Consider the following 112530-nt stretch of genomic DNA (forward strand, 5'->3'; position numbering starts at 1 on the left):
CGCTGCCGCCGCTGTCCGTGCCGAGGCAGACCAGCAGCGGCGTTTCGGTGAGGCGCGTGGTCGGCTCCGGCAGGCTGTCCCGGTCGATCCACCACAACCGTGGGTCCTGGTCGTCGTGCTGCCACGGTGCAGGCAGCGGTACGTCGGCCTCCGGGCCGGCCACCAGCACGCCGACCCGCTTGCGTGTCAAGGCCACCGCGTACGGCGCGGTTCCGGGCACAAGGTTGTCGGCAGCAACAATCACCTGCTCGGCGGCGGCCCAGGCGGCCTGGTCCCGCAACACCTGCGTCAGCAGGCGAAGCCGGCGCCGGTACCGACGGCGGGCCGCGATCGGCTCGACGAACGCATGCACGGTCCGCTTGGTCTCGCGCTTGATCCAGCGTCCGAGCCGCTTCCAGCCACCGAGCTTCCGGACCAGCAGGTTGACCAGAATGATGACGAGCAGCGCCACACCGACGTACCCGAGGAATGCGCGAACACCACTGCTACCGAACCCCGTCATGCAGCGGCTCCGGCCCAATCTCCGCGGGTGAGTTCGGCGCGGATCTGCCGAACGGCGTTGTGGGCCCGTGATTTCACCGTCCCCAGCGGGACACCGAGCACGGCCGCGACCTCTTCGCCGGGGTGGCCGAGCAGATGGATCCGGGCGACGACCTCACGGTGCGCGGGCGACAACCGGCGCAGCACCTCGACCAGCACCCGGCGGTCGATCACCTGCTGCACCTCGTCGGGCTGCCGGTCGCTCTCGAAGTCCGGCGCGTCCAGGCCGACCGGTACGGCGCGGCCGTCGCGGCGGTGCTGGTCGATGACCAGGTTCCGGGCGACCCGGAACAGCCACATCCGGACCGGGCGGTCGGTCCACTCGATCCGCTCGGCCAGCTGCCAGGCCCGTAACAAGGTTTCCTGGACGACGTCCTCGACCGCATGACTGTCGCGGCCCAGGATGCTCGTCACATACCTGCGCAGGCTGTCTCGTTCGGCCAGACACAGGTCGATGACGATGGTCCGGCGCGCGCACTCGTCGATGATGGATCTCCCTCGTGGGCGACTCGGTGGAGGACCCCCAGATCACACGCCAAAGTAATCTGAGAACGCTCTCATCGCAACAACGCACGGTGAACGGACGACAACGAAGCGGTCACATGCGACGACCGGTCGGTTTGACACGGTGACCGGTACCACAGGCACACCACAGTTTGACGGGAGGGTGCTGACCGGGTGATCCTGCCGAGTGACAATGCCCTCAGAACCCTTGTGGGCATGAGCTCTTCCGCTCATATGAGCGCCCTTGCCCTACCGTCCCAGAGCACAGGAGCTGACGTGAGGTCACCCCGAATCCCCGGCAAGACGGCGAAACCCTCGTCGTCACGCTTCGCGGACACCTTCGCCCAGCGGCCGGACCTGCCCCGGGTCAGCCGGATGCCGGACCGACGGGCCTGGTCGGCCACGCTGCTGGTGACCGGGTTCGTGGCCGGCATCGCCTTCGCCGTACCGGCGCTGATGCACTCCGACGGTGGAAATTCACCAGCCTATGCAGCCGATGCGCCACTCGTTGGCCGGACCCCGGCCGGCGCGATCCCGACTCCGGGCAAGTCGATCACCACGGTGCTCAAGCCCGGCGTGACCGTAACGTTGCCCCCGGCAACCGTGACGGTGCCCGGCAAGAACACCACGATGGTGGTCACCGTCCCGGGCAAGAACCTGACCGCGACCGTGACCTTGCCGCCGGCAACCACCACGGTGAACGCCACCACCACGGCGACCGCGACCACGACCGCCACGAAGACCACCAGCACCACCACGACGGTGAAGGTCCCGTCCGGCGACAAGACCGCGCAGAACATCACCGGCCAGCAGGCGCCCGGAGCGCAGCGGCCGATGACGCTCAAGAGCGACAGCTCCAACCGCTGCATCGACGTGAAGGATGCCGGTGACGGCGTCGGCCGCGACGGCACGCCGCTGATCGCCTGGGACTGCACCGGAAACGCCAACCAGAGCTGGGGTTTCCAGCCGGACGGCTCGGTCCGCTCGATGGGCCTGTGCATGGACGTGGCGAACGCGCAGAGCAACGACGGCACCCAGATCCAGCTCGCCAACTGCAACGGCGGCTGGGCCCAGAAGTTCCAGCTCACCAACCAGAACGAGCTGATCAACCCCAACACCCGCAAGTGCGTCACCGCCGACTCCGGCGACAACGGCGCGCGGCTGACCCTCCGCTCCTGCTCCGGCGCCCCGGTGCAGAAGTGGAAGAACCGCTGAGCTAGAAGGCGTACGGGTACGGCGACCAGTCGGCAGGGCGCTTCTCCAGGAAGGAGTCGCGTCCTTCGGCGGCCTCGTCGGTGCCGTAGGCCAGCCGGGTCGCCTCACCCGCGAACAACTGCTGGCCGACCAGACCGTCGTCGATCATGTTGAAGGCGTACTTGAGCATTCGCTGCGCCGTCGGTGACTTCGCGCAGATCTTCTTGCCCCACTCGAGCGCGACCGCCTCGAGCTCGGCGTGCGGCACGACCTTGTTGACCATGCCCATCCGGTAGGCGTCCTCGGCGGAGTACTCGTCGCCGAGGAAGAAGATCTCCCGGGCGAACTTCTGCCCGACCTGCCGCGCCAGGTAGGCCGACCCGAACCCGCCGTCGAACGACGCCACATCCGCATCGGTCTGCTTGAACCGCGCGTGCTCCGCCGAAGCCAGCGTCAGGTCCGCGACGACGTGCAGGCTGTGCCCACCGCCGGCCGCCCAGCCCGGTACGACGCAGATGACGACCTTCGACATGAAGCGGATCAGCCGCTGGACCTCGAGGATGTGCAGCCGGCCGGCCTTGGCCGGGTCGATGCTCTCGGCGGTCGTACCCTCGGCGTACTTGTAACCGTCCTTGCCGCGGATCCGCTGGTCACCACCGGAGCAGAACGCCCAGCCGCCGTCGCGCGGTGACGGCCCGTTGCCCGTCAGCAGCACACACCCCACGTCGGACGACATCCGCGCGTGGTCGAGCACGCGGTACAGCTCGTCGACGGTGTGCGGCCGGAACGCGTTGCGCACCTCGGGCCGGTTGAACGCGATCCGGACGACGCCTGCGTCGACCGCGCGGTGATAGGTGATGTCGGTCAGCTCGAAGCCGTCCACCTGCTTCCAGGCCGACGGGTCGAAGATCTCGGAAACGGTCACCCGCCCGAGACTAGTTCAGGCTCTCGCGGTGCTTTCGCGCAGGACGACCTCGGCCTTGAAGGTCTCGGTCGTCGCCTCGCCGCCTTCGATCGCCAACTCCAGCGCGCGCCGGCCCATCTGCTCCAGCGGCAGCCGCACGGTCGTCAGCCCCGGCCACACGTCCCGCAGCGTCGCGATGTCGTCGAACCCGGCCACACCAAGTTGCCCCGGTACGGCGACGCCACGCGCCCGCAGCGCGGACATCGCACCGACGGCCATCACGTCGTTCACCGCGAACAGGCAATCCACGTCGACACCGCGATCCAGCAACTCCTCGGCCGCGGCGTGTCCGCCGTCCCGGGTGAAGTCGCCGGTCTCGACCGCGACCGGCTCGAGTCCGGAATCGGCCAGCCCGGCGACGAATCCGTCCCGCCGATCGCGGGCGGTGGCCAGCGTGTCGGGCCCGCCGAGGATGCCGAACTTGCGCCAGCCCAACCCCACCAGCGAACGCGCCAGCTCGGCGGCACCCGCGCGGTTGTCAGGCTCGATCGTGTGCGCCGGCATCCCGGACTGACTCACCAACGCCAGGCCCGCACCAGAGTTCAGGAAGGAGGTCACCTCGGACGAAGTCCGGGTCAGGCTCTCGCTGTCCGTGCGCCGGCTGCCGATCATCACCGCGGCCCGAGCACGCTGGGCGCGCAAGGAGGCCAGGTAAGCAATCTCACGCTCGGCATCACGGAACGTGCTGGCCAGCATCACCAGCAGGTTGCGTTCGTCGGCGGCCCGCATCACGCCGTTCGCGATCGCGGCGAAGTACGGGTCCTCGATGTCGTGGACCAGAATGCCGACCACGTTCGTCGACGACTTCGCCAAGGCCTGGGCCTGGGCGTTCGGCGTGTAGCCGAGTTCGTCGGCGGCCGCCTTGACGCGTTCCTGCAGCTCCGGCCGGGGAACGCGGTCCCCGCCGTTCAGGACGCGGGAGGCCGTCGCGACGGACACGCCGGCGCGCTGTGCAACGTCCAGCAGTGTGACCGGTGCTCGCAGATTCACTGGCTACCCTTTCGTACCTACCCCCCGGGGCGGTGGCGGTCACCTTATCGGAAAGCCTTACCCGTGACGCTGTGTACCGGGCAAGTCGCGGGCAATCCGTCCAGCACCTGGCTTTGCGACACGCGAGTGACTAGCCTTCCCATCCATGACGACCGTCCGCACCAGGATGACGATCCTGGTCTCGTCCACCGCGCTCTGTTTCGGCGCCGCCATGAGTTCCGCCACGGCCGCGCCGGTTCCGGACGGCCCCGACGGCTCGCGCGCCGGGAGCCCGATCCCGGCCGGCCCGCCGGCGAACATCGACCAGCGCACGCACAGCACCGAGCCGGTCTACGACTACGCGAACGCGATCCGCGAGTCGGTCTACGTCGACACCACGATGGACACCGACTCCGACGGCAAGAACGACGTGATCGCGGTCGACATCGTCCGGCCGAGCGAGACCGCGCTGACCGGCCGCAAGATCCCGGTGATCATGGACGCCTCGCCGTACTACGAGTGCTGCGGCCGCGGCAACGAGAGCGAGACCAAGACCTACGACGAGAACGGCGTCATCCAGAAGATGCCGCTGTTCTACGACAACTACTTCGTCCCGCGCGGCTACGCGATGGTCGGCGTCGACATCGTCGGCACCAGCCGCTCCACCGGCTGCGGTGACGTCGGCGGCAAGGACGAGATCGACTCCGTGGTCGCGGTGATCGACTGGCTGAACGGCCGCAACAGCGCACACACCTCGGACGGAACGGCGGTGACGGCGTCCTGGACGACCGGCGCGGTCGGCATGATCGGCAAGTCGTACGACGGCACCCTGGCCAACGGGGTCGCCGCCACCGGGGTCAAGGGCCTGAAGACGATCGTGCCGATCTCGGCGATCTCGGCGTGGTACGACTACACCCGCTCCGGCGGCGTCCCGTACTCCGACGACTACATGCCCTGGCTCGGTGGGTACGTCGGTCACGACACTCCCGCGTGTGACGCGGTCCGTGCCGACCTCGGGGACAACGACGACGACGAGACCGGCGACTACACGAAGTTCTGGGCCGAGCGTGACTACGTGAAGGACGCGCGGAAGGTGAAGGCGTCGGTCTTCCTCACCCACGGCCTGAGCGACTACAACGTGCAGACCAACCACTTCTCGCAGTGGTGGGACGCGCTCGCGAAGAACAACGTGCCGCGCAAGATCTGGCTCGGCCTCGAGGACCACGTCGACCCGTTCGAGTTCCGCCGCGACGACTGGGTGAACGAGCTGCACAAGTGGTTCGACTACTGGCTGCAAGGCCTGCCGAACAACGTGATGCGCGAGCCGATGGCGTCGATCGAGACCTCGCCCGACGTGTGGAACGACTACAAGACCTGGCCCGCCACCAAGCACGCCGTACCGGTGCCGTTGGCCGCGGGCAAACTAGGTGCCGTCGGCAAGGGAACTGTCACCATCACCGACGACCCGGACCTGACCGAGGACGACATCGTGGCCACGCCGTCCGACGTGATCGCGGGCCGGCAGATGTTCCTGTCCGCACCGCTCCCGGCCACGATCCGGGTCAGTGGCACACCGACCGTGACGCTGCGGATCAAGGCCGACTCGACCACCACGCCGGTCACTGCCCGCCTCGTCGAGTACGGCGACGCGAAGCGGTACTCGGGCGTTCGCCGTACCGGCACCGAGACCTGCGCCGGCGAGAGCACGTCGTACGACGACAGCTGCTACTTCACCGTGCAGAAGCTCACCACGCAGTCCGACCACGGCATCGTCAGCCGGGGCTGGATCGACGCCGCGCACAGCGCTTCGAACGCCAAGCCGAAGCCGCTGACCCCGGGCAAGTGGACCACGGTCACCGTCCCGCTCCGGGCGCAGGACGAGATCATCCCGAAGGGCCGGATCCTCGGCCTGGCCGTCACCCTGTCCGACGTCGAGTGGACCAGCCCGAACGACACCGGCGCCACGATCGACATCGACCTCGCCGGCAGCAAACTCAACCTGCCCCTCACCACCGGCAAGCTGACCGCCCCGACGAAGCTCGCCCCGCTCGACGTGGACATCACCACCCCGAGCCAGCGCCCCGACCTGCACGACCCGAAGAACTGACCCCAGCCTCTTCCTGACAGGCGTCCCGGGCTTCCCGGGGCGCCTGTTCGCTGTCCCGGGTTTACTCATTGCGGAGTACTCCACAGTGTGTAGTAGTGTGTGGTGCAGAGAAGGAGGTTGGGGATGGATACGAGCCAGTTGCTCAAAGGGGTGCTCGACCTGGCGGTGCTCGCGGTTCTGCGCGACGCCGACGGCTACGGGTACGACGTTCTCCGGCGGCTGCGCGCTGCCGGGCTCCATGACGTGGCGGACGCGTCGGTCTACGGGACGCTCCGGCGGCTGTTCGCGGCCGGCGCGCTGACGTCGTACGTGCAGCCCAGCGAGGAAGGCCCGCACCGCAAGTACTACGGGCTGAACAAGACCGGCCACGACCTCCTCGACCAGTCCACCCGGACGTGGACCCACTTCGCCGACATCATGTCGGTACTGCTGTTGACCAAGGAGGCCGCGTGAACAGCACCCTGACCGGAGCGGTCGCGATGTACCTGAACCAGGTGCGCGCGGAGCTGAGCGACCTCCCGCCCGGCGAGCTGGCCGATGTCCTCGAGGACGTCAGCGGTCACCTGACCGAGGTCGCGGCCGAGTTCGACAGCGAGCCGACCATCACCGCTCTGCACGAGCGCCTCGGCACCCCGCGGCAGTACGCCGACGAGCTACGCACCGCGGCCGGCTACCCACCCCGCACGACCAAGCCACCGGCCGACCAGAACCCGGCCAAGAAGTCGCTCCGCTGGGGCCTGATCGCGGCCCTGGTCGGTCCGTTCTTCGTGATGATCGCGGTGTTCGCCGGCGGCAGTGGCGTGAGCGCCTTCTTCGGGTTCGTCGGCTTCGTCATTCTCTTCGGCGCGGCGTACTTCGGGGTCAAGGCCCTGCGCGGGAACGACCCGCGGATCGTCCTCGACACCCCGCAGGGTCAGCGCGGCGAGCGCGCGATCCGCGACCTGATCGAGCAGATCCCGCCGAACCTGCGCAAGGAGCTCGTCACCATCGGCCAGCCGGTCTGGTGGGTGCTGCGCGGCGCGGTCGGCGGTGGCGGCTTCTTCCTGCTCTTCGGCGCCGGCGCGGTCGCGGTCGTCGGTGCGATCGCCGGGGCCATCGTCTCGGTCTGGGTCGCGCGGCGTACGCAGCAGGATCACCGCTGGCTCTGGTACGTCGTCCCGCTGAACGTGGTCGCCGCGATCGCCGTACCGGCCTTCCTGTCCGCCGCCTTCCTCGGCGCGTACAGCGGTGTCTTCGACCGCGACTACAACAACAGCGGCAGCTCCAACTACAACCCGCCCGAGCAGGGACTGACCTGGAACGGCAAGGAGGTCAGCAACCTCTACCCGTTCGATGCCCAGGGCAAGCAAACCTCGGTCGCCCTGTACACCCAGGACGGGGAGGCGATCACCCTGCCACTGCAGGACTGCCTGACCGAGAACAACAGCAACAACAACAACGCGAGCCCGGGGAACAGCAACATCTTCCCGCACCCGGTCGCGACCTACCCGACGCCGCCGGAGGAGACCGGCACCGAGACCGAGCCCCCGGCCGAGCCGGTCTGCACGGACAACTCGAAGCCGCCGTTCGCTCCGCCGCAGTTCCCGAACCTGACGCCGACGCCCACCCCGACGCCGACGCCTCCGGCCGCATCGAAGCCGGTCCCGACGCCGACCCCGAGCGGGAAGCCGACAGCAGGCAAGCCGGGTGCGACGTTGACGGTCCAGCCGACGCGTTAGAAGTGCGCCGCGGCGACGCGGCGGTACGTGTAACCCAGGCGGTGGTAGACCGCGATCGCGGCGGGGTTGTCGCGGTCGACCATCAGCCCGGCCCGGCCGTGGCGCTTCACCAGCTCGGCGGTGACGAATCCGCAGACCTGCTGGGACAATCCCTTGCCCCGGGCAACCGCTCGCGTCGTCACGCCGGCCAGGAATCCGATCTCGGGTGCGCTCCACGCATCGGCCGCGACACTCAACAGTTCGCCGTCATCCGCCGAGATCGCGGCCCAACGCCGTACACCGGAACGACCCGGCCACGCGTACGACTCAGGTGACGCCTCGGTGAGCAACGCCTCGACCCCGTCGTCCCCGTCCAGCCATGCGGCGGTCGTCGTGACCGCCGGGACCTCGGCCGTGTCCATCCAGCCGAACGCAGCCGAAAACTCCAACCCAGGCACGCGATCCGAGAGCTCGCGGATCAGATCCTCCTCCCCGAACGGCCGGTACGACGTTCCTGCGTCGATCGAGGTGATCAGCCGAGCGACCGCGTCCGGCGGTCCGGCGACCGCCAGGCGATCGCGTTTCGAGAGCTCCGGCGATGCGACGGCCACCGCGCTCCCGTCGTACCAGGCCCGGACGCCAGGCGCGAAGCCCTGCCCGGCCCAGACGATCAGCGGATCCCCGGCGGCGGCGGTGATCAGGTCAGCTGTGGTGTGAATCTCCTGCACAGCTTCATTCTGTCTCAGCCCGCTGGAGGGCGTACGGGACGAGGTGGTGGTAGCCGCGGACGGAGACGCGGCGGAGCTTCCGGAGCCGGTACGACGGGTGCCCGTCGAGCGCGGCGGCAAGCTCCCGATCGACGAGGACGCGACCGGGTTTGCACTCGGAGGTGAGGCGGGCGGCGATGTTGACGACCTCGCCGTACACGTCGCCGAGGCGGATCAGGATGCTGCCGTAGCAGAGGCCGATGCGCAGCTCAGGCAGGTCGTCGACGGCGGCGACCGCGTCCTGGAGGGCTAGCGCGACGGCCGCGGCTTGAGCAGCCGTGTCGGTGACGAACAGGACCTCGTCGCCGATCGACTTGATCACCCGGCCGCCGTTCAGCGCGACGACGTCCGCGGCCATCCCCTCGAACCGCTCGATCAGCTGGCCGAGCTCGATCTCGGTCAGCCGCCGGGTCAGCCGCGTGTAGCTGACGATGTCGGCGAACCCGACCGCACGGATCCCGCGCGCCAGTTCGTCGGAACCTGCCACCGCTCGACCGGCCGCGGCGGCGAGGTGCCGGCGCCAGACGTAGGTCTGCAGCTTCTCCATCGCGGGCAGCAGCAACCCGGCCACCTCGATCGCCTCTTCGGCGTCCAGCGGCGCCGTCGCGAGGAACTGCAGGAACATCGCGGACTGCCACGAGGCCAGCCGCGACTGCGTCTGACCGAGCTTCCGGGCCAGCGAGGACTCCATCTCCGGGTCGATGAAGTTGTCGTCCTCGAGCGCCGCGACCAGCCGCAGCGCCTCGACATCCCCGTCGGTGAACGCCACCTCGTCGTCCGGCACCGTCGCGAACCCGAGCGCATGCCACATCCGCTCGGCGCGCGCGATCGAGATCCCGGCCCGCTCGGACACCTCGATCCGGGTGAACTTCCGGTCCCCGCCCAACAGCGTCCGCTCGAACTCGGCCGCCAGCGCGGTCAGGTCCGGCTGACCCTCAGGATCCACCGCGGCGCTCGGCGATGGTGGCGTCGATGGCTTCCCGGAAGTCCGGCAGCCGCCGGGTCAGGTCCTCGAACTTCTCCCGGGTGAAGTGCAGCAGCTGCAGCCGCGACTTCGCCGTGACCGTTGCCGTCCGCAACATGTTCTTCCGGACCCCGACCTCGCCGGCGATATCGCCCGGACCGAGCTCGGCGATCTCCTGGCCCTTCTCCCGGACCGCCGCCGTACCGCTCAGGATCAGGTACGCCGCATCCGGCGCGGTCTGCTCCAGAATGAGCGACCAGCCGGCCGGCACCGACACCTCTTCGCCGGCCCGGAAAATGTCCCGGATGTCCTTACCGGACAGATCCGCGAACAGCGGCAGGTCCCGCGGGGACGTTCTACCCAGTGCCACGTCGATCCTCCGAGTCGCTGATGTTTCCCGTCAGTAACTCTAACGGCTGCACCCCTCGCAGGTCATCAGCATCCCGGAACTGGTCCACCCGGACCGATTGGCACGCCGAACGAGCCGCTCCGACACTGAGCCATGACCAGCATCCCGATCCTCAGCGACGGCCCCGATCTGCGCCTGCGCGGCCACGAACCGGCCGATATCGACGACTTCGTGGCCATGTGTTCCGACCCCGGCTACCAGCAGTGGACCGACAAGCCGGTGCCCTACCCGCGCTCGCACGCCGAACACTTCGTCACCGAACTCATCCCGAACGGCTGGCGCAGCGGCGAGGTCCACGGCTGGGCGATCGAGTACGACGGCCGCTTCGCCGGCAACATCGACCTCGGCAGCATCCGGGCCGGTGGCGGCGACATCGGCTTCGGCCTGGCCGCGTGGGCCCGCGGCCTCGGTCTGATGACCCGAGCCGCCCGGCTGGTCGTCAGCTACGCCTTCGAGGATCTCGGCTGGGACGTCGTAATCTGGCGCGCGGTCGCCGGCAACGAGGCCTCCCGCCGGGTCGCGGTCAAGACCGGCTTCCAGCGCTTCACCACAGTCCCCGACACCGCCTGCCTGCGCGGCCACCGCCGCGACGAGTGGATCGCCTCCATCCGGCCGGGTGAACTTGCCAGTTAATGGTCTAGTGGAGTTTCTTGCCGGATCGGGTGGGCCGCCGGACGCTGAGGCCTACCAACCCCGTCCGTCCCGAGGACAGCCGATGCGACTTTTCCGTTGTTTTGCTGCACTTCTCCTCCTGCCCGCCCTGACCCCACTCGTTCCCGCCACCGCCGCGACCACGGTCGCCGGCCCCTGGGCGTGGACCGAATCGGTCTATACCAGTGTGTTCGACGACTCGACGCCCTCCGCCGACGCGGGCACGGCTGTCCGTCTCGACACTGCCCGGAACGAGTACGAGGCCGGGCAGATCGTCGTCCGCCGGCCCGACGCCTTCAAGATCAACCAGGTCGCGTTCACGGATCTGACCAGTGGCGCGAACCGGATCACCGCCGCGAATCTCGAGTACAAGTTCGTCGAGACGACGTACCTGAACCACAACTCGAACTCCGGCGGGGTCTATCCGGTGACCCGTCAAGGCGCCGGCGACTTCCCCGACGGTCTGTCCAACGACCCGACCCGTGACGTCCCGGCCCGGACCACGCAACCGATCTGGATCCGCGTGTTCGTGCCCGCGACCACACCGGGCGGTCTCTACTCCGGTACGGCGACAGTCCGGACGAGCGCCGGTGACCAGGCGGTGCCGGTCCAGGTCGACGTCCGGGCGGTCACCTTGCCTGAGGCAAGCAATGGTGGCTTCACGAACACCCTGTGGTCGTTGATGTTCGGGACCCTGGACACCGACGACCCGGAGGTCGGCGTCGGCGTCGAGCCGGTGCAGCAGGTGTTCGGGCAGGTGAAGTACAGCGACGGCTGGTGGGCCCTGATGGGCAATCTGGCCAAGGAGTGGAAGGCGCACCGGACCAACAACCTGACCATCCCGATGATGCGGGTACTGACCGACAGCCACAGCTACTTCGACGAGAGCACCGGGAAGTACGTCTTCAACTGGGAGCGCTTCGACCAGATCGCCGAGTTCTTCCTGGCCCGTGGCGGCGTCAAGACCATCGAGGGCTTCCTGATGGCCTACGACCGCGAATCGCCCACCTGGACGGTCGAGATGCTCGACCCGGCCACCGATCGACCCGTGAGGCGACTCCGGACCGACGCTGCGGCGACCCGGTGGCTCGACCAGTACACGGCGGCGCTGCGCTCGCACATCGAGGCGAAGGGGTGGGCGTCGAAGTTCTGGACCCACGTCGGCGACGAAACGACCGGCGAGACCGGGGTGGACAACTGGAAGGCGATCGCGGGCAGGATGCGCGCCGTCTGGCCGGGGATCAAACTCGTCGACACCATCTACGAGGAGCCCACCGGCAGCCGGCTGGCCCCGGAGTTGGACGTCATGATCCCCAACCTCCAGAACTACACGAGCAACCCGGAGGAGTACGACCGGCTGCATCGAGAAGGCAAGGAGCTGTGGTTCTACAACTGCACGATCCCGGTCGGCAACTTCCTCAACCGCTTCGTCGACCAGCCGGAATGGCACCAGCGGCAGACGATGTGGTTCACCTACTCCCGCGGCGGCACCGGCTACCTGCACTGGGCGATGGACAAGTGGTGGTTCACGATCGAGAACCAGACCGAGAAGGGTGACGGCTACATCGTCCTGCCCGACCGCGAGCACCAGACGATCAAGTCGACGGTCCGGTACGAGTCACTCCGCGACGGTATCGAGGACTGGGAGATCCTGAACCTGCTCGGCAAGACGGATCCGGTCGCCGCGCACGATCTGGCCGCGGGCCTCGTCCCGGACGCCGACACGTACACCCCCGACACGTCGTACATGATCCGCATCCGGCGGACAATGCTCGACCTCGCCGCGGGTCGCTCGGTGCCCACACTGCCGGCCACCACGACCACCGGCGCTGGGTGGCGTCAGCTCGACTTCGGCAAGCAGGTGCAGCTCGACACCATCCGGCTGCGCTGGACCGGCGCCGTACCGGCTTCGGTGAAGCTGAGTGTCTCGTACGACGGATCTCGGTGGACGCCGATCGCGGCGAGCACCGGTGTCAGCACGCCGAACGCCAAGGCGCGCTACCTGCGGATCGAGACCGGATCCACACTGGCCGCGGTCGAGACAACGGGTAGCGCGCTGAATTCCGCCAACCTGGCGGGTGGTCGCGCATACACCTGGTCGGAGGCGCCGAAGCAGGACGCTCCGGACAGCGGCCGGGAGGCGACTGACGGCGTACTGGCCGATGCTTGGGACGACGGCCTCACGACCGGGTTCGCGTTCGGCAACGGCCAGCGGCGGACGGTGTCGCTCACGCTCGACCTCGGCTCGACCCAACGCATCGATCGCGCGCGGAATCACGCGTACGAGGAGTACCCGGCGTACCGGCCGGACGAGGTCCGCGTGCTCACGAGTGTCGACGGGCGCCGGTTCACCTCGCGGTCAGCGCAGTCGACACCGCGCGGCACGGCAGGGATCTGGTACGACGTGAGCTTCGAGCCGGTGCAGGCGCGGTACGTGCGGTTCGAGTTCACCAAGACCGGGTCGGCCACTGCGAACGCCATGTACCTCGATGACGTCGAGGTCTACGCCGCGGCGACGACCCCGGCCGATCTCGCCTGGGGCCGGCCGGTCTACCGCAATGCCGAGCCGGCCGCTGCCTATCCCGACAGCGGGCAGGAATCCACCGACGGCATCGGTGGCGGCGCGTTCGGGGACGGCCTCAGCTACGGCTACCCGTTGGCCGACGGCGAGACGAAGTCCGTCGATGTCGAGGTCGACCTCGGTGCGCCCAAGGCCGTGAACCACGTGCGGGTGCAGGCCTACGACGACGGCGTGCACAACTACGCACCGGACAAGGTTCAGGTCGTGGTAGCGGGCATTGTGGTCGCCGAGGCCGTGGTGCCCGCGCGCGGCTGGTACGACCTGTCGTTCCCCGCGGTCACCAACGATGGCGTGATCGTGCGGATGACGAAGACCGAGGGCTACTACGCCGACTACCTGTTCGTCGGCGAGATCGCGGTCCAGGGGAGCATCGGTCCTGACCTGATTCGGTCCTATCAGGCCCCGGCGGCTCAGTACGCCGACAGTGGGTCGGAGTCGGCGGACGGCGTACTGGCCGGGCATTACAGCGACGGGTTGTCCTACGGGTATCCGGTCGACGGCTCGCGCGCGGTGGACGTCGTACTGGATCTGGGGTCGGTGACTCCGGTGTCGTTGGTGAAGGTCCGTGAGTATGCGGATGACGAGCATGACTACGCGCCGTCGGAGGTGATCGTGGCGACGAGCACGGACGGTACGACGTACGCCGAGCGGGCGCGGACGTCGACGGCGGCGGTGCGGTGGTTCGAACTGCCGTTCAGCGCTGTGGACGCCCGCTATGTGAAGGTGACGCTGCGCAAGACCGGTGGCGAGAACGCCGACTGGCTCTTCGTGGACGAGATCACCGCCCATCATTGACCGCGGTCCGCGGCGGGTCTACGGTGACGGGAAATCGATTTCTTCTGCCGCCTTCAGGAGATCCGCATGCGGAACCGATGGTTGTTCGTCCTTCCGGCCCTGGTCGGCGCGGCGCTGGTACCGGCCGGGCCGGCCATGCCGGGAGCCGTGGCCGCGCCCGTGCCTTCACCGGCCGAGCGGGTCGCCAAGCTGACCGGGCCACAGTCGATCAACGACACCGAGGCCCGGTTCGGCCTGAAGGCGACGGACCTCGGAATCCTGTGGGACAACGGATCCGGCGAGATTCTGACCGCGTTCGGTGACAGTTACGGCAGCGGATGGACCGGTCCGGGCGGTGGTGCCGGCGACCCGGCCACCCTCGACTGGCGATGCAATCTGCTGCTGCGCAGCAAGGACCGGAACCTGGCCGACGGGATGGCGCTGGACTCGGCGGCCGAGGACCGGCCGGGCCACGCGAAGGAGTTCCTCGGCTGCAAGAAGGTCGATCGCGACGAGCACACCGTCATCCCGACCGGAGGCATCTCGGTCGGGAAACGCCAGTACGTGCAGTACATGTCGGTCAACTACTGGGGCCCGGCCGGCTCGTGGTTCACGAACTACTCCGGCTTCGCGTACTCCGACGACAACGGCCAGACGTGGACGAAGTCACCGACCGCACGCTGGCAGAACACGCCGGCCTGGGACTCGAACTTCCAGATGGTCGCGCTGACCCGGTCCGCCGGCTACGTGTACATGGTCGGTACGCCGAACGGCCGGTTCGGGAACGCTTATCTGGCAAGAGTTCCGGAGCAGCGGGTGCTGGACAAGAAGGCGTGGCGGTATTGGGACGGCCGATCGTGGTCCGGTGCCGAGCGCTCGGCGGTCCCGATCGCGGTGGGTCCCGTCTCCGAGGTTTCGGTGCAGTGGAATGCCGCCCTGGGCAAGTGGTTGATGATGTACCTCGACGAGCAGCGGGCGTCCGTCGTACTGCGGACTTCGCTCTCGTTGACCGGGCCTTGGAGTGGGGAACAGGTTGTTGTCCGGGGCACCGACTTCCCGGGGTTGTACGGCACGTTCATGCATCCGTGGTCGTCGGGGACCGACCTGTACTTCACGATGTCGCAATGGGATCCGTACAACGTGTTCCTGATGCACACCAAGCTGACCGACGACGGGCAGATCACCAACCTGGTCACGGATCCCGGCTTCGAGGCACAGAGTGGCGCCACACCGTCGGCGCCCTGGCAGCTGAGCGGTCGGGGTGGGATCGATCGCGCCGGACTGGGGCACTCAGGGACGAACAACGCCTACCTGCGGGACTCGATCGGGGCACACGCCGTACAGCAGAACGTTGCCGTGCGCCCCTATCACCGATATCGCCTGTCCGCCTGGGTCCGGACGGCGGAGAACAACTCCGAGACAGTGCTGGGCGTGCGGGGCTTGCGCGGGCGGACCATTGCCGAGCGCGTTGGCGGTGCGCATCCGGAGTACACGAAGGTCAGTGTGGACTTCACTTCCGGGCGGGAGTCGCTCGTGCAGTTGTACGCCGGATTCTTCGGACACGGACAGGATGTCTGGCTGCAGGTGGACGACGTCGTACTGGAAGAACTGCGTTAGGGCAGGCGGAGGCCGCGCATCTGTGGGGAGGCGTAGACGTTGGTGATACGGACGCCGTCCAGCCAGGTGGTGAGGCGGTCGGCCTCGGCCTCGAGGGCCTGGTGCGCCTGCCTGCCGACGTTGTCGTGGATGACCAGGCGGACGGGCGCGGCGGGGTCCTCGGCGTCCTGGAGCCAGCAGCCGACGATCCGGCCGTTCCACCAGGCGGTGTTGCCGGCGTTGCCGTTGCTGTCGAACAGGTACGGCTTGTCGGCCGGGTCGAGGTAGAAGTCCCGCTCCTTCCAGCCCATCACGGTCGGATCGAGGCTGGGCAGCAGCGCCGCCCAAGGCTCTGGGCGTTCCTCCTGCGTGTCGTCCGGCAGGACCCAGCCGGTGCCACCACCGTCGAGGGTCACCTCAACCGCTTCGACGGTCGCGAGCGCTCGGCGTACGGCGGTCTTGGTTGCGCCCAGCCACCAAACGATGTCGGCCTCGGTTCCCGGGCCGAACGTTCCCAGCCAGCAGCGGACCAGCTCGGCGTACCCCTCGGACTCCTCCAGTGCTGTTGGCCGTTGGCCGAGCCAGTGCTCGGCTGACGTCCAGGCGGGCTTGTTGAGGCGCCAGTGGCCGGCGTTCACCGCGCGCAGCACGCGACCCTCGGCGCTGAGCATCGCCATCACCACCGGCCCGACCGGCAGCTCCCCCGGACCACTCGGACGCATGTACCCGAGCTCGGGGACATGCTCGCGGATCTCGCTCGTCGTCCGGGCCGTCCCATCCGCCAGCACGCCAAGGACCGCGCCGGCGATCTCATCGATCCACTTCTCCGGAGTCGTGATCCCCGTCGCCGCCAGGTCCTTCATCAGCTGGCCTCGCTGCTGTTTCGCGACCCGGCTCGCGGCACTCCCCAACGCGGCCGGGAGGAGATCGCGCGGGAACACGAACAGCGTGCGCCGCATCGCCAGCTGCTTCACCACGCTGCGCTCGTCGTACAGGATGCGCTCGATCTCCGCCACGGTCACCCCGGCCACGCGCGCCCACAGCGACAGGTGGACCGTCGCGGCCTCGGTCGCATGGAGCACGGTCATCCCCCGGACCGCGGCCTCGATCGTGTCGAACCGCCGTACCAGCCCATGCCTCGACACCAGCCGGTCGCGACGCTCAGCGTCAGAAATGTGCAGCACACCGCCATTCTGTCTGCTGCCACCGACAGATCAGGATGTCTTGGACCACCCGCGGCGCCGCCGGGACGTCTTGCGGCGGATCGGGCGGCGGGGACCGATCAGGCGCGGGCCGGCGAGCCGGTCCTCCAGGCGCCGGGCTTCGCGACGGATCGGCTGCGCGACGTACTCACCGAGGATCACGCCGGATGCGATGGCGATCGAGATTGCGACCGCCGTCGCCAGGCTGACGATCCCGATCAGGTTGCCGAGCCCGGTCAGCTCATAGAGGCCCTTGTAGATGGTGAGTCCGGGCAGGAGCGGTACGGTGCCGGACACGACCACCACCAGCGGCGGTACGCCGGACCTCCGGCCGAGCGAGTAGCTACCGAACCCAACCGCGAAGGCAGCCGCCGCGGTCGACCAGGCCGGTCCGAACTCGGCGCGCGTCATCAGCGTGTACACGAGCGACCCGCCGCCACCGATCACCGCGACCGGCAGCAACGCCCGCAGCGGCGCGTACGACGCATACGCGAACGCGACCGCCATCAACGCGCCGGCGCCGACCATGATCGGCAGGTTCGAGAGCTGGATCGTCTGCGCCTGGATGCCGACGTGGAAGCCCATCTTGATCCCGATCGCGAGCCCGAGGCTCACCCCCGCGATGATGCCGCCGGTCAGCAGCATCGCCTCCAGACTGCGCGCGGCCGCGGTCACGTAGTACCCGGTGATCGCGTCCTGCACCGCACCGGTCAACGCGATCCCGGCCAGCAACATAATGATGCCGGCGGCAACGACCAACGACGGTTCCACCGGTGCGTGGACGGCGTACAGGGCCAGCGCGACCGCCATCGCCACGAACGCCCCGGCGACCTGCTGGTAGAACGCCGGCAACCGCTGCCGGTTGAACCAGCGGTTGCTCAGATCAATCGCAATCGCGGTGACCACGGCAACCAAGGTGATCAGCCAGCCACCACCGAGCAACAGCGTCGCACCGCCCGCCATCACACCCCAGGCGACAACCGCGGTCCAGCGCGGGTACGGCGGGCCGGCGGACGTCAACCGGGCCAGCTCGCGACTCGCCTCGTCGCGGGTGACCTCAGCACGCGCATACCGCCGTACCAGACGATCGACCTCGGTGAGGCGGGAGAAGTCCTGCGAGCGGTACCGGACCACGCGCATGTGCGTCTCGGGCGCGGTATCCGGCGACGCCTGGTAGGAGATCGCGATCGACGTGAACGTGATGTCGACCTCACACCCGCGCAACGCACCCGCCGCCGCCACACCCAGGATGGTCGCCGTCGCATCCGCCGTACCGGCCCCACTGGACAACAGCACCTCGCCCACGCGGAGCGCCAGGTCCAGCGTCCGGTAGACCTCCCGCTGATCGTCCAGATCCGTCACCCCACCAGCACATCACACCGCCACCCCGAGCCGTCTGAGCGCATCCCTCAAGAACCCATCGCGCCGCTGCGTCGCTTGGGGCGTCCAGAGCACCGTGGGCGTGTTGAGCGCGGCCACCACATCCCAGTAGGCACTCCCGCCCTGCGGTATCAGCCCATAGTTGATCGCCATCTGCTTGCGCAGCTCACCGAAGTCCACCCCAGGATCCCCGACGCCCGCGGTCTTCCAGTCGATCAGTACACACTCGGTCGGACTCGCCCACGCCACGTTTCCCGGCCACACATCCCCATGCAGAAACACCGTCGGCCCGTGCGGCGCCTCGATCCCTTGTACGACGTCGTCCGCCAGCTCGAGCAAGGGCGTCGTCGCCATCAGCCCGTCACGCCGGTCCCGCGCGAAGTCGTCCACCGCAATCGGCCTGACCCGCAACGGCAACCCCGGCCGTGCCTCCAACGGCACATGGACCCGCCTCAGCGCCGCGTAGACCCGCCCAAGATCGGGAGGCTCCGGCCACGTCGTACTCCCCACCACCGTCTCCACCGACGCCGGCAACTCGAGATCCACCCCCAGCAACCGCGGAGCCGGTACGCCGTACTCCTCAGCGACCGTCAACGCCGCAACCCCGGTCGCGATCATCGCAGCGTCAACCCGCGGCGTCACCGCCCGCAGCACAACGCTCGTCTCCCCCACCCGCAAGAGCCAAGGCCCCTGCTCCCCATGCAAAGGCCGCACCGACACGACCCTCGCCCCGCTGCCCAAACACCCAGCGGCCCACTCCACAACACGCTCGGCCGGCATCCCGCCGCCTGCACTACCCTTCCCGCACTAACCAACCGTGCCATCCCCAACCCCCCAATCCAAACCCTCACCCCCAACAGTCGGTATCAAGCGGCACGCCGTTGTACCTCCCCAAACCGGTTCGGGGAGCCTGCCCGCCCTCACCAAGCCACAATGGGGAGGATCCACCGCCTGAATCGCTCCCAGATCCACCCCAAACCCCTTTGGGAGGAGCGCCACAGCCCACATGGCGCCGAAGTGCCGCTCGCCGACCCTGGACGCCCGGCAACGCCGTACCAACACCGCAGTGGACGGCTGCCGCGTACCGACGAACGGGTACTGGTCACCACATCCGGCCGCCGGCAGGCGTGATCGCGCTCGGCAACCGCACGCCGACCCGACCACCCACAGCCCGCCGGCACAGCGCCCCAGCGCCCGCGTGTCCACGGCACCTGTCCCGTGTCGGGCCTCCCATCCCCACAACAACACCCGCCCCCCGCCGCCCACGCCTCCGCCCCTCGACTGTCACCGCACCCTGAGCACGCCTCAACCATCCCCCCGCCCCCAATGTGGTCGATGGGCGCTCAAGGTAGATGGACCGCCGCACCCTGAGCACGGCTCACCCACCTCACCAGGCGCCACCCGGTCAAGCGGTGCCCAAGACGGATGCACCGGCGAACCTTAAACACGGCTCAACCACTTTGCCGGGCGCCATGTGGTTGAGGGGTGCTCAAGGTGGGTCACCGCCTTTGGGCGCGGCGCGGTTGATCCGGCGATCAGGTGATGGGGGGTGGCGGCGGGTGGTGCGTACCGACGGACTGGTAGTGGGCACCACATCCGGCTGTCGGTGGGCGTGGTTGCGGCTGGCGGCCGGGCGCAGGGCCACGTAGTCACAGTCCGTCGGTACGGCGTTCGCCGGCGGCGTGGTGGGGTGAGCGGGTGGTGTGTATCGACGGGCTGGTGGTGGGCACCACATTTGGGTGTCGGTGGGCGTGGTTGCGGTTGATGGTCGGGCGTGGGGCCGCGTAGTCACAGTCCGTCGGTACGGCGGTCGCCGGCGGCGTGGGTGGGATATCGCTTTCCGTTTCGGGTTGACTCGTCGTTTCGGCTCTCTTATGGTTGCGGAACACGCCTTGGAAAGCCCTTTCCAAGGGTTGGTGAGGGAGGCGCGGGGAACTGTGAGCGAGCGACGTATCGGGATCGTGATGAACGGGGTCACCGGCCGGATGGGGCTGCGGCAGCACCTGGAGCGCTCGATCGTGGCGATCCGCGAGCAGGGCGGGATCCAGGCCGCGGACGGGACGATGATCGTTCCGGACCCGATCCTGGTCGGCCGGAACGAGTTGAAGCTGCGGCGGATCGCCGAGACCTACGGGCTGACGCGGTGGACCACCGATGTCGCCGAGGCGCTCGCGGAGCCGGATGTGGAGATCTACTTCGACTCGCAGCTCACGCAGTTGCGCGAGAAGGGCGTGCGCGCGGCGGTCGAGGCCGGGAAGGCGATCTACTGCGAGAAGCCGATCGCGGACAGCCTGGAGGCTGCGGTCGATCTGGCACGGCTGATCCGGGACTCCGGGCTGAAGAACGGCGTCGTCCAGGACAAGCTGTCGTTGCCGGGGCTGCGAAAGCTGAAGCGGCTGGTGGACGGCGGGTTCTTCGGGAAGATCCTCTCGGTGCGCGGCGAGTTCGGGTACTGGGTGTTCGAGGGTGACTGGCAGGAAGCGCAGCGGCCGTCGTGGAACTACAAGTCCGAAGAGGGCGGCGGGATCATCGTCGACATGTTCTGCCACTGGCGGTACGTGCTCGACCAGATCTTCGGTGAGGTCAAGTCGGTCTACTGCCAGGGCGCGACGCACGTGCCGGCCCGTTGGGATGAGCAGGGCAACGAGTACGCCGCCACGGCCGACGACGCGGCGTACGGCGTCTTCGAGCTCGAGGGCGGGATCGTCGCGCAGCTGAACTCGTCGTGGACCACGCGGGTGTTCCGTGACGAGCTGGTCGAGTTCCAGGTGGACGGTACCGAGGGTTCGGCGGTTGCCGGGCTGCGGAACTGCCGTGTGCAGCACCGCTCCGCGACACCGAAGCCGGTCTGGAACCCGGACATCCCCGCGACCGAGAACTTCCGTGAGCAGTGGGCGACCGTGCCGGACAACGACAACTTCGACAACGGCTTCAAGGTGCAGTGGGAGATGTTCCTGCGCCACATCGTCGACGACACGCCCTTCACCTGGGACTTCGTCGAGGGCGCCAAGGGCGTTCAGCTCGCTGAGCTCGGACTGCAGTCGTGGCGCGAGGGACGCAAGCTCGAGGTGCCGGCGCTCGACCTCGGGTCCCCGGCATGAAGCTCCCGCTGAACGGTGAGCTGGTCGACTACCAGCTCTCCGGTACGCCGGTTGCCCAGGGCACCTATTCTCCCGCCAGATCGCGGTTGGCCTTCGCCGCGGCGCACGTCGTCGCCGACCCGCTCGGCGACAACTCGCCGGGCGCCCCCGCAGTCATCGACTGGGAACACACCCTGGGCTTCCGCCGCCACCTGTGGTCACTCGGCCTCTCGGTCGCCGAAGCAATGGACACAGCACAACGCGGCATGGGCCTCGACTGGGCGTCCACCCAAGAACTGATCCGCCGCTCAGCCGCAGAAGCACCCGACGGCCGTATCGCGGTCGGCGTCGGCACAGACCAACTACCCGCCACAGGCCAACCCGCCGCCGGTTCCACCAGGAAGAGCGGAGCGGAGAGCCGAGGAGCGAGCGCCACCAGCAGCACCGGAGGCAGCCGGAGCGGCGAAACCGCCGGAGGCAGCCGGAGCGGCGAAACCGCCGGAGGCAGCCGGAGCGGCGAAACCGCCGGAGGCAGCCGGAGCACCCGACCGGGCGAGGGCGGCGTTCACTCTCTTGACGCGGTGATCGCGGCGTACGAGGAGCAGCTCGCCGTTGCCGAGGACGTCCAGGCGCAGCCGATTCTTATGGCTAGCCGGGCTTTATGTGCTGCTGCGAGTGGACCTGATGATTATCGGAAGGTTTACGACCGACTGTTGAACCAGTCGTCGCGGCCGGTGATTCTGCACTGGCTGGGGTCGATGTTCGATCCGGCGCTGGACGGTTACTGGGGTAGCGACGACGTGGATGCCGCCGCGGACACCGTCGTACAGCTGATCGAGGACAACGTCGCGAAGGTCGACGGGATCAAGGTCTCGCTCCTGGACGCCGACAAGGAAGTTGCCCTGCGCAAGCGTCTTCCCGAGGGCGTGCGCCTCTACACCGGCGACGACTTCAACTACCCCGAACTGATCCAGGGCGACGGCGACCGCTACAGCGACGCCCTGCTGGGGATTTTCGCCGCCATCGCACCCGCCGCGGCCGCGGCGCTGAAGGCACTCGACGACAACGACCTCGACACCTACACCAAAGTCTTCGCACCGACGGTCCCGCTGGCCCGGCAGATCTTCTCTGCGCCGACCTATTACTACAAGACCGGAATCGCCTTCCTGGCTTGGCTAAATGGCTACCAACCCGGCTTCACAATGGTCGGCGGTCTGCAGACCGGTCGCGCACTCACGCATCTCGCCGATACCTTCCGCCTCGCCGACCAGGCCGGCGTACTGACGAACCCGGACCTGGCCGTCGACCGGTTCCGGCAGTTGCTCAGGGTCGGCGGGATCGACGCATGAACCGCTACAGCCTGAACCAGGCCACGACGAAGTACTGGCCGCTCGAAGACGTGGTGAAAGCCAGCGCCAACGCCAACCTCGAGTGGATCGGCCTGTGGCGCGAGCCCATCCAGGAGTACGGCGAGGAGCGGGCCGCCAAGCTGGTCGCCGACGCCGGGCTGAAGGTCTCGTCGCTGTGCCGCGGCGGCTTCTTCACCACCACCAACCCGCAAGAACGCCAGGCCAAGATCGAGGACAACCGCCGCGCGATCGACGAGGCGGCAACCCTCGGTACGTCGGTCCTCGTACTGGTCAGTGGCGGCCTCCCACCCGGTTCCCGTGACATCGACGGCGCCCGCGCGATGATCCGCGACGGCCTGGCCGAGCTCGCGCCGTACGCGGAGGAACGCGGAGTGAAGCTCGCCGTCGAGGCGCTGCACCCGATGTTCGCGTCGGACCGCTGTGTCGTCTCGTCCCTCGGCGGCGCACTCGACCTCGCCGAGCAGTTCCTCGCGAGCCAGGTCGGCGTGATCGTCGACGCGTACCACCTGTGGTGGGATGCCGACATCTACCGCCAGATCGAGCGCGCGGGTGAGCGGATCCTGTCGTACCAGGTCAGTGACTGGACCGTCCCGCTCCCCGTCGACAACCTGCTCGGCCGCGGCATGATGGGCGACGGCGTGATTGAACTCCGCCGGCTGCGGGAAGCGTGTGACGACGCCGGGTACGACGGTCCGATCGAGGTCGAGATCTTCAACCAGGAACTGTGGGATGCGCCGGGCCAGGAGGTCTTCGACCTGGCGTACGCCCGCTATCAGGAGCACGTCATCTAACGCTTGAGGAGCTAGGTATGACTATTCCCGCCGACGGTATCGGGATGCACCTGTACACCATGCGGGATGTGCTGGCGGAGGACTATCCGGGGACGCTGAAGCGGCTGGCCGACATCGGCTACCGCACGGTCGGCGTGAGCGGCCGGTTCGACCACAGCCCCGAGGAGATCCGCGGCTTCGCGGACGACGCGGGGCTGAAGATCGTGCTGGAGCACGTCGGCTATGCACGACTGGCCGACAACTGGGCCGGCGCGTTGGCCGACGTACAGACACTCGGCGCGCAGTGGGTCGTCGTACCGTCGATCCCGGTCGAGCAGCGGTCGATCGAAGGATTCCGTACGGCGGCCGCCGCGTTCACCGAGGCCGGGAAGGCCGCGCGTGATGCGGGGCTGAAGTTGTTGTTCCACAACCACGGTCACGACTTCGACGAGATCGACGGGACGGTGCTGTACGACATCCTGCTCGACGTCGACCCGGAGCTGCTCGGGTTCGAGCTGGATCTGTACTGGGCGGTCGACGGCGGTCACGACCCGGCGAAGCTTTTCCAGGAGCACCCGGGCCGGTTCCCGGCGCTGCATGTGAAGGACATGGCGCAGGACGGGTCGTGGGAGGACGTCGGTGCCGGGAAGCTCGACTTCGGCGCGATGTTCGAACACGCGGAGTCCGGTGGTGTCGAGCAGTACCTGGTGGAGCACGACAAACCGGCCGACGCCTGGGCCTCTGCGGAGCGCAGCTACCGTGGGTTGACCGAGATTTAGCGCTCTCCCTGTGGATACAGCCGCTCACGTTTGGTGAATCCGGCCTATTCTCGACACGTGATCGAGCCGACAGTACGACTGACCGCAGTCCGGCGGTTGTACGAGGTGAGTGCGCGGATGGGGGCCGGGCGGAGCCTGGCCGAAACGCTCCAGGCCGTGGTCGACGGAGTGGTGGACGGTCTGGGCTTCGGCATCGCCGTGCTCAACCTCCGCCAGCCGGACGGCAAGTTCGAGGTCATCGCGGTCTCCGGGTCACCGGAGGCCCGCGAGGCCCTGCTCGGCACGATCAGTGCCGCCGACATCTTCGACGCCGAGTTCGCGATCGCGGACGCGTGGGGCGGCCTGCGCTTCGTGCCCCACGAGCGGCTGCCCGAAGGTGACGTGGTCGGCTGGGTGCCCGACGTACCGATCGCGAAGGGGCCGGATGCGTGGCACCCGCTCGACGCCCTGTTCGCTCCGCTGTATTCCTCCGAGAACGAGCTGGTCGGGATGCTGTCGGTCGACCTCCCCGAGGACGAGCGACGGCCCGGCCCGGTCCACCGCGAACTGCTGGAGATCTTCGCCACCCAGGCCGGCCTGGCGATCGACAAGGCCCGCCTGACCGACGAGCTCCGCGCCGAGAAGTCCCGCCTGGAGGCGAGCGAGGCGACGTTCCGGATGGTCTTCGAGGGCGCCGGAAACGGGATGGCCACGGTCGCCCTCGACGGCCCCGAGGCCGGCCGGATCCTGCGCGTCAACGACGCCTTCTGCCAGATCACCGGGTACGACGCCGGCCACCTGGTGGGTGCGGCCGCGGGCACGTTCCTGCGTGACGAGGAGCCGGAACAGACCCGGCGCGAACTCGCCCGGCTCGCCCGCAGCAGAACGCCGTACCGGTTCGAACGCATCTTCTCGCAACCGAGCGGCAACGAGATCTGGCTCGGCGGTACGGCGGCCATCGTCGTCGAGAGCACCGGCCGTCCCCGCATCCTGCTCGTCCAGATCGACGACGTGACCGCCCGCAAGGACGCCGAACGCGAACTCCGCCACCACGCGGCCCACGACCCGCTCACCGGCCTCCCGAACCGCCGCCTCCTCCAGCACCGCTTCGACCTCGTCCTCGAACGCACCCGCGCCTCCACCCGCCCCGGCGCCCTGCTCTTCTGCGACCTCAACCACTTCAAACTCGTCAACGACAGCTACGGCCACGAAGCCGGCGACCGCGCCCTCCGCGAGATCGCCGACCGCCTCACCACCGCCGTCCGCCACGGTGACACCGTCGCCCGCCTCGGCGGCGACGAGTTCGCCATCCTCGCCGAAGACATCGAAGGCGTTGCCCTGGCCGCGTTGATCACCCGCCTCGAAGCCGCCGTCAGCCGCCCCCTCGAAGGCATCACCACCCAAGTCACCACCGCCATCGGCACCACCCCCATCACCCCCACCTCCCCCGACCTCGACACCCTCCTCCACACCGCCGACCAAGCCATGTACGCCGCCAAACACCACCGGCGCTGAACTGGCCGGGAGCTGCCAACCGCCGTCAGCCCCTACGAATCCCGCCTAGCGTCATTGCTGATGCCCACCTCCCGGCGCCGTAAGAAGAAACCCGCCCGGCCCAGCTCCGGCGGCGGGTCCGCCGTGTCGACGCCGCCTCCTCCGAACCCGCCGCGAATCTCCGCGCCGGACTGGCAAGCCAGGTTCGAGGCCTTGCAGCGACTACCCGACTCCGACCCCAGGAAATGGGCAGAGCACTCTGCCCTGCTCGCGGAGTTGCAAGCTGAGCTGCGCTGGTACGAACCGCCGATCGACACCCGGCCCAAGCCAGAGCCCTCTCGGTACAAGGGCTCTTGGCGGCTCGCCGCGCAGCGGGCCGCCGAAGCCCGCGAGGCGATCCGGGACGAGATCGAGCAGCTAGGTCCCCGATTGCATCGCTACCGGAGGGACTACGACAGGGTGGTGGAGCTGAAAGTCGACGCGCGCGACACCTACCTGGCGATCAAATCGGTGCCCGGCGACCCGACGAAATGGGTGACTCCCGGCTACCGCTGGTGGATCGAGAGACCGGTCGCCGGAGCTCGTCAGCCGGTCGAGATCACCCTCACCGTCCCTCCGAACGGCGGGGCCCAGCTCCGCTGCGGAAACGAGCTAGCCCCGGCCACACCCCAAGCGTGGAGGGAGTTCACGGCAACCGCCCTCCCCGACCCCCCACCCCCGAAGCGCCCAGCCCCCACCCCGCCCCGGCCATCACAGGTCCCCCGGCCCCCGGTACGACGTGCGTACCGGCTCCTGCGCGCGGCGTTAGTAGCCCAAGCCGTGTTCTCCCTGGAGTCCTGCCTCGCCGTTCTCCTTGTCGCTCTCGTGGTGAGTATCGCCGTCGTCATCGTGACAGCCCTCGCCAAGCTCTGAACGAATCCTGTCCGGCGCCCTGCGCTCGAATCCTCGACACCAGCCGATGGTGAGGGGGCCCAGGCGTGGGGCTGGGGTGCGTTACGCACCTGAATCGACCAGCAGAAGTCCCCAGCCTCGATGCTTTCAGGGAGTTTGGCTGAGGTGAGGGGGACGGTGTCAGGCAGCGCCCAGCTTGAGCAGCGCTTCGTCGGTGAGGCGGTAGACGGTCCATTCGTCTTGGGGGTGGGCGCCTAGGGACTTGTAGAAGTCGATGGCGGGGGTGTTCCAGTTGAGGACTGACCACTCGAGGCGTTCGTAGTTGTTGCGGACGCATTCTTCGGCGAGGGCCTTGAGGAGGGCTTTGCCGAGGCCGGCGCCGCGGGCTTCGGGGCGGACGAAGAGGTCTTCGAGGTAGATGCCGTGGACGCCGCGCCAGGTGGAGAAGCTGAGGAACCAGATGGCGCAGCCGACGATGCGGTCGTCCTGCAGCGCTACGTGGGCGAAGACGGCGGGGGATTCGCCGAACAGCGCCGTTTCGAGTTGGTCGGGGGTGAGGTGGCATTCGGTGGGGGCTCGTTCGTAGTCGGCCAGGGCGTAGACGAGCTCGACGATGGCAGGGACGTCTTCGAGGAGGGCGCGGCGAACGGTCATGGGGTCATCCTGCACCAGCAAGTTCACCCCAGCGACAGGCCTCCGACACCTGGGCAGAGAACAGTGAAGGCGCTTTCCAACCCTGAACCCGCCTCGTCCAGGAGGTATTTTTCATGACCGTTTCACGCCGCCGTTTCCTTGCCGTGGGTGGTGCGGGCTCGGCCGCCGTACTGCTCGGCACCGGCGCCTGGGACGCTTCGACCACGTACGCCGCGCCGGCTGCCGCCGGGAACCCGTTCACGCTGGGCGTTGGTTCGGGCGACCCGCAGTACGACAGCGTCGTGCTGTGGACCCGCCTCGCCACGGATCCGTTCGCCGTCGACGGCAAGGGCGGCATGCCCGCCAAGCCGGTTCGCGTCGAGTACGAGGTCGCCCTCGACGAACACTTCCGGTACGTCGTACGCCGGGCGAGCGTGGTCGCGACGCCTGAGCTCGGTCACTCGGTGCACCCTGAGGTCCGCGGCCTGCTCCCGGACCACGTGTACTACTACCGCTTCCGCACCGGCCACCAGCTCTCGCCGACCGGCCGTACGAGGACCACTCCGCACCCGTTCACGACGCCGCGCCAGCTCAAGTTCGCGTTCGCGTCGTGCAATGCCTGGCAGGACGGGTACTTCACGGCGTACGACCACATGGCCGACGAGGACCTCGACCTGGTCGTTCACCTGGGCGACTACATGTACGAGTCCGGTGTAAAGACCAACAAGCGCGGCGTCACCACGGATCCGCGGTTCCACACCGAGACGTTCGACCTTGCGCGGTACCGGCTGCAGTACTCGCTCTACAAGAGCGAGGCGCCGCTGCAGGCCGCGCACGCCGCGCACCCGTGGATCCACACGTTCGACGACCACGAGGTCGAGAACAACTGGGCCGGTGACATCTCCCAGGTCGACACCGAGCCCGACCAGGACCCGGCCGTCTTCCGCGCCCGTCGCGCGCAGGCGTTCCAGGCGCTCTACGAGAACATGCCGCTGCGGCACGAGCAGATGCCGGCCGGGCCCGACATCCGCTACCACCGGCGTCTTCCGTACGGGCGGCTGGCCGACTTCACCATCCTCGACACCCGGCAGTACCGCAGTGACCAGGTCTGCGGCGACACCGACAGCTCCACCTGCGGCGACCGCTACAACCCGGACAACACCATGCTCGGCGGCAAGCAGCGCGCCTGGCTGCTCGACGGCTTCAAGCGGTCGCGTGCCCGGTGGCAGATCATCGGCAACCAGACCCCGATGGGCCAGACCGACTGGACGCCCGGCCCGGAGACCCACGTCTGGACCGATCCCTGGGACGGTTATGTTGCCGAGCGCAACAAGGTGCTCGGCGCCGCGCAGGACAGCGGAGTCCGGAACCTGGTCGTCATCACCGGCGACCGGCACCAGAACTACGCCCTCGAACTCAAGCGCGACTACGACGCGCCCGCATCGGCATCGGTCGGCACCGAGTTCGTCGGTACGTCGATCACCAGCGGTGGCGACGGCGCCGACATGACCGACCAGGGCAAGCAGTTCCTGGCCGCGAACGAGCACCTCAAGTTCTTCAACAACCAGCGCGGGTACGTCCGCGTCACCGTCGACCAGAAGCAGTGGCGCTCCGACTTCCGCGTCCTCCCCTACGTGCAGACACCGGGCGCGGCGATCAGCACGCGTGCGACGTACGTCGTCGAGGACCGCAACCCGCACGTCCACAGCGCCTAGGTACTAGACGGACAGGCCGCCGTCCACGGAAAGCACAACACCGGTCACGTACGACGACCGGTCGCTGAGCAACCAGGCGGCGGCCTGAGCCACCTCGATCGGCTGGGCCGCGCGCTGCAACGGGACCTGCCCGACGATGAAGTCGATGGTCCCGGGCTGCGCCGTGTCCCAGTCCTGCAGCATCTCGGTCAGCGTCGCGCCCGGCGCGATCGCATTGACCCGGATCCCTTCCGGGCCATAGGTCTTCGCGGCCGACTCGGTCAGGCTGTTCCCGGCCCGCTTCAAGGCGCCGTACCCGGGAAGCTGTGGGTTGGCGCCCAAACTGCCGACACTCGACGTGTTCACGATGCTGCCGCGGCCTGTCCCGGCGCGGATCGCCGCGACCTCGGCGGTCATCGCGAGCCACAGTCCACGGAAGTTCACGGCGTACTGCTGATCCATCGCGTCGATCGGCAACTCGTCCATCGGCCCTGGCGGCTGACCGGTGGCGCCGTTGTTGAACGCACCGTCCAATCGTCCGTACGTCGATACTGTCCGCTGCACGGCTGCGGTCACGGAATCGGGGTCACCCAGGTCGCAGACGACGTACTCGCCGTCGATCTCCTTCGCGACGATCGCCAACTGCTCCTCGGTCCGGGCGGCGAGCATCACCTGGGCGCCCTCCGCGGCGAACAGCCGGGCCGCGGCGGCTCCGATCCCGCGGCCGGCGCCGGTGACGAGAATGACTTTTCCTTCGAGCAATCTCTCCATGCGGCCCACCTTGCGCGGCAGCGAGCGCGCTTAACCAGGAACCATCAGTACCTGGTTAAGCGCGCAGGGACGGGCACACTGGACGGTATGGACAAGGCGGAGCTGGCGGCGTTCCTGCGCAGCCGACGCGAACGCGTCACCCCGGCCGAGGCCGGCTTGCCCGCCGGGCGACGACGCCGTACGCCGGGACTCCGGCGCGAGGAAGTCGCCCAGCTCGCGTACATCTCGACGGAGTACTACGCCCGGCTCGAACAGTCCCGCGCACCGCATCCATCGGGCGAGGTACTCGCCGGACTCGCGCGAGCGCTGCGGCTGTCCGATGCCGAACGCAACTACCTGTGCCAGCTGGCCGGCGTACCGGTGACTCCGCCCGGACCGTCGCGGGTGGTGCGACAGAGCATTCTCGACCTGATCGAACGGCTGCCGACCACGGTCGCGATCGTGTTGTCAGCGACGTACGAGGTGATCGCCTGGAACCCGCTGGCCGCGGCGCTGCTCGACGACTTCTCGAAGCTGTCCCGGCCCGACCGGAACCTGCTGCGCCGTACCTTCCTCGGCCCACGCTCGGCGGACGGCAAGGTCTTCGGATCCTCTGGCGACCCCGCATTCGCTCAGCAGGCCACCAACTACCTCCGGACGACCGCGGCGCGCTATCCGGACGATCCGGAGGTGCAGGGCCTGATCGCCGATCTGCTGGCGGGCAGTCCACGATTCGCCGAGCTGTGGGAGGCGCACGACGTCGCCACCGAGCCGACCTTGTGCAAGACGTTCGACCATCCGCTGGTCGGGCCGATCACCGTGAACTGCGACGTGCTCACCCTGGCCGATCGCGACCAGCAGCTCGTCCTCTACACCGCGACACCGGGCTCTCCGTCGGAGGAAGCGCTGCGGTTACTTTCCGTCATCGGGACGCAGGAGTTCATTCAGTAGCGGGAGTACTGGATGCATTCGGATATTCCTGTTGGAGTTAAGGGTTCGCGTGCGGGAACTTGGAAGGTATGACGAACCCCACCCGCACGATCGGTGCTGTCCAGGTCAGCCCGATCGGGCTCGGCGGAATGCCGATGTCGATCGAGGGCCGCCCCGACGAGGCCCGGTCGATCGCGACCATTCACGCCGCGCTCGACGCCGGAATCACGCTGATCGACACCGCCGACGCGTACCACCTGACCGCGACCGACGTCGGCCACAACGAAACCCTGATCGCCAAGGCGCTTTCGTCGTACGGCGGTGACACGTCGAACGTCCTGGTCGCCACCAAGGGCGGTCACCTCCGCCCCGGCGACGGCAGCTGGACCCTCGATGGTTCGCCGGCATACCTCAAGCAGGCGGTCGAGGCGTCGATCAAGCGGCTCGGTGTCGAGGCGATCGGCCTGTACCAGTTCCACCGGCCGGACCCACAGACGCCGTACGAGGAATCTGTCGGTGCCATTCGCGACCTGCTCGACGCCGGCAAGATCCGTCAGGCCGGCATCTCGAACGCCAACCCCGAGCAGATCCGCCAGGCCAACGAGATCCTCGGCGGCCGCCTCGTCTCGGTGCAGAACCAGTTCTCGCCGAAGTTCCGCTCGAGTGAGCCGGAGCTCGACCTCTGCGACGAACTCGGGATCGCGTTCCTGCCCTGGTCCCCGCTCGGCGGGATCTCCAACGCCAGTGAGCTCGGCGAGAAGCACCCGGCCTTCCACACCCTCGCCGCCGAGCTCGGCGTCAGCCCGCAGAAGCTGACCCTGGCCTGGATGCTCGCCAAGTCCCCGGTCGTCATCCCGATCCCCGGATCGAGCCGGCCGGAGACCATCCGTGACTCGTACTCCGCGATCGAGCTCAGCCTCACCCCCGATCAGGTCGCCACTCTCGACGCCTCCTGACCCCGGCGGATTTCGCCGCGATTGCAACAAAGTGCAACTTGGACACAGATCCCCGGGAACCCCCTCCCGTCACCCACCGCGACCACTAGTCTCGGGACGGTCGACTCTCGGGAGGAACAAGTGGGGATCTGTGTCCGCTGCGGAAACCAGCGAGATCCAGCCAGCCAGAGCTGTCCGCACTGCGGAGCCGGGTCTGCGCCACCTGTCCAGGCGGCGCCGGTAGCGGCTCCGTTCGTGGAGACCCCTGGTCCGCCGACCAGTTCGCCGTCGTCCTGGCCACCGCCGGTTCCGACGTCACAGGTGCCCGGTCCGGCGCCGCGCAAGTCGGCCGGCGCGAAGATCCGGCAGCTCTTCACGCGGCCACCCGGGTACCAGAATGTCTTTGTCTGGCTGGTGACCGGGATGCTGCGCAACCCGCGCGGCCTGATCGCCGCGCTGCTCACCACCTGGTTCAACCTGCCGGCGGCGATCATGCTCGGCGGCGTCGGAATGGTTGCCGGAGGCATCGCCGGGTACGTCGGCGGCGCGCTCGGCGGCCATAACCAGGCAGACTCGCTGGCCAACAACATCCCGCTGCTGAACGGCCTGCTCGGGAGTGCGCTGCTGCAGGGCGGCGGCATCCTCGGCATGCTGGCGGGCATCGCGGCCGGTGCCATCGGCGGTTTCCTGCTCGGCCTGTTGCTGCCGTGGATCTTCATCGCCGCGGCCAGCCCGATCGAGGGTGTCGGCCGCTTCTTCGGCCAGCTCGTGGTCGCCGCGCTGTGCGGTTTCCTCTACACGATGTACAGCATCGCCGCCGAGGGCTGGATCATGCGGATCCAGGGAGCGCGGAAGCCCAGCCGCCGCGAGCGTGAGCTGATCGAGCCGGTGCTGCAGGAGTGTGCCCGCCGGATGGGCCTCACCTCGTTGCCACGGCTGCTGATGTCCGACGACCGGGAGCCCAACGCCTTCGCCGGCGCCCGCCACATCCAGGTGAACCGGGGCTTCCTCGCCGACTTCGAGTTCGAGACCGAGCCCTTGGCCGGTGTGCTCTGCCACGAGCTCACGCACTGGCGTAACGCGGACGCCGTCTCGAACATGTTCATCCGGGGCATCGCGCTCCCGCTCTACCTGTCGTACACGGCCTGCACCTGGTTGCTGCAGCTGACCCGCGGCACCATCGCGTTCATCATCATGTTCATCACCTGGCCGATCCTGGTCAGCATCAGGTACGTCCTGATGCCGCTCCAGGCCGCCGGCTGGCGCGCCGCGGAGTACCGGGCCGACCAGGGCGCCGTGTTCGCCGGTTACCGGGACGGCATCCGGCAGGTCTTCGTCAAGTTCCAGCGCACCTTCGACGGCGCGAACAGCGGCTGGGACCTGGCCATCCTCGGCACTCATCCGCCCACTGAGCTGCGGCTCGAGCGGCTCGAGGCGCCCGGCGTCGAGTACCCGCTGCCCGACGCCGGCGGCCCGACCGCGCCGACGCCGGTCATCATCACCGGGTCGCTGGCGAGGGACTGATGAACGCTTCCTGGCCGCAGATCCCGCCGTTCGGGCTCGAACCCCGCCGCCAGGTGTTCCTCGGCTGGGACGCCCGCGGCGGCTACAAGCGGTGCTGGAGTGCCCCCGAGGACTCGGTCGGCATCGTCGGCCCGCCGCGCTACGGCAAGACCTCCGGCCTGATCATCCCCTCGGTGATGTGGTGGGAAGGTCCAGTCGTCTGTACGTCGACCCGTGGCGACATCCTCGGGTTCACCGGAGACCGCCGGCGGGCGCTCGCGGCGCCGTACGGGGGAACTGTCCGGGTGTACGACCCGTTCGGGAGCGAGTTCCCCGAGCTGTCGATGCGGTGGTCGCCGCTGGCCGACTGCGAGAATCCGTCGGTCTGCTATCGCCGGGTCGCCGCGATGACAGCCGTTGCGGGACAAGGCGTTTCGGACGGTGATCACTGGCGAGGTGGCGCCGCGGCGATCCTGCGCGCGTACTTCCATGCGGCGGCGTTGGAGGGGTTGCCGATCTCCGTCGTACGGCGATGGCTCACGGCGCAGGAGACGCGTGACCCCACGGCGATCCTGCGGTTGTCGTCGAGCCCAGGAGCCATGTGGGCCGACGATCTGGACGCGGTCAAGCTGCTCGGCGATCGTGAACGCGGCAGCTTCTATTCCGTTGCCCGCAACACGTTGGAGGCGACCTCCGAACCGACCGTGCTCGCCTCGTGCTCGCAGAACGACCTGGACATCGACGAGTTCCTGGAGAGCAGGTCGTCGCTGTTCATCATCGGTCCGTCGCACCAGCAGCAGGCGATCGCGCCGCTGATGGCCGGCCTCGTCGACAGCATCGCGCAACGCGCCTCCGAGCTGGCGGCCGCCCGCGGCGGCCGGCTGGACCCGCCGCTGCTACTCGCCCTCGACGAGATCGCCAACATCGCACCTCTGCAAAGCCTCCCGTCCCTGGTCAGCGAAGGCGGCGGCCGCGGCATCATCACGCTCTGGGCCACGCAATCCCTTGCCCAGTTGAGGAACCGGTACGGCGTCGAGCAGCAAGCCGCCATCCTCGCCGCGACGACCGCCAAGCTGATCTTCGGCGGTATGTCCAACGGCGAGGACCTGCACAACATCTCCTCCTGGGCCGGCGAACAACTCCAGTCCAACACCAGCACCCAGCTAGGCCCCCAAGGCGCCCCCTCCATGACCGGCTTCGGCACCGGCCCCACCGGCGTCAGCGGCAACACCAACACCCAGGGCACCACGGTAGGCACCATCTACCGCCCAGCCCTCCCCATCAACGCCATCCAGATGCTCCCCCCGTTCCACGCCTGGCTCTTCTGGCGCAGCGACCCACCCTTCCAAGTCGAATCCCGCCCCGCCGGTGCCATCCCCGAGTTCGCCAACCTCAAAGGCTTCACCCATGACCGCTGATGAGTACGAGTACCTCGTCAGGGCCGCGACGGCGGAACGGCTGATCCAGGAGACCCGCGGCATCAGCGGCGCTACCGAAATTCACCTGAAGGGATCTACCGCATGACCACCGGCGACTACGAGTACCTGGCAGAGGTTTGGCCGAACGAGAAGGTCAGCGCTCCCAGCGCGTTGTGGCGTACCGGTGGTGACGTGCCCGAGTACCTGTCGTTGATCGACTGGGAATGGCACGCGGGCGCCCAGGAATTCACGGAGTACCCAGCCGGGACGCTCGTCGCGATCACCGCGGAGGACGCCCAGGCGCTGCAGTCCGACCGGCAGCGCTTCGTCCGGTACTGGTCGTACCAGATCCCGAACGACGAGTCGGAGCCCGCGAAGGAGAACCGGGTCTACCGGCGGCGCAGTAGCCCCGACAAGATCGTGGACGAGGTCTTCGGGCCGGACAACGCGTGGGTCGCCACACCGGTGATCCGCGAGTTCACCGTGGGTTCGCCGGCGGACCGCCCGGAGCTGGTCGCCATCGACCAGGCGGCGGCCGAGCAGCTGATCCAGCAGACCCGCGGCATCACGGGGGCCACGGAGCTGTGAGCTCACCGTGGTACGGCGTCGCCCACGAGGAAGGCCTGGAACTGACCGGGCCGCAGAACCACGCGGTCGAAGTCGCCCTCGCGAAGGCGAAGAAGCGCCAGCACGATCTCGATGTGATCATGTCGGGGGTGGCCGGAGGGCTCACCGAGCTCGGTAGTGAGCTGGTCGGTCTGGCGTACTCCTTGAAGAGCATCGACTCGGCACGCAGCAAGATCGCGCGCAAGGGGCTCGACAAGAACGACACCACCATCGGCGCGTTCACCTACGACTTCAACCGCTACACGATGACGTTCCCGGCGGATCAGTACGCCGAGGGTGCCCAGGCGGCCTTCGACCGTCTTGAGGCACAAGGGTTCCGGCCGCACAACCAGAAGAACCTGTGGAAGCAGCCCGACTACAAGGGCTTCAACACGACCTGGAGTACGCCGGACGGACACAAGTTCGAACTGCAGATCCACACGCCGGAGAGCTGGGCGGCCAAAGAGGACAACCACCTGCTGTACGAGATCGCCCGCGGCGGCGATCTCAACCGGCGGCAGGAGCAGGCCGTGCAGTACCTGCAGGCCGAGCGCTACGTCGACGTGGAAGAACCGGAGGGGCACGGCGACGTCATCACCCCCCTGGACGAGCCGGAGGAGCCGCTGCGCCCACCGACCGACGAAGTCCGGCAGCAGGTCGAGGACAAGATCGAGGCTCTGGAGGAGCTGAAGGCTCAAGCCGCGGAGCTCCGGGCTGAACGGGACCGCGAGGAGGAACGTGAGCGCGAACAGGAGGAAGAGCGCAAGCGTGCGGAGCGGGAAGATGATCGCTCCGAGGAACCGGATGCCCGGCCTCGGGTTCCGGACCCCGAGGAGGAGCGTGCCGACGAGGTTGATCAGTCGGAGCTGACCGAAGACGAGGCTGACACGGAGACCGTCGTACTCGACGAGACCGAACAGCAGCAGGAGTCGGACACCGAGACCGAACAGCAAGCCGAGGCGGACGCTCAGCGCGACGCCGATGACCAGGCCGACGCCGACCAGCAGGCGGAAGCGGACGCCGAGGCGGATGCTGATGCTGAGGCGGATGCTCAGCAAGAGGTCGATCAGCAGGCTGAGGACGACGCGCAGGTCGAGGAAGACCAGCAGGCCAAGGCTGAGGACGATGCTCAGCGCGAGTCTGACGAGCAGGCGGACCAGGAGTCCGAGCAGGAGAACGAGCAGACCGAGACCGAAACTCAGGCCCAATCGGAAACCGAGCAACAGCAAGAGAACGGCACCGAGGCAGACGCACAAGCCGACGCCGACGCACAGGCCGAGGCTGATCAGCAAGCCGACCAAGAGAACGGTCGCGATGGTGATGCCGACGCGGAGGCGGACGGCGAGGAGGTGCCTGCGCCTGAGCCCGAGGCTGACGCGGAGGCTGAGGCTCAGAGCGAGCCTGAGGTTGGTGCTGAAGCCGAGGCGGAGGCTGACACTCAGGCCGACGCTGAGAGCGAGACCGATGCAGAAGCCGACGCTGAGACCGAAACCGAAGCTGAGGCCGGTACGGAGACCGAAACCGAAGCTGGGGCCGGTACGGAGACCGAAACTCAAGCCGGGACCGAGACGGAAACCGAGAGCGAAGCCGGCGCTGAGACAGAGAGCGACGTCGACGCTGAGACCGAGGCCGGGACCGACACCGAGGCTGAGGGTGGGGTTGAGGACTCGGATGATGCTCGGGTGGCGGCTTCTATGGAGAGTTCTGGTGGGGAGTACGAGGGTGGGGACGACTACTCGTCTGAGGAGCACTCGGCTGGTGACGATATGGGTAGGGAGTGACGATGCCTAAGCCACCGTGGGTTTGGGACGAGAAGGAACCGCAGGAGCGCGAGAGCAACTGGGACAAGCTGGCTGCTTGGGTGGCTTGGCTTGAGGAGGCTTATGCGCCTTGGGTGCTGTTGCCGCCTTGCTGGCCGGTGCATGAGGGGCTGCGGACCGAGTTGACGATGTACTGGTACTGGCATAAGTGGGTGATGTCGGCGGCGGTGAATCCGATCGACGGGGTGCGGTGGCATCAGGAGATCCGGCGGTCGGCGACTGCTTGGCGGGAGTTGGCGACGTGCCGGCATGAACCGCCGGTGGCGCATCACGGGCAGATCATGGCCGCCCGGTTGGTGAAGCGCGACGAGTACCTTGCCCAAGCACGTCGTACAGAGGAGGCATGATGGTGCAGACCCAACCGGTCAGTCCGTTCGTCGAGCCGTGGCGGCCGTCACCGCGGGCGAAGACGGTGATCGCGGTGGTGACCGCGGGAGTTGTGGTGCTGAGTGCCGCGACGTATGTGGTGCAACAGGTCTGGCTGACGCCGCAGGCGACGGTCAAGGGGTACTTCGGTGCGCTCGCCGATCACGACGTCGCGAAGGCAGCGACGTACCTCAAGGACAGCCCCACGTCGACCAGCGACATCGTTGCCTCCGACAAGTACTCCCCGCCCGCGAAACTGAAGGTCGGCAAGATCGAGGACAACAAGGCGAACGTCACTTTCGTCGTCGGCAACAAGCAGGTGAGTGGCGCGATTCCCCTGCACCGCAAGGACGAACTCACTCTCGGCCTGTTCCGCGGCTGGGGCATCGACGGTGACCTGCCGACGATCCAGATCAGTACGGCGGCCCCGGTCGACGTACAGATCAACGGTAAGCCGCTGCCGGAGGACGCGAAGGAATCGCGCAGCCTGCAGGTGTTTCCCGGCCAGTACGTCGTCAGTGTGGTGGACAACCAGTTGCTCGAGAGTGAGCCGGTGACGATCGACGCGGCCTTCGGCGAGAACGAGGCGGCGTTGAATCCGAAGGTCAAGGAGTCCGCGCAGTCCGCGGCCGAGGCCCAGGTCAAGGAGTACCTCCAGGGCTGTGTGACCAAGAACGTGGAGTCCTGCCCGTTCACCTCCTCGGTCACCAAGCCGGTCTGGCGCATCGACTCCTACCCGAAGATCGAGCTGCACCTCACTGACGACGGCGCGGTCACCGTCGAGACCGGCACCACCGGGAAGGCGACCGTCACCGGCACCGGGTACGGCGGTTACCCGGCCAACGAAAGCTCGAACTTCACGGTGTCCGGGCGGCTCACCGTCGAGCAGGGCAAGCTGAAGTTCCAGCCGGAGCAATGATGAGCCAGCCGACCTCGCGCAAGGTGGCCGTGATCGCGTTCGCCGCGAATCTCGTGGTGTGTGGCCTGATCGGCACCGGTCTGCTGTTGGTGCGCACCCCGGGTGACCCGGCGGACGCCGTACCGAAGCCGACCACGAGCAGCACCCCGACCACCTCGACGTCGCCCACTCCGACCGCGAGCGAGAGCGAGACGCCGCCGAGCGAGCCGACCGCTCCGGCGAGTACGCCGACCCCGGCCGGGGACTACAAGGACGTGTTCGGCCCGGGCGGGGTCGTCACCAAGATCCCGAGCGGGTGGACGGGGAAGCCACGGGCCGGCAAGGCCGACACCCAGGCGACCGATCCGGCGCGCCCGACCAGCTTCCTCCGCTACGGCGGTTCGCAGTCGCCGGCCCAGCCGCTGATCGACGTGATGCGGAACGCCGAGCGCAACTTCAGCAAGCAGTACCCCGGCTACAAGTTGATCGCTCTGCGGCCGGAGACGTGGCGTGAGCATGAAGCGGTGACCTGGACGTTCGAGTTCAACACCGCCGACGGCCGCAAGCACGTCGACTCGACGTACTGGCGGGCCGGGCAGAACGACTACGTGATCTATGCGTCGGCGCTGGCCTCGAACTGGCCGGCCATGCAGGAGATCTACAAGACCGCCCGCGATGCGGCCCAGCCGTGACGGCGCCCGATCAGGCAGGACTGGACCAATGACTCTGCATCCCGACGAGGATCCCGCCGCGGCGGTCGAGCGGCTGCATCAGGAGCTGCTCGCGCAGCCCGACAACAACGACCTGCGCGTGCAGATGGCCTGGGCGATCAGGCGGATGACCGAGGCGTCGCTCGCGATCACCGTCTACGAAGTACGGCTGATCGCGAGTGAGCAGCAGCGCGCGATGTGCCGGGAGGCGGCCACGCGCATCCTCGAGCTGGCGCCGTGGGACGACGAGCTCCGGACCTTCGCGAACGGTCTCGCGGCCGAGGTCGAGAGTGGCGGGCAGTGGGTCTGGCAGAACAAGCCGATGGCGATCGCGCTGGCGGTCTGTGCGGTCGTCGTCGGGCTCGGGCTGGTCGTGACCGGCGGCCTCACCGGCGACGTCGTGATCATCGTCGTCGCCGGTGTGCTCAGCAGCGCGGCCCTGGCCGGCATCGTGCTCGGCTTCCGCCGTCAGAGCTGGCAGATCGCCGCCCGCGCGGCCGCGCCGGTCATTCAGTACGCCGGGATCTAACAGTCGCTGCGTTGAGCGGCGTACAGATCGGATACGGCGGGCGCGGGCGACGCGAACCTTCGAATTGGCTCCCCAAACCGATTCGGGGAGAGTTTGCTGCCGCGGAAAGGCCATCTGGGGAGGATCCGCCCCCCGAATCCGTCCTGGATCCGCCCCAAACCGGTTTGGGGCGGGGCTGAGGCGCGGGATGTGCGCTAGTCGGTAACTTTTCGGCGCTATGCGCCAAAAAAGTCACCCATAACGAGCAGGTGCACAGTTGGTCGCGTTCATTGGCAGGTTTTAGGGAGCGTCGGTCGCCAACCGAACCATCCCCCTCAGCCCCGCGCCGGGCCTCAGCCACCCTCTGCTGTCAATCGGCCGCAGCAGCGAGCACCCACATGCCGTACGAAACCGGCCGCATCGCAGCGATCAACTGCGGGGCGGTCGACCCATCCAGTGCCGCCAGGCGGCCGGTTCCGGAATTGTGGGGGGTGGACTGGCGTTACGCCGGACAAGATAGTTTAATAGTGAACTACACCAGTCGAAGGAGGACCCGATGCAGTTCGGGGTGTTCAGCGTCAGTGACGTGACCGAGGATCCGACCACCGGCAAGACGGTGAGCGAGGGCGAGCGGATCAAGTCGATGGTGGCGATCGCGCTGAAGGCCGAAGAGGTCGGGCTGGACGTGTTCGCGACCGGGGAGCACCACAACCCGCCGTTCGTGGCCTCGTCGCCGACGACCATGCTCGGGTTCATCGCGGCACAGACCTCGAAGCTCATCCTGTCCACCTCGACGACGCTGATCACGACCAACGACCCGGTGAAGATCGCCGAGGACTACGCGATGCTGCAGCACCTCGCCGACGGCCGCGTGGACCTGATGATGGGTCGCGGCAACACTGGCCCGGTGTATCCGTGGTTCGGGCAGGACATCCGCAACGGGATCTCGCTCGCGGTCGAGAACTATGCGCTGCTCCGCCGCCTCTGGCGTGAAGATGTCGTCGACTGGGAAGGTAAGTTCCGGACGCCGTTGCAGGGATTCACCTCGACGCCGCGACCGCTGGACGACGTACCGCCGTTCGTGTGGCACGGTTCGATCAGGTCACCGGAGATCGCGGAGCAGGCGGCGTACTACGGCGACGGGTTCTTCCACAACAACATCTTCTGGCCGGTCTCGCACACCAAGCAGATGATCGAGCTGTACCGACGTCGGTTCGAGCACTACGGACACGGCGCCGCGGACCAGGCGATCGTCGGACTCGGTGGGCAAATCTTCATGCGCAAGAACTCACAGGACGCCGTACGGGAGTTCCGGCCGTACTTCGACAACGCGCCGGTGTACGGGCACGGGCCGTCACTGGAGGACTTCACGCGCGAAACGCCTTTGACGGTGGGGAGTCCGCAGGAGGTCATCGAGCGGACACTGTCGTTCCGGGAGCACTTCGGTGACTACCAGCGGCAGTTGTTCCTGATCGACCACGCCGGACTGCCGTTGAAGACCGTGCTGGAGCAGCTGGACATCCTCGGCGAAGAGGTCGTTCCCGTGCTGCGCAAGGAGTTTGCCGCCCTCAAGCCGGCCCACGTGCCGGACGCACCGACCCATGAGTCGCTGAAGACCGCGGCCGCGCGGGCCCGCGATTTGGAGACACTATGACCGAGCGCGTGATCGCCGTCGTGACGGCCGGGCTGACGACACCGTCGTCCTCCCGGCTGCTCGCCGACCAACTGGCGGCCGCCGTACGCGATGAACTGTCGGCCCGTGGGCAGACGGCGCGGACCGAGACGATCGAGGTCCGCGACTACGCCCACGACCTGACCAACAACCTGCTCACCGGCTTCCCGTCGGCCGAGCTGGAGAAGGTCCTCACCACCGTCACGAACGCCGACGCACTGATCGTGGTCTCGCCGACCTTCTCCGCGTCGTACAGCGGGCTGTTCAAGATGTTCTTCGACGTCCTCGACGACCAGGCCCTGGCCGGCAAGCCGGTATTGCTCGGCGCGACCGGCGGTACCGAGCGCCACTCCCTGGTTCTCGACTACGCCCTCCGCCCCCTCTTCGCCTACCTCAAGGCCCTCCCCGTCCCCACCGGCGTCTACGCCGCCTCCACCGACTGGGGCCCGAACGCCGCCAAGCTCCGCCCCCGCATCACCCAAGCCGCCACCGAACTGGTCAGCACCCTCCACCACGAAACCCCCGTGAAGCCCGACCCCTACGCCAACCCGACCCCCTTCGAGGACCTGCTGAATAGCTGATACTTGGAGCATGAGGCGATGGGCAGCGTTGTGCTTCGTGCTGAGCGGGCTCGCGCTCGCGGTTGGTTGGACGACGCGCGATCTCGACCATCGGCTCGACGGGGCGCCGACGGCAATCGCGACGGTGCTGGATGTCACGAACCCCGTGAAGGCTGAGTCCTACCTCGACCTCGAGCTCACGCTGCCCGACGGGCAGGTTGTGCACACGACCACCTCGGACTTCCTCGACGTACCCAAGAAGGGCGACGAGATGCAGGTCGAGTACGCCGTGGACGGCAAGGATCTGCTCGTCCGCGAGGTCGGCGTGGGCTCGGATCGCCCCGGCCTGGGCAGCCTGATCGCGGCCGGCGCGTCAGCCGTGATCGGCCTGGTGCTCCTGATTCTTCGAACGCGAGGCGATCAGCAGAGCGATGCCGTCAAGAATCCGGTCCAGCCCGAACGCTAGTGCGTGGGCCGGGTCGACGGTGGACTGGAAGTATTCGCCGACTGAGGTGCCGACGCGGCCGGCGATGGGGAAGGCGACGACCGAACCGGCCATGACGTGGGTGAGGGTCGGCGCGATCTGACGCCACCACTCCTCGTCGCTCAGGCCGGAGTCGCGTTGGGTGCGGACCTGCTCGGCCCCGGCGCGCGCCGTACCGGTGACGTGGGTCAGCACCAGCGTGAGAGCTGAGTCCATCTCGACGTCGGTGAGGCCGAGGCCGTCGAGGGGGCGGAGCTCGGCTTCGTATTTCAGGGTGATGTTCGGGCCCAGCGCCGTCCGCATCGTGGGGACCTCGTGGATCCACGGATGCCGGACCAGTACGTCGAAGTTGCGGTGCGCGACGAACTCCAGCGCGGCCCGCCAGTCGGCCTGACGCGCCGGCTCGTCCACGTCGGCGTACAGGTCGCCGTACACGCGGTCGAACATCAGGTCGGTGAGCTCGGCCTTGCCCGGGACGTGCGTGTAGAGCGTCATCGTGCCGGCCTTCAGCCGCTCGGCGATCACGCGCATCGAGACCGCCTCGAGGCCCTCGGCGTCGGCCACCGAGATCGCGGCGTCGACGACCGCCTGCACGGTCAGCCCCGAGCGGCCGGGCTTGGTGTGACTGCCCCAGAGCAGCGCCAGACTGCGCGCCGGATCGGCCGCCGCCACCTTTTTTCCAGCCACCGGAACAAACTCCCACCGCTCGTCGTTGTCCCGATCGTACCTGAGTCGTACAGTGTACGGTACAGTCTACGACTCAACCCTGACAGAGAGGTGGAGAGTGACGAGGCAACAGGTGATCGAGGCCGCCGAGGTGCGGAAGAACTACCGCGGCGGCACCGAGGGGGCAGGCCTGAACGGCTTCGATCTCGAAGTCACCGCCGGAACCGTGACGGGCCTGCTCGGCCCCAACGGCGCCGGCAAGACAACAGCCGTGCGGATCCTGTCCACACTGCTTCAACTGGACTCCGGTACGGCGTCCGTCGCCGGGTACGACGTGAGTCGCCAAGGAGCCGAGGTACGGCGGCGGATCGGGCTCGTCGGGCAGTACGCGGCGATCGACGAGGTGCTGACCGGTCGGCAGAACCTCACCATGTTCGGCCGGCTCAACCATCTCGGCCACACCAAGTCGGTACGGCGTGCCGACGAGCTGCTCGAGCAATTCAGCCTGACCGCAGCGGCCGGGCAGGCGGTCAGCAAGTACTCCGGCGGCATGCGTCGCCGGCTCGACCTCGCGGCGAGCCTGATCGTGGCGCCGACCGTCCTGTTCGTGGACGAACCCACCACCGGCCTGGACCCCGGCGGCCGCCGAGAGGTCTGGACGGCGATCCGGCAACTCGTCGACAACGGCACGACCGTGCTGCTCACCACGCAGTACCTGGAGGAGGCGGACCAGCTGGCGGATCGGATCTCGATGCTCAAGGACGGCAAGGTCGTCGCGGAGGGAACGCCGGACGCGTTGAAGTCCCAGCTCGGTTCGGACTGGCTGGACCTGGTCCTCGTCGATCCGGCCGAGGTCGAGCAGGTACGGCGGCTGGCCGAGCCGCTCGCGGACGGCGACATCCGCGTCGAGGGCAGCCGGATCAGCGTTCCGGTCAAGGACCGCACCCGGGCCCTGACACTGATCGCCAATTCGTTACATGAGGCAAGAATCGAACCGGAGGACATCACGTTACGCAGACCGACGCTGGACGAAGTGTTCCTGCACCTGACCGGACCGGCCGCATGAGCGCGCTCGGTTGGACCATCGCCGACGGGTGGACGATCACCCGCCGTACCCTCACGCACTGGCGGATGCAGCCCGGGCTGATCATCTTCTCCTGGTTCTTCCCGGTGCTGATGCTGCTGCTGTTCGGCGGCCTGCTGGGCGGCGCGATGGAGTTCCCCGACGGGGAGTCGTACTACGAACTCCTGGTGCCGGGCATCTTCGCGCTGACCATGCTCTTCGGGCTCGAAGGCACCATGACCGCCGTCACCCAGGACAAGGAGAAGGGCGTGACGGACCGGTTCCGTTCGCTCCCGATGAGCTCCGCAGCGGTCGTTCTCGGTCGCTGCATGGCGGACATGCTCGACACGATCGTGGCGCTCGCCGTACTGGCTGTTACCGGGCTCGCGCTCGGCTGGCGCTGGCATGACGGGCTACCGTCGGCACTGGCCGCCTTCGGACTGCTGCTCCTGCTGCGATTCGCCTTGCTGTGGATCGGAATCTTCATCGGGCTGTCCGTGAAGAACGCCCAAAGCATCACGATCGTCCAGGTGCTCGTTTGGCCGCTCGGCTTCCTGTCCAGCACCTTCGTCGCGACCTCCACGATGCCGGCCTGGCTGGGCACGATCGCCCAGTGGAGCCCGCTGTCGGCCACCGCCACCGCATCCCGAACCCTCTTCGGCAACCCCGACCCATCGACCACCACGACCTGGATCGGCAGTCACTCGGTCCTGATGGCGGTCATCACTCCACTCCTGCTGACCGCCATCTTCCTGCCGCTCTCCGCCCACCGCTACCGCACCCTGTCCCGCTGACCCAAAGGGGGCTCCGGCACACCGCCGGGGCCCCTACGGCATCAACTGACCGCCGTTGACCTCGACGATCTGGCCGGTCACGTACGACGCCATCCGCTCCGAGGCGAGGAACAGGATCGTGCCGACACACTCATGCGGCGTACCGGTCCGGCCCATCGGGATCGTGGTGAGCATCGCCTTCAGCTGCTCCGCACCGGTGTGCCGGTCGTGGAACGGCGTACTGATCACGCCCGGCGAGATCGCGTTGACCCGGATCCCGTCCGGCGCGAGCTCCTTGGCGAGACCGCGGGTGAACGTGCTGACCGCGCCCTTGCTGGTCGCGTACACGACCGAGCCGCCACCGCCGCCGTGCCGCCCGGCGATCGACGTGACGTTGACGATCGACCCGCCGCCCTGGGCCCGGAACACCGGCACGATCCGCCGGCTGAGCGCGAACACCGACGTCAGGTTCACGTCCAGGATCCGCTGGAACTCCTCATCCGGTACGTCGACGATCGGTGACCGCTTGACCAGATCCCCGGCGTTGTTCACCAGTACGTCGATCCGCCCGTGCTTGGCCAGTACTTCGTCGACCAGCGCCCCGGCCGCCGCCGGGTCGGCCAGATCCGCTTGGTGGAGCGACGCCGTACCGCCTGCTGTTTGAACCGCACCGACGGTGTGCCGGGCGCCCTCCTCGTTGCGGTGGTAGTGCACGGCGACCGTGGCCCCGGTCTCCGCGAACCCGACCGCGGCAGCTGCCCCGATCCCGCTGCTCGCGCCGGTCACCAACACGATCTGGTCCCTGAAATCCAGATATCCCATACGCCTCATCCTGCCAAAGCCACGCCGGGTGGGGTTTCGTGCGCGCGGCCCGGCGGTAGATTCGTTGAATGGGATACGCGCTGGGGCGGCTCGATCTTCGGCGGTGGCGGACGGCTGATGCACTGCGGTTGACGCAGGCCCATGCCGATCCCGAGATGGTCTATCAGGGCGGGATCGTGGACCGGGCGACCGCGCTGGACTGGATCGGCCGGGTCGCCGATCTGGACAACGGCCACGTGTACGCCGTCGCGGACGCCGACGATCACCCGATCGGCTGTGTCGCGGTGACCAACATCGACCGCCATCAGGTCGGCTGGACGTGGTACTGGACACTCGCCGAGGTCCGCGGCCAGGGCATCGCCCGGGACGCCCTGCGCGCGCTCGCCGACTGGGCCCATCACGACGCCGGCCTCTACCGCCTCGAGCTCGGCCACCGCCTCAACAACCCGGCCTCCTGCGGCGCCGCCGCCAGTGCGGGCTTCCTCCCCGAGGGCGTCGAACGGCACCGCCTCGCCTACGACGGCACCCGGTACGACGTTGAGCGGCACGCCCGGCTCGCGACCGACCCCCTGGTCCCACCGACCCGGCCGGTCACGGTGACCGTTTAGAGCTGGTACGACCGCCAGCGCTCGTCGACGACGTACCCGAGGGCTGCGTTCGCCCCGAGGCTGCCGTCGTTGATCGCGGCGCCGCCGGTGCTGAACCGCGTGATGCCGATGTCGAGGAACGCGAGGATGGACGCGGCCTTCACCGCCTGCCCGACACCCCGACGCCGGTACGACGCGAGCACCGACGTGAACCTGGTGTCGCCCGAGCCCTCGTGCGACCGGATGACCGTCGCACCCACCAGCCGGGACCGATCGAACGCCCCGAACACCCGGTGCTCGGGCCAGAGCCCGCGGGTCTTCTCGAGCTCACCGACGACCCGATGGGTGGCCGGCGTGACCGGGTAATCGTTCTCGTTGAGCTTCTCGAGCGTGTGCAGCGCCTCGGCCGACTCAGCGCCGAGCTCACGCAAGGTCAACCCGGAAGCGGTCGCCCGGCTGACCGCGGTCTCCAGCAGATCCCGGTCGGGATTGGCGAGATGCGCGGCCCACGACTCGCCCACGACCCGGTACCCGGCCGCCTCGAGCTCGGCGCAGCGCGGGTCCGTGTCCTGAACGATCTGAGTGTCGGGCACACGTTGATTGTCGAGTGCCCGACACCAGACCTCAACCCGGTTTAGCCCTCGAGTTTGCGGAGCAGCGGGAGCACGTCCTCGGTGAACTGGGTCAGGAACCGCTCCTGGTCGTTCCCCGGGCCGTGCACGACGAAGTGGTTGAACCCGGCCTCGAGGTACGGCTGGAACTGCTTCACGACCTCTTCGGGGTCAGAGGCGACGATCCAGCGCTTGGCGACCTGCTCGATCGGCAGCTCGTCGGCCAGCCGCTCCATCTCGGTCGCGCTAGTCACGCTGTGCTTCTGCTCCGGGGTCAGCGACAGCGGCGCCCAGAAGCGCGTGTTCTCCAGCGCCTGCGCCGGGTCGCGGTCGTAGGAGACCTTCACCTCGAGCATCCGGTCGATGTCCTCGAACTTCTTGCCGGCCGCCTCGGCGCCTTCCTTGACGGCGGGGATCAGCTTCTCGGTGTAGAGCTCCATGCCCTTACCCGAGGTCGCGATGAACCCGTCACCCACGCGACCGGCGTACTTGGCGACCAGCGGTCCACCCGCGGCGACGTAGATCTTCAACGGGGTCTCGGGGCGGTCGTAGATGAACGCGTCGACGGTCTTGTAGTAGGGACCCTCGGAGCTGACGCCGTCCTTCGTCCACAGGTCGCGGATCAGCTGAACGGCCTCACGCAACCGCGCGTAGCGCTCCTTGAACTCGGGCCACTCGCGACCGGAGACGGCGATCTCGTTCAGCGCCTCACCGGTACCGACACCGAGCATCACGCGGCCCGGGTACAGCTCGCCGAGCGTGGCGAACGCCTGCGCGATCACGGCCGGGTTGTACCGGAAGGTCGGCGTGAGCACCGACGTACCGAGCAGGACCCGGTTCGTCCGCTCACCGACCGCAGCCAGCCACGCGAGCGCGAACGGCGCGTGCCCGCCCTCGTGCCGCCACGGCAGGAAGTGGTCCGACACCGTCACACTGTCGAGCCCCAGCTCCTCGGCCCGGACGGAGTACTCCACGAGATCCCGTGGCCCGAACTGCTCCGCCGACGCCTTGTACCCGACGCGAATGCTCACCCTGCGCTCCCAATCCTCGTCAACCCGTACTCAGACCCCAACGACCTGCAAGGCCGACTTTATGCCGCCCGTCGGTAAGAACACGTAGTAGTGCCCACGGCCCGCCCCGCTCAGGCGTGCCGCCCGTTCGGATCGGCCGCCGGCCCCGACCTCTACGTGTCGCTCCCGACGGCGGCGGTGCTTGACCCGCGGCTTCGGCATCGGACAGGATTGGGCCCGGCGCGGCCCGCGCCTCACCTCCGTTGACCGGCTCCGGCCCGGTCTCGTCGCAGGGGGCAAAGGGACTTCTCGTCTCGGGCCGCTCGTCCTGGTCAACTGCTGCGGACGGGATCGCCGGAGGATCGTGTCTGCGCATGCGGAAGGCCAGATGACAGCGCACAGGAATCTCAAGCGGCGGGTTCGCGCCCGCGCCGCCAAGACGGGTGAGTCCTACACGTCTGCCCTCCGGCACTTCCGCCCGACTCCATCAGGAGAAGACATGCCGGAAGTACTGGCAATTTCCGTCGCCCAGTCGACGGTGCACCAAGACCCCACCGACCCCTCGCTGCTGCGTTCCAGCGGCGCGGAGGTCCGCTCGCTCCTGAAGCAGGCGGCCGCGGCCGGTGCCCGCCTGGTCCACTTCACCGAGGGCGCGCTCAGCTTCCCCAGCAAGGTGATCATGTCGTCGCTCGGCCCCGACGAGATCGGTCCGTCCGACTGGACCAAGGCCGACTGGAAGGTCCTGCAGGAGGAGTTCGACAGCATCGTGAAGCTGTCCGGCGAGCTAGGGGTCTGGACGGTGCTCCCGAGCATCCACCAGCTCCCCGACGCGCGACCGCACAACAGCATGTACGTCGTCTCCGACCAAGGAAAGGTGGTCGCCCGGTACGACGAGCGGATGCTCTCGACCACGAAGATCACCTGGATGTACACCCCGGGTTCCGCGCCGGTGACGTTCGCGGTGGACGGTTTCCGGTTCGGGCTCGCGCTCGGGCTGGATGTGCTCTTCCCGGAACTGTTCACCGAGTACGACCGGCTCGGCGTGGACGGCGTACTGGTCTCGTACTCGACCGCGGGCGTGTCGCACCACGAACACATCGCGGTTCAGGCGCGGGGTTGCGCGGTGAACAACACGTGCTGGATCAGCCTGGCGGTTCCGGCCAACCCGGAAGGTGGACTCCAGTCCGGCGTGATCGATCCGCGCGGGGCCTGGGCCATCCACGCTCCGACGGACGGCTCTCCGGCGGTTGTCACAACCGACGTACGGCATGAGGACGTCACTCAGGTCGGGCGTACGTTCCGGCAGCGGACGCGGGAGCGCGTGAACGGCTAACCCCTCACACATTCGGGTGCTGGCGCGTTCCATGGGCATGAACAGGCACATGATCGTCAGCACCCGGATTGGTGAGCTCACGCTGGTCGCCTCGGACAACGCGTTGGCCGGTGTCTACTTCCCCCACCACTGGGTGAAGCCGATGCCGCTCGGCGAGCGGGTCGAATCCGACCCCGTGCTGTCCGAGGCGGCTCGCCAGCTCGACGAGTACCTCGACGGCGACCGGATCACCTTCGACCTCCCGACCACCCTGACCGGCGACGACTACCAGCTCCGCGTCTGGTCCCGGCTCCAGGACATCCCCTTCGGCACCACCACGACGTACGGCGAGATCGCGGCCGAGGTCGGCGGTCACGCGCAACTCGTCGGCAAGGCAGTCGGCCAGAACCCGCTCTCCATCGTCATCCCGTGCCACCGCGTCGTCGGCAAGAACGGCCGGCTGACCGGGTACGCGGGCGGTCTCAAGCGCAAGCAGTTCCTGCTCGACCTCGAGGAGTCGGCTGAGGCGCGGCTCTTCTCATAACCCGAGCCGGACCGAGAGCGCCTCGGCATCGAACGGCGACCGGACCTTCGCGTCATTGTCGAAGTACACATAGACGTCCCGGCGATGACGCGGAGGCCGATCGGGCGACGCCGTCTTGCCCCCGGTCGGCGTCCGCCCCGCGTGCCAGGTCTTGACCCGCGCAGCCCAATGGTCAAGGCCCTTCTCGTCGTATCCGCTGACATACAGCTCGTCGGCACCATGCAGTCGCACGTAGACGAAGTCCGAGGTCACGTCGTCGAGCATCGGCCACTTGCCGGCCGTGTCCGCACACACCAGCGCGATCTCGTGCTCGCGCAACAGGTCGATGAACTCGGCGTTCTCGAAGCTGTCATGCCGGACCTCCAACGCATACCGCATCGGCTGCTCGTGCTTCGCTTCCAGCACCACCCGGTCCTTCATCCGATCCTCATGCTGCTTGGCGATCTCAGCCGCCGCCATGGTTGTCCGCGGCAACGATTCGAAGAACGCGGCCAGCCGCGGCCCGTCGTACCGGAAGTTCCCCGGCAACTGCCACAACACCGGCCCCAACTTGTTGCCCAACGCAAGCAACCCGGACGCGAAGAAGTTCGCCAGCGGCGCCTCCACGTCCGCAAGCCGCTTCATATGGGTGACGAATCGCGGCCCCTTCACCGCGAACACGAAGTCGTCCGGCGTCTCGTCGTACCAACGCCGGTACGACGACGGCCGCTGCAACGAGTAGAACGACCCATTCAGCTCGATCGAGTTCAACCGCCGCGACACGAACTCCAACTCAGCCCGCTGCGGCAACCCCTCCGGGTAATAAACCGACCGCCACGGCCCATACCGCCACCCAGAAATCCCCACCCGATAACCCACACTTTTGATTATCCGCCCCAACCGCAGACCCGTGCCAGAACCCCCCACAACGACCACCGTCAACGCAACCCCTCCTGAACCCCACCCACAGCCCGTCAGCCCGTCAGCCACACGAACGCGATCGCCCACCGCACCATCCCCCTCAGCCACAACCCAAGGCCTCTGTGCCCGCCGCAGGCAGGCGAACCCCACCTACGACCGAAGCCGGAAATCGGTGGGGGGTGGGGCGTGCTTCTGGTTGGGTGTGCGGATGCAGGTCGATCGTGGGAGCTGGCCGGATGCGCGCACGCCGTGGGACGACGCGGAGTGGCGGCGCGAGGCGTTCAGCTGGCTGGAGGAGCGGCTCGCCGGGTTGGGGATTCGGGAGACTGGGGCGCGGCGGGTGCGGTTGCGGGCTTGGTCGGTGATTGTGCGGGTCGAGGCGACCGAACCTGTGTGGTTCAAGGCGAATCCGCCCGGCAGCGCCTTCGAGCCCGCCCTCACGACACGGCTGGCGCAACTGGTCCCCGACCACGTGCTCACGCCGTACGCCGTCGATGTCGAGCGCGGGTGGTCCCTCCTCCCGCACGGTGGTCAGGTGTTCAAGGAGGTTGAGCGCGAACCGCATCACTGGGCTGACCTGCTCAGCCAGTACGCCGAACTCCAGCGCGCGCTGGTCGACCACACTGGCGAGTTCGACCGGATCGGCGTACCGAATGCGAGGCCCGCCGTACTGCCGGATCTCTTCGAGCAGCTCGCCCACAAGCGGCCGGAACTGGTGGAGTGGTGTGCCGAGCTGGAGTCCTTCGGCATCCCGAACACGCTCGACCACGCCGACCTGCACGAGAACCAGGTCTTCTACGGGTCCCGCTACACGTTCTTCGACTGGGGTGACGCGGTCGTCTCGCATCCGTTCTGCAGCCTGACCGTCCCACTCGAACGCGTCGCCGACCAGCTCGGCCCCGAGTTCGTCCCGCGGGTCCGTGACGCCTACCTCGAGCACTGGCCCGGCTCCGACCTGCGCCGTGCTGCCGAGCTTGCCTGCCGGCTCGGGACGTTCGGGCGTGCGTTGTCGTGGCAGCGACTGTTTCCCGGTAACGCCACCATCACCGCCGATGGTCTCGTCGAGGCCTTCGATCGCCTACGGTAATCACATGGCGTTGATCCCGAAGGGTGGCAAGGTCGAGTCGTTCCTGACCGTCGTGGTCGGGGGCGGGTCCGCGTTCGGCCTCGTCGTGCTCACTTCCCGCTCCTGGAAGGCCTGCCACGTCGACGTCTCCGGACCGATGCCGAACGGCCTCACCCTGCTGTTCCTCGGGCTCCCGCTGGCGCTGATCGTCAACCTGGTGCTCTTCACGATCGCCTACCGCTACGCCGGCAAGACCCTGTTCATGGGGCTCATCGCCGCCGCCATCGCGATCGCCATCGCCGACCTGGCCCTCTACTCCTGGCAGGGCACCCCAACGGCCTCCCCGGGTATCTGCCCGGGGAACGTGCCGCCGTGGTGGCCGGTCTGGATCCCGACCTGAGTCAGTGGCTCAGAGCTTGGCGCCGACCAGCTGGTAGATGTCGTCGTGCGCGCCCGGCAGGTCGTCATGACCGAAGTCCGGGTACGCGCGGAGTTCCTTGGTCGAGGTGATCTTGTTGTACGCCGCGAACTGGGTCGACGGCGGACACGTCTGGTCCTCGAGTCCGACGAACAGCGTGACCTCGGCGCGGATCCGCGGCGCGAGGTGCTGCACGTCGATGTACCCGAGAGTGTTGAACACCTCGTCCTGCCGGAGATGCCGCGGGTCGCGCTTCTTGAACCACGTGACGATCTCGTCGTACGGGCCCTTGTCGAGGTTCAGGTCCCAGGTGCGCTGGTAGTCGCAGAGGAACGGGAACACGCTGGCGACGTACTTGATGCCCGGCGTCAGCGCGGCCGCGACCAGGCTGAGGCCGCCGCCCTGGCTCCAGCCGGTCGTCGCGATCCGGGTCTCGTCGACCTCGGGGAGCGCGCCGATGATGTCCGCGAGCCGGCGGGTGTCCAGGAAGACGTGCTTGTAGAGCAGGCCGTCCGGCCCGGCATCCAGCCCGTGCACCAGGTGGTTGTGCAGGTCGAAGTTGTTCGCCGTCTGCGAGACGGTCCGGAAGCCGACCTGCTCACGGACGTCCAGCGCGGCCACGGTGAACCCGCGCGCGGCATACGACAGCAGGTCGACCCACTTCGGCTGCTCACCGCCGTACCCGTGGAACACCAGTACGGCGGGGCCGGTCGGCTCGTTCGGCCGGATCACCTTGGCGTGCACGCGGTAACCACCGGTGCCGGTGAAGTACAGGTGCTGAGCCGTTGCCGTGGTCAACGGGAAGTCGGTGGCGTCGGAGAACTCGACCTCCGGGTCCGTCTCGTCCAGCTCGAGCAGCGCCTTCTCCCAGAACTGGTCGAAGTCGGCCGGCCGCGGGTTGGTCCCCTGGTAGGTCAGCAGTTCGTCGTACGAGAACTCGAAGGACAGCACAGACGCTCCTCAGTCATCAGTCTGGTCGGGGGCGGTCCCGTCCCAGATGGTGTAGCCGTGTGCGGTGTTCAGCTTGTCGCGCAGCGTGGTCTCGAGTGCGGGCACCTGCTTGGGTGCCAGCCAGGCGAGCGGCAGCAGTACGGTGTCGTCCGGCCGCTTGGTCCGCAGCGCGAGCGCAGCGCCGTGCGTCGTCTCGACCCGGCCGACCTCGGTGACGTCGGTCCAGACCGTCTTCACACCCCGTACGTCGATCGAGTCGTCCCGCAGCCGCAGTACGACGGGCGGCCGGGCCACGATCACCAGCCCGGCCAGCGCGACCAGGCCGCCCAGCACCAGCAACACCGCGACCGCGACCCGTGGTGCACTGAAGGCCCACGCGATCGCAGTCACCCCGAGAAGGATCAGCCCCGCGGCCAGAACCCCGAGGAACCGTCCTGCCCGCATCCGGTACGTCGTCGTCCGCATCGGGCCATGATCCCATCGGGCCTGCTGCGCTTTCGAAACTGGGGTTCAGAACGGGTCGACCTTCGACGTGGACGCGTTGCCACCGATCACCGGCGACAGCGTGATCGTCCAGTCGTACTTGCCGTCGAACCGGTCGTCGTACTTGGAGAACGAACAGCCCTCGGTGAACTGCCGGCTGACGCCGTCCCAGGCGCTCCCCGACTTGAAGAACACGTTGTAGCTGCCGCGGATCCCGCGCAGGTTGGTCTTGGAACCGTGACGGACGTAGATCGACGCCTGCGGCTGCCGCGGCACGCTGGTCGCAACCACCACCACGACGTCCACGGAGCCGTTGTTGGTGATCTGCAGCGTCCCGGCGCCGCGGGCACCGGATCGCTGGATGATCTGGCCGTTCGCGCCGCGACCGGTCATCTGGGGCGGCGGTGCGAGCGCCGGCGGCGTCATCCGGAGGCCGTAGTTGATGCCCTTGCCGAGGCTCCGGTTGACCTCCTTCGAGAGCTCGACGATCGACGTACGGATGCCTGTCTTGGCCTGGTACAGCCGGACGGCCGGCGCCTTCGGCAGGCCGCAGCCGGTCTTGGTCTCACCGGACGTCGCCAGATTCGCGGTGACGGAGGCGGCGTACCGATCGAAGGCGACCAGCGCCTGCGAGTGGCCGGTGCGGGCCGCGGCCGGCGGCTCAAGGTCGCCCAGCGCTTGCCGCTGGTTGCGGACCGCGTCCTCGAGTTGCGCCCGCGCCTCGTCGAACGCCGCCAAGGTCGGCGCGTTCATCACCCGTTGCACCCCACGCACCAGGTTGGTTTCGGAGTTCGCGATGGCTTTCTTGTAGCCCACCGGGCTCAGCGACGTCGTGGTCGGCGTCGCGGACGGTGGTTCTGGCGTGGGCGTTGGCGTCGGGGTGGTTGGTTGTTCGGCCGGGGCGCTGAGCGTCGTCGAAGGCTTGCTGCCCTCCGGTTCGCTACTGCACCCCGCCACGACCAACGCCGTACCGACTGCTACCGCCATGATGCGCCGCATGTGTGCCCCCCAGCTCTTCGGTGCGAGCATCCTTCCCCGAAGTCGCTGGTTCAGTCCACATTGTCCTGATGCTGTCAGTTCGTCCCGGTCTGGGTCGGGTCGTACGCGCAGGCGTCGTTCAGGTCCTGAGCGGCCCCCGGCGTCGCGGTCGCCTTGGCCGGCTTCTTCGTCCCGCTGGTCGGCTTCTTCGTGGTCCCGCTCGACGGGGTCGAGGCGACCGGCTTGGTCTTCGGCGCGATCGCCTTCTCGACGATCTCCTGCATGGCCGTGTAGTCCGGGTTCTTGCCGGTCGGGAAGTTCTTGCTCTTGTCCAGGTCGACGTTCGCGACCTTCGCGGACTTGACCTTCAGGCCGAGCTCGATGAACGCCGGCAGGATCTCCTGCGGGATGTCCGTGCGCAGCAGGTCCTTGCTGGCCGAGGCGATCTGCTGGTACTTCGTCACCAGGGTGGCCGGATTCACGCTGTTGACCAGCGCGTGGATGGTGCAGCGCTGCCGCTCCTGCCGCGACGGGTCGCTGAGGCCGTAGCGGCCGCGGGCGAACCAGAGCGCGTGGTACCCGTCGAGCTTCTGGTTCGGGCCCGGCTGGATGTAGCCGGACGGCTTCTTCGCACCCCGGGTGCCTGGTCCGGCGCCGTAGTCGCCGCCGATCGGCACCTTGTAGTTGACGTTCACGGTGATGCCACCGATCGCGTCGATGATCTTGCGAAAGCCGGCCAGGTTGATCTGCATGTAGTAGTCGATGTCGAGCCCGAGCGCCGCGCCCGCGGCCAGCTTGACCACGTCCGCGCCCATGTTGTCGGTCGCACCGAGCGCACCGGGGTGCTGCTTCGGGACGTTGTCGTACATCGAGTCCAGGTAGTACTCCGGCTGCTCGACGTTGCCGAGATTCGGGTCCCAGAAGCCGTCGGGGTAGATCTTGTGCAGCGGCGAGTCCTCCGGGAACGGCATCCGCATCCAGTTCCGGCTGAGCGAGATCAGGGCCGTGTCACCCGTCTTGGTGTCGATGCTCGCCACCATCACGGTGTCGGTCCGGACCCCGGTCCGGTCGGCGCCGTCGTCCGCACCGAGCAGCAGCAGGTTGAGCCGCGGCGTCTTCGCCCACGGGTCCGCCTTGTCCACCTTCGGCCGGGTCGCGCTCTTGGAGTTGTCCTCGGACTGGAACACGCTGCCGACCAGGTCGCGCTGCGCCATCACGGTCTGCGCGGCAACAGTCGTCGGTACGGCGATTGCGAAGCACAGCAGCCCGACGAACAGGGAGCCCGCCAGCCGACCGGTGTAGGTCATGCTCACCGGGCGGAGCAGCTTGTGCGAGGCGACCACGACCCAGATCCAGAGCACGCCCAGGACGACCACGGCCGCGGTCGCGATCAGGAGCTGCCGGGGAGACACGGCCAGCTCGAGAACCGAGTTCCGCTGCGTCAGACCGACGTACGCGGCGACGAGCAGCAGCCCGCCGGCGATCGTCAGGACAAACGCACCGAGCTTCGTACGGCCGCCCATGATCAGGCCGGAGCCCGGGACCAGCGCGCTGAGCAGGGTGAGACCGATGGCCTTGGACGTCGTGCGCGCACGCTGCGACCGGTGTTTGGACCGGCTGGCGCGTGGTGCGGACCTCCGTCCGGCGGCGCGAGTACTCCGCGTCATGGCTCCGTTTCCCTGATCGACGACGTGGCGGCCTTCCGTGGATCGCTGGCCGCGACCCACGGTACCTATGACGCCCACGTCCGCCGTTCGGTTGACGTGTGCTGGCGACCCCCGTCGGTGCACGCCAGGTTACACACGGGTCAGCCAACACTCCCAAACCGCCGCTCCCGACCCCACTTTGCCGCCGGACCTGCTCAACAGATAGTCTTGGTCGTCGTCAGTTGCGTAAGAACCTTTACGCGGCTCGTCGGAGGAGGCGTCGCCTAGTCCGGTCGATGGCGCCCGCCTGCTAAGCGGGTTGAGGGTAATCCCCTCTCGCGAGTTCAAATCTCGCCGCCTCCGCGCTTTGGGAGCGCCCTGTCCACGGAGAGCGTGGACGGGGCGCTTCGGCGCTTTCTGGGGGTGCAACCCCCAGACCCCGCCCGGAGGGCTTCGCCCCCGGACCCCCCGCCAGGCCGCGCCCCTTGCCCGCCGCAGCGCGGCTGCGGGCGCGGCTGCGGGGCGCGGCTGCGCGGCGGATGCGGGGCGCGGCTGCGGGGCGGTTGCGGGGCGTCCTCCCCCGCACCATTTGCCTGGCTAGGCAGCGCGCTTGGGGGTTCAGCACCGTGGTTAAGGGTGCAGAACCCCCAATTTGAGTGCCTAGCCAGCGAAATGGCTGGGAGCGGGCGGTTCGGAGTGGTCAGGCTTGGAGGAGGCGTTTGGCCTCGGCGATGCGGTGGACGGAGGCGGGTGTCATGGGTTCGGGGGAGATGATGAGGTGGTCGGTGCCCAGGTCGCGGTAGGTGGCGAGCAGGTCGGCCAGCTCCTGGACGGTGCCGGCGAAGGCGGGGCTGCCTTCTTCTGCGGTGGGGGCTTGGTCGGGTTCGCGGACGATCAGGCCGATGGTGGTCGTGACCGGGCGGCCGCCCTTGTCGACGGCGGCGCGGAACGCGGCCAGGGTCTGCGTGAGCTTCTCGTTCGGGGCGCCGTACCAGGCTGTGTTCCAGGCGTCGGCCCACTCGGCGGTCAGACCGAGCATGCGCGGCTTCGCACCGGCGACCAGGATCGGGATCTGCCGGTTCGGCGGTGGGGCGAGGGTGGCGTTGGCCGTCTTGTAGTAGGTCCCCTCGAAGTCGACCGTCTCGCCGCGCACCAGCCGCGCCACGATCTCCAACCACTCCGCGAACCGCCCGACCCGATGGTCGGTCGGCAGTCCGAACGCCTCGTACTCCGGATCGTGCCACCCCGCGCCGACGCCCAGGATCAGCCGGCCACCGGAAACCTCGTCCAGCGCCGCCGCCATCTTCGCGGTCAGCCCCGGGTCCCGGAACGAGGCGCAGAGCACCATGTTCCCGACCTCGACCCGCTCGGTCACCGCAGCCACCGCACTCAGCAGCGTCCACGACTCGTGCATCCCGTGCACGACCCCGTCCGGCGCCTGGTAGTGGAAGTGGTCGGCCAGCCACACCGAGTCCAGCCCGGCGGCCTCCGTCGCCTGCGCGACGTCCCGCACATCACTCCAGCGCGGCATCTCCCCGGTCGGCCCGTCGGACCCACCCACTGGCAACATCACACCGATCTTCATGCCGCCAACCTACGCACCCTCAGAACCGTCAGCGACCCATCTGCGGACAGAAGAACTGGTAATGGGCCGCCTTCCGACCCCGGCCGCACGCCGCGTCACGCCTGCACCACCCCGTAGGCGATGACGTACTACCAGTCCGTCTGTACACAGACAGCGCGGCGCCCTGGTCATGGTGGGACCAGGGCGCCGCGTGCTTCCCGCTGCCGGCTTCCGACTCGGCAGCGGAGTTCATCAGCCCAGGCGGGCCTTCAGGTTGTCGAGCTCGACCTTCAGCTCGGCCGGGACGGTGTCGCCGAGCTTGGCGAACCACTCCTCGATCAGCGGGATCTCGGCCTTCCACTCCTCGGCGTCGACATCCAGCGCGATCTGCAGCTCCTTCTCGCTGAGCTCCAGCCCGCTGACGTCCAGCGCACCGGCGGCCGGCACGTGACCGATCGCGGTCTCGACGGCGCCCGTCTGACCCTCGATCCGCTCGATGATCCACTTCAGCACGCGACCGTTCTCGCCGAAGCCCGGCCAGACGAACTTGCCGTTCTCGTCCTTGCGGAACCAGTTCACGTAGAAGATCTTCGGCAGCTTGCTCGCGTCGTTCTCCTTGCCCACGGTCAGCCAGTGGTCGAAGTACTGACCGGCGTCGTACCCGAGGAACGGCAGCATCGCCATCGGGTCACGCCGGACGACGCCGACCTGGCCGACTGCGGCGGCGGTGGTCTCCGAGGACAGCGTCGCCCCCATGAACACACCGTGCGCCCAGTCCCGCGACTCGGTCACCAGCGGGACCGTCGTCGCCCGGCGACCACCGAAGATGATCGCCGAGATCGGTACGCCGTTCGGGTCGTCGTACTCGTCGGCGAGGATCGGGCACTGCTCGATCGGGGTGCAGAACCGGCTGTTCGGGTGGCTCGACAGCTCACTCGAGGCCGGCGTCCACTCGCGGCCCTTCCAGTCGGTCAGGTGGTCCGGCGGGGTCGGCGAGTAGCCCTCCCACCAGACGTCACCGTCGTCGGTCAGCGCGACGTTCGTGAAGACCGAGTTGCCCTTCTCGATCGTGCGCATCGCGTTCGGGTTCGTCTTCCACCCGGTCCCGGGGGCCACGCCGAACAGGCCGAACTCCGGGTTGACGGCGTACAGGCGGCCGTCCTTGCCGAACCGCATCCAGGCGATGTCGTCGCCGAGCGTCTCGACCTCCCAGCCCTCGAGCGTCGGGTCGAGCATCGCCAGGTTGGTCTTGCCGCAGGCGCTCGGGAACGCCGCCGCGATGTAGTGCACCTGCTTGTCCGGCGAGATCAGCTTCAGGATCAGCATGTGCTCGGCCAGCCAGCCCTCGTCGCGCGCCATCGCACTGGCGATCCGCAGCGAGTAGCACTTCTTGCCGAGCAGCGAGTTACCGCCGTACCCGGAGCCGTAGGACCAGATCATCCGCTCCTCGGGGAACTGCACGATGTACTTCTCGTCGTTGCAGGGCCACGGGACGTCCTGCTGGCCGGGGGCCAGCGGCGCGCCGACGGAGTGCAGACAGGGCACGTACTTCGCGTCGGTGCCCATCTTCTCCAGTACGTCGGAACCGGTGCGGGCCATGATCCGCATCGAGCCGACCACGTACGCCGAGTCCGTGATCTCGACACCGAACATCGGGGTCTCGGCGGTCAACGGGCCCATGCAGAACGGAACGACGTACAGGGTCCGGCCGCGCATCGAGCCGCGGTACAGGTCCGTCATCAGGACCTTCATCTCGGCCGGGTCCATCCAGTTGTTGGTCGGACCGGCGTCCTTCTCGTCCACGGAGCAGATGAACGTGCGCTGCTCGACGCGGGCGACGTCACTGGGGTCGGTACGGACCCAGAACGAGTTCGGCTTCTTCGCCTCGTTGAGGCGGACCATCGTGCCGGCGTCGATCAGCCCCTGGGTGAGGGCGGCGTACTCCTCGTCGGAGCCGGTCACCCAGTGGATGGCATCCGGCTGCGTGAGCTCGGCCACCTCGGCCACCCATGCCAGCAGGCCCGCGTGCTTCGTCGGTGCGCCGGACAGGTCGTACGCCGGAGCCTGCGGCTCGCTCGGCGGGGCCTGGGTCACGGGCGCGATCGTCTCGTTGTCGGTGAGATCGGCGGTGTGGGTCGGGCTGGCGGTGGTCGTCATCGGCGGCTCATTCCCTCTCAGCTGTCGTCCCGGTCGCCGCTCGGTCCCTCGACGCTGAGGAACGCGGTACGGCACCGGCCGCCGGGGTCTCCAGCGGTTCGATCCAGCGGACTGGCGGTGTGATCTGTCGCAGACCAGTGATTGCAGTGGACGCATACCAGTGTGCAAGTGGTACTAACGGTACGCGACGAAGATGTCCGCTGTGAACCCGTCGTACGTGAACCCGGTCACAAAGTTTTGGCGACAACCGCTTTCCGGTCCCGCTTGTGAAAATGAGAACGGCCCGCGTGGGGACGCGGGCCGTTCGGTGAAGATTTTTCGGCGAATCAGGTGGTCTGCCGCCAGATGTCGTTCAGCAGCCGCTGGACGTCCAGTTCCTCACCCGGCTCACCAGTCACCACGACGCCGACCAGCCACCACTGACCGCCGCTCCGGAACGCCCGCGTCATCATCAGCGCGTACGGCTTGTTCTGAGTCGTCAGCCAGGTCCGCTCGTCCTTGGCCACGGTCGGGGCCGGCGACTTGTAGACCTTCGTCCACAACTGGTCGAACGCTGGGCGCTTGGCTGTGCAGTCCTTCAGGTCCGCGCAGACGGTGAGCGCGATCCGCGCGTCCGGCGTCTTCTTCTGATAGCCGGTCGGATCCTTGGTCTGGATGCGCCGGTAGGCCACGGTCGACGACTCACCCAGCGACGACACCGCGGGCAGACGCGGCCAGCCGATCGCGAACGGCAGGTCCGCGTTGGTGACCACCTGCAGGTCAGCGTTGACCGGGTAGGTCGCCCCCATCAGGCCCGGCTTGCCGTCAGGCCGCTGGTACGGCGCTGTCGTGATCTTCGGGAGTCCCGGGAGCAGCACGGTCTCCGGGAGGGCTGCGGGGCTCACCGCTGGGGGCGGGGCCGCTTCCGGCTCCGCCTTCTTCACCGCACCACCAACCGCGGCGCCCACCGAGTAGGTAAAGGTGAAGACGACCAGCACCACGACAGCCGCGACCACATAGATCCCGGCGCCCAGCTTCTTGGCAATCCCTTGGGGTTCTTCTTGGACCACCGCGGCCGGCGCAGTCGGCTCGGGCTGGTCTCCACCTTCCGCCGCCCCTCCGACGTACGAGGGGAACTCCGGTACGGCGCTCGGCGCGACGCCGCCGTACTGGCTGAGCAACGACCGCACCGCCTGCAGCGCCTCGTCGTCGTTCCCGAGGATCCCGTCGAGCGGGTCGACGAGGCGCTCGGCGCCGCACTGTCCGGGGACGAGTTGCGTGATCGCGTACGGCCGCGTTGCGCTGAAGTTCGCCGCCCACAACGGCGTCTCCTGCTGGCCCGGCTCAGCGCCGCATCCCGCCCGGCCTGCACCAACCGCTCCTGCACGCCCTGCTCCCGCGCGCCCGCCTCGGTCAGCACGAGCGCGACAACCTCCATCCCCGTGAAGGCCCGCCCGCGCCACACCTCCGCCAGCGGATGCTCCAGCAACAACTGCTCGAACCGGTACCCGGCAATCTCCGGCGCGCTCACTTCGTCTCCCAGATCGCCCGGTCCGCCAGCACGGTCGCAGCCTGCCGCGCAACGTCCTCCAACACCGGACTGGCCGTGTACTCCACCAGTACGACGACATCCGCGCGCTGCACGAGCACCCGCGTCGTGAACGACTCACCCGCCAGCCCGTTGACGGTCCGATCTCCCTTGGTCGGGTACGGCCGATCCGGCACCGCCTTCAACGGCGACCGGTCAAACGCCTTCGTCGCCATCGCCGTCGGCGAGAAAGGCGCCTCCCCAGCCCCCGCCAGCTTCCCGCCGTACGCGGTGATCGTCACCTTCACCGAAGCCGCCGAGAACGTCGTCGACCGCTGCCGGCTCGCACCAGCAGCACAAGTCACCGCATCCGTCCCCGCCTGCGTCAGCCGCCCATTCGATGCCTTAGGCAACAGCGCCGACACGTCCCCGATCCGCGCACACACGTCCGCGGCCAGCTTTCGCGCCGGCACCACATCCTCTTCCTGAACAGGCTTCCCCAGCGCAAACCCCACGCCACCCCCCACGACCGCAGCCACCCCAGCCGCGATCGCCGTACCCCGAACCACCCGATTCGCCATACCGGAGACCCTAACGATCCCCAGGTCCTCCGCCGGCTCAGTCGAGCAGCTTCTGCACCGACCCACCCGACTCGCTCAGCTTCGTCCCGAGCCCCTTCAACGCATCCCCGACCGCCGACAGAATGTCCGACAGGTCCCCCAGGTTCCCGGCCAGGCTCTCGATCTCCGTAGCCACCCCGCCGATCTGCCCACTCCCGTCATTCAGCCGCTTCGCCGCCGCATCCCCGATCCCCGGGATCTTGTCCAGCTCCCCAGCCAGCCCCGCCAGCATCCCCGCCGCATCATGCAGCCGATCCTTGGCCGAGTTCATCGTGCTCGCACTCCCACTGAGCGCCTTCCGAGCCCCGCCCTGCCCGTCCTCCCCCACCAAGGCCCCAGCAGCCTTCCCAGCCTGCTCCCCAGCCTCAGCCAACCCAGACCCGATCGTCTTCAACAGATCCGGCAACTTCCCAATAAAGTCCAGCGCCCCATCCGGCAGCCCCCGCACCAACTCCAGCACCTTCTGGAAGTCGTCCGAGTTCTCCATCACGAACCCGACCGCCTTCTTCACATCCCCCAGATCCCGCCCACCCAGCAAGTCCTCAATACCCATGACCCGGATGCTAGAGCCCCCTCCCCACCCCCGATTAGCATCGACCCGCCACCTCCCTGTATCGTTACTCGACGTTGCCCGGCGCTCGTAGCTCAACGGATAGAGCATCTGACTACGGATCAGAAGGTTGGGGGTTCGAATCCCTCCGAGCGCGCAAATCAAAAGCCCAGGATCAGCCCGCTGACCTGGGCTTTTGCCTGTGTACGGCGCCCCCGCAGCCAGCTACGCCCACTCCTACGTCGCGTGCTCGCCCGCCTGCCCCACCCAGCCTTTGACGCAGCTCATCGCCGCTTTCCCCTGCGGCTACCGCCGCCCCCTGCGGGCTACCGCCCGCCCGCCCCACCCGCCCATCGTGGCGCCGGCATCCCTCGGGACCTCCCGCGGCGTCACGGCCGACCGCGAGCCTCGCAACGACAGACTCCGGACTCTCTCCCCGTCGCTGGCTCCGGGCTCAACCTCTCCGGAACTACCTAGCCCCCTTCGCCACCAGCGGATACCCACTGGCCCAACGCACGTCGAAGAGCACGCGGCCACTCCCGACGCCGTCACCGGTCTCGTCCGACAGGCCACGGCCCTGGACATCATGACCGCCATCGTCCCGAGCCCCCACCACTTCGCCGCCATCGGCAGCCCGGTCGAGGTCAAGAACCGCCTAGAACACCTCATCGGAGGCCGGGTCATCCCCGACACCACCCCCTAATCCGGCGCGTCGATCCCTGCATCCGCGCCGGCCACGCCTCACCACCCCGCGCCCTTGCCCTGGCCTCGTCCTCACACCTCTAGGCAAGGGCGCGCCCATGTCCCGACCCAGCCGAACGGACACCCATGCCCAAACCCACCCAGCCATCACGCCCACCCTGCCCCACCTGCCGAGGGAGGGGCTGGACGATCGTTCAAAAGACGCGCATCAGAGATGGCAAGGTGGTCACCGAACCCGAGCCGTGTCCATCCTGCGGGGGATCAGGGACGACGGGAAGCTGAACGTGGCAGCCATGCTCGCATCCTCCGCAGTGTTCACTAGCAGGAGGGCAAAGGGGGATCTGCTACCAACGTGGTACGCGGTCAACTCCACCACCAGCGCCGAATATGTCTATCGGTACAGTTGTATCGTCAACAGTCGTCCAAGGATCGGCGCCTACGATCCGATAATCCATTTGCCGGTGGCGGCGTGCCCACGAGGCATAGGGCCGACTCTTGCTGCGATCGCGCAGCGACGAATTCACTAGGACCCAGTCGAATGCTCGACCGATAGCGTCAGAGACTTGATTTGCGTCATCGGCAGCACTGAAAGTAAAGCCGATCTGCTGCGGGCTCCGGATTTCTAGATGTAAGAGTAGCGACTCAACAAAGGAGTTTTTCACGTCGCGCCACAATGCAGGTACGTCTACAAATCTGGATCGCAGAAAGAAGTCTGCATGCCAGAGGTAGCCTTGTGCGCCAGCCAGATCTTCGACCGAACCTGTTTTCCACGGACGCTTGCTTGTCCGAACGTGCAGGCTGGTTTCGTAGTGGTCATAGGCGTGAACGAAGAGTCGTTGGGCAACCTCGTGTTCAGCGTCGATCCAGCCGCGAGTGACGGGGTCGTTGTTCGTCTCGGAGTCAGGAACCCAACGTTCGTTGTAGCTCGCAAGAGCAATGAACGCGCCACGCTCCAGGTCTCGTAGAGTCTGTTCGAGACGGTTTATGTCGTCGGAGTGCGGGCTGCGCATGTGCCCAATGCGATGTCTAATTCGCTTGAGGTCTACCTGGCGCCCGTCCCATGACCCCTTCTCAAGGAGAGCGTACCCAAGTTGCGCCCAGTTGTTATCGACTATCTGGATTAGCTGGCTATAGTCAAGATAGGCGAGAGGATTGTCATTATCCGGGCCGGACATATGGGTAAACGCGGCATCTTGGGCCAGCCGGCCGTTCGCTGCCTTGACTTCATCAACCCAGTTGCGGCCGTGAAGTGCTTTCAGTTCAACGTAAACCAGGGTGCGCAGCCAGCGCTCAAGCTGCCACCAGCGACCATACAGCACCGCAGAACTACCCTGCATGTAATGCGGAATGATTGAGTGCAGCGCAGATTCCGTGTCTCCATCCATCCAAGGAGCCTCCGCAAAACGGTCAAACCCCTCAGCATCTGATGGTGAATTCTTCTTTGACATTCCGTCTCCCCTGAACCGCCTGCACACCCCTGCGTGCACCGAGCAGCCTCTCGTACGGGGTAGGTCCGGCGCCAGCTCATATGACGGCCAGCGTCTCTGGATCGAGCAGACGGCCGGTTCGTACGCTGGGCTCCGTGCTCGGCTCTGTCACTGTGGTCCGACAACTGATCCGCGACACATGTGCGCCAACTGATGTGCGACAGGCTAGAAGCCTCGGCGACCTGGCAGGTCGGCCAACGCACGCCCATTGCCGAGTTCAGTGCGTTCTGTGCTGGCCCCAGCATGTCGGACAGGGAAGGTTGCGCGATGGTCGAGACTGTCCCCTGTGAAGGAACGACGGCTCATCGGCTACTGGCGCAACGAGATGCATCTCGAGTACCCCGACCCGATAGATCTCGTCGACGAGTCATGGGATGCAGAAGAGCGGCACATGGTCTGGTCCTACCTGTGCAGCGGGACAATGGTCGCCGCGCACATGGGGCTCTCACCGTGCCGCGCCTGTGGCAAACACAACGGTGCGCTGGAGTTCTCTGACGGCACTTATCAGTGGCCCGAAGGCTTGGCTCACTACGACTTCGACCACGCTGTTCGTTTACCAGCGGAGTTCGTCGAGCATGCGGTCAAGCAGCTCGACAGCCTGGAGGCTGGAAGTGCCACCCTCGACTGGTGGCTAGCGATCACAGGTCAGTGACCACGAAGTCACACTCACCTGCCGCGATACGTTCCTCCGCACAGCCACCCGTGCGCTGTGATCCGACAACTGATCCGCGACACACCTCAGCCAGCTGAGGCGCGACAGGCTAGAAGACTGGCGACCACCTGATGGGGTCGGCCAACGCACGGATCTGCCGATTTTCGGTCGCAAGCGAGCTGGCCTCCTTAGGCCCGTGAGCAGCCCTGGACAGCTGATCGAAGTTGACCTCGAGCAGGAGTCTTGAGGGCCGCAATGCTTGACTTGGGCGGTCCGGCTCGACCGACCGACGAGATTGCGTCCGCCTTGGGATTCGAGAGCGCCGCAGACGTCTCGGATGGAGTTTGGGCCTCGTGGAAGCGCATTCAGGAACGGTCTGCGCTCTCGGCTGAGGACAGGTTCCTTCACGAAAGGCAAGAGCATTGCCTCCGACGGGAGCCTCACGACTCCGGGATGAGCGTGCCGAATTGGCCGGCCAGCTCGGTGGATGGTCGGGGTGCGTCTTCCCGCCCAACCCAATCAGGACCTATCTGGAGCCCACCAGAGGGGGTGCGCGTGGTTTGAGCGGCAGGCGGGAAGACGCAAGGCTGGACTTGTCTCAAAGGAACGCGGTGGTCCGGCTCACCTCGACGGATCCGTGTGGCGTCAGGATGAGGCTGTGAATCCGCGCGACAGGTCGAGCGCGTACGGCGAACCGGGCGTGGTGGGGGTCCACCCGCGTTCGAGGGCAAGCCGAATGGAGTGTGCGACGGCGGAAGGCAGAACCGCCTTTGCTGTGCCCCCAATCCAGTTGCTGGGGTGCAACTGGTTCGTTGTGACCACGAGCGTCGACCCCGGGTCGTCGGCGTGGTCGACCGCGTAGATGCAGGGCGACCAACCAAGGCCTTGGTTGTACGTTGGCCGCCCGCGTAGCCGCCATCGGTACGAGATGCCGTCAACGACGATCGGTCGAGCGCCCTTCTTGGCCAGTGTCACGGGTCCCCCCTCGAAGCCGCAGGAGCGGCGAATCAACTGTCTCACCTCTCCACCAGCCATTTGCTAACAGGCGTGCGAACACCGACCCCGGATCAGCCCAGACGATCCTGGACATTCCCCGGACCGATACCAGCGTCCAGGCGCACAGTAGTCAGCGGTGGCACCAGCAGCAGATGACGGCGTGAGCGTGCGTGGGAGATCCGGGACGTAGGTCTATCAACCGTTCGAGGACCTGGTGTGGGGTCGGAGGTTCCGCATGTTCCTGTACGGGCGGCCGTGTCACTGGCGGCGGAGCTGCTGGAGGCGCCATAGGGCAGCTGGGGCTCGGGAGACCTAGAGCGGCTGCGGCGGCCGCCTGCGCGGAGCACGGAGACGGGCATGGGAAGGCTCTGGAGCGTGGGTGAAGTCGCCGCGTTTCGGGCTGGGCAGGGTTCCGTTGAGCCGGCTGGCGGCGCTGGCTCCGACGGGGCGTGGGAGAGAAGGCGCCGAGCGTTGAGCGGATGCCGGAACGAAGTACACCGCGCTGCTGACCCTGCCTCCCCGGAGGCGCTTAGAGGCGACTCCGGGGACGTGCTGGGTAGGCGGTTCAGCTACAGGTTCCGTCGCAGGGTTCGACCCAGACGGTGCCGCAGCCGCTTGGGCGGTAGTCGCAGTTTCCGGGGTAGCAGTGCAGGTCTCCGCACCAACCATCGGTCGTAGCGCAGGGGCAGGTGTCCGTGGTGCCGGTTGTTGCCCTCCGTGCGGCAGGGGCGGGGCCTAGTGTCCCGATCGCGGCGTAGGCCTCCGGCTTGCTGAATGCTTCGATCGCTGCGGTCCTCAGGGCGCTGAGCCTTGTCGTGTCGGCGGCCTGCTCCGGTTGCCAGATTTCGTGCCGGGCGACGAGGGCCTGTGCCTCGTCGAGGACCTTGTGCTGCTCGGGAGTGAGGCTGGGCCGGGCGGCGCGGAACTGATCAATGTGATCTGTCCACAGCCGGCTGCGGACCTCAGGCGCGGAAGCGACGAAGATCTCCCGACGGAAGGTCAGCGGATACTTCGCGAAGGTGGCGTAAGTGTCGGGCAGGGTCGCCCGGTTTGCTGCGACCCAGTCACGGGCCGACTGCTTCTCGATGTCGGCGAAGGCAGGCATCGAGCCAGTCAGGGCCATGCCTGCTACTACGCCGATCCCACCCGACAACCGCAGGAAATGTGCCCGGCTCAACTGCGCCGGACCGGTCGGGGCGCCCGGTAGTTCATCTGCCCGGCCTTCAGCGCGGCGGCGAAGCCTCCCCAGTGCCTGGATGACCCGGGCGCTCGCGACCAGCCCGAGTCGACGGGCGAGTGGAACCGCGATCGCACGCCCGGTCCATGCCCGAACCCGATCGCCGTCCACCCGCAGCAGGGTCGGTGCCCACACCGGGTCAGGGCCCAACGCCCGAACCCGGAGAGTTTGTACGTCGGCGTCCCCCAGCGGTCTGATCTCCAGACCCGGCCCGCATGCTTCCGCAACCGCATCGGAGACGCTGGTGCACGTTCCGCACGACGCGTCGAACGCAAGAATCCACTGCTGAACCATGGGCATCCCTTTCTCGTTTCAGCCGATCACGCTGGAGAACCAGCGTGATCGGTCACGCTACAAGGGCTAGAGGTCACGTCTTGTGGTCAAGCCGCTGCTCCCGGTAGCCAGCAGCAGAGGCTTCGGCCGTGGCGGAAAAGTGTTGCGTCCGACCGCTCTAGCGGCGACACTCCCTGGCCATCGCATTTACATAAGCACTGTCATTTCTGTCGGGAGGACCGGATGTACCCCCAGGTTGAGCCGTACGACGAAGGCATGCTCGACGTCGGTGACGGGCACCGCATGTACTGGATGGCGTGCGGCAATCCGGACGGCAAGCCAGCGCTGTACGTGCACGGCGGCCCTGGCTCCGGGTGCGGTGTACGTTCCCCAGGCCAGTTCGACCCCGCCGTCTACCGCATCGTCTCGTTCGACCAACGCAACTGCGGCCGGAGCACCCCTCACGCCAGCGAGCCCGTGATCGACCTGTCCACCAACACCACTGACCACCTGATCCGCGACATGGAGCAGTTGCGTGAGCACCTGGGCATCGAGAGGTGGCTGCTGTTCGGCGTTTCCTGGGGTTCAGTGCTCTCGCTGACCTACGCGATGCGCCACCCGGAGCGAGTCTCGGAGATGATCGTGACTGCCGTCGCCACCGGCAGGCACTGCGAGATCGAGTGGCTGATCCGCGGCTTCAGCGGCCTGGCCCCCGAGGCGTACGAGCGCTTCGTCGCCGGCGTACCCGATCCTGGCGAGGACATCTCGGCCGCCTATCACCGCCTCCTCATGGACCCCGATCCCGCCGTACATCGCAAAGCAGCAGAGGATTGGTGCGCTTGGGAGGATGCGATCGCCACTGTCCCGCCAGGCCGCGACGTCGACCACGAGCCGTGGGAGCCTCGGTTCCAACTCGCCTTCGCCCGACTCGTCACGCACTACTTCAGCAACCGCTGTTGGTTGGCAGACGACCAACTGGCCCGCAGCGGGCACCTTCTCCAGGACATCCCCGGCGCCATCGTGCACGGGCGGCTCGACCTCGGCGCACTCAGCGGCAATCCATGGGTGCTGCACCACGCCTGGCAGGGATCAGAACTGGTCATCGTCGAGCACGGCACGCACGCCGCCGGAACGGCAGAAGCTGTCATGGCCGCAACCAACCGCTTCGCCAAAGCCCCCGTGCAGCGCGTCACCGCGGCTTCGTCCAGTACGCCGACAGCCAGCGACTGAGCTGACGAGGACCGGTCTGAGGCTTCTTGGGAGCCGTGTCTAATCCGGCGTCGGCCGTTCGACGCATAGGCAGATGGCGCCCACAGGGGCCCAGTCGACTTGAGAAAGCAGGAGGTCGAAGTGTCTACATCCATCCTCGACATGTCGATGTCACTCGACGGGTACATCGCCGATCCCGACGACTTCCTCGGCGGGGAGAACGGCGAACTGCTCCACGAGTGGTTCAATGCCGGCGGGCCTGCGGGACAGTTCGAAGCCGAGTGGAACGCCGCCGGTGCCGTCCTCGCAGGGCGGCGGACCGCGGAGCTGATGGATCACTGGGGCGGTGACCACAACGGCGCCCCGATCTTCGTACCCAGTCACCGACCGCCCGGCCCGGCCGCCCGGTGGAACTACCCGTTGGTGACCTACGTGACCGACGGAATCGAAAGCGCCATGGCCCAGGCGAAGGCCGCCGCCGGGGACCGGGACGTCCAGGTACGCGGCGGATATGTCGCGCAGCGGGCAATCGAGGCAGGGGTGCTCGACGAGGTGCAGATCCATCACATCCCGGTACTACTCGGTGCCGGCCTCCGACTCTTCGATGTGCTGCCCTCGCTCGTCACCCTGGACATCATTCGCGTCATCGAGACCCCGCAGGCCACCCACATCCGCTACCGCGTCCGCCGCTGACCTACCCGCCCTATCGGGACGGCTCGGCGTTCATCCGGCTGTCAGCATCAGGCCATGTCCGCCCAGCGTGACGTGTGCGCCGTTAGCTTCGCAACATGGCATTGTTCACCGAGGCAGAGATAGCCACGCAGAAGAGAGCCGTCGAGGCCTATGTGAAATCGCATGGGCGACCTCCAACCCAGGCTCAGGTATTCGACATCCTGGGCTGGGACTTCCAAGCCTTCAAGCGCGACTTCGAAAGCGCGAACAGTGATCCCGACCCACTGAAGTGGACCTGGCGCCACCGAAAGCTCCGCTAGCCGGCTGTACGACGCGGCGGTCACGGGCTTCTCGAGCTCTCATCGCTCCGGATGACATGCTGGCGGTGTGAAAGATCTGGTGTGCGTACGGTGCCAAAGGCCCGTCCGCGTAGGCCGCGAGAACTACGAGGTCTTCGAGCGGATGCACTACGTGTGCTTCCACTACGAGTTCGAACACGGAGACGCCGACGTTGATGAAGAGTGCGCGGCGGCCGGCTGCCCTTCGGCGACTCTTACCAGCGGTCGCGACCGCGTCATCGCCACAGCAACGGAGCTCGCGGTCGAAGCGGCGTCGGGAGCACCATGGAGAAACTCAGAGACACACGAGTACCTTGGAGCATTCGCCGCCTGGCTCTCTGACTCGGGCGGCTACTCCGCCGGCCGAGGACGGGTGCCTGCCGGCAACGGCTGGGAGATCGTCAACGATGCACTGAAGGCCGCGACTACCTACGAGTGATCGGTCTGCCACGACATGGCCGACGAGCGTCCCGCTGCCTCTGCTGCCATAACAATCAGGCGCGGGCCTGCGGATGCGGCCTTCGCAAGGGCTTCGTGACTCCGGGGTGACCGTCGCCGATTTGGCCGGCTGTCTCGGAATGGGGTGTCTTCGCGTCTTCGTTCAACCAGTCACGACCTATCAGGAGCCGACCGAGAGGGAAGCTGGGAGCTGCTGGGCGTTGGTCCTAGGAGTTCGGCGAGTGGTGATCTGAGGTCGGCGGGGTAGAGGCCTAGTTCGTCGAACTTGTCGGCCCCGACCCACATCAGTTCGGAGAAGTTGTCCGTGCTCTGGGCGTCCGCTTCGTCGCCGGACAGGACTGGTGTGCCGGTGACCTCGGCAATCAGGAAGTACGACGCGGGCCTGCCGTTGTGCTTGCCGGTCCACAGCAGGCGGTCGATTCGGCCGGTGAGTGCGGTCTCCTCGTTCAGTTCCCGTACGGCGGCGGCCTCGGCGGTCTCGCCTTCCTCGACGTGTCCGCCAGGCAGTACTGCGTAGTGGTGGCCAGGGCAGTCTGGACGGTTCCAGTTGCGGGCCTCGCACATGACGCAATCGCTGGCTGACTTGTACCGCAGATAGCGCTTGATCACGAGCACACGAAGACCTTCGGTGACCACGGCTGCTGCTCTTGGGATCGGCATGCGGGCGACAATGCCAGGCTGATCCGACAATCTGCTCAGGCGGACTGTGCTTGACCCCGGCTGCGGACCACGAGGTTCGAGGGCACTGAGCTGTACAGGTGGGGACGCGGTTGGGATCATCGCGTGATGGGGACCACGCTGAGGCTTCCACTTCCCGTCGTACCGGATGTATCCGATCCTCGTGCGCGCCAAGCGCTTCTCGACGTGGTCGCGGATGGTGTGCCCGTTCGCATGCTGTTGGATACCGGGACCTACCGCAGCTCGGTGCCGTACCGGGACGCGCTCGCGGGTCGCGTCCAGCGGGACGCCAGCTCGGGGAGTGGTGTGTTCGGCAGCGGTGACGTCAACGAGACGCTCGTGCAGCTGGGGGCGTTGGAGTGGGGACCGCTGACGGTGCGGGATATGACGGTGACTATGGACTCGGCGGGCTGGCCGCATCCTCCGTTGCTGGGGATGGATGTCCTCGGCTCGCATGCATGTCATTTCCGGTTCGACGAAGGCAGCCTTGAGCTCGACGGGCCGGCGCCCTCCGAGGCGCTTCTGCCGTTGCAAACTCCCTCTCACAAGACGCCCGTAGTGCCTGTGCACTGGGAGGAGACCACCATCAACGCGGTATGGGACACCGGTGCCGGCATCACGCTCGTTGACCAAGCGTGGGCGGAGGCCCACCCGGAGATCGTCGCTATCGCTCAGGAGTTCGGTACGGGCACAGACGTCCACGGCACCACCAGCCAGCATCCCATGGGGCGGCTGGCGCCGTGTCGCATTGGTCAGGCGACCTTCCCTGAGCAGGAGTGCGGCGTACTGGACCTGTCCGGCATCAACATCGAGATGATCCTCGGCCTGCCGCTCATCAGTCACGCCAACTGGTACATGGATTTCCCGCAGCAGCGCTGGAGCAATCAGAACTCATGACGCGCTGACCCGATGTCGGAGGCAGCCCGGTACGACGGGTGAGGCGGTGAGTGGTGAGGTTGTGCATGAGGTGCTCAGCTGTGCACAACGGCGTCGTACAGGCTGGTCGCAGGGCGAGAGTTGACCTCACGACGAGGAGGTCACTTATGAACAGGTTGATGAAGTACGCGGCGTCGGTACTGACTGTCGGCGTACTGACGACCGCACTGGCGGCGCCGGCGGCGAATGCCTCGGATGGTAGAAACGGCATCGGCGGGAGCCCAGTGAATTGCACACGCAACTGGATCGTTGGCCCCGCGGTGCCCGCGAAGGCCAGTGATGGCAGGGTCATCGGCTACTCACAGATGTGGTGGTCCAACAGCTGTCAGGGAAACTGGACCAGGGCTTGGACCGTCAGCGGTCAGGCCACCACGATGGAGAGCACCATCGCGCAGGGCATTCCGCCAGGCCCCAATCGCAGGTTCGCCATCGCCAATGACTACGCCAACGTCCACTTCACTTTGTGGGTGCCGGCCAGCCCCACCGAGAAGATGTGCGGCAGCACGCAGATGTGGGACACGCACACACTCAACTGGGCCTTCACCGGCGTCTACTGCAGGACCTAACACCAGTAAGCAGTTCCGCCCGGCCTCGAATCCCGAGGGATCGCTCATCACGGGGGTGAGCGATCTCCTGGTTGCCGCTTAGGGCCCCTGCGAACTTGTCACCGTTGCCGGCATTGGACAACAACGGCCAGTACGGCGCTCATGGTGTGAGGCCGTTCTCGAGGTAGGTGGTTGTCCCGATGTTTTGGCTTTCAGGGCGGCTGCTACTCGGGTGAACTGTCCAGCGTCGAGCAGGCGTTCAGCTCCGGCGGGGGTGACGAATCTGAAGGAGGGGTCACCAATCGGATGACGAGGAGCTCGACCACCGAGGGTCACGCCGAGGAGAGGCCGGCCTACCGGACCCCAGCCACTTACTAACCTCCGGAGCGACCGCGTGGCCACGCTCAGCCGCGGGCCGATGACTGCGTTCGGCGGCACTTGGTGAGTGGTGGACGTCCGCAAATCTCAAGCACCCGAGCAGTGGGTGAACCGGTTGCTTGGCTGGTGGGGGCGGCGGAGGGTTGGGGGGTGGATGAGGGTGAGCTGGCGGGGTTGTTGCGGAATGGGCGGTATCCGCGGGCTGCGGGGTATTCGGCTCGGTGGATGGTTGATGGGGGGATGGGGCCGAATCCGGTGTGGCAGGCGGAGGCTTTGAGCGAGGTGATGTCGCTGGAGCCTGGGATGCGGGTGCTGGATATGGGGTGCGGTACGGCGTTGAGTTCGGTCTTTCTCACCAAGGAGTTCGGGGTTGAGGTGTGGGCTGCTGATTTGTGGGTCAAGCCTGATGAGAACCTCCGGCGGGTGGAGGAGGCGGGCGTTGTGGGTCGGGTGCACCCGATTTCTACGGAGGCTCATGCGTTGCCGTTTGCTGAGGGGTTCTTCGATGCGTTGGTGAGTATTGGGGCGTATCACTACTTCGGGACCGACGACCTCTACCTCGGCTATTACTCGCGTTTCGTGAAGCGTGGTGGGCAGATCGGGATTGTTCAGCCGGGTCTCACCGAGGAAGGCGATCCGCCGCCACACCTCACGCCGTACTGGAAGTGGGACTTCTGCGCGTGGCACAGCGCCGCTTGGTGGCGGCGGCATTGGGAGAAGACGGGGCTGGTCGACGTCGAGGTGGCTGATCTGCTGCCTGAGGGGTGGCGCGACTGGTTGCAGTGGAACGAGGCGTGCGACTACGACGCCGGTACGCCGGGACAGGAGGAAGCGCGGATGCTTCACACCGATGCTGGTCGGGTGCTCGGTCTCACCCGGGTCGTCGCTCGCCGCAAGGAAGGGTGAAGTGACAGCAGATCAAGCAGAGTACTGGCGTTTCCGTAGCTGGTTGACCTACTCGCTCCACGAGCTGCCGATCGGCGTACTGGACGGGCCTGATGGGGCCAGCGCGGCCGCTTGTGAGGAGATGCTGGCGAGGCTCGAGGAGTTCGCTCGGCTGTGCGCGCGGCTCGGATTGGACGATCACCAGGAGTTCATCGCCGCCTGCCGGTGGCATTTCGAGCACTATCCGCACTATCTCGGTCGGCGGCGGCATTTTGCCGACTACGAGACATACACGCGGGATCGCCACGGACCGGTGGAGGTCGGCGGTCCGCCCAATCCGCCGCGGTGGCTGAGCAGGTAGGTGGCGTCGGAGGAGGCTGGTATGGCGTACCGTCCGTCAGGTGACCATTGATGCGTGGACCTTCTACGAGCAGTACGCCGAATCAGACAGGTCCTCGCTGAGCGAGCGTGAGCGACAGGTGCTTGCTGTGTGTGACTTCCGGCAGGAGGTCAACTCGGGCGGGTTCGACTCGTACTTCCGCTACAACGGCGGGGACACCGCACTGACCGCGATGACGGCGCTCCCCCGGCTGCTCGGGAGCCCGTGGGCCGCCCTGTTCGGTGAGGCGGTGGCGTTGCTGGGCGTGCCCTATCCGCGAAGCTCCGACGAGCGGGCCGAGAAGATCGACAACGAGTCCCTCGACGACATCCTGGCTGAGCTCGACGCGCGCTTCCGCACGCTCGAGGCCGCCGGCAACGCCGACGCGAAACTCACCGAGGCGCTCAGCTCCTAACGGTTGTCGCCACTGCCGCCGAGCGCCGCTCGCTGCTGCCGGTCGGCCAGCTTCGCAATGTTGCGCTGGGCAACATCCTCGAGCGGTACGTCGAAGTGGTCCGCGATCACGGCGACGTACCAGAGCACGTCGCCCAGCTCCTTGGTCAGATCCTCGACATCCCACTGCGCGAAGTCGCTGTCCCGGTCGCGAATGACCTTCTTGGCCTTCTCCGCGATCTCCCCGGTCTCACCGACCAGCCCGAGCAGCAGATGGAACAGCTCGTTCTTCTTGTCCTTGGGAGCAGCGGTGCGCAGCGCTGCCTGCTGATAGGTGTTGAGGTCCACCCGGCAACTCTAGGACCCTCGTTTGAGGGTTCCGCGGACCTGCGGGTCTTCGATGTAGTAGCGCAGCTGGCCGTCCTGCAGGATCAGGGTGATCGAGATCGTCTGGATGCAGGTTGTGCCGCCGTCGATCAGTTCGGTGACGCGGATGCTGTTCGCCGTACCGCTCTCCAGCCGCCAGATTCCCTGGCATTGCAGTTCCGGATACTCCACTGTCCCGAGGCTGTCGCCGACCGCACCAGACGTGACGGTGGCGATCACGCTGTAAGGCTTGCTGCCGCTCTGGTCGATCGGACCGCGCCAGGTGCCGACAAAGCCCTTAGGCACCCGGTACGGCGTTGCCGCGGCGATCGTGGTGACGGGCGCTTTCGTGGTGACCTGAGGAGGCGGCGTGATGACCTGAGGAGGCGGCGTGATCGGACCCGTCGTGATGACCTGAGCCGGTGGAGTGCTGACGGCTGTACCTGGTGTGGCGACCGGCTTTGCGTCGTTGTGGGCGACCACCGTCCCGATCACTGCGATGACGACGCCCGCGATCGTGGCCCAGCTGGCCCAGTACCCAACTCCCCGGCGCTCCGGACCCAATCCTGGATGCATACCTGCCAGCCCCCTGCCCCGATCGGCGGACGCCAGGCGTCAGCCGATCTCCCCTGCGCACAGCGCGTCCACACGTTCCCCAACGCTCGACGCTGTCCGCTCCTTGCCCGTGTATCGCGAGAGCGGCGGCAGCGTTACTGAACGCAGTAATCCGTCGGTGCTGACATGCCGTGGTGTTGCGGGAGGGGAGGCGGGCTGTTGTGCTGGAGCGGGGAGGGGGTGGGGTGTCGTGCGGGTGCGGGAGTGGCTGGGGTGGATGCTGCGCGTCTGCCGGACTCTGGGGGTGGAGTCGAGTTACCGGAATCGGTCGGTGTTTGCGCGGGCCTGGCCGGATGGGGAGCGGGTTCCGGCGGTACATGTGTCGACCATTCAGCGGTGGGAGAGCGGTCTGGTGCTGGTGCCGCGTGAGGCGCTGAAACGGTATGAGGAGCTGCTGCGGCTGCCGACTGGGCAGCTGACGGCGATGTATGACCTGCTGCCCGGGCTCACGCGACACTCGCGGCTCCTGCCGGTTGCGGCTGGCGATCTGGGGCAGCTGACGGCGCACGGGAGCAGGGCCGGTGTGCTGCTGGATCAGGTGTGTTCTGAGGCGGCTGTGACCGGGGCTGAGTGGGATGAGCTGACCGGACTGCTCGCTCAGTGGCCGGCTGCGTTTCTGCCGCCGCGCATGTGGGAGTCGATGGCTCAGCGCTTGCTGATGGAGATGCTGGTCGCTGACGGTACCTCCTGGGCCCAGCGGTACGAGGCCCTCTCCCGTCTGTTCAACCACCCCACCGGCGGTACGGCGGCCATTGACGCGTGCACCTCCGCTGCCGGGCTCCGCCACCACCAGGCGATGACGTCCACGGTCGCGGCGCTCGGGGCGAGCGATCACACCGACTCGATCACCGCACTGGTCTCGCAGGTGCACAACCCCACCAACGACCGGGCGCTGACTGGAGCGGTCGCCGGGCTGGCCGAGACGGTCTGGCGCGGCCGGCTCAACACGGCGCAACGCACCGAGGTGATGTCCGTGCTCCAGCCGCTGTCGGGTTCCGGCGACCCTCTGGACATCTGGTCCACCGAGATCGTGGAAAGGCTGACGACAAAGCAGCCGGTACGGCGTACGCCCGGGCCGGCGCCGGATGACCAGCGACGGCATGTGGTCGACCGGGTGACCAGCCGCGCGATCGCGCGATTCGACAGCCCGGGCGATGACGAGGAGCTCCGTGAGCTGGTCCATTGCCTGCTGTTCCATCGCAACCCGGACATCCAGCTCGCAGCCTCGTTCACGCTCGCGGCAACGCCGTACCGGCATCCCTTGGCTGCGGCTCTGAGGCAGGAGCTCACCGGCGCTTTGGCAGGGCCTTCCGGCTGGAGTACGACGGTTCTGTCCGCGCTCCGGGCGCTCGGTGGCGAGCCAGAGCTGCGCCTGGCTGAGCGGATCGTGACGGCGACTGGGATTCCCGCGGAGACGGTGCGGGTGGCCGCGTTTGCCATTGCTCACCTCGGTGATGGCACACCGCTCAGCTGGTGGCTGAACGCGCTCACCCAGCGGCTAGCTGCGGTGTCGGGTCCGGCCGACCTAGAGATCCTGCGGGGCCTCGCCTACAGCGCAGGCATCACCGGACAGCGCGCAGTCCTCGAGCAGATGCTGGCCGACCCGCGTACCCCGTTCGACTCCCGAGCTGCGGCGATGTGGTGGCTTGACCTGCCCCCGCACGTTCTGACCAGCGTGCACAGTTATTCGCGCGACGGAGACACGGACGGCCAGGCATGATCGCCGAGTGGAGTCCGAAGAAGTTCTGACCGGTGGAAACGTCGCTGCGGAGGTTGTGCGGGTCGGTGAGACGGTACGGAAGCCTGCTCTACGGCAGACGGCTGGAGTGGAGGCAGTGCTCGAACACCTTGCTGACAAGGAGTTTGCGCCACGCACGCTGGGCCGGGACGAGCGTGGGCGCCACGTGCTCGAGTACATACCGGGAGCGCTGGCCGACACGTTGCCTTCACTGTCGTTGGACGAGCTGCAACGGCTTGGCCGACTGATCCGGGAGCTGCACGACACCATGGCGCAGTTTGACCCACCAGCCGACGCGGAGTGGCACGTGGCAGTCCCTGACCCAGCGGGTGGGGACCTGATCTGCCATAACGACCTGGCGCCCTGGAACCTGGTCCGCAACGGCGACCACTGGGTCTTCATCGACTGGGACAACGCAGGTCCCGCCACTCGGCTCTGGGACCTCGGGTACGCCGCTACTGGGTTCATACCGTTCGTGCCGGATGGCGACGTACAGGTGGATGCCCCGCGCCTCCGTGCACTGGTAGACGGCTACGGTCTCGACGACGAGCAGCGCCGGGCGCTCCCGGCGCAGATTGCCGCACACACCCGAGGCATGTACAACCTGCTGGTCGACGGCCACCGAGCCGGCGAGCAACCGTGGGCCCGCCTCTACACCGAAGGCCACGGCGACTACTGGGGGCCGGCCGCGTCGTACATCGAACAGAACCACGACGCCTGGGTCGCCGCCCTGCTCTGACAACGCGAAGGGCCCAGGCAGACCGCGTCTGCCTGGGCCCTGGATGAGGTCAGCGGCCCCAGCCCTTCTTGGCCTCCTTCTTGGTGCGGTCGTCGTCCCAGCGACCGCCCTTGGCCTCGATGTTCTTGGCCGCCTTCAGGTGACCCGTCTCTTCGAGCCGCGGAACGACCTTCGATTGAGCACGGTAGAGCTCCGCCGCCTTCGCCGCAGCAGCCTCGTCCTTACGTGCCTGCCGGTCTTCAGCGCTCATGTTCACTCCTATGCGATTCGAGGAGAGGCCGCCCGTGGCCTCGTCGTCAACAGCTTCTCTCGCCCAAGGTTCACCAACCCCTGGCGAACCGGCGATGGACCTACGACGCTCCGCTGCCACCGCCGGTTCCACGGTTATTTCAGCGGGAAGGCGTTGATGATGGTCTGGTCCACCTTGTTGCCCGAGGCATCGGATGCGGTGGCTCTGAGCGAGACCGAGCCGGCGCCGGCGGGGTGCTTGAGGAGGGTGAAGGTTCTGCCGGCGGCGGTGTAGAACTTGGCGGGTTGCCAGGTGGTACCGCCGTCGTGGGAGACGGACAGGGAGTTGAGGCGCGCGGTGGCGCCGGCGTTGTGGTCGAGGAAGATCGGGACCAGCGTGGGGAGCTTGGCCGAGGCGTTCCGCGGTGGGGCGAAGCGGACAGCCACCAGAGGCAGTGGGGCCGGATCGGCGCCGGTGACGGTGTCGGAGTGGAAGGTCCAGTCGGCGAGGATGCGCGAGGACAGTGGGTTGTCTCGGGTGGCCTCAGTGTGGAGCTGGTACGTCGCTGGGCCGGCCGGGACCGCGGTGTCTTCCAGGTAGCCCGGGAAGTCGTAGGTCGCGACCTGCTTGCCGTCGCGCGTGAGGACGGTGGTGCCAGTGGCCATGGCGTAGCCGTAGTTGCCGGGGTTCTGGTCGGAGTAGAGCGGGATGTTGATCCGCACCAGGTCGCGGAACCGACCGGCGGACTCCACGCTGTCGGCGAACGACGGCAGGCCGGGGCCGAAGACCGGGAGGCCCCAGTGCTCGGTCACGGTCCGCCGGCGCTCGTACTTGCGCGGCGTACTGACGCTCTGGTTCGCGAAACCACGCCAGTCCTCAGGGTCTGTGGTCTCGACGAAGCTCTGGTACCACTCCGTGCCCGGCGAGTAGAACTCGTCCAGCGTGAAGGGCAGTGGCCTGGTGATGCCGCCGTCGCGGATGCCGTACGTACCGGGCTTGCTGCCGGTGTGATCCGAACGCACGTGAGCCAGGGAGCTGTCACGGACGCGGTGCACGAGTGTGGCCGGCACCTTGCCGAGGTCGTTGCGCTCCAACTGGTAGAGGTAGCTGGAGTTGGTCGGCGCTGCCTTCACCTCGAGCGTCAGGAACCGGAACGCGTCGGGAGCCGCAGTGGTCCGGCTCGGGATCACGAACGATCCGTCGAAGTTGGGCATGATCGCGGTCATCCCGGTCGACTCGTTGCCGCCCCAGGCGGTGTCCCGCGCGAACCCGTACGCCGCCGTCGACGAGACCGCGTCCTTCTGGTCGACCTGGAAGCCGACCGGTACGCCGGTCCGTGCGTCGACGGTCAGCTCGGTCGGCTTGTCGATGGTGACCGTGGGCTCGCCCAGGTCCGCCAGCTTGGTCCCGTCCTCGGTACCGATGTTGGCCTCGAAGTAGTGCTGCCCCTTCGCCACCCGGACGGTCGTCGTACTGCCCGATCCCTCGTCCGGAAGGACCGCGTGCGGCAGGTTCAGGTCGACGAACCGGAATCCGTACAGCGTGGTCGGCTGACCGTCGAACCCGACGAAGCTGACCTTGACGTCGTAGCTCTCCACCTCACGCGTGACCGCGATCGGCGTCCGGAGCGAACCGGCGGAGATCACGCCGCTGTAGGCACCATCCGCACCCGGTACGGCGGTGTTGGTGGTGACCGTCGTGGTCGCCTGGCCGCCGGCCGGGATGGTCAGTGAAGCCGGCGAGACCGTGAACATGCCTGCCGGAGCGGCCTTGCCGTCCGGACCCGTCACCGACGCGCTCAGGTCCAGCGTGACCGGAGCCGTGCCGGAGTTGGTGTACGTGACCTCGCGACTGATCGGCTTGTCGTCGTTGTGCGGCCAGCGGACGATGCCGTTGCTGATGCTGCCCACCGAGGCGCGCACCGTCGACTTCACCACCGCGGCCACGTCGACCCGGCCGGCGCCCTGCTCGAAGACAGTGAGCTTCGGGTTCACCTTCGCCGTACCCATCAGGGCGGCCTTCAGCTCAGCGGCCTTCCAGTCCGGGTGCTGCTGCGCCAGGATCGCGGCCGCACCAGCAGTGTGCGGCGCGGCCATCGACGTACCGGACAGCTGTAGGTGATCCGGACCGATGTTCGGGTACATGCCAGCGAGGACGCTGTCCTTCGCCTTGGCCGCAACGATGTCGACGCCGGGGGCGGTGATGTCCGGCTTGATCGCATCGTCCAGCCAGCGCGGACCACGGCTGGAGAAGTCGGCCAGGTTCTCGTCGTGGTCGACGGCACCTACGGTCAGTGCAGCGTCGGCCGAGGCCGGGCTGCCCGGCGTACCGCCACTGTTCCCGGCGGCGACCACGAAGAGCGTGCCCGTCTCGGCTGTGAGCCGGTTGACCGCCTGCGACAGCACATCGCTGCCGTCACTCGGCCAGTCGGAGCCGAAGCTCATGTTGACCACCTTGGCGCCGGAGTGCGCGGCCCACTCCATCCCGGCGATGATGCCGGAGTCGTAGCCGCCGCCCTCGTCGTCGAGCACCTTGCCGTTCAGCAGCTTCGTGTCCGGCGCGACGCCGCGGTAGACCTCGTCCTCCCCGGTCACGATCGAGGCGACGTGCGTACCGTGGCCGAACTTGTCCGCCGTACCGCTCGCGCTCTCGGTGAAGTCCTTGGCCGCGACGACCGCGTCCTTCAGGTCGTCATGCGTGGTGTCGATCCCGGTGTCCAGTACGGCGACCTGGGTCCCCTTGCCGGTCAGTCCGCTCTTCCACGCCTCCGGTGCGCCGATCTGCGGCACGCTCTTGTCCAGGAACGCCCGCACCGGCCCGTCCAGCCGGATCCACTGCTTCCCCTTGGCACGGAGCGCCGTACGGGCACCAGTCCAGTACGGCGTTGCCTTGCCGACCCGGATCGCCGTACCGCCGACGCTGGTCAGGCTGCGGGCGTGGCCGGCGCCGGACCGCAGTGCCGCCGGACCGCTGACGATCAACGGGATGTCGGAGCGCGCCTTGTCGCCGTACCCGTTCTTGAGCAGTTGGGTGACGTTGAACAGCCGCGCATCCAGTTCACCGGACCGCACTGCGGCCTCGGCGTCCAGCGGGAGCACGGTGAGGTCACCGTTGATCTCCTTGCGCTGGATGAACTTCACGTTCTCCCGGCCCTTGGCCGGTCGTATCTTGGCCGGCTGGTCGCCGTGCAGCGTGACCAGGTCGCCGGTGATCAGCGTGATCTCGCCGGAGACCCCGCGGCCGGACGGCTTCTCCGCCGTCGGTCTGGGGCCTGCCAACGGTTCCCCCGCGGCCGCCGTACTGGCGAGCATTGTGCTGCCGGTAGCCAGCACGGCCAGGGCAGTCACGGCGAGACGAGTACGTCTCTTCCTCATTGCACCTCCACTGAGTCCTCACAGATGGGTGGTCATAGAGGTGTATGTCCGGGGGATGCGAAAAGTTGACTGCCTGGGCGCATTCGATAGTCGTCGAATCGGTCTTAGGAAGGATTGACGTCCTTCACGAACACGATTCCGTCGATGCTGGACAGGTGGTCCGGGTGCAGAGCGGCGTACCCGAACCAGGGCGAGACTCTGGGCTTCAGGGGACCAGTGAGGGTGCTGGGGTCGATCAGCTGGTGGTCCTGCGCGTAGAGGACGCCTTCGATGGTGTCGGCGGGCGGAGTGCCGACTTCGTGGTGATGCATCGTGCCGAGTGCTGTGGCGAAGAACGCATAGTCCTGGCCGAGGTGTGCGTTGACCAGTGCGCCTGCACTCCACCAGTGGTGGTTGGCGCCTGCCATGTTCAGAGTGCTCTGCTCTCGCTGCAGATGAGAGTTGTGAGCGAACACCAACGTCGGAGCGCGGTCCACGAGGTCCAGCAGGTTGGCCGCCATCATCGAGTCCCGCTGCGCGAGCAGCCGCGCGATGCGGCGCGGTGAGGTGTCAGCCATCCAGTAGTGGTAGCGCAGCAGGCCAGTGGCGGTGCGCGCATAGAGGCGGGCGCGGTTCCACTCTTCGCGGGAGGAGGCGGCGATCAGGTACGGCGTCTGGGTGTCGACCAAGGCGGTGAGCTCACCCGCGAGCCACTGCAGGTACTCGGCCTCATCCGTCCGGCCGATCGACTGATCTGGTTCATACATGATGGCTGGGTTGGTCCAGCGCTCGTCCGAACCGAGCAGGTCGTCGAGAGCGTCCGCCGTACAAGGCAACAGGTCAGCCTCGAGCCAGTTCGAGAGGTAGGTGTGCAGAGTGGTGAGCGCATGACGCGGACTCTCCGGACCGCTGATCTCCAACGGCCCGTCGAACCCGGCAAACCGCACCGGCTCTTCCGGCGTCTCGTTGTAAGAGCGCATCCACTGCACCAACTGGCGATTCCCCTCCAGCCCACCCCACTCATGGCTGAACCCCCGCTTCATCACCTCATCAAGTTCCCCCACCCCTGACGTCACATAGTCGTCCACCACCAACCCCACCAAGCAGTCGGACTCCAACGCGATCGCCCGATACCCCTCCTCCACCACCAACTCCTGGAAGAGTTCATTACGCAGATAGAGCAGCTGATTCTCCTGATGCGTCGGCTCCCCCAACGCCAGCAGTCGCGGCCTGTTCGCAAGCAACCCCAGTACGCCATTCATAACTTCAACTTTATCGTTGAATCATTTCATTGAACCTTTACTCCAACATCCAGCGTCACCATCGAGAGAAAGCTTAAATACCCGGGGCGATCACGAGCGTGGGGCGTGGTGCGGCAGGTGGGGTACTACGTGTCCTTCGCGACCGATCTTCAGTTGTTGACGAGGGCTTGGAACATGCCGGGCTGGTAGGAGCCGGCGGGGGTTTGGGCGATGACGTTCATGCGGTTGGCGGCGTTGATGACGCCTACCAGGGTGATCAGGGCGGCGAGTTGTTCGTCGTCGAAGTGTTCGCTGACGGCTGCCCAGGTGGCGTCGCTGACGCCTTGGTGGTGGTCGGCCAGGCGGGTGCCTTCTTCGGTGAAGGCGAGGGCGGCGCGTTCGGCGGGGGTGTAGATGGTGGCTTCGCGCCAGGCGGCGACCAGGTGCAGGCGCTGGGGGTCCTCGCCGGCGGCGGTGGCGTCCTTGGTGTGCATATCGAGGCAGAAGCCGCAGCCGTTGATCTGGCTGGCGCGGATGTTGACCAGCTCCTTGACGGTGCCGGGGAGGGTGGAGTGCTCGATCAGCATCGCCAGGCCGGCGAACCGCTTGCTGAGCTTGCCGCCGAGTTCGGTCTCCATCAGGTTGATGCGCATCGGGGTGGTTCCTCTCGTATCTGTCGGTTGTGCTCACAAGATGCGCGCCGGGCCGGATCCGTGACAGGCTACGGATGTGACGAGGCCCACTGTCACGAGATCGTGGTGACCGGTGTCTGTTGGGCGACCCGACCATTGGAGGAGACGGCCATGGACCCCGCGACCGAATCGTTCGTTGCCCATCGCAACCTGCTGTTCACGATCGCGTACGAGCTGCTGGGTTCGGCGGCGGATGCCGAGGACGTGCTGCAGGAGACGTGGCTGCGCTGGGTCGGGGTCGAGCTGGAGACCGTCCGCGACCACCGTGCGTACCTGATCCGGATCACCAGCCGCCAGGCCCTCAACCGGCTGCGGACGGTCGGGCGGCAGCGCGAGACGTACGTCGGTCAGTGGTTGCCCGAGCCGCTGCTCACCACGCCGGACGTGGCGGAGGACGTCGAGCTGGCCGACAGTGTCTCGATGGCGATGCTCCTGGTCCTGGAGACGCTCAAACCGACCGAGCGTGCCGTCTTCGTGCTCCGTGATGTCTTCGCTCTCGAGTACGACGAGATCGCGCAGGCGGTCGAGAAGTCACCGGAGGCGGTCCGTCAGATCGCCCACCGGGCCCGGTCACACGTGGCTGCCCGCCGACCGCGCGGAGTGGTGTCGCCGACCGAGGCGAAGGGTGCGCTGTCCGCGTTCCGTCGAGCTGTGGAGACAGGCGACATTCAGAGCTTCCTGGACATGCTCGCTCCGGACGTGGTGCTCATCGGCGACGGTGGTGGGGTCAAGCAGGCAGTCCTCAACCCGATCGTCGGCGCCGAACGCGTCGGCCGCATCCTCAGCACGGGCATCCCCCGGTACGTCGGCGCTCTCACCACCGAGCTCATCCACCTGAACGGCGCTCCCGGCCTGCTCCTGCGCCTGGACGGTGAGATCGAACAGGTGATGGCCTTCCACATGCTCGACGGTCAGATCACCGGCATGTACGTCGTCCGCAACCCCAACAAGCTGGAGCGCCTCGAGCAGGAGACCACCCTGCTCCGCTAGTCACTCCGCCGCGATCGCAGCCTTGATGGCGGCGCCCAACTGCTCGTCGTCACCGGCCCGCCACTCATGGCCGGCCGGACAGGCCCACTGGTCGTGGTCAGGCACCATCACACACCCAGCGAGCCGCACCCGTCCTGCCGACGCCGCGCGCATCGCAGCCTGCGTCGGCAGCCCGTACAGAATCGGCACGCCCGTCTCACCACACACAGGACACGCCGGACCCGCAGAAACTCCCATGCGCCCAGCGTACGACGCTGCGTAGGCTCACCGAATGAAGTTCCCGGAGACACTGTCGGCTGAGCGACGGACGCTGATCGAGGACGCGGCCGCAAAGCTTCAGCGCGAGTACGGCGCCGGTTTCCTCGGCATGGTGTTGTCAGGGTCGGCCGGACGTGGGCTGGAGACAGAACGCTCCGATCTGGACGTCATCGTGGTGGTAACGCCGGAACTGGTGCAGCGACCGTTACGACGGGACACCGAACTGGAGTTGCTGCCGGTCACGCTTGAGCACCTGGAGACGCTGGCGACCTTCGGGGACGACCAGTGGGGCTATCGCTGGTCGTATGCGTGGGCACCGACCCTGCTCGACACCACGGGCGGGCGGATCGAGGCGGCGATCGAGCGGCAGGGGAGGCTGCGCCCTGAGGAGGCGGTCGCGCTTCTGGAGCAGCGGTTGGACGCGTGGATCAACCTGGCCTACCGCTCACTCAAGTCGGCGCGCGACGGCAATCTGCTCGCGGCCCGGATGGACGCAGCTGAGGCGATCACTCCGTTCCGGGACGTGGTGTTCGCGCTCGACGGTCAGGTCCGGCCCTACAGCAAGTACCTGAGCTGGGCACTGCACCATCACCCGCTCCAGAGCTGGCCAACCGCCGTACTGCTGGAGACGATCGAGCACTACCTCACCGGCAACCCCGAGGTCATCAGACAAAGCCTCAAGAAGGTGCAAGAGTCTGAACTACCCATTGTCCAGGAGACCTTCGACGGTTGGGCAGCCGAGCAGTACGACGCGCTACGGCGCTAGCGGCAACGCGTCGTACCAGATGTCGCCCATCTTCAGGAAGCCTGCGTCGGTCGGGTGCAGCTTGTCCGACGAGATGTCCGACAGCGACATGCGCGCGTTCAGATCCACAAACCGCACGTCGGCACCCGTAGCGTGCACTGCAGCAACCACTCCAGGGATAGCCGCGTTGTAGGCGTTGACGCGCTCGTTCAGCCCGGCATCGGGCGACGGCACGATCGAAGCGACCAGAACCGTTACCCCAGGCACCTTCTGCGTGATGCGCTCGACGAGGTCCTGGAGCCGCGCAGGTGCGTTCGGCAGGTCAGTGGCCTGTACGACGTCGTTGGTGCCGATGTGGAGTAGCACGTACCGCGGCCTGTTCAGGAGCAGCCAGTAGTCGATCCACGAACGCAGCTCGTCGATCCGCATCCCCGGGTGACCCTCACTGTCCCGGTCCGGGAGATTGCCCCAGTGGACCGAGCCCACGAAGTCCACCCGGGGCTCGTGGTCTTGGTAGTGCTGCCACAGCGAGGTGCGATAGCTGACCCCGGACTCGGGGTTGCCATAGGTGATCGAGTCACCCAGCGGCATCACCCGCACGCCGCCTGCTGACGGAACCGCCGGCCCGACCAGCAGCACGGCCGCGAGCACCAAGGGCACGGCCAGCAGTCGACGCTTCACGGAACCAAACGTTAGACCAGCGTTGCCACCGAGGTTGAAAAGTAGCTCCGCTGTACCCACCCAAGGGGCCGTCATCAGTCCCGGTGAGTACAGCGCAGCCGCCCTAGTTAGTTGGCTTCCTTGGTCGCCCAGTAGTGCCATTGGGGGGACGCGACCGGGGAACGGGTCAGGCCGTCCGGCCAGGTGGCCGGCAGGTCGTGACTCCGTGCCGCGTACAACGTCACCTCCGATGCGCTGCGGTCCCCGCGGACTGCGACGCGTGCGGCGGTTTCGGCGCGCATGTCGGCCAGGTAGTGGATGGCAGGCAGGAACTCCGCGCTCAGCCGCGGGCTGAGTCGTCCGACCGGTTCGTCGTCGAGACGGATCTCGACCACGTTCCGCGGCCGGTCCTGGATGCTGTCCTCCTCCTCGATCGCATGCATGGTGGCGTAGGCCCAGCACTCGCCTTCCGCGCGGAAGAACGGGACCAGGATCTCCGGATGCACCTCACTGCCCGGTACGACGATGCCGCTGCCGGGTGGTAGCAGGTGGAAGCTCCCCGGCGGGGGCAGGTTCACCGGGACGAGCATGTGCGGCTGGCCCAGGGCCACCGCGACGCTGGCGTGGAACTCCGTGCCGTCTTCGTCCTTACCGAGCCAGTCGGCCGGCTCCCACTCACTGACCCACAGGTGGCACGGCACCTGCGGTTGCAGTCCTTGGGCCACCAGCTCCGAAAGCACCGGGTGGTAGCGATGTGCGTCGTCCCTCGGCAAGTAGCCGACAACCTTCCCCTGCACGCGGACTGCGATCGATCGGGGGTCGAAACGGTTGTGCGGTTCCGGGACCAGGTCCGCCTCGGTGTCCAGATCTGCGCCGCGTGCCGGGATGGGATCAGGGAACAGGCTGCGAATCGCCTGCTCGTGCGGAGCCTCCCGCACGACTTCCTGACCGCACCACAGTGCATCGCCCCACAGACTGAACGGAATCAGTTCCATATGTGCCCTCCAGTCCCCGCTGACCGGTTTACTCGGCTCATCCCGTCCAGAGGCCTGGCCGTTACACCGAGTGAGCGTATGAAAACTAGACTGCCCCGTGAAGGGCCGTTTCACGCATGGAATCAGGCTCTGTTGTGCAACGGTAGCCGTGCGTCCGTACTGTGGACGGAGATCGTCTTGTGCAGCGAGCGAAACGGCGTAGATCGTGCAGATGCACGGGAAGGAACGTCATGCAGGGCAGTAGTTCAGTCGCTCGATGGACCGGTTCACCAGCTGTCTCACCATCTGTCACGGCGGACTCGATCGAGGCCGCTGTGGAGCGGCTCGACGGCGTCGCGATCAGGACCCCGTTGCAGCGCAATCCGAGGCTTTCCGAGCGCACCGGAGCGCAGATCTGGCTGAAGCGTGAGGACCTGCAGATCGGACGTTCCTACAAGCTGCGCGGGGCCTACAACCTGGTCTCCCAGCTCGATGAAGCGGTCAAGTCCGCCGGGGTCGTCTGCGCCAGTGCGGGCAACCATGGGCAGGGCTTGGCATATTCGTGCCACACGCTCGGTGTGCACGGAAAAGTTTTCGTTCCGAGGACGACTCCGCGCCAGAAACGGGACCGGATCGCCGCCCTGGGCGGCAAACAGATCCAGGTGATCGTGACCGGCGACACGTACGACGACGCTGCCGCGGCCGCGCTCGCGGATGCGGAAGCGACCGGCGCGACCATGGTTCCGGCCTTCGACGACCCGCGGACCGTGGCCGGCCAAGGCACGGTTGCCGTCGAGATCGTGCAGCAGCTCGGCCAGGCCCCCGACGTACTGGTGGTTCCGGTCGGCGGCGGTGGGCTCGTGGCGGGTGTCGCGAGTTGGCTGGCCGCTCGGCATCCCGGCGTACGGATCGTTGGGGTGGAGCCGGCTGGTGCCGCGAGCATGGCGGCTGCGTTGGCTGCTGGTGAACCGGTGACGTTGCCGCAGCTGGACAGCTTCGTCGACGGCGCGGCGGTACGGCGAGTTGGCGACGTCACGCTGCCTCTGGTGGCCGGCGCCGGGGTCGAGATGCTGTCAGTACCCGAAGGTCTGGTCTGCAGCGAGATGCTCGAGCTGTACCAGGTCGACGGCCTGATCGCCGAGCCCGCAGGCGCTTTGTCGACAAGTGCCCTGGGCAACGGTTTGACCGTGCGGCCCGGTGAGACAGTCGTTTGTCTGCTCTCCGGCGGGAACAACGATGTCAGCCGGTACAGCGAGATCCTCGAGCGGTCGCTGGTCTACGAAGGGCTCAAGCACTACTTCCTGGTCACGTTCCCGCAGGAACCCGGCGCGCTGCGCCAGTTCCTGGACGGGGTGCTCGGACCGGACGACGACATCGCCCTGTTCGAGTACGTGAAGCGCAACAACCGGGAGACCGGCGTTGCGCTGGTCGGGATCGAGATCAGCCGGGCCAGTGACCTGGACGGTCTGCTGGCCCGGATGGACGCTGCACCCCTCGACATCGAGCGGATCGATCCGAACTCCCCCGAGTTCAGGTATTTGATCTGACCCCGCCGCAGACCTCACTCCACGGCGGGATCAGACCGCCTCACAACCCCGTGTGCTTGGGACGTCGCGGGTCGTCCGGGTGGTTCCCGTCCGCCCAATGATTGTCGGCGTCTTCCTGGGTGCGGGCAACGTTCGGTACGTCACCCGCGTGCGGCATGTTGCCTTCTTCGGCCCCGTTGGTCGGCATCTTGCTGACTGCCTCGGTGTGGTGCTGGTCGGCCTCGCGGTCCGCGTCCTTGGCGGCCTCACGACGCTCGGTCGCACCGGCGGCGAGCCGACGGGCCTCAGCAGCCTTCTCCTCGGACTCGGCCTGGGCACGCTTGGCGCGGGCCTCGACCTCGTCGGCGGCCGCGTGCTGACGCTCGGCGTGGGCCGCGGCGATCCGGGATTCCTGTTCCTTGTCGTAGGCGTCCTGGCGATCCTGCTCGTCCTGCTGCCGCTGGTGCTCCTCACGACGCTTGGCCGACGTCTTGTTCGCACCTGCGAGCAGTGCGACCAGGATGACGATGACGGCGAGCGCGACGACGATCCAGAGGACGGTCATTCCGTCCATGGGTTCCTCCTCAGTCCGGGGTTCAGCCTCCGGTACCCGCCGCGACACCTGCTAACCAGCCCGGACCAGGAAGTGGTAGGTGCCTGAGGCAACATTCACGGCCACCGTCGAACCTTCATCAAACGCTTGCGATACATGCCGCCCGCTCTCCGTCACCAGCGACGGATCCGCAGCCGGCAGCCGAACCGTGGCGGTCGAGTTGGCCGGCACCGTCACCTCCAGCTGCAGACCACGCGCGGTGGTCTTCCAGTTACTGACCACCTGCCCGTACGGCGTCTCGAGCGCGAAGTCGGCCTTGGTGATCCCCACCCCCGGCGTCGGCGCGATCAGCACCTTGCGATAGCCCGGCTCGGCCGCCGAAACCCCGGCCAGCGTGCGATACATCCACTCGCCGACAGCGCCGTACGCGTAGTGGTTGAAGGAGTTCATGCCCACGTCGTTGAAGGTGCCGTCCGGGTTGATCGAGTTCCAGCGCTCCCACACCGTCGTCGCGCCCTTGCCGATCTCGTAGCCCCACGACGGGTACGACGTGTTCTGCAACAGCTTGTAGGCAAGGTCCGAGCGCCCGACCTTGGTCAGTACCGGCAGCAACCCGTCCACCCCGAGGAAGCCGGTGGACAAGTGCGTGTCCCGGCGCAGGATGGTGTTCGCGAAGTGCTCGCCGGACTTCGTGACATCGGGGATCAGGTCGTTGGTGAAGCCGAGGATGTAGCCGGTCTGGCTGTCCGCACCGACCTTCCCGTCCCCGGCAACGAACCGAGCGATCCACGCGGCCCGGACGTCGTCGTACAGCTTCCGGTACTTCGTTTCGTCCGCGCTGTTCCCGATGGCCGCAGCCATCTGGCTGAGCTGGCGGGCACCCTTGGCCATGAACGCCGTACCGATCAGGTCACCGGGCGTCGGGTCGTCCAGGTTCAGCCAGTCACCGTAGTCGCCGCCACCACGGATCAGACCGGGTGAGTGCGAGGCCAGGTAGTCGACGTACCGAGTCATGGAGGCGTAGTGCTGGCGGATCACGTTGGTGTCGCCGTACGCCTGCCAGAGCGTCCAGGGCACGTTCACACCGGCATCTGCCCAGCCGGCGTTCCCGAGGCCACCGTCGAACGAGTTAGGCACAGTCGGCGCGACGCTGGGGTAGGCGCCGTCAGCCGTCTGGCTGTCACGCAGGTCCTGCAGCCACTTGGTCAGGAAGGCTTGTGAGTCCAGGTTGTAGACCGCAGTGCGAGCGAACACATTGATGTCGCCGGTCCAGCCCATCCGCTCGTCACGGGCCGGAGTGTCGGTCGGGATCGACAAGAAGTTGCCCCGCTGACCCCAGACGATGTTGCTGTGCAGCTGGTTCACCAGTGCGGAGTTGGTGTGGAAGCTGGTCGTCTGAGCGCCGTCGGTACCCATCACCACGCCAGTGACCGCAGTGGGCTGCACGCCGCTCACCTCGATGTAGCGGAAGCCGTGGAAGGTGAACCGCGGCTGGTAGGTCTCCAGCTGGGTGGTGGCCAACGTGTAGTGGTCAGTGGCCTTCGCACCACGCAGGTTGTCCGTGTAGAGCGTCCCGTCCGGGTTCAGCACCTCGCCGTACCGGATGGTGACGGTCTGGCCGGGCTGTCCGGTCAGCTTGACGCGTCCGACGCCGACCATGTTCTGTCCGAGGTCGTATAGGTACTTGCCTGGTGTCGGTGACGCAATCGCCTTTGCTGCAAGCGTTTGAGTCACCCGCACCGGCTGGTCGGCCTGCGGAACCAGCAGCGCGGTCGCGCTCGGCCGCAACAACGCGGGCGACCACTCAGACGCCGTACGGCGTGCGTCGTAGCTCTCGCCGTTGAGCAGATCAGCAACCCGTACGGCGCCTGGTGCGGTCTGCCAACTCTGGTCCGTGCCGATCACGTCCGTGGTGCCGTCTGAGTACGTGACGCGCAGTTGGGCGGTCAGTGCGGTCTCACTGCCGTACTTCTGCGATCCGAACATCGCTACGTTGCCGGCGAACCATCCGGTGGACACCTCAGCGCCCAGGACGTTCTGACCGGCGTGCAGCTGCCGGGTGACGTCGTACGTCTGGGACTGGATCCGCAGCCGGTAGTCCGTCCAGCCCGGCGCCAACTGCTGGTCGCCGACCTTCTGACCGTTCAGGCTCAGCTCGTAGACACCCTGCGCGGCTGCGTACATCCGAGCGCGGACGACCTTCTTACCGGCCGGAATCGTCACCGTGCGCTTGAACACCGGCAGCGGCGGACCCGGAAGCCACAGGTCGGTGTTGCCCTTCACCTGCAGGCCGCCTGTCGGCAGCACCGTCCCGTCCGGGAAGGTCTGGTCACCGGCGGCAAAGACTGTGTCGACGAGCTTCTTGCCGGCGCTGTTGGTCACCACCAGGTTGTGCACAACGCCGCTCTCCGCACCGTTGGTGCGGAAGCCCACGATCCCGGCCGCGTTGTGGTCGGACCGCTCGCGCTGGTCGACCTGAACGTCGTCGATCCAGGTGGTGATGGTCTTGCCGGCGACTGTGATGCGCAGATGGTGCTTCTGGCTCAGGTCGACGTTGAGCGGGATCTCACCGAGGACGACGTACCCACCGCCCTGCTGCCGGACATGCGGCCGGAGCTTGTTGCCGTTGACCGTGTTGAGCTGCCACATGTAGCCGACGCCGGCCCGGCCGCGGAAGAAGACGCCCAGTGCGTCCTTGGCGACGGTGACGTCGGCATCGACCGTGTAGTCGGTCCACTCCGCTCCGGGCAGGCTGTCAGCGCCGATCCACTGTCCACTCCAGTCCGACGGCTGCAGCTGCGCAGTCTCGAAGGTGGCGGGGTCGGACCAGCGCGTGGCGCGACCCTGGTCGTCCCAGACCCGGACTGACCAGAAGTACTGCGTGTAAGGCTTCAGCGCGGTACCGGCGTACTCGACCTCGACGGAACGGTCGGAGCGGACCACACCGCTGTCCCAGGCGTCTGGATGAGCCAGCTTTGACGGACTGCTCGCGACGTGGACCTCGTAGCGGCTCTGCGCGACGCCACGGCGGTCGCTGTCGAGCTGCCAGCTCAGCCGGGGCTTGCCGGCCGCGATGCCGAGTGGCTCGCTCAGGGCGTTGGTCTTGAGGTTGTGCACCTGAGGTGCGGGCGTGGCCGATGCGGTGGAGACAGGCATCGCCAGCAGGGCTGCCAGGGCAAGCGCAGCCCAACGAATGTGTCGGGGCATTGCGGGACTCCTCGGTCAGTGGGGCGGAACTGCGGGAGTTCGGGGCGGTTGAGCCGGTCTTAGACCAAGCCGCGGCGGGCGGCCCAGACGATGGCTTCGATGGCGGTACTGAAGCCGAGCCGGTCGCAGATCAAGCGAGTGCGGCGGCGGACAGTCCGTTCGGACAACTGCAACCTGCGCGCCACCGCGTCCATCGGCAAGCCGGTGGCGAGGAGGCGGAGCAGCTGCAAGTCGTCATGGCTGATCTCCCGCGGCGGTACCCGCTGCGGGCGCATTTCCTGGGGGAGGACGGTCATGCGGAATCACCTTGTTCCGAACACCCGGGACTCGGCGGCGTCCCAGTCGGCCGGTTTGCCCTGCGGTTCGTAGCGCCGCAGGCGATGGGTGGACCGGACCAGCGCGCGCATGGCGGCCAGGTCCGGGAGGGGCTCGCCCAGTGCACGAGCTTGGACGAGGACGTTGCCCAGAGCCGACGCTTCGACCGGACCGGCCAGGACCGGCAGGCCGCAGGCGTCTGCGGTGAGCTGACACAACAGTTCGTTCTGGGAACCGCCCCCGATGACATGCAGTACGTCGACGTGTCGGTCCGCGAGCTCTTGAGCCGATCGGAGCGTCCGCCGGTAGGCGAGCGCCAGACTCTCCAGCACACACCGCACGATGACACCTTTCGGCGCGTCCCCGATCCGGGCAGGCATGTCACCGGGCGCCAGGAACTCTGGTGCGTCCGGGTCGATGAGCAAGGCGAAGGGTGGCGCGGCAGCCGCTTCGTCGAGCAGCCGGGGCAGGTCGTCGTCCTGCCAGACGCGTTGGCACTCCTGGAGAATCCAGAGCCCCATGACGTTGCGCAGGAAGCGGATCCGCCCATCTACTCCGCCTTCGTTGGTGAAGTTGGCGAGCCGTGCCTGCTCGGTCAGCACGGGCGCATCCAGCTCCAGTCCCACCAGGGACCACGTCCCCGACGAGATGTAGGCGAACCGTTCCTCAGAGGCCGGCACACTCACCACAGCCGATGCTGTGTCGTGTGAGCCGACCGCAATCACCGGGGTGCCTGCGTAGTCGCCAATCACGTCACCCGGCTCCCACAGCTGCGGCAGCAGGCGGGCAGGGACCGCCACGCGCTGTGCGAGCTCCACACTCCACGCGCGGCGGCGTACGTCGTACAGCTGGGTGGTGGAGGCGTTGGTGCGTTCCGCACCGATCACGCCGGTGAGCCAGTACGCGAGGAGGTCGGGGATGAGCAGGAGAGTCTCGGCCTGTTCCAGCAGGCGCTCGGCCTTCAACTGGTACAGGGTGTTGATCGGCAGTTGCTGCAACCCCGTAATCTGGTACAGCTCGTCGCCCGGCACTTCCTGGAGCGAGATGCTTGACCGGCCATCGCGGTAGTGGAACGGGTTGCTCAGCAGCTGACCGGTCGCGTCCAGGAGGCCGTAGTCCACGGCCCAGGAGTCGATGCCGAGCGAGTCGACCGCACCCGCGGCGCGCAGGCCGTCGAGCATGGAGCGGTAGAGGTGCAGGATGTCCCAGTGCAGGGAGCCGCGGAGGTCGACCGGGCCGTTCCAGAAGCGGTTGACCTCGGTCAGGCGCAGCAGGTCGGGGCCGACCTCGCCGAGCATGACGCGACCGCTGGACGCACCCAGGTCGACCGCCGCGACGCGCTTCATACGACGGTGAGCTCGAGGCGGAGGAGGTCGGCGACGGCCTCCAGGTCTTTGACGCGGTGGCCGGTACCGAGCGCCCAGTGATGCGCGACGCCGGACGCTGACCACTCGTCGGTCCACTCACCCGGGTCACGCCCGAAGTCCACCCGCGACGTCGTGTTCCCGATCTGCAGCAACGGCCCCGGTACGACGGTCCCCTCGGAGGCAATGAGGTGGAACGTCCCATCGCGCCGTTGGCCCAGCCCGCACAGCGTGACCGGGCCTTGGCGAACGTCGAACTCGACGGACACACCCCAGCCGCGCTTGCCGTGGTAGACGCCCAGCCCACGCAGCAACGGCTTGGCCGCACTGATCGCCAGATGCGCCGGTCCGTCGTGCCCCATCTCCACCACGTTGTCGTGGAAGTTCAGCGCCTGCAGTTCGGTGAACGAACCGCCCGCCCCGAGCTTGTCCATCACCAACATCGCCAGTGAGGTCCGCAGCTCGTACTCACCCGCTGCAGGGACGCCCCGCGCAGTCAGCAACGACGCCCCAAGGATCATCCCGGCAGCAACGCGTTCGTGCGCCTCACCGTCCAGACCGCGGTGGTAGTAAGCCAGCGTGGTCAGGTCGAAGTCCTCCACCAACCGGTCCAGCGCGACCGACACCGTCGCACCCCAGCGGAAGTCGTCTTCGACGACGGAGTCGTCCAGTGTGAAGACCTCCCGCGCCAACGCAATTCTGGCGTCCGTCTCGGCGGAGGTGACCTTCTCGACCCGCACCCGCAGGTCGTCGATCTCCAGGATCTCCACGTGCCCGCCGAGCTGTGCGGACACCAGCGTCGGGTCCGTGACCACGTCCATCATCCCCGGGTACAGATGCCCGAGCAGGCCGTGCCGACCGTGCCGGAACGCAGCCCGTACGCCGGCCGCCCGGATCCACCGGTCGATCCGCGCCCACGCCCGCTCGTCCTCCAGGTACCCGGACACCGAGCGGAAAGGCACCCCACACCGCTCGAACGCGTTGGCCATCTCCGGCAGCGGACAAGCCCCGCAGTACGCCAGCCACGCACCGGTGTCGAAGGTCGCGTGATCCATCGACTCCGTCGGCTGCAGGTTCAGCAGCAGCACCGGCGAACCACTCCGCTGCGCGACCGGTACCAGCATCGACGCAGTCATGTACGTGGTCAGGAAGCCCACGATCAGGTCGCAGTCCGCCACTCGCAGCTTCTCCGCGGCCGCAGCACCTTCCTGCGCGTCGGAGATGAACCCAACGTCCACAACCTCGCAGTCCAGTGCGGTGAACCGCTCAGCCACCCGCCGCGCAGACGCCTGCAACTGCGGCAGCAGAGAGGGGAACTGCGGCCAGTAGGCGCCAAGGCCGCCTGCGACAAGGCCTACGCGGGTCTTCCGTGGCTCGACCCACGGCAGACCGCCGTGTCCGTCGACCGACCGCTCTGGCTCCGCACTCCACATCACGGGCTCCTAGCGCAGGAACGCGGCAGCTACGCCGGCATCGACGGGAACATGAAGACCAGTGGTGTGGCTGAGATCCCCACCCACCAGGGCGAAGACGGCCGCCGCCACGTTCTCCGGCAGCACCTCCCGCTTGAGCAGCGTCCGCTGCGCGTAGAACGCCCCCAGCTCCGACTCCGGTACGCCGTACACGGCCGCCCGCTGGGCACCCCAGCCCTTCGCGAAGATCCCAGACCCCCGTACGACGCCGTCCGGGTTCACGCCGTTGACGCGGACGCCGTACTCACCGAGCTCGGCCGCGAGCAGCCTGACCTGGTGCGCCTGGTCGGCCTTGGCCGCGCCGTACGCGACGTTGTTCGGTCCGGCGAAGACGGCGTTCTTGCTGGAGATGTAGACGATGTCGCCGCCGATCCCCTGGTCGATCAACACCTTCGCAGCCGCGCGGGAGACCAGGAACGATCCCTTGGCCATCACGTCGTGCTGCAGGTCCCAGTCACGTTCAGTTGTCTCCAGCAACGACTTGGAGATCGAGAGGCCGGCGTTGTTGACCACCAGATCCACGCCACCGAAGGCGAGCACAGCCTCCTGGAACGCGAGGTCCACCGCGGATTCGGAGGAGACATCGGCGCCCACGGCAACAGCGACATCGGCCGAGCCGATCTCCTTTGCCACCGCTTCGGCGGCTGCCAGGTCGAGGTCCGCGATCACGACACACGCGCCCTCGGCCGCAAGCCGCTGCGCGATCGCCTTGCCGATACCCGAACCAGCGCCAGTCACCAAAGCAATCCGGGTCGCCAGCGGCTTCGCCTTGGGCATCCGCTGCAGCTTGGCCTCCTCCAGCGCCCAGTACTCGATCCGGAACTTCTCCCGTTCGTCGATCGGCGCATACGTCGACACCGACTCGGCGCCGCGCATCACGTTGATCGCGTTCACGTAGAACTCGCCGGCCACCCGGGCGGTCTGCTTGTCCTTGCCGAAGCTGAACATGCCGACCCCGGGCACGAGCACGATCGCCGGATCCGCGCCCCGCATCGCCGGGCTGTCCGCGTCCGCGTGCCGCTGGTAGTACGCCGAATACTCCTCGCGGTACTCCGCGTGCAGCTCCTTCAACCGCGCAACCGCGTCCTCGACCGACGCACTCGGCGGCAGGTCGAGTACGAGCGGCCGCACCTTCGTCCGCAGGAAGTGATCCGGGCACGACGTCCCGAGCGCAGTCAGCGACGCCAGCTTCTCCCGCGCGGTGAACTCCAGGACCACCTCTGAGTCCGTGTAGTGACCCACCTGCGGCTTGTCGGTCGACGCGAGTCCGCGGATCACCGGAGCCAGCGCCGCTGCGCGCGCCCGGCGCTCGTCCACCGGCAGGGCCTCGAAGCCAGGAACCACGGCACCGAACGGTTCCGCGACACCACGGTCGGCGAGGAAACGTTCCGCCGTCCGGATGATCTCCAGGGAGTTCGCCTCGCACTCGTCCGAGGTCTCGCCCCAGGCCGTGATGCCGTGACCGCCGAGGATGCAGCCGATCGCGGCCGGGTTCTCCCGCTTGACCGCGGCGATGTCCAGGCCGAGCTGGAACCCGGGCCGCCGCCACGGCACCCAGACCACCCGGTCCCCGAAGCATTCCGCGGTCAGCTTCTCCCCGTCCGCCGCCGTCGCCAGCGCGATCCCGGAATCCGGGTGCAGGTGGTCGACATGCGGCGCATCGACCATGCCATGCATCGCGGTGTCGATCGACGGCGCCGCTCCGCCCTTGCCATGCAGGCAGTAGTCGAACGCGGCCACCATCTCGTCCTCGCGGTCCACCCCCGGGTACACGTCGACCAGCCCGCGCAACCGGTCGAGTCGCAGGACTGCGAGACCCTTTTCAGTGAGCGTGCCGAGATCGCCACCGGATCCCTTCACCCACAGCAGCTCGACCGGCTGCTGAGTCACCGGATCGGTCTCGGTCCCCTTCGCCGACGTGTTCCCGCCGGCGTAGTTGGTGTTCCGCGGGTCCGCACCCAGTCGGTTGCTCCTGGCAACGAGTTCCATCACGCTCCCCATCCGGCCTGCTGGCCGTCGGCACGGTCCTTGACGATCTGCTCGAAGTACCCACTGCGCTGGTACGCCTTGATCGGTTCGGGGTCGAGACCCTGCGACTCCCGCAACTCGGCCAGCAGCGGCCGCACATCGGTGTTGTAGGCATCCATCAGTACGGCGTTCGCCTCCAGCACGTCACCTTCCAGCTGAGCCTTCTTCAATGCCTCGCGATCGACGAGCAACGCCTTCGCGGTCGCCTCCTGGACGTTCATCACCGAGCGGATGATCGCGGGGATCTTCACCTCGATGTTGTGACACTGGTCGAGCATGAAGGCGATCCCGCGATCGGGATCGAGCGCGTCACCGCGGACGATCTCGGACATGATCCGGAACAACTGGAACGGGTCGGCCGACCCGACCATCAGGTCGTCGTCGGCATAGAACCGGCTGTTGAAGTCGAACGCGCCGAGCTTCTTCACCCGCAGCAGGAACGCCACGATGAACTCGATGTTCGTCCCCGGCGCGTGGTGCCCGGTGTCGATACAGACCTCGGCCTTGGGGCCCAGCTCGAGACAGTGCGCGTACGACGTTCCCCAGTCCGGTACGTCGGTCGTGTAGAAGGCCGGCTCGAACAGCTTGTACTCCAGCAGCATCCGCTGGTCGTCACCCAGCCGCTCATAGACTTCGCGGAGAGCTGTCGCGAGGCGGTCCTGCCGGTCCTGGATGTCGTCCTGGCCCGGGTAGTTCGTGCCGTCGGAGAACCAGAGCTTGAGGTCCCGCGACCCGGTCGCATCCATGATGTCGACGCATTCGAGCAGGTGGTCAGTGGCCTTGCGCCGTACCCGGGGGTCGGGGTTGGTGACGCTGCCGAGCTTGTAGTCGTCGTCCTGGAACACGTTGCTGTTGATCGCACCGAGCCGCACGCCCTGCTCTTTCGCGTACGCCGCCAGCTTCGCGTAGTCGTCGACCTTGTCCCAGGGAATGTGCAGCGCGACGCTCGGAGCAACCCCCGTGAACCGGTGGACGACGGCCGCGTCGGCGATCTTCTCCTCCGGCGACCGCGGCACGCCCGGCTGCGTGAACACCTTGAACCGGGTGCCGGAGTTGCCGAACGCCCACGAAGGCAGTTCGATCTCCTGGCGTTGAAGAGCATCCTGCACGCTGGTCATAAGGTCAGTCCTCCGTCAGGTGAAAGATCTCGGGCAACAGCACGAAGGACTCGTCCGGCTGCCCCGCGGTGAAGAACTCCGTCATCTCGGCCTGCCAGCGGGCGTTCACCTCGGTGGCGGCCATCGCCCGCTGCGCCGCGTCCAGGTCCGGCGATTCGACGTACCCGATCAGTAGTCCGTCGTCGCGCAGGAAGAGCGAGTAGTTGTGCCACCCGGCTTCGCGCAGCGCTGCCTGCATCTCCGGCCAGACGTCGCGGTGCCGCTCGACGTACTCGTCCAGCCGGTCCGTGCGGACCTGGAGGCAGAAGCAGTAGCGCTGCATCAGAAGTTGAACTTGTCGATGTTGTCGGCGGTGAACTCGGTCGGCGGGCCGAGGACGATCTCACCGTCCGCGCCGACCGTGTACTCGCCGAGCTTGCCGGCCTTGAACTTCTCGCCTTCGGCCCCGGTGATCTGGCCCGAGCTCATCGCCGCACCGGCGTACGCGGCCAGGTAGCCGATGTCGGCCGGGTTCCAGAGCGCGAACTTCTTCACCGTGCCGTCCTTGACGTACTGGCGCATCTGGTTCGGCAGGCCGAGCCCGGTGATCGCGACCTTGCCCTTGTAGCTGGAGGCGCTCACGTACCGCGAGGCGGCCGCGATGCCGACCGTGGTCGGGGAGACGATCACCTTCAGGTTCGGGTAGGTCTGCAACAGACCCTGGGCCTCGGTGAACGACTTCTGATCGTCGTCATTGCCGTAGGCAACCTTGACCAGCTTCAGCTTGCTGTTCTCCGGCTTGGCCAGCTCGGTCTTCATCACCTCGATCCAGGAGTTCTGGTTCGTGGCGTTCGGGGTCGCGGACAGGACGGCGATCTCACCGGAACCACCGGCCAGCTCACTCGCCATCTTCACCAGGCTCTCGCCGATGCCCTGCGTGGTCGCCTGGTTGATGAAGGCGTCCCGGCAGGTCTTCGAGGCGTCGGAGTCGAAGGTGACGACCTTGATACCGGCTTTCCTCGCCTGATTGAGCGAGGGGCAGACCGCGTTCGGGTCGTTGGCCGCGACCACGATCACGTTCTGCTGCTGCTGGATCAGCGTGTTGATGTAGCTGACCTGCGAGGACGCGCTGGCGTCGTTCGGCCCGACCAGCTTGTACTCGCCCTTGATCTCGCCGACCGCGACCTTGCCGCCGCCCACCTCGACATCGGTGTACGGGTTGTTCAGCTGCTTCGGGAGGTAGGCGATCTTCAGCCCCTCCTTCAGCGGGGCGTTCGGATCCGCCTTGCCCGCCGTGCTCTCCGGGGCTTTGGTCTCGCCCTCGGTGCTGGACTTCGTCGTACCGCCGCAGGCAGTCAGCGCCAAGAGCGCCACCGCGACGGTGAGAGGCTTCCGCATGGTTCGTCCTTTCAGGTACGACGTTTGAGCAGATTGGGACCGAGCACCGAGGCGATCAGCAGTACGCCGGTCACCACGTTCAGCGCCTCGTTGGACACATCGGACAGCCGGAGCGCGTTCTGCAACGAGCCGAGCAGAACCACGCCTGCGATGACTCCGGGCAGGGCGCCCTTGCCACCGAAGATCGAGACACCACCGAGCAGTACGGCGGCGACCACGGCCAGCTCGAGTCCGGCGCCGTTGTCGGCGCGCGCGCTGGAGTAGCGCAGCGTCCACAGCACCCCGGCAAGACCCGAGATCACCCCACTGACGACATACAGCCAGAACTTGAGTCGACCTGGCCGGATCCCGGCGAACCGGGCTGCCTGTTCACCAGCACCGACTGCGAAGACAGCCCGGCCGACCGGGGTCGCGTGCAGGATCACGCCGAAGACCGCGGCCAGGACGATGATCACGATCAGCACGTTCGGGATCGCCGTACCGGCAATGGTTCCGGTCACCCAATCGGTGTAGAGGCTTGGGAAGTCGGCGACTGCACCGTCGCCGAGGACGACGAAGGCCAGGCCGCGGTAGAGCGCCAGCGTGCCGATGGTGACGGCCAGGGAGGGCAGGCCGAGCACGGTGACGAAGAAGCCGTTGACCGCGCCCAGGACCGCGCCGAGCAGCAGGCAGAGCGGGATGATCGTCTCGATCGGCTGGTTCGCGTTCCACAGGTAGCCCATGAAGGCGCTGGACAGACCGAGCGTGCTGGCAACCGACAGATCGATCTCGCCGGTGACGATCACCAGGGTCATCGGGAGCGCGACCAAGGCGATCGGCAGCAGGTCGAGGACCAGGAAGCCGAAGTTCTGACCCGTACCGAAGTTGTCGACACTCGCGGCGGCGATGATCAGCACCAGGACCGTGATCGCGATGATCGCGACGTTCCAGTTCGCCAGCCGTCCGACGCGAGTGTCCGTGAGCTCAGCTGACATGGGAGCCTCGCTTCTTCAGACCGGCCGCGACCCGTACGGCGACCAGCCGGTCGGCGCCGATCGCGAGCAGGATCAGGCCACCGACGATCGCCTGCTGCCAGAACTGGTTGATCTCGAGTACAGCAAGCGCGCTACCGATCGTTGTCAGCAGCAACGCTCCGAGCGCTGCACCCCAGACCGAGCCGCTACCACCGAAGACCGCGACCCCTCCGACCACCACTGCCGCGACCACGTTGAGTTCCTGGCCGGTCCCGGCCGCGGCGTCGATCGTGCCGAACCGTGCAGCGAACAGAACCCCAGCCAGCCCGGCCAATGCGCCACTGACGACGAACGCACCGACGGTACGGCGTGCGACCGGGATGCCGGCCAACTGTGCCGCCTGCGGGCTGGACCCCATCGCATACAGCTCACGGCCGACGCGATAGTTGCGCAGGACAACGCCGGTCACGACCAGCGTGAGAAGAGCGATCAGCACTAGCAGCGGAATCCCTAGCAGGGTTGCGTTTCCGAAGCTCAGGAAGCCGGGTGGGAGTTCGTCGGCGTTGATCTGACTGCCACCGGCCCAGAAGTACGTCACGCCCCGAATCACGTAGAGCGTGCCGAGGGTGACCACGAGCGCGGGGATATTGCCGTACCGGACCAGAACGCCGTTGACGACACCGCAGACCCCGCCGACAGCGGCGCCGAGGAGCAGCGCCAGCACGACCGGGATCCCCGGATTGTGTTGCAGCAACGTGCCCACCGTGAAGGCGCTCAGGCCGAGAACCGAGCCGACCGACAGGTCGATGTTGCGGGTGATCACCACCACGGCCTGGCCGACCGCCAGCACGGCCAGGATCGCGGTGTTGAGCAGGATGTCGCGGATGCTCTGCCCGGACAGGAAGCGTGGGTTGGAGATCGCGGTGACCGCGACCAGCAACGCGAGCGCGATCACGATGCCCAGCTCACGAGCACGCAGTACGACGCTCAACGTGTTGCGGCGCGCGACAGGCAGTCCGACAGCCGTCATACCGTCGCCTCCTGACCGGTGGCGGCGAACATGACCGACTCCTCGGTCGCCTCGATGCGGCTCAGTTCAGCGACCAGGCGGCCTTCGCGCATCACCAGCACGCGATCGGCCATCCCGAGCACCTCGGGCAACTCCGACGACACCATCAGGACGGCGACTCCTTCCGCGGCGAGGCTGGACATCAACCGGTGCACCTCGGCCTTGGTACCGACGTCGATCCCGCGGGTCGGCTCGTCGACGATCAGCACCTTCGGATCGGTCGCGAGCCACTTGGCGAGCACGACCTTCTGCTGGTTACCGCCGGAGAGCGTGCCGACCTCGTCGGAGAGACGTCCGTACTTCGTCTTCAGGCGCTCGGTCCATTCCTTGGCGGATCGACGTTCGTTGCTACCGGTGAGGAAGCCGAGCTGGGACAGCGAGCGGGATCGGGGGAGCGTCACGTTGCGCTCGATCGACAGCTCCATCACCAGGCCCTGCTGACGGCGGTCCTCGGGGACGAGCGCGACCCCAGCGGCCATGGCCTGCTTGGGGTTCTTCGGCTTGAGCGTCTTGCCGAGCACCTCGACCGTGCCGGCGTCGCGCGGGTCGACGCCGAAGATCGACTGCACCACCTCGGATCGGCCGGAGCCGACCAGACCGGCCAGCGCGACGATCTCACCCGCACGGACCTCGAACGAGATGTCCTTGAAGACCGGGTCGCGGGTCAGGCCGTGGACCTTGAGCACGGTGGCGCCCGGAGTGACGTCCTGCTTGGGGAAGAGCGCGTCGAGGTCACGGCCGACCATCCGGCGGACCATCTCGTCGACGCTGGTGTCTTCGAGGAGGTCGGTCGCCACGTGCTTGCCGTCACGCATGATCGTGACCCGCTCGCAGAGCGCGGTGATCTCCTCGAAGCGGTGCGAGATGAACAGCAGCGCGGCGCCGTCGTCGCGCAGCGATCGGGCGACCGAGAACAAGCGCTCGACCTCCACGCCGGTGAGCGCCGCGGTCGGCTCGTCCATCACCACGACCCGGGCGTCGACGGACAGCGCCTTGGCGATCTCGACGAGTTGCTGATCGGCGATCGACAGGCCACGGGCCGGGCGGTTCGGGTCGATGCTCACGCCCAGGCGGGTGAAGAGGCGCTCTGCCTGGCTGACCATGGCGGCACGGTCGATCGTGTTGAAACGACCCAGTGGCTGGCGTCCCATCGCGATGTTCTCAGCCACCGACAGGTCCGGGAACAGGGTCGGTTCCTGGTAGATCACGGCGATCCCGGCGGCCTTGGCGTCCGCGGGTCCGGTGAGGGCGAGCGCCGTACCGTCGAACTCGAGGGTGCCGGCGTCCGGGCGATGGACGCCGGCCAGCATCTTCACGATCGTGGACTTGCCCGCGCCGTTCTCGCCGACCAGGGCGTGCGCCTCCCCGCCGTACAGGTCGAAGGAGACATCACGAACGGCGGCGACCGCGCCGAACGACTTCGACACGCCACGGACGCGCAGCAGTGCCGTCATCGCGGACCTCCAGCTCGGGGCGGGCTGTGCTTCGGGGTTATGAAAGGTTTCAAAGTCTTGAGGAGGAACGTACGGTCCGGTCGCTGCGGGCGTCAAGAGGTGGAGTGCGGATTGCTCAGATCTCGCGGTACGCTTCCGTTCCTAAGACGTTTCAACGTTTGACCTGATCGGGGAGGTGGCGTGGCGGACGACACCCGGCGCCGCGGGCACACCGCCGGCGTGAAGGCGGTCGCGGCCGCGGCCGGCGTCTCCCTCGGCACGGTCTCGAACGTGCTGAACCGGCCCGAGATGGTCAGCCCGCTGACCCGGGCCAAGGTCGAGGCGGCGATGGCTACGCTCGGCTTCGTCCGCAACGAATCCGCTCGCCAGCTCCGGGCCGGCAGCAGCCGGATCCTCGCGTACCTGATGCTCGATGCCGGCAACCCGTTCTTCACCGACGTCGCGAAGGGCGTGGAGGAGGCGGCTCGCGCGGCCGGTTTGTCGGTCTTCCTGTGCAACAGCAACGAGGACGCCGAGCGTGAGGCCGACTACCTCGATCTCCTTGAGCAGCAACGTGTTCAGGGGGTGCTGATCACGCCGATCGACTCGCACTCCTCGCGACTGCGCAAACTTCCCGCCCGCGGTACGCCGGTCGTCGTGGTCGACCGCGCCATCGACGACGACGAGCACTGTTCGGTCGCGGTGGACGACATCCTTGGTGGTGAGCTCGCGATCGCGCACCTGCTCGAGCTCGGCCACGAGCGGATCGCCTTTGTCGGCGGACCGTTGACGATCGGTCAGGTCGTGGATCGGCGCGACGGCGGGCGCAACGCCTTACGTAAGGCCGGGAACCCCGCGGAGGATCTGATCGAGATCACCACCGGCGCCCTCACCGTCGCCGAAGGTAGGGGCGCTGGGCAACGACTTGCCGGGCTGCCCGCATCCCGTCGGCCGACGGCCGCGTTCTGCGCGAATGACCTGCTGGCACTGGGATTACTGCAGCAATGCGTCAGTCTGGGACTGCGCGTGCCGGAGGATCTGGCCATCGTGGGGTACGACGACATCGAGTTCGCCGAGGCGGCCGCCGTACCGTTGACTTCGGTTCGTCAGCCCCGGCAGTTGCTCGGCCGTACCGCTGCGGAGCTCCTGCTCGACGAGTCGTCGAACCCGGACCACGAGCACCAGCGCGTCACCTTCACGCCGGAGCTCGTCGTACGGACCTCTACTCGTGGAGCGCTACTTACCTAGGGTCAGAGTGGGGTCTGTGGCGACGGCAGCCAGCTGCTGCCAGGTCACATCTGGGTGCTTGACACCCTTGGGGAGCCCGTCGGCGACGCGCTTGAGGCTGTTCATGCCGAGTGCGGCCACGATGACCACCTGGCCGTCGGGGCGGACGTAGCGGATGAACTGGCCGCCGCTCTCGCGGTAGGTGAGGCCTGCAGAGTTCTTCACTGCACCGACCGCGCCGACGGTCACTCGGCGCCCGTTGGGGGCCAACCGTTCGGAGCAGGTCATCCGCAACAGGTCAGGCGTGTAGTTGGGGCCACACCACTTCTCCTTGGGCAGGGCCTGCTTGGGCTGCGCGATGGTGACCCACAGCGCTCCCGTCCCGCCGGACTGCTTCCACAGCTCGCGGAAGGTCACCTGCTTGAGCTCCTTGCCGTCTGCGACAACCGTCGGAGCGATTCTGTCTTTGCCAGGAACATACTTTTGCGACCTGCCGAGGTGTTCCTCCGCGCTGGCGACCACCAGCGCCAGGTACCGCACTCGAATCGCATAGGGCCGCGTGTGATCCACGGGCGTCTCGCTCGTCTGCGCCACCGGCGGCTTGCTGGTCTGTGCCACCGGCGCCTCGGCTGAGGAGGTCGGGAGGTACTGGGCGCCGAGTGCCGCCACTGCGGCGACCCCAGCGGCTGCGGTCACTCCACCAGCGACCCGGCGCCGCCGGAGGCCGCGGCGACCCCGCGCCACGTCAGCGGCCGGGTCGATTGCGTCCGGCGCGAATTCGGTCAGCACGCTGGTCTGCATGCGCTCGCGCAACTCCTGCTCGTTCATAGCTGCTCCTGAGTGAGTACGCCGGGCTCGGTCAACCGAGCGCGGAGATTGTCGAGGGCGCGGGCGGACTGGCTCTTCACCGTGCCAGTGCTGATGCGCAGGTCAGTGGCAACCTCTTCGACGCTCAGATCGAGCCAGTAGCGCAGTACGACGATCCGCCGCTGCCGTGGACCGAGAGCCGCCAGTGCACGGACGAGCTCGTCACGCCCGTCGAGGTCAGGGCCGGGGACGGACTCCTCCGGGAACCGCTCCGATGCCACCTCGCGACGCCACGACCGGCGTCCGGCATCGATGTTCGTCCGCACCAGGGTCTTGCGCAGGTAGGCGTCTTCGGCGCCCTGCCGATGGATCCGCGGCCAGGCCGAGTACAGCTTCACCAGTGCCGTCTGCACCAGGTCCTCAGCGGCGTACCGATCACCGCAGAGCAGGTACGCCGCACCCACCAGACGTGATCGCCGAGCCCGGACGAAGTCCGAGAACTCCTGGTCACGCCGTTCCGCACCACTCATCACTGCCCCTCGCGCCGGTCGATTGCCGATCGTAAAGACGGGCAGGTCCCCGGCCGGGTTGCATCTAGACGCCGTACGACGCGAGGAACACGTCGACCGCGCTCTCCGCGATGGCGTCGAACTCGTTGGGCTTGGGGCGTGCACGGGAGCCGGCGAACATCGCGCGGTTCATCGGTTTGTACATGACCAGGCCGGCGAACTGGTACGCGACGAGGGTCGGGTCGTCGAACTCCCGCAGCAGACCGCGCTCGGTCAGGCCGGCCAGCGCTTGTCCGAGTGTCTCCAGCGACTTCTCGAAACCGCCCGTGAACCAGGCGCCACAGACATCGGGGAAGCGGTCCGCCTCGGCGATGACCAGTCGCCGCAACTGCACGATATTGTCCGCGGTCAGGCTCTCGAGCAGCCGGAACGCCAGCGCCCGCAGGGCTTCGCGCGCATCGGTGGCACCGTTCAGAGTCTCGGCGTACGCCGCCGCCAGGTCGACCGCGAGCACGCCGTTCGTGCCGAGCACGATCTCGGCGAACAGCCGCTCCTTGTTCTCGAACTGCTTGTAGACGGTCTGCTTCGAGACCCCGGCCTTCGCCGCCACCTCGTCCATGCTCGCGCCGAGATAGCCGTGCTGCAGGAACACCTCGGTCGCCGCAGTCGTGATCGCACGCCGCTTCTGGGCGGTCCGGCCCTCCGGAATCTCAGTCATGTCCGAAATCATACTGGACAGTCTAGTTTCCGTCTGGGTACTGTACGGTCTAGTTCCGAACGATCCCCTGAGGAGATGCTATGAGCACCGTGAAGTCCGCCGACGGCACCCAGATCAGCTACGACGTGTACGGCGAGGGCCAGCCGCTGATCCTCGTCGACGGCGCCACCGCCCACCGCGCGGTGAACCCGCTCAACGCCGAGACCGCCAAGCTCCTGAGCGACCGGTTCCGCACCTACGTCTACGACCGCCGCGGTCGAGGCGAGAGCGGCGACACCGCGCCGTACGACGTCCAACGCGAGGTCGAGGACATCGCCGCCCTGATCGAGGACGCCGGCCAGCCCGCCATCGTCCTGGGCAGCTCCTCCGGCTCCCTACTCGCCCTGGACGCCGCAGCCGCCGGCGTCCCCATCACCAAGGTGGTCGCCTGGGAGCCCCCAGTCGTCGTCGACGACAGCCGCCCGCCCCTCCCCGCCGACTACGTCGAGCAACTCGAAGCCCACATCGCCGCCGGCCACCCCGACCTCGCCGCCGAGGTCTTTTTCACCGCCGCCATCGGCATGCCCCCCGAAGCAGTCGCCGGCATGCGCCAGTCCCCCTACTTCCAGCCCGTCGTCGACGTCGCCCACACCATCTCCTACGACGGCCGCATCATGGGCACCACCATGTCCGGCAACCCCCTCCCCACCGACCGCTGGGCAGCCATCGACGTACCGGTCCTGGTCCTGCACGGCGACAACACCTGGCCCACCCTCGTCACCGGCGCGCAAGCCGTAGCCGCCCACCTCCCCACCGCCAACCTCCAAGTCATCCCCGGCGCCGACCACGCCGCCGACATCACCCACCTCGCCACGGCCCTGCGCGAATTCGCCGGCTGACCACTCCCCAAGTGACCGGGGGTGATGAGACGCTTTGGGGGTGGACAGGGACGGGTTCTGGAAGATTGTGGAGGGTGCGCGCGACACGGTGGACGACACCGTCGCGGACCCGGATGGGGTTGCGGACGCGCTGACGCGGGAGCTGGGTGGGCTGGCGGCCGAGGAGATCGTGGAGTTCGGGGTCGAACTCGCGCGGTTGCAGGTCGAGTCCTACCGGTGGGACCTGTGGGCGGCGGCGTACCTGATCAACTCGGGCGCCTCGGAGGACGGGTTCGACTCGTTCCGGGGGTGGCTGGTCGCGCAGGGGCGGGAGATCTGGGAGGCCGCGCTGGTCGACCCGGACTCGCTGGCCGACGTGGTGGACGAGGACCGGCCGGACGGGTTCGAGGGCTTCGACGGGGAAGGGATGCTGCACGTCGGCAGTCACGCGTACAAGAACGTGACCGGGGACGAGGCGGCGTACTGGAAGGCCGTCGAGGCGGAGACGCCGGACACTCCGGATCTGCCGGTGGGTGAGGAGATCGACTTCGACGACGAGGACGACCTGCACGACCACCTGCCGCGGCTGGCCGCGCTCTACCTGGAGTAGACGGTCAGGCGGGTCCGCCACCGAGGCGTTCGATGGCGGTGCGGAGACGGCGGCGCCAGGCTGGTTGGCCGGCTTCGTCGTCGGCTGCGGCCAGGCTGACCAGGTGCTGCGCCATCTCGAAGCCCTCGGCGTACGGCGAGGCGTCCAGGTCGGTGACCGCCTGGGGCTCGTAGTCCGGTTCGTCGTGGTCGAAGCTGATCGGCCTGCTGGTCCAGCCGAAGCCGTCCGGGACCAGGAGCTCTGGGGTGATTACCTCATGGCTGAGGGACGTCAGGTCCTGATCACCGTTGCCGATGCTGAAGATCGTCGTACCACGACGCCGTACATCGCTGATCCGCTCAAGCAAGGTGTCGGCGGGGGCCTCCTCGGCCACCACCAGCAGGGACTCGCCACGACCTGCGTCGCGCAGACGGTCCAGTCCGATCGCCAGGTGCGGCGGTGCGTCGGCTGGCGGCGCCCAGCGCACGAGTGACGGGCGGATGTTGTTCACGCCGGCCCGGTGCAGCTCGTCGTCCAGGTGCGCGGTCAGGTGCCACGGCTCCTCGTCGACCGGGCCGAACAGCATCAGCCCGCCGGTGCGAGTCGTGTACCGCCGCAGTGAGTGACCGAAATCCCGAGTCTGCGTACCCAGCTCGGTCCCGGTCAGCATCTCCCGCAGGAGTGACGCCCTCGTCAGGTCCACGTCTACAACTTGATCACATCTGCGGACCTAGTGCGACCTCAGCCCAGCCGGTCCGCCCTCGACTGCAGGTAGTTGCGCTCCGGGACACTCGTCGTACGGCGGGCTGCCAGCAGGTAGCTCTCACGCGCAGCGGCCGCATCGCCCGACATCTCGAGCAGGTGCGCGCGGACGGCCTCCAACCGGTGATGCTCGGTCACACGGCCGTCTGCCTCCAACGGCTCCAGTACGGCGAGCCCCTCCTTCGGGCCGATCGCCATACCGACAGCCACCGCGTGGTTGAGCTTCACCATCGGGTTGTCGACCAGCTGCTCCAGTACGTCGTACAGCGCGACGATCTGCCGCCAGTCCGTGTCCTCGGCGCGTTCTGCGGTGTCATGGACCGCTGCGATAGCGGCCTGCACCTGGTACGGGCCGAGCCGGGTGTTGCTGAGCGCCTCGGACACGAGCGCTTCACCCTCGACGATCGCGTCCTTGTTCCACTGTGACCGGTCCTGCTCAGCCAACGGAACCAGTGCACCGTCAGCGGCGGTCCGAGCCGCTCGCCGCGCATCCGTGAGCAGCATCAGCGACAGCAGGCCGGCCACCTCACCGTCGTTCGGCAGCAGCTTCCGCACACCACGGACGAGCCGGATCGCCTCACCAGTCAGCTCGGCGCTATGCAACGCCGTACCGGATGAGGCTGTGTAGCCCTCGTTGAAGATCAGGTACAGGACATGCAGTACGGCGCTCAGTCGCTCGGACCGCTCGGCCTCCGGAGGCAGCTCGAACGTGCTGCCCGCCTGCTTGATCCCACGCTTCGCCCGACTGATGCGTTGCGCCATGGTCGATTCCGGCACCAGGAACGCCGCAGCGATCTGTGCCGTGGTCAGACCGCCGACGGCGCGCAGCGTCAGCGCGATCTGCGACGCCGGGGACAGCGCCGGATGGCAGCACAGGAACAGCAACGTCAGAGTGTCGTCCTGCGCATCCAGGTCGCCAATTTCGGGGCCTGCAGCAACAAACTCCTCCGGGGTGGCGAGCTGCGCGGCGTTCTCCTCACGGCGTCGCCGTGCCGTCTCACTGCGCAGCAGGTCCATCAGCCGACGCGAGCCGACCCGGATCAGCCAGCCACGGGGATTCTCCGGCACCCCCTCCTCCGGCCACTGCTGTGCAGCAGCCAGGAGGGCCTCCTGCACAGCCTCCTCGGCCAGATCGAAGTGACCGTAGTGCCGCACCAGCGCACTCAGCACCTGCGGGGCCTGCTCCCGCAGCAGCAGCTCGAAGCTACTCACATCTCCAGCCCGGACGGATCCATCACCGGCCGCACCTCCACGGCGACGTACTCCGCGTCCGGCATCCGCGCCGCGTAGCCGATCGCCTGGTCGAGGTCGCACTCGACCACGTAGAAGCCGGCCAGATGCTCCTTGGCCTCAGCGTAGGGACCGTCGGTCGTCATGGTCGCTCCGTCACGCACCGACACAGTCTTGCTCGTGATCGGGTCAGCCAGCCCACCTGCACTGACCAGCAGCCCTTGCTCACCGAGCTCCTGGAACAGCTCACTGTGTGCACGCGCGATCCCGTCGCGTTGCTCGGCGGACAGTCCGGCCCAGCTCTCCGGACTGCTGTAGATCATCAGCATGTATTTCACGGGCACCATCCTCTGGCTCAGGAGACTCTCTCACCCGGTACGTCGAAACACGACCACCCGTCTTCGACACACCGATGTCGATCCGCTCCGACCAGTTCCGACGTCCCGTCCGACGACAGACCACCCATCGGACTGGAGAAGTCACCATGGTTTCCGACTCCAAGCGCTGGTTCGCACTGGCGCTGCTGTGCCTCACCGGGTTCATGATCATCCTGGACGCGTCGATCGTCCTGGTCGCCGTACCGTCGATCGAGCGTGAGCTCACGTTCTCGACCGGTGGCGTGCAGTGGGTGCCCAGTGGCTATGCCCTGATGTTCGGCGGGCTACTGCTGCTGGGCGGCCGCATCTCCGACCTCCTGGGCCGCCGCCGCGTGCTGATCGCCGGACTGCTCCTCTTCGGCGCCGCCTCGCTGTTGTGCGGCTTCGCATGGAGTGGTGACGCGCTGGTCGTCGCACGAGGCGTGCAGGGCGCGGCCGCCGCCGTACTGGCTCCTAGTGCGCTGTCGATCGTCATGACGACGTTCCCGAGCGGAGCGGATCGCAACAAGGCGCTAGGGATCTGGGGCGCGACCAGTGGCGTCGGCGGTACGGCGGGCTCGCTGGTCGGCGGACCGGTCACTGACGGGCTCGGCTGGCAGTGGATCTTCTTCATCAACGTCCCGATCTGCCTACTCGTCGCCGTACTGGCGCCGAAGGTACTGATGGACAGCCGTGGACCAGGACGCCGCGGGTTCGACGTCGCCGGCGCGGCCACGGTCACCGCGGCGCTGATCGCTCTCGTGTACGCCGTTGTCCAGGCACCGGAGTCGACTTGGCTCCGCACCGTCTTACTGCTGGTTGTCTCCGTGGCGCTGTTCGGACTGTTCATCGTGGTGGAGCGGCGCTCGGCTGCCCCACTCGTCCCACTACGCATCTTCCGCACGCGCTCTGTCGTCGCAGGGAACCTGATCACCATCGGCTGGGGCCTGGCTGTGTTCGGGCTGAACTACACCTATACGCAGTACGCACAGCTCGCAGTCGGCGTCTCTGCGGTCCGCTACGGCCTGATGTCCGCCGTACTGGCTGCGACTGCGGTCTGCGGCTCTATGGTCGGCCAGAACCTCGTCACCCGCATCGGCCCGCGCAAGGTCGCAGTGGGCGGACTCTTGCTCGCAGGAGCCGGCACAACAGTCATGACCCAGCTGACAGCGACCTCCGGCTACTTTGAGCTCGCCTTCTGGGGACTGCTCGTGTTCGGCGCCGGTCTGGGCGCAGGGACAGTGGCTGGTTCGATCGCATCGCTCAGCGATGTCGAGAGCGCGGACTCCGGCGTCGCCTCAGGACTACAGAACGCGAGCTTCCAGATCGGCGGAGCGATCGGCGTCGCCGCCCTGGCCGCAGTAGCTACAGCCAGTACGTCGGGAGCTACGCCTGGTGCGTTGACGCACGGCTATCGGGTCGCGTTCGCCGCGGTGTGGCTCTGCATCGCGGTCGGTTTGGCCGGGTGCGGCCTGCTGGCCGGCGCCCGTGGCGAATTGAAACGTCCGTTGGAGATTGCGGTTCCGCGTGGTGGGCACTAGAGGTCCGGCCGCCGTTCATCCGCCTGGCGGCCCCTGTAAGGAGGCACGATGCTCATCCTCGGTTTGATTCTGTTGTTGCTCGGGTTCCTGCTGAAGATCTCGATTCTCTGGACGATCGGTATCGTCCTGCTCGTGGTCGGTGCAGTGCTGTTCCTGCTGGGATCCACCGGTCGCGCTGTCGGGGGACGCCGACACTGGTTCTAAAGCCGTAACAGAACACACGCCCCGCGGACAGGTCGTCGGTCCGCGGGGCGTTCTAGTGCCAGGGGAAGCGTGGCGTACGGCGCTCGCCGAAAGCCGCGATCCCCTCCGCCAGCTCACCA

111 protein-coding genes and 2 tRNA genes (2 of these 113 cut by a window edge) are annotated in these 112530 nt (G+C 67.4%); 56 read left to right on the plus strand and 57 right to left on the minus strand.

Going from position 1 to position 112530, the window contains the following annotated elements:
- On the minus strand, nt 1-502 hold the 5' end (the start) of the coding sequence (locus ACIA49_RS21210; RefSeq protein ID WP_396378906.1) for a hypothetical protein. It extends 551 nt beyond the left edge of the window; the window shows 502 of its 1053 coding nt (coding positions 1-502); it begins with the start codon at nt 500-502; its stop codon lies beyond the left edge, outside the window.
- On the minus strand, nt 499-1029 hold the full coding sequence (locus tag ACIA49_RS21215) for a sigma-70 family RNA polymerase sigma factor (RefSeq protein ID WP_396379041.1): 531 nt from the start codon (nt 1027-1029) through the stop codon (nt 499-501). Before ACIA49_RS21215 ends, ACIA49_RS21210 begins: the two co-directional genes overlap by 4 nt.
- A gap of 291 nt (nt 1030-1320) precedes the next feature.
- Here ACIA49_RS21215 and ACIA49_RS21220 point away from each other — a divergent pair, with 291 nt between their 5' ends.
- Nucleotides 1321-2259 (plus strand): ricin-type beta-trefoil lectin domain protein, encoded by a 939-nt coding sequence (locus tag ACIA49_RS21220; protein WP_396378907.1) that lies wholly within the window; start codon nt 1321-1323, stop codon nt 2257-2259.
- A 1-nt stretch (nt 2260) separates the two neighbouring features.
- Here ACIA49_RS21220 and ACIA49_RS21225 read toward each other — a convergent pair whose 3' ends face one another.
- Both ACIA49_RS21225 and ACIA49_RS21230 read right to left on the minus strand, forming a co-directional pair.
- A complete protein-coding gene (locus ACIA49_RS21225) occupies nt 2261-3163 on the minus strand; it encodes a 1,4-dihydroxy-2-naphthoyl-CoA synthase (protein ID WP_396378908.1) in 903 nt (300 codons plus the stop codon).
- A 15-nt stretch (nt 3164-3178) separates the two neighbouring features.
- Entirely contained in the window at nt 3179-4192 is a 1014-nt protein-coding gene (locus ACIA49_RS21230) for a LacI family DNA-binding transcriptional regulator (protein WP_396378909.1), read from the minus strand.
- 145 nt (nt 4193-4337) lie between these two features.
- Here ACIA49_RS21230 and ACIA49_RS21235 point away from each other — a divergent pair, with 145 nt between their 5' ends.
- The 3 genes from ACIA49_RS21235 (at nt 4338) to ACIA49_RS21245 (ending at nt 7996) form a co-directional block, all read left to right on the plus strand.
- Nucleotides 4338-6278 carry a Xaa-Pro dipeptidyl-peptidase gene (locus ACIA49_RS21235; protein ID WP_396378910.1) on the plus strand — a complete coding sequence of 647 codons (1941 nt, stop codon included), beginning with the start codon at nt 4338-4340 and terminating at the stop codon, nt 6276-6278.
- Between the two features lie 123 nt (nt 6279-6401).
- Nucleotides 6402-6731: a PadR family transcriptional regulator gene (locus ACIA49_RS21240; RefSeq protein ID WP_132175444.1), complete on the plus strand. Its 330-nt coding sequence runs from the start codon at nt 6402-6404 to the stop codon at nt 6729-6731.
- Entirely contained in the window at nt 6728-7996 is a 1269-nt protein-coding gene (locus ACIA49_RS21245; RefSeq protein ID WP_396378911.1) for a DUF1700 domain-containing protein, read from the plus strand. The genes ACIA49_RS21240 and ACIA49_RS21245 overlap by 4 nt, the downstream gene beginning before the upstream one ends.
- On the opposite strand, the gene ACIA49_RS21250 is transcribed toward ACIA49_RS21245, so the two are convergent.
- Genes ACIA49_RS21250 through ACIA49_RS21260 form a run of 3 tightly spaced genes read right to left on the minus strand, consistent with a single transcriptional unit; the run spans nt 7993 to nt 10076 of the window.
- On the minus strand, nt 7993-8703 hold the full coding sequence (locus ACIA49_RS21250) for a GNAT family N-acetyltransferase (RefSeq protein WP_396378912.1): 711 nt from the start codon (nt 8701-8703) through the stop codon (nt 7993-7995). The genes ACIA49_RS21245 and ACIA49_RS21250 overlap by 4 nt on opposite strands.
- Nucleotides 8704-8707: 4 nt before the next feature.
- Nucleotides 8708-9688, minus strand: a complete 981-nt coding sequence (locus ACIA49_RS21255) for an adenylate/guanylate cyclase domain-containing protein (protein WP_396378913.1) — start codon at nt 9686-9688, stop codon at nt 8708-8710.
- Complete coding sequence (locus ACIA49_RS21260) at nt 9678-10076, minus strand: cyclic nucleotide-binding domain-containing protein (RefSeq protein ID WP_396378914.1); 399 nt, start codon at nt 10074-10076, stop codon at nt 9678-9680. The genes ACIA49_RS21255 and ACIA49_RS21260 overlap by 11 nt, the downstream gene beginning before the upstream one ends.
- Before the next feature lie 132 nt (nt 10077-10208).
- Here ACIA49_RS21260 and ACIA49_RS21265 point away from each other — a divergent pair, with 132 nt between their 5' ends.
- The 3 genes from ACIA49_RS21265 (at nt 10209) to ACIA49_RS21275 (ending at nt 15738) form a co-directional block, all read left to right on the plus strand.
- Entirely contained in the window at nt 10209-10748 is a 540-nt protein-coding gene (locus tag ACIA49_RS21265) for a GNAT family N-acetyltransferase (protein ID WP_396378915.1), read from the plus strand.
- Nucleotides 10749-10830: 82 nt separating this feature from the next.
- A complete protein-coding gene (locus tag ACIA49_RS21270; RefSeq protein ID WP_396378916.1) occupies nt 10831-14142 on the plus strand; it encodes a glycoside hydrolase domain-containing protein in 3312 nt (1103 codons plus the stop codon).
- 66 nt (nt 14143-14208) lie between these two features.
- Nucleotides 14209-15738 carry a DUF4185 domain-containing protein gene (locus tag ACIA49_RS21275; RefSeq protein ID WP_396378917.1) on the plus strand — a complete coding sequence of 510 codons (1530 nt, stop codon included), beginning with the start codon at nt 14209-14211 and terminating at the stop codon, nt 15736-15738.
- Here the strand turns inward: ACIA49_RS21275 and ACIA49_RS21280 are convergent.
- The 3 genes from ACIA49_RS21280 to ACIA49_RS21290 are packed head-to-tail and all read right to left on the minus strand — an operon-like array spanning nt 15735 to nt 19079.
- Entirely contained in the window at nt 15735-16901 is a 1167-nt protein-coding gene (locus ACIA49_RS21280; protein ID WP_396378918.1) for a winged helix DNA-binding domain-containing protein, read from the minus strand. The genes ACIA49_RS21275 and ACIA49_RS21280 overlap by 4 nt on opposite strands.
- A gap of 30 nt (nt 16902-16931) precedes the next feature.
- A complete protein-coding gene (locus ACIA49_RS21285; RefSeq protein WP_396378919.1) occupies nt 16932-18281 on the minus strand; it encodes a threonine/serine exporter ThrE family protein in 1350 nt (449 codons plus the stop codon).
- Between the two features lie 12 nt (nt 18282-18293).
- On the minus strand, nt 18294-19079 hold the full coding sequence (locus ACIA49_RS21290; protein ID WP_396378920.1) for a phosphotransferase family protein: 786 nt from the start codon (nt 19077-19079) through the stop codon (nt 18294-18296).
- Nucleotides 19080-20236: 1157 nt separating this feature from the next.
- Here ACIA49_RS21290 and ACIA49_RS21295 point away from each other — a divergent pair.
- The 6 genes from ACIA49_RS21295 to ACIA49_RS21320 are packed head-to-tail and all read left to right on the plus strand — an operon-like array spanning nt 20237 to nt 26683.
- Complete coding sequence (locus ACIA49_RS21295; protein ID WP_396378921.1) at nt 20237-21400, plus strand: Gfo/Idh/MocA family protein; 1164 nt, start codon at nt 20237-20239, stop codon at nt 21398-21400.
- Nucleotides 21397-22728: a dihydrodipicolinate synthase family protein gene (locus ACIA49_RS21300; RefSeq protein ID WP_396378922.1), complete on the plus strand. Its 1332-nt coding sequence runs from the start codon at nt 21397-21399 to the stop codon at nt 22726-22728. The genes ACIA49_RS21295 and ACIA49_RS21300 overlap by 4 nt, the downstream gene beginning before the upstream one ends.
- Nucleotides 22725-23540: a sugar phosphate isomerase/epimerase family protein gene (locus ACIA49_RS21305; RefSeq protein WP_396378923.1), complete on the plus strand. Its 816-nt coding sequence runs from the start codon at nt 22725-22727 to the stop codon at nt 23538-23540. Before ACIA49_RS21300 ends, ACIA49_RS21305 begins: the two co-directional genes overlap by 4 nt.
- 17 nt (nt 23541-23557) lie before the next feature.
- Nucleotides 23558-24298 carry a sugar phosphate isomerase/epimerase family protein gene (locus tag ACIA49_RS21310; protein ID WP_396378924.1) on the plus strand — a complete coding sequence of 247 codons (741 nt, stop codon included), beginning with the start codon at nt 23558-23560 and terminating at the stop codon, nt 24296-24298.
- Between the two features lie 57 nt (nt 24299-24355).
- Entirely contained in the window at nt 24356-25792 is a 1437-nt protein-coding gene (locus ACIA49_RS21315; RefSeq protein WP_396378925.1) for a diguanylate cyclase domain-containing protein, read from the plus strand.
- Between the two features lie 60 nt (nt 25793-25852).
- A complete protein-coding gene (locus ACIA49_RS21320) occupies nt 25853-26683 on the plus strand; it encodes a hypothetical protein (protein WP_396378926.1) in 831 nt (276 codons plus the stop codon).
- Between the two features lie 159 nt (nt 26684-26842).
- Here the strand turns inward: ACIA49_RS21320 and ACIA49_RS21325 are convergent, their stop codons facing one another.
- Complete coding sequence (locus ACIA49_RS21325; RefSeq protein WP_396378927.1) at nt 26843-27316, minus strand: GNAT family N-acetyltransferase; 474 nt, start codon at nt 27314-27316, stop codon at nt 26843-26845.
- Between the two features lie 113 nt (nt 27317-27429).
- Here ACIA49_RS21325 and ACIA49_RS21330 point away from each other — a divergent pair, with 113 nt between their 5' ends.
- Nucleotides 27430-29010, plus strand: coding sequence for an alkaline phosphatase D family protein (locus tag ACIA49_RS21330; protein WP_396378928.1), 1581 nt, complete (start codon nt 27430-27432; stop codon nt 29008-29010).
- Nucleotides 29011-29013: 3 nt separating this feature from the next.
- Here the strand turns inward: ACIA49_RS21330 and ACIA49_RS21335 are convergent, their stop codons facing one another.
- Nucleotides 29014-29760 carry an SDR family NAD(P)-dependent oxidoreductase gene (locus ACIA49_RS21335; RefSeq protein WP_396378929.1) on the minus strand — a complete coding sequence of 249 codons (747 nt, stop codon included), beginning with the start codon at nt 29758-29760 and terminating at the stop codon, nt 29014-29016.
- Between the two features lie 87 nt (nt 29761-29847).
- On the opposite strand from ACIA49_RS21335, the gene ACIA49_RS21340 reads away from it, so the two are divergent.
- From ACIA49_RS21340 to ACIA49_RS21400, 13 genes are all read left to right on the plus strand, one after another.
- Nucleotides 29848-30690 (plus strand): helix-turn-helix transcriptional regulator, encoded by an 843-nt coding sequence (locus tag ACIA49_RS21340; protein WP_396378930.1) that lies wholly within the window; start codon nt 29848-29850, stop codon nt 30688-30690.
- A gap of 68 nt (nt 30691-30758) precedes the next feature.
- Nucleotides 30759-31625, plus strand: a complete 867-nt coding sequence (locus ACIA49_RS21345; protein WP_396378931.1) for an aldo/keto reductase — start codon at nt 30759-30761, stop codon at nt 31623-31625.
- A 234-nt stretch (nt 31626-31859) separates the two neighbouring features.
- Entirely contained in the window at nt 31860-33128 is a 1269-nt protein-coding gene (locus ACIA49_RS21350; protein WP_396378932.1) for a M48 family metalloprotease, read from the plus strand.
- Nucleotides 33128-34525: a type IV secretory system conjugative DNA transfer family protein gene (locus ACIA49_RS21355; protein WP_396378933.1), complete on the plus strand. Its 1398-nt coding sequence runs from the start codon at nt 33128-33130 to the stop codon at nt 34523-34525. The genes ACIA49_RS21350 and ACIA49_RS21355 overlap by 1 nt, the downstream gene beginning before the upstream one ends.
- Nucleotides 34526-34627: 102 nt before the next feature.
- A complete protein-coding gene (locus ACIA49_RS21360) occupies nt 34628-35113 on the plus strand; it encodes a hypothetical protein (RefSeq protein WP_396378934.1) in 486 nt (161 codons plus the stop codon).
- On the plus strand, nt 35110-36912 hold the full coding sequence (locus tag ACIA49_RS21365) for a hypothetical protein (RefSeq protein ID WP_396378935.1): 1803 nt from the start codon (nt 35110-35112) through the stop codon (nt 36910-36912). The genes ACIA49_RS21360 and ACIA49_RS21365 overlap by 4 nt, the downstream gene beginning before the upstream one ends.
- A gap of 2 nt (nt 36913-36914) precedes the next feature.
- Nucleotides 36915-37298 carry a hypothetical protein gene (locus ACIA49_RS21370; RefSeq protein ID WP_396378936.1) on the plus strand — a complete coding sequence of 128 codons (384 nt, stop codon included), beginning with the start codon at nt 36915-36917 and terminating at the stop codon, nt 37296-37298.
- Nucleotides 37298-38236 (plus strand): hypothetical protein, encoded by a 939-nt coding sequence (locus tag ACIA49_RS21375; RefSeq protein WP_396378937.1) that lies wholly within the window; start codon nt 37298-37300, stop codon nt 38234-38236. The genes ACIA49_RS21370 and ACIA49_RS21375 overlap by 1 nt, the downstream gene beginning before the upstream one ends.
- Nucleotides 38236-38907, plus strand: coding sequence for a hypothetical protein (locus ACIA49_RS21380; protein ID WP_396378938.1), 672 nt, complete (start codon nt 38236-38238; stop codon nt 38905-38907). Before ACIA49_RS21375 ends, ACIA49_RS21380 begins: the two co-directional genes overlap by 1 nt.
- A gap of 28 nt (nt 38908-38935) precedes the next feature.
- Complete coding sequence (locus ACIA49_RS21385) at nt 38936-39454, plus strand: hypothetical protein (RefSeq protein WP_396378939.1); 519 nt, start codon at nt 38936-38938, stop codon at nt 39452-39454.
- Nucleotides 39455-39989: 535 nt separating this feature from the next.
- A complete protein-coding gene (locus ACIA49_RS21390) occupies nt 39990-41087 on the plus strand; it encodes an LLM class flavin-dependent oxidoreductase (RefSeq protein ID WP_396378940.1) in 1098 nt (365 codons plus the stop codon).
- Nucleotides 41084-41686, plus strand: a complete 603-nt coding sequence (locus ACIA49_RS21395; RefSeq protein ID WP_396378941.1) for an FMN reductase — start codon at nt 41084-41086, stop codon at nt 41684-41686. The genes ACIA49_RS21390 and ACIA49_RS21395 overlap by 4 nt, the downstream gene beginning before the upstream one ends.
- A gap of 10 nt (nt 41687-41696) precedes the next feature.
- Entirely contained in the window at nt 41697-42131 is a 435-nt protein-coding gene (locus tag ACIA49_RS21400; RefSeq protein ID WP_396378942.1) for a hypothetical protein, read from the plus strand.
- On the opposite strand, the gene ACIA49_RS21405 is transcribed toward ACIA49_RS21400, so the two are convergent.
- On the minus strand, nt 42039-42836 hold the full coding sequence (locus tag ACIA49_RS21405) for a TetR/AcrR family transcriptional regulator (RefSeq protein ID WP_396378943.1): 798 nt from the start codon (nt 42834-42836) through the stop codon (nt 42039-42041). The two genes, ACIA49_RS21400 and ACIA49_RS21405, sit on opposite strands and share 93 nt — an antisense overlap.
- Before the next feature lie 97 nt (nt 42837-42933).
- Between ACIA49_RS21405 and ACIA49_RS21410 the strand changes: the two genes are divergently transcribed.
- Together ACIA49_RS21410 and ACIA49_RS21415 are read left to right on the plus strand one after the other, a co-directional pair.
- Nucleotides 42934-43881 (plus strand): ATP-binding cassette domain-containing protein, encoded by a 948-nt coding sequence (locus tag ACIA49_RS21410; protein WP_396378944.1) that lies wholly within the window; start codon nt 42934-42936, stop codon nt 43879-43881.
- Entirely contained in the window at nt 43878-44672 is a 795-nt protein-coding gene (locus ACIA49_RS21415; protein WP_396378945.1) for an ABC transporter permease, read from the plus strand. Before ACIA49_RS21410 ends, ACIA49_RS21415 begins: the two co-directional genes overlap by 4 nt.
- Before the next feature lie 33 nt (nt 44673-44705).
- Here the strand turns inward: ACIA49_RS21415 and ACIA49_RS21420 are convergent, their stop codons facing one another.
- A complete protein-coding gene (locus ACIA49_RS21420; protein WP_396378946.1) occupies nt 44706-45473 on the minus strand; it encodes an SDR family NAD(P)-dependent oxidoreductase in 768 nt (255 codons plus the stop codon).
- Nucleotides 45474-45541: 68 nt separating this feature from the next.
- On the opposite strand from ACIA49_RS21420, the gene ACIA49_RS21425 reads away from it, so the two are divergent.
- Nucleotides 45542-46081, plus strand: coding sequence for a GNAT family N-acetyltransferase (locus ACIA49_RS21425; protein ID WP_396378947.1), 540 nt, complete (start codon nt 45542-45544; stop codon nt 46079-46081).
- Here ACIA49_RS21425 and ACIA49_RS21430 read toward each other — a convergent pair.
- Both ACIA49_RS21430 and fgd read right to left on the minus strand, forming a co-directional pair.
- Nucleotides 46078-46653, minus strand: coding sequence for a hypothetical protein (locus tag ACIA49_RS21430; protein ID WP_396378948.1), 576 nt, complete (start codon nt 46651-46653; stop codon nt 46078-46080). The two genes, ACIA49_RS21425 and ACIA49_RS21430, sit on opposite strands and share 4 nt — an antisense overlap.
- A 41-nt stretch (nt 46654-46694) precedes the next feature.
- Nucleotides 46695-47702 (minus strand): glucose-6-phosphate dehydrogenase (coenzyme-F420), encoded by a 1008-nt coding sequence (fgd, locus tag ACIA49_RS21435; RefSeq protein ID WP_396378949.1) that lies wholly within the window; start codon nt 47700-47702, stop codon nt 46695-46697.
- 478 nt (nt 47703-48180) lie between these two features.
- On the opposite strand from fgd, the gene ACIA49_RS21440 reads away from it, so the two are divergent.
- Nucleotides 48181-49014, plus strand: a complete 834-nt coding sequence (locus tag ACIA49_RS21440) for a carbon-nitrogen hydrolase family protein (protein WP_396378950.1) — start codon at nt 48181-48183, stop codon at nt 49012-49014.
- Between the two features lie 49 nt (nt 49015-49063).
- Complete coding sequence (locus tag ACIA49_RS21445) at nt 49064-49537, plus strand: methylated-DNA--[protein]-cysteine S-methyltransferase (protein WP_396378951.1); 474 nt, start codon at nt 49064-49066, stop codon at nt 49535-49537.
- Here the strand turns inward: ACIA49_RS21445 and ACIA49_RS21450 are convergent.
- Complete coding sequence (locus tag ACIA49_RS21450; RefSeq protein ID WP_396378952.1) at nt 49532-50299, minus strand: DUF72 domain-containing protein; 768 nt, start codon at nt 50297-50299, stop codon at nt 49532-49534. The genes ACIA49_RS21445 and ACIA49_RS21450 overlap by 6 nt on opposite strands.
- 346 nt (nt 50300-50645) lie before the next feature.
- On the opposite strand from ACIA49_RS21450, the gene ACIA49_RS21455 reads away from it, so the two are divergent.
- Nucleotides 50646-51524, plus strand: a complete 879-nt coding sequence (locus tag ACIA49_RS21455; protein ID WP_396378953.1) for a phosphotransferase — start codon at nt 50646-50648, stop codon at nt 51522-51524.
- A 4-nt stretch (nt 51525-51528) separates the two neighbouring features.
- Nucleotides 51529-51903, plus strand: a complete 375-nt coding sequence (locus tag ACIA49_RS21460; RefSeq protein WP_396378954.1) for a hypothetical protein — start codon at nt 51529-51531, stop codon at nt 51901-51903.
- A gap of 9 nt (nt 51904-51912) precedes the next feature.
- Here the strand turns inward: ACIA49_RS21460 and ACIA49_RS21465 are convergent, their stop codons facing one another.
- The 4 genes from ACIA49_RS21465 to ACIA49_RS21480 form a co-directional block, all read right to left on the minus strand.
- The gene (locus tag ACIA49_RS21465; RefSeq protein ID WP_396378955.1) at nt 51913-52872 is read right to left on the minus strand and encodes an acetylxylan esterase; all 960 of its coding nucleotides are present in this window, start codon (nt 52870-52872) and stop codon (nt 51913-51915) included.
- 9 nt (nt 52873-52881) lie between these two features.
- Nucleotides 52882-53337 (minus strand): hypothetical protein, encoded by a 456-nt coding sequence (locus tag ACIA49_RS21470; protein ID WP_396378956.1) that lies wholly within the window; start codon nt 53335-53337, stop codon nt 52882-52884.
- A gap of 45 nt (nt 53338-53382) precedes the next feature.
- A complete protein-coding gene (locus tag ACIA49_RS21475) occupies nt 53383-54354 on the minus strand; it encodes a hypothetical protein (RefSeq protein WP_396378957.1) in 972 nt (323 codons plus the stop codon).
- Nucleotides 54355-54428: 74 nt separating this feature from the next.
- Complete coding sequence (locus ACIA49_RS21480; protein ID WP_396378958.1) at nt 54429-56000, minus strand: LCP family protein; 1572 nt, start codon at nt 55998-56000, stop codon at nt 54429-54431.
- Nucleotides 56001-56252: 252 nt separating this feature from the next.
- On the opposite strand from ACIA49_RS21480, the gene ACIA49_RS21485 reads away from it, so the two are divergent.
- Nucleotides 56253-56342, plus strand: a tRNA-Ser gene (locus ACIA49_RS21485).
- A gap of 337 nt (nt 56343-56679) precedes the next feature.
- Here ACIA49_RS21485 and ACIA49_RS21490 read toward each other — a convergent pair.
- From ACIA49_RS21490 to ACIA49_RS21510, 5 genes are all read right to left on the minus strand, one after another.
- The gene (locus ACIA49_RS21490) at nt 56680-57564 is read right to left on the minus strand and encodes an LLM class flavin-dependent oxidoreductase (protein WP_396378959.1); all 885 of its coding nucleotides are present in this window, start codon (nt 57562-57564) and stop codon (nt 56680-56682) included.
- 231 nt (nt 57565-57795) lie between these two features.
- Nucleotides 57796-59700 (minus strand): phosphoenolpyruvate carboxykinase (GTP), encoded by a 1905-nt coding sequence (locus ACIA49_RS21495; protein ID WP_396378960.1) that lies wholly within the window; start codon nt 59698-59700, stop codon nt 57796-57798.
- 326 nt (nt 59701-60026) lie between these two features.
- Nucleotides 60027-61001: a hypothetical protein gene (locus tag ACIA49_RS21500; RefSeq protein ID WP_396378961.1), complete on the minus strand. Its 975-nt coding sequence runs from the start codon at nt 60999-61001 to the stop codon at nt 60027-60029.
- 205 nt (nt 61002-61206) lie between these two features.
- A complete protein-coding gene (locus ACIA49_RS21505) occupies nt 61207-61788 on the minus strand; it encodes a hypothetical protein (RefSeq protein WP_396378962.1) in 582 nt (193 codons plus the stop codon).
- Between the two features lie 37 nt (nt 61789-61825).
- Complete coding sequence (locus ACIA49_RS21510) at nt 61826-62380, minus strand: hypothetical protein (protein ID WP_396378963.1); 555 nt, start codon at nt 62378-62380, stop codon at nt 61826-61828.
- 81 nt (nt 62381-62461) lie between these two features.
- On the opposite strand from ACIA49_RS21510, the gene ACIA49_RS21515 reads away from it, so the two are divergent.
- A tRNA-Arg gene (locus ACIA49_RS21515) sits at nt 62462-62534 on the plus strand.
- A gap of 889 nt (nt 62535-63423) precedes the next feature.
- On the opposite strand, the gene ACIA49_RS21520 is transcribed toward ACIA49_RS21515, so the two are convergent.
- The gene (locus ACIA49_RS21520) at nt 63424-64527 is read right to left on the minus strand and encodes a hypothetical protein (RefSeq protein ID WP_396378964.1); all 1104 of its coding nucleotides are present in this window, start codon (nt 64525-64527) and stop codon (nt 63424-63426) included.
- A 325-nt stretch (nt 64528-64852) separates the two neighbouring features.
- On the opposite strand from ACIA49_RS21520, the gene ACIA49_RS21525 reads away from it, so the two are divergent.
- Nucleotides 64853-65218, plus strand: coding sequence for a hypothetical protein (locus tag ACIA49_RS21525; protein ID WP_396378965.1), 366 nt, complete (start codon nt 64853-64855; stop codon nt 65216-65218).
- Between the two features lie 1561 nt (nt 65219-66779).
- Here the strand turns inward: ACIA49_RS21525 and ACIA49_RS21530 are convergent.
- Entirely contained in the window at nt 66780-67751 is a 972-nt protein-coding gene (locus ACIA49_RS21530) for a bacteriocin fulvocin C-related protein (RefSeq protein ID WP_396378966.1), read from the minus strand.
- A 216-nt stretch (nt 67752-67967) separates the two neighbouring features.
- Here ACIA49_RS21530 and pip point away from each other — a divergent pair, with 216 nt between their 5' ends.
- The 4 genes from pip to ACIA49_RS21550 all read left to right on the plus strand — a co-directional run bounded on the left by pip (nt 67968) and on the right by ACIA49_RS21550 (nt 70382).
- Nucleotides 67968-68954 carry a prolyl aminopeptidase gene (gene pip, locus ACIA49_RS21535; protein ID WP_396378967.1) on the plus strand — a complete coding sequence of 329 codons (987 nt, stop codon included), beginning with the start codon at nt 67968-67970 and terminating at the stop codon, nt 68952-68954.
- 120 nt (nt 68955-69074) lie between these two features.
- A complete protein-coding gene (locus ACIA49_RS21540) occupies nt 69075-69626 on the plus strand; it encodes a dihydrofolate reductase family protein (protein WP_396378968.1) in 552 nt (183 codons plus the stop codon).
- 95 nt (nt 69627-69721) lie between these two features.
- Nucleotides 69722-69925: a hypothetical protein gene (locus tag ACIA49_RS21545; protein WP_396378969.1), complete on the plus strand. Its 204-nt coding sequence runs from the start codon at nt 69722-69724 to the stop codon at nt 69923-69925.
- A gap of 67 nt (nt 69926-69992) precedes the next feature.
- Complete coding sequence (locus tag ACIA49_RS21550; RefSeq protein ID WP_396378970.1) at nt 69993-70382, plus strand: hypothetical protein; 390 nt, start codon at nt 69993-69995, stop codon at nt 70380-70382.
- Nucleotides 70383-70552: 170 nt separating this feature from the next.
- Here the strand turns inward: ACIA49_RS21550 and ACIA49_RS21555 are convergent, their stop codons facing one another.
- Entirely contained in the window at nt 70553-71062 is a 510-nt protein-coding gene (locus tag ACIA49_RS21555) for an NUDIX domain-containing protein (RefSeq protein ID WP_396378971.1), read from the minus strand.
- Between the two features lie 126 nt (nt 71063-71188).
- Between ACIA49_RS21555 and ACIA49_RS21560 the strand changes: the two genes are divergently transcribed.
- From ACIA49_RS21560 to ACIA49_RS21580, 5 genes are all read left to right on the plus strand, one after another.
- The gene (locus tag ACIA49_RS21560) at nt 71189-71977 is read left to right on the plus strand and encodes an aspartyl protease family protein (protein WP_396378972.1); all 789 of its coding nucleotides are present in this window, start codon (nt 71189-71191) and stop codon (nt 71975-71977) included.
- 146 nt (nt 71978-72123) lie between these two features.
- Nucleotides 72124-72582: a hypothetical protein gene (locus ACIA49_RS21565; RefSeq protein WP_396378973.1), complete on the plus strand. Its 459-nt coding sequence runs from the start codon at nt 72124-72126 to the stop codon at nt 72580-72582.
- Between the two features lie 582 nt (nt 72583-73164).
- Entirely contained in the window at nt 73165-73845 is a 681-nt protein-coding gene (locus tag ACIA49_RS21570) for an SAM-dependent methyltransferase (RefSeq protein WP_396378974.1), read from the plus strand.
- Between the two features lie 43 nt (nt 73846-73888).
- Complete coding sequence (locus ACIA49_RS21575; protein ID WP_396378975.1) at nt 73889-74185, plus strand: hypothetical protein; 297 nt, start codon at nt 73889-73891, stop codon at nt 74183-74185.
- Between the two features lie 40 nt (nt 74186-74225).
- On the plus strand, nt 74226-74618 hold the full coding sequence (locus tag ACIA49_RS21580) for a DUF4375 domain-containing protein (protein ID WP_396378976.1): 393 nt from the start codon (nt 74226-74228) through the stop codon (nt 74616-74618).
- Here the strand turns inward: ACIA49_RS21580 and ACIA49_RS21585 are convergent.
- Entirely contained in the window at nt 74615-74944 is a 330-nt protein-coding gene (locus tag ACIA49_RS21585) for a nucleoside triphosphate pyrophosphohydrolase family protein (protein WP_391547335.1), read from the minus strand. The two genes, ACIA49_RS21580 and ACIA49_RS21585, sit on opposite strands and share 4 nt — an antisense overlap.
- A 9-nt stretch (nt 74945-74953) precedes the next feature.
- Nucleotides 74954-75538: a hypothetical protein gene (locus ACIA49_RS21590; protein ID WP_396378977.1), complete on the minus strand. Its 585-nt coding sequence runs from the start codon at nt 75536-75538 to the stop codon at nt 74954-74956.
- A gap of 229 nt (nt 75539-75767) precedes the next feature.
- Between ACIA49_RS21590 and ACIA49_RS21595 the strand changes: the two genes are divergently transcribed.
- Together ACIA49_RS21595 and ACIA49_RS21600 are read left to right on the plus strand one after the other, a co-directional pair.
- Complete coding sequence (locus ACIA49_RS21595; RefSeq protein ID WP_396378978.1) at nt 75768-77297, plus strand: hypothetical protein; 1530 nt, start codon at nt 75768-75770, stop codon at nt 77295-77297.
- A gap of 7 nt (nt 77298-77304) precedes the next feature.
- Nucleotides 77305-78054, plus strand: coding sequence for a phosphotransferase enzyme family protein (locus ACIA49_RS21600; protein WP_396378979.1), 750 nt, complete (start codon nt 77305-77307; stop codon nt 78052-78054).
- A gap of 49 nt (nt 78055-78103) precedes the next feature.
- Here ACIA49_RS21600 and ACIA49_RS21605 read toward each other — a convergent pair whose 3' ends face one another.
- The 4 genes from ACIA49_RS21605 to ACIA49_RS21620 form a co-directional block, all read right to left on the minus strand.
- A complete protein-coding gene (locus ACIA49_RS21605) occupies nt 78104-78304 on the minus strand; it encodes a hypothetical protein (protein WP_396378980.1) in 201 nt (66 codons plus the stop codon).
- A gap of 134 nt (nt 78305-78438) precedes the next feature.
- Nucleotides 78439-81657 (minus strand): S8 family serine peptidase, encoded by a 3219-nt coding sequence (locus ACIA49_RS21610; protein WP_396378981.1) that lies wholly within the window; start codon nt 81655-81657, stop codon nt 78439-78441.
- 104 nt (nt 81658-81761) lie between these two features.
- The gene (locus tag ACIA49_RS21615; protein ID WP_396378982.1) at nt 81762-82898 is read right to left on the minus strand and encodes an erythromycin esterase family protein; all 1137 of its coding nucleotides are present in this window, start codon (nt 82896-82898) and stop codon (nt 81762-81764) included.
- A 149-nt stretch (nt 82899-83047) separates the two neighbouring features.
- On the minus strand, nt 83048-83530 hold the full coding sequence (locus tag ACIA49_RS21620) for a carboxymuconolactone decarboxylase family protein (protein WP_396378983.1): 483 nt from the start codon (nt 83528-83530) through the stop codon (nt 83048-83050).
- Between the two features lie 150 nt (nt 83531-83680).
- Between ACIA49_RS21620 and ACIA49_RS21625 the strand changes: the two genes are divergently transcribed.
- Nucleotides 83681-84559 (plus strand): RNA polymerase sigma-70 factor, encoded by an 879-nt coding sequence (locus ACIA49_RS21625; RefSeq protein ID WP_396378984.1) that lies wholly within the window; start codon nt 83681-83683, stop codon nt 84557-84559.
- Here ACIA49_RS21625 and ACIA49_RS21630 read toward each other — a convergent pair whose 3' ends face one another.
- A complete protein-coding gene (locus ACIA49_RS21630; protein ID WP_396378985.1) occupies nt 84560-84748 on the minus strand; it encodes a hypothetical protein in 189 nt (62 codons plus the stop codon).
- Between the two features lie 82 nt (nt 84749-84830).
- On the opposite strand from ACIA49_RS21630, the gene ACIA49_RS21635 reads away from it, so the two are divergent.
- Nucleotides 84831-85583 (plus strand): nucleotidyltransferase domain-containing protein, encoded by a 753-nt coding sequence (locus ACIA49_RS21635; RefSeq protein WP_396378986.1) that lies wholly within the window; start codon nt 84831-84833, stop codon nt 85581-85583.
- Here the strand turns inward: ACIA49_RS21635 and ACIA49_RS21640 are convergent.
- Nucleotides 85572-86243: an SGNH/GDSL hydrolase family protein gene (locus ACIA49_RS21640; RefSeq protein WP_396378987.1), complete on the minus strand. Its 672-nt coding sequence runs from the start codon at nt 86241-86243 to the stop codon at nt 85572-85574. The two genes, ACIA49_RS21635 and ACIA49_RS21640, sit on opposite strands and share 12 nt — an antisense overlap.
- A gap of 107 nt (nt 86244-86350) precedes the next feature.
- Nucleotides 86351-87217: an HIRAN domain-containing protein gene (locus ACIA49_RS21645; protein ID WP_396378988.1), complete on the minus strand. Its 867-nt coding sequence runs from the start codon at nt 87215-87217 to the stop codon at nt 86351-86353.
- A 230-nt stretch (nt 87218-87447) separates the two neighbouring features.
- On the opposite strand from ACIA49_RS21645, the gene ilvA reads away from it, so the two are divergent.
- Nucleotides 87448-88743, plus strand: coding sequence for a threonine ammonia-lyase IlvA (gene ilvA, locus ACIA49_RS21650; RefSeq protein WP_396378989.1), 1296 nt, complete (start codon nt 87448-87450; stop codon nt 88741-88743).
- Nucleotides 88744-88783: 40 nt separating this feature from the next.
- On the opposite strand, the gene ACIA49_RS21655 is transcribed toward ilvA, so the two are convergent.
- Genes ACIA49_RS21655 through ACIA49_RS21710 form a run of 12 tightly spaced genes read right to left on the minus strand, consistent with a single transcriptional unit; the run spans nt 88784 to nt 103632 of the window.
- Nucleotides 88784-89296, minus strand: a complete 513-nt coding sequence (locus ACIA49_RS21655; RefSeq protein WP_396378990.1) for a hypothetical protein — start codon at nt 89294-89296, stop codon at nt 88784-88786.
- Between the two features lie 51 nt (nt 89297-89347).
- A complete protein-coding gene (locus ACIA49_RS21660) occupies nt 89348-92482 on the minus strand; it encodes a family 78 glycoside hydrolase catalytic domain (protein WP_396378991.1) in 3135 nt (1044 codons plus the stop codon).
- 59 nt (nt 92483-92541) lie between these two features.
- Nucleotides 92542-92778: a helix-turn-helix domain-containing protein gene (locus ACIA49_RS21665; protein ID WP_396378992.1), complete on the minus strand. Its 237-nt coding sequence runs from the start codon at nt 92776-92778 to the stop codon at nt 92542-92544.
- A gap of 6 nt (nt 92779-92784) precedes the next feature.
- Nucleotides 92785-94143: a rhamnulokinase family protein gene (locus tag ACIA49_RS21670; protein WP_396378993.1), complete on the minus strand. Its 1359-nt coding sequence runs from the start codon at nt 94141-94143 to the stop codon at nt 92785-92787.
- A complete protein-coding gene (locus tag ACIA49_RS21675; RefSeq protein ID WP_396378994.1) occupies nt 94140-95594 on the minus strand; it encodes an arabinose isomerase in 1455 nt (484 codons plus the stop codon). Before ACIA49_RS21675 ends, ACIA49_RS21670 begins: the two co-directional genes overlap by 4 nt.
- A 9-nt stretch (nt 95595-95603) precedes the next feature.
- The gene (locus ACIA49_RS21680; protein WP_396378995.1) at nt 95604-97622 is read right to left on the minus strand and encodes a bifunctional aldolase/short-chain dehydrogenase; all 2019 of its coding nucleotides are present in this window, start codon (nt 97620-97622) and stop codon (nt 95604-95606) included.
- The gene (gene rhaI, locus ACIA49_RS21685) at nt 97622-98779 is read right to left on the minus strand and encodes an L-rhamnose isomerase (protein ID WP_396378996.1); all 1158 of its coding nucleotides are present in this window, start codon (nt 98777-98779) and stop codon (nt 97622-97624) included. Before rhaI ends, ACIA49_RS21680 begins: the two co-directional genes overlap by 1 nt.
- A gap of 4 nt (nt 98780-98783) precedes the next feature.
- On the minus strand, nt 98784-99101 hold the full coding sequence (locus tag ACIA49_RS21690) for an L-rhamnose mutarotase (protein WP_396378997.1): 318 nt from the start codon (nt 99099-99101) through the stop codon (nt 98784-98786).
- Nucleotides 99101-100156, minus strand: a complete 1056-nt coding sequence (rhaS, locus tag ACIA49_RS21695) for a rhamnose ABC transporter substrate-binding protein (protein ID WP_396378998.1) — start codon at nt 100154-100156, stop codon at nt 99101-99103. Before rhaS ends, ACIA49_RS21690 begins: the two co-directional genes overlap by 1 nt.
- An 11-nt stretch (nt 100157-100167) precedes the next feature.
- The gene (locus tag ACIA49_RS21700) at nt 100168-101130 is read right to left on the minus strand and encodes an ABC transporter permease (RefSeq protein WP_396378999.1); all 963 of its coding nucleotides are present in this window, start codon (nt 101128-101130) and stop codon (nt 100168-100170) included.
- Entirely contained in the window at nt 101120-102139 is a 1020-nt protein-coding gene (locus ACIA49_RS21705) for an ABC transporter permease (RefSeq protein ID WP_396379000.1), read from the minus strand. Before ACIA49_RS21705 ends, ACIA49_RS21700 begins: the two co-directional genes overlap by 11 nt.
- On the minus strand, nt 102136-103632 hold the full coding sequence (locus ACIA49_RS21710; RefSeq protein ID WP_396379001.1) for a sugar ABC transporter ATP-binding protein: 1497 nt from the start codon (nt 103630-103632) through the stop codon (nt 102136-102138). The genes ACIA49_RS21705 and ACIA49_RS21710 overlap by 4 nt, the downstream gene beginning before the upstream one ends.
- Nucleotides 103633-103812: 180 nt before the next feature.
- Between ACIA49_RS21710 and ACIA49_RS21715 the strand changes: the two genes are divergently transcribed.
- Nucleotides 103813-104859, plus strand: coding sequence for a LacI family DNA-binding transcriptional regulator (locus ACIA49_RS21715; protein ID WP_396379002.1), 1047 nt, complete (start codon nt 103813-103815; stop codon nt 104857-104859).
- Here ACIA49_RS21715 and ACIA49_RS21720 read toward each other — a convergent pair.
- From ACIA49_RS21720 to ACIA49_RS21730, 3 genes are all read right to left on the minus strand, one after another.
- The gene (locus ACIA49_RS21720) at nt 104848-105666 is read right to left on the minus strand and encodes a hypothetical protein (RefSeq protein WP_396379003.1); all 819 of its coding nucleotides are present in this window, start codon (nt 105664-105666) and stop codon (nt 104848-104850) included. The two genes, ACIA49_RS21715 and ACIA49_RS21720, sit on opposite strands and share 12 nt — an antisense overlap.
- Nucleotides 105663-106175 carry a SigE family RNA polymerase sigma factor gene (locus ACIA49_RS21725; RefSeq protein ID WP_396379004.1) on the minus strand — a complete coding sequence of 171 codons (513 nt, stop codon included), beginning with the start codon at nt 106173-106175 and terminating at the stop codon, nt 105663-105665. The genes ACIA49_RS21720 and ACIA49_RS21725 overlap by 4 nt, the downstream gene beginning before the upstream one ends.
- 64 nt (nt 106176-106239) lie before the next feature.
- Nucleotides 106240-106872, minus strand: a complete 633-nt coding sequence (locus ACIA49_RS21730; RefSeq protein WP_396379005.1) for a TetR/AcrR family transcriptional regulator — start codon at nt 106870-106872, stop codon at nt 106240-106242.
- Between the two features lie 80 nt (nt 106873-106952).
- On the opposite strand from ACIA49_RS21730, the gene ACIA49_RS21735 reads away from it, so the two are divergent.
- Both ACIA49_RS21735 and ACIA49_RS21740 read left to right on the plus strand, forming a co-directional pair.
- Nucleotides 106953-107750, plus strand: a complete 798-nt coding sequence (locus ACIA49_RS21735; protein WP_396379006.1) for an alpha/beta fold hydrolase — start codon at nt 106953-106955, stop codon at nt 107748-107750.
- A 40-nt stretch (nt 107751-107790) separates the two neighbouring features.
- Complete coding sequence (locus ACIA49_RS21740) at nt 107791-108339, plus strand: DUF4240 domain-containing protein (RefSeq protein WP_396379007.1); 549 nt, start codon at nt 107791-107793, stop codon at nt 108337-108339.
- Nucleotides 108340-108343: 4 nt separating this feature from the next.
- Here ACIA49_RS21740 and ACIA49_RS21745 read toward each other — a convergent pair whose 3' ends face one another.
- From ACIA49_RS21745 to ACIA49_RS21755, 3 genes are read right to left on the minus strand one after another with little or no spacing between them, the layout of a single operon-like run.
- Nucleotides 108344-109021 carry a hypothetical protein gene (locus ACIA49_RS21745; protein WP_396379008.1) on the minus strand — a complete coding sequence of 226 codons (678 nt, stop codon included), beginning with the start codon at nt 109019-109021 and terminating at the stop codon, nt 108344-108346.
- A gap of 38 nt (nt 109022-109059) precedes the next feature.
- Nucleotides 109060-110292, minus strand: coding sequence for an RNA polymerase sigma factor (locus ACIA49_RS21750; RefSeq protein ID WP_396379009.1), 1233 nt, complete (start codon nt 110290-110292; stop codon nt 109060-109062).
- Nucleotides 110289-110639: a YciI family protein gene (locus ACIA49_RS21755; protein WP_396379042.1), complete on the minus strand. Its 351-nt coding sequence runs from the start codon at nt 110637-110639 to the stop codon at nt 110289-110291. The genes ACIA49_RS21750 and ACIA49_RS21755 overlap by 4 nt, the downstream gene beginning before the upstream one ends.
- 155 nt (nt 110640-110794) lie before the next feature.
- On the opposite strand from ACIA49_RS21755, the gene ACIA49_RS21760 reads away from it, so the two are divergent.
- Together ACIA49_RS21760 and ACIA49_RS21765 are read left to right on the plus strand one after the other, a co-directional pair.
- On the plus strand, nt 110795-112207 hold the full coding sequence (locus tag ACIA49_RS21760) for an MFS transporter (RefSeq protein WP_396379010.1): 1413 nt from the start codon (nt 110795-110797) through the stop codon (nt 112205-112207).
- Between the two features lie 48 nt (nt 112208-112255).
- Nucleotides 112256-112411 carry a DUF6131 family protein gene (locus tag ACIA49_RS21765; RefSeq protein ID WP_165956732.1) on the plus strand — a complete coding sequence of 52 codons (156 nt, stop codon included), beginning with the start codon at nt 112256-112258 and terminating at the stop codon, nt 112409-112411.
- Between the two features lie 52 nt (nt 112412-112463).
- Here the strand turns inward: ACIA49_RS21765 and ACIA49_RS21770 are convergent, their stop codons facing one another.
- Nucleotides 112464-112530, minus strand: partial view of an enoyl-CoA hydratase/isomerase family protein gene (locus tag ACIA49_RS21770; RefSeq protein ID WP_396379011.1) — the final stretch only. The gene runs 710 nt beyond the window's last position; only the last 67 of its 777 coding nucleotides appear in the window; its start codon lies beyond the right edge, outside the window; the stop codon is at nt 112464-112466.

The organism is Kribbella sp. NPDC051587 (genome assembly GCF_044453945.1).
In the GTDB taxonomy this organism is placed as follows: domain Bacteria; phylum Actinomycetota; class Actinomycetes; order Propionibacteriales; family Kribbellaceae; genus Kribbella.

What these genes read in the sequence shown, in the direction of transcription:
- ACIA49_RS21625 (WP_396378984.1), top strand. Translation starts at nt 83,681, where the DNA reads ATGGACCCCGCGACCGAATCGTTCGTTGCCCATCGCAACCTGCTGTTC.
- ACIA49_RS21665 (WP_396378992.1), bottom strand. Translation starts at nt 92,778, where the DNA reads ATGACCGTCCTCCCCCAGGAAATGCGCCCGCAGCGGGTACCGCCGCGG.
- rhaS (WP_396378998.1), bottom strand. Translation starts at nt 100,156, where the DNA reads ATGCGGAAGCCTCTCACCGTCGCGGTGGCGCTCTTGGCGCTGACTGCC.
- ACIA49_RS21330 (WP_396378928.1), top strand. Translation starts at nt 27,430, where the DNA reads ATGACCGTTTCACGCCGCCGTTTCCTTGCCGTGGGTGGTGCGGGCTCG.
- ACIA49_RS21320 (WP_396378926.1), top strand. Translation starts at nt 25,853, where the DNA reads ATGCCCACCTCCCGGCGCCGTAAGAAGAAACCCGCCCGGCCCAGCTCC.
- ACIA49_RS21415 (WP_396378945.1), top strand. Translation starts at nt 43,878, where the DNA reads ATGAGCGCGCTCGGTTGGACCATCGCCGACGGGTGGACGATCACCCGC.
- ACIA49_RS21325 (WP_396378927.1), bottom strand. Translation starts at nt 27,316, where the DNA reads ATGACCGTTCGCCGCGCCCTCCTCGAAGACGTCCCTGCCATCGTCGAG.
- ACIA49_RS21520 (WP_396378964.1), bottom strand. Translation starts at nt 64,527, where the DNA reads ATGTCAAAGAAGAATTCACCATCAGATGCTGAGGGGTTTGACCGTTTT.
- ACIA49_RS21680 (WP_396378995.1), bottom strand. Translation starts at nt 97,622, where the DNA reads ATGGAACTCGTTGCCAGGAGCAACCGACTGGGTGCGGACCCGCGGAAC.
- ACIA49_RS21370 (WP_396378936.1), top strand. Translation starts at nt 36,915, where the DNA reads ATGCCTAAGCCACCGTGGGTTTGGGACGAGAAGGAACCGCAGGAGCGC.
- ACIA49_RS21635 (WP_396378986.1), top strand. Translation starts at nt 84,831, where the DNA reads ATGAAGTTCCCGGAGACACTGTCGGCTGAGCGACGGACGCTGATCGAG.
- ACIA49_RS21690 (WP_396378997.1), bottom strand. Translation starts at nt 99,101, where the DNA reads ATGCAGCGCTACTGCTTCTGCCTCCAGGTCCGCACGGACCGGCTGGAC.
- ACIA49_RS21495 (WP_396378960.1), bottom strand. Translation starts at nt 59,700, where the DNA reads ATGACGACCACCGCCAGCCCGACCCACACCGCCGATCTCACCGACAAC.
- ACIA49_RS21735 (WP_396379006.1), top strand. Translation starts at nt 106,953, where the DNA reads ATGAGCACCGTGAAGTCCGCCGACGGCACCCAGATCAGCTACGACGTG.
- ACIA49_RS21755 (WP_396379042.1), bottom strand. Translation starts at nt 110,639, where the DNA reads ATGCTGATGATCTACAGCAGTCCGGAGAGCTGGGCCGGACTGTCCGCC.
- ACIA49_RS21760 (WP_396379010.1), top strand. Translation starts at nt 110,795, where the DNA reads ATGGTTTCCGACTCCAAGCGCTGGTTCGCACTGGCGCTGCTGTGCCTC.
- ACIA49_RS21390 (WP_396378940.1), top strand. Translation starts at nt 39,990, where the DNA reads ATGCAGTTCGGGGTGTTCAGCGTCAGTGACGTGACCGAGGATCCGACC.
- ACIA49_RS21235 (WP_396378910.1), top strand. Translation starts at nt 4,338, where the DNA reads ATGACGACCGTCCGCACCAGGATGACGATCCTGGTCTCGTCCACCGCG.
- ACIA49_RS21605 (WP_396378980.1), bottom strand. Translation starts at nt 78,304, where the DNA reads ATGAGCGCTGAAGACCGGCAGGCACGTAAGGACGAGGCTGCTGCGGCG.
- ACIA49_RS21645 (WP_396378988.1), bottom strand. Translation starts at nt 87,217, where the DNA reads ATGGAACTGATTCCGTTCAGTCTGTGGGGCGATGCACTGTGGTGCGGT.
- ACIA49_RS21670 (WP_396378993.1), bottom strand. Translation starts at nt 94,143, where the DNA reads ATGAAGCGCGTCGCGGCGGTCGACCTGGGTGCGTCCAGCGGTCGCGTC.
- ACIA49_RS21270 (WP_396378916.1), top strand. Translation starts at nt 10,831, where the DNA reads ATGCGACTTTTCCGTTGTTTTGCTGCACTTCTCCTCCTGCCCGCCCTG.
- ACIA49_RS21360 (WP_396378934.1), top strand. Translation starts at nt 34,628, where the DNA reads ATGACCACCGGCGACTACGAGTACCTGGCAGAGGTTTGGCCGAACGAG.
- ACIA49_RS21655 (WP_396378990.1), bottom strand. Translation starts at nt 89,296, where the DNA reads ATGGACGGAATGACCGTCCTCTGGATCGTCGTCGCGCTCGCCGTCATC.
- ACIA49_RS21565 (WP_396378973.1), top strand. Translation starts at nt 72,124, where the DNA reads ATGAACAGGTTGATGAAGTACGCGGCGTCGGTACTGACTGTCGGCGTA.
- ACIA49_RS21725 (WP_396379004.1), bottom strand. Translation starts at nt 106,175, where the DNA reads ATGAGTGGTGCGGAACGGCGTGACCAGGAGTTCTCGGACTTCGTCCGG.
- ACIA49_RS21385 (WP_396378939.1), top strand. Translation starts at nt 38,936, where the DNA reads ATGACTCTGCATCCCGACGAGGATCCCGCCGCGGCGGTCGAGCGGCTG.
- ACIA49_RS21265 (WP_396378915.1), top strand. Translation starts at nt 10,209, where the DNA reads ATGACCAGCATCCCGATCCTCAGCGACGGCCCCGATCTGCGCCTGCGC.
- ACIA49_RS21705 (WP_396379000.1), bottom strand. Translation starts at nt 102,139, where the DNA reads ATGACGGCTGTCGGACTGCCTGTCGCGCGCCGCAACACGTTGAGCGTC.
- ACIA49_RS21305 (WP_396378923.1), top strand. Translation starts at nt 22,725, where the DNA reads ATGAACCGCTACAGCCTGAACCAGGCCACGACGAAGTACTGGCCGCTC.
- ACIA49_RS21720 (WP_396379003.1), bottom strand. Translation starts at nt 105,666, where the DNA reads ATGAACGAGCAGGAGTTGCGCGAGCGCATGCAGACCAGCGTGCTGACC.
- ACIA49_RS21510 (WP_396378963.1), bottom strand. Translation starts at nt 62,380, where the DNA reads ATGGGTATTGAGGACTTGCTGGGTGGGCGGGATCTGGGGGATGTGAAG.
- ACIA49_RS21490 (WP_396378959.1), bottom strand. Translation starts at nt 57,564, where the DNA reads ATGAAGATCGGTGTGATGTTGCCAGTGGGTGGGTCCGACGGGCCGACC.
- ACIA49_RS21445 (WP_396378951.1), top strand. Translation starts at nt 49,064, where the DNA reads ATGATCGTCAGCACCCGGATTGGTGAGCTCACGCTGGTCGCCTCGGAC.
- rhaI (WP_396378996.1), bottom strand. Translation starts at nt 98,779, where the DNA reads ATGACCAGCGTGCAGGATGCTCTTCAACGCCAGGAGATCGAACTGCCT.
- ACIA49_RS21300 (WP_396378922.1), top strand. Translation starts at nt 21,397, where the DNA reads ATGAAGCTCCCGCTGAACGGTGAGCTGGTCGACTACCAGCTCTCCGGT.
- ACIA49_RS21470 (WP_396378956.1), bottom strand. Translation starts at nt 53,337, where the DNA reads ATGCGGACGACGACGTACCGGATGCGGGCAGGACGGTTCCTCGGGGTT.
- ACIA49_RS21460 (WP_396378954.1), top strand. Translation starts at nt 51,529, where the DNA reads ATGGCGTTGATCCCGAAGGGTGGCAAGGTCGAGTCGTTCCTGACCGTC.
- ACIA49_RS21440 (WP_396378950.1), top strand. Translation starts at nt 48,181, where the DNA reads ATGCCGGAAGTACTGGCAATTTCCGTCGCCCAGTCGACGGTGCACCAA.
- ACIA49_RS21730 (WP_396379005.1), bottom strand. Translation starts at nt 106,872, where the DNA reads ATGACTGAGATTCCGGAGGGCCGGACCGCCCAGAAGCGGCGTGCGATC.
- ACIA49_RS21480 (WP_396378958.1), bottom strand. Translation starts at nt 56,000, where the DNA reads ATGACGCGGAGTACTCGCGCCGCCGGACGGAGGTCCGCACCACGCGCC.
- ACIA49_RS21475 (WP_396378957.1), bottom strand. Translation starts at nt 54,354, where the DNA reads ATGCGGCGCATCATGGCGGTAGCAGTCGGTACGGCGTTGGTCGTGGCG.
- pip (WP_396378967.1), top strand. Translation starts at nt 67,968, where the DNA reads ATGTACCCCCAGGTTGAGCCGTACGACGAAGGCATGCTCGACGTCGGT.
- ACIA49_RS21340 (WP_396378930.1), top strand. Translation starts at nt 29,848, where the DNA reads ATGGACAAGGCGGAGCTGGCGGCGTTCCTGCGCAGCCGACGCGAACGC.
- ACIA49_RS21355 (WP_396378933.1), top strand. Translation starts at nt 33,128, where the DNA reads ATGAACGCTTCCTGGCCGCAGATCCCGCCGTTCGGGCTCGAACCCCGC.
- ACIA49_RS21425 (WP_396378947.1), top strand. Translation starts at nt 45,542, where the DNA reads ATGGGATACGCGCTGGGGCGGCTCGATCTTCGGCGGTGGCGGACGGCT.
- ACIA49_RS21380 (WP_396378938.1), top strand. Translation starts at nt 38,236, where the DNA reads ATGAGCCAGCCGACCTCGCGCAAGGTGGCCGTGATCGCGTTCGCCGCG.
- ACIA49_RS21395 (WP_396378941.1), top strand. Translation starts at nt 41,084, where the DNA reads ATGACCGAGCGCGTGATCGCCGTCGTGACGGCCGGGCTGACGACACCG.
- ACIA49_RS21530 (WP_396378966.1), bottom strand. Translation starts at nt 67,751, where the DNA reads ATGCCCATGGTTCAGCAGTGGATTCTTGCGTTCGACGCGTCGTGCGGA.
- ACIA49_RS21275 (WP_396378917.1), top strand. Translation starts at nt 14,209, where the DNA reads ATGCGGAACCGATGGTTGTTCGTCCTTCCGGCCCTGGTCGGCGCGGCG.
- ACIA49_RS21345 (WP_396378931.1), top strand. Translation starts at nt 30,759, where the DNA reads ATGACGAACCCCACCCGCACGATCGGTGCTGTCCAGGTCAGCCCGATC.
- ACIA49_RS21505 (WP_396378962.1), bottom strand. Translation starts at nt 61,788, where the DNA reads ATGGCGAATCGGGTGGTTCGGGGTACGGCGATCGCGGCTGGGGTGGCT.
- ACIA49_RS21400 (WP_396378942.1), top strand. Translation starts at nt 41,697, where the DNA reads ATGAGGCGATGGGCAGCGTTGTGCTTCGTGCTGAGCGGGCTCGCGCTC.
- ilvA (WP_396378989.1), top strand. Translation starts at nt 87,448, where the DNA reads ATGCAGGGCAGTAGTTCAGTCGCTCGATGGACCGGTTCACCAGCTGTC.
- ACIA49_RS21335 (WP_396378929.1), bottom strand. Translation starts at nt 29,760, where the DNA reads ATGGAGAGATTGCTCGAAGGAAAAGTCATTCTCGTCACCGGCGCCGGC.
- ACIA49_RS21420 (WP_396378946.1), bottom strand. Translation starts at nt 45,473, where the DNA reads ATGGGATATCTGGATTTCAGGGACCAGATCGTGTTGGTGACCGGCGCG.
- ACIA49_RS21240 (WP_132175444.1), top strand. Translation starts at nt 6,402, where the DNA reads ATGGATACGAGCCAGTTGCTCAAAGGGGTGCTCGACCTGGCGGTGCTC.
- ACIA49_RS21710 (WP_396379001.1), bottom strand. Translation starts at nt 103,632, where the DNA reads ATGACGGCACTGCTGCGCGTCCGTGGCGTGTCGAAGTCGTTCGGCGCG.
- ACIA49_RS21545 (WP_396378969.1), top strand. Translation starts at nt 69,722, where the DNA reads ATGGCATTGTTCACCGAGGCAGAGATAGCCACGCAGAAGAGAGCCGTC.
- ACIA49_RS21455 (WP_396378953.1), top strand. Translation starts at nt 50,646, where the DNA reads ATGCAGGTCGATCGTGGGAGCTGGCCGGATGCGCGCACGCCGTGGGAC.
- ACIA49_RS21310 (WP_396378924.1), top strand. Translation starts at nt 23,558, where the DNA reads ATGACTATTCCCGCCGACGGTATCGGGATGCACCTGTACACCATGCGG.
- ACIA49_RS21375 (WP_396378937.1), top strand. Translation starts at nt 37,298, where the DNA reads ATGGTGCAGACCCAACCGGTCAGTCCGTTCGTCGAGCCGTGGCGGCCG.
- ACIA49_RS21660 (WP_396378991.1), bottom strand. Translation starts at nt 92,482, where the DNA reads ATGCCCCGACACATTCGTTGGGCTGCGCTTGCCCTGGCAGCCCTGCTG.
- ACIA49_RS21290 (WP_396378920.1), bottom strand. Translation starts at nt 19,079, where the DNA reads ATGCCGGCCGAGCGTGTTGTGGAGTGGGCCGCTGGGTGTTTGGGCAGC.
- ACIA49_RS21675 (WP_396378994.1), bottom strand. Translation starts at nt 95,594, where the DNA reads ATGTGGAGTGCGGAGCCAGAGCGGTCGGTCGACGGACACGGCGGTCTG.
- ACIA49_RS21560 (WP_396378972.1), top strand. Translation starts at nt 71,189, where the DNA reads ATGGGGACCACGCTGAGGCTTCCACTTCCCGTCGTACCGGATGTATCC.
- ACIA49_RS21620 (WP_396378983.1), bottom strand. Translation starts at nt 83,530, where the DNA reads ATGCGCATCAACCTGATGGAGACCGAACTCGGCGGCAAGCTCAGCAAG.
- ACIA49_RS21570 (WP_396378974.1), top strand. Translation starts at nt 73,165, where the DNA reads ATGGTTGATGGGGGGATGGGGCCGAATCCGGTGTGGCAGGCGGAGGCT.
- ACIA49_RS21610 (WP_396378981.1), bottom strand. Translation starts at nt 81,657, where the DNA reads ATGAGGAAGAGACGTACTCGTCTCGCCGTGACTGCCCTGGCCGTGCTG.
- ACIA49_RS21765 (WP_165956732.1), top strand. Translation starts at nt 112,256, where the DNA reads ATGCTCATCCTCGGTTTGATTCTGTTGTTGCTCGGGTTCCTGCTGAAG.
- ACIA49_RS21590 (WP_396378977.1), bottom strand. Translation starts at nt 75,538, where the DNA reads ATGCATCCAGGATTGGGTCCGGAGCGCCGGGGAGTTGGGTACTGGGCC.
- ACIA49_RS21700 (WP_396378999.1), bottom strand. Translation starts at nt 101,130, where the DNA reads ATGTCAGCTGAGCTCACGGACACTCGCGTCGGACGGCTGGCGAACTGG.
- ACIA49_RS21615 (WP_396378982.1), bottom strand. Translation starts at nt 82,898, where the DNA reads ATGAATGGCGTACTGGGGTTGCTTGCGAACAGGCCGCGACTGCTGGCG.
- ACIA49_RS21555 (WP_396378971.1), bottom strand. Translation starts at nt 71,062, where the DNA reads ATGCCGATCCCAAGAGCAGCAGCCGTGGTCACCGAAGGTCTTCGTGTG.